This window comes from Sphingomonas benefaciens (genome assembly GCF_052907485.1).
In genome coordinates this window covers 1-105,988 of record NZ_JBREIC010000009.1, presented here as the reverse complement: position 1 = coordinate 105,988, position 105,988 = coordinate 1, and the positions used below count along the sequence as shown (strand labels likewise).

Here is a 105,988-nt window from a genome sequence, read left to right as displayed (position 1 = left end):
CCATCGCCGCGCGAAGAGCGCGCCGATGAGTGGGCGCTGACGCGCCCTGCTCGGCCCTGAAGGGGGCCGAGGAGGAGAGAGGGATGGAGAGTGGTGTCGAGGACAAGGGGTCCGAAGACGATCAGGAGACGACATCATGAACATCGGTTCGATCAAGCAGAACGACGCGGGCATCTTCATGGGCCGCATCTCGACGCTGGCAGTGGCGATGACGATCGCGCTGAAGCCGGTGCAGTCCAGCAACCCGCGCGCACCGCGCTACGAGATCCACGCGCTGACCCCGGGCCGCACGTGGGTGCAGGTCGGGGCGTTCTTCGAACTCACCTCCAACAACACCGGCGAGGCGTTCCTCAACGGCCGCATCGACGATCCCTCGCTCGCCGCCCCGCTCCAGGTCTCGGCCTTCCGCCAGGACGACGGCTCGTACAACATCGTGTGGCAGCGCGCGCAGCGTCGCCGCGACGTCGGTGCCGCCCTCGGCGTCAAGAGCGAGGACGATCTGGCACCGCCCTTCGGTGCCGATGGCAGCCCGGTCGATGGCGGCGCAGGCACGCAGGACGACGGGCTCGGCGCGACCACGGCACCCGTCGAACCGGTCGCCTAACGGGGCCTGCCCGGAGAAGGGGGATCGCCTCTGTCGAGGCGGTCCCCTTTTCCGTTCCTGACGGGACTCAGCCTCACCAGCGTATTGCCCGGACTCTACCGAACAGGAAGAAGAAGGGGCGGCACTGACGTGCCGCCCTTTCGCGTGCCCCCGCTCGGCGTCCCAACCCGCGGTGCATGTGCAATGCACCTTGCTCATGAGGATCACCATGCACACGCAATCGGACCTCTTTGATCCCGATCCGGTGCCGCCAGCTCCGCCTACACCACCACCCGATCCCGAGCCGGAAACGGCCGCGGATGCCGGCGAGCCCTGCGGCGCCATCGAGCCGCTCGCAGCACCCTGCGGGTTCCGGAACTGCCGCAACGAGCCGTGCAAGCGTCTCGCGACGCGTCCCCTGCTCATCGACGGCATTCCGCTAATCCACCGCAAGATCCCGATCCTTCACTGCGATTCAGCGTGCTGGCGCGATGTCGATCCCGCCGATGCAACGGCCGAGACCGATCGCCAGGTCGCGCCCGAGGACGATTTCGCTGACCGCGACGACCCGGGACCAGAGGCCCCGCCGGACTACGGGGACTGGAGTCGATGGGAGCGCGCCGACGATGATGGTTTTGGCGCTGGCGAGGCTGGAGAAGGGGAGAAGGAAGAGGGTAGGGGCGCCCGCCCTTATGGGGCGGGACCGGGCTCTAGTCGGCCCTACGGGCCTCCCGGAGCCCCGCGTGCCGCGGGTCTCCGCCCTGACGGGTGACGATCCCTCGCTGAACGCCGCCCGGTCTCGCGAGGGCCGCCAGCAGCATCGGTCGCGCCCATACGGGCGCTTCCTCGCTGCTTTGCAGCCGCGCGCCTGATGGCGCGCGACTGCCGGCCCTCGCTCGATCCGGGCGGCGTACCACCGCAAATATCTATCTTTCTGTTAGTCCAAGTTTGGCATGCGGGGTTGGCGAGCCGTCAAGGACGAGCGGTGCCCCCAATTTTCACGCGGCCGACCCTGCGGGCCGACCACGAGAAAATCGGCTCCCCCACTCGCGAGCGTTAACCGGGGTCCACGCCTGCAAGCAGGCGCGGCTTCCCGGTTAACGTCCCTGACGGCCCTGACCGCCGCATGCCGTGTGAGAGACCTCACCAAGAGGTGAGATTTCAACTCATGGAGGCTCTCATGACCAAGTTCAGCAACTTCTCCGACCTCGCCCGCACGATGGCTGACACCCGCGCGATGCAGATCGCCGACGAGACGAGGGCGGACGAGCGCGTGCAGCGCACCTACGAGGGGTCGTTCATCGAGGGCAGCGAGATGGCGAAGCTCAGCATCGTCGACGCCGCCGAGAAGCTGGACATGCCCGACCCCGAGCAGGCGGCGGCCGCGGTCGACCTGATGATGCGGACCCTGTTCGACGTGTTCCGCGACACCCGGATGGAGGAGTTCGCCGCCGACCTCGCATGGGGCTTCGTCAACTCCTTCCACATGGTGTCGAAGCGGGTCGAGGGCCGGGAGGACGACGCCGCCAAGAAGCTCGGTGAGATGGCCCGCGCCTTCGATCCCTCCGAGATCTACGCCAACGAACTGGAGGAGACCCAGCTGCTCTGCCAGACCCTCGAGGGATGCCGCGAGGCGCTGGAGTGCATGCGCGACCACGCCGGCGAGGTGTATCGCGCCGAGACCGGTCGCCCCTTCTCGACCACCCGGGGCAGCAAGGTGTCCTCCAAGCTCACCGCCTCGATGATCGAGGGCGCCGACTACCTCGCAGCCCGCGCCGCCAAGAAGCGCGAGCAGCACAACCCGACCGGCCCGATCGTCGCCTTCTCGGGTGGCGCCAACTGGCACGACCACGAGACCCTGTACGAGCGGCTCGACCAGATCCAGCGCCGCATCCCGAACATGGTGCTGGTGACCACCGCCCAGATGAAGGGCTGCGATGCCATCGCCGCTGCATGGGCCGCATCGCGCGACGTGAAGCTAGTGCTGTTCCGTCTGGACCGCCGCCTCGGCAACCGCGCCGGGTTCGTACGCAACGAGCGGATCACCGCCCTCAACCCGGTCGAGGCGATCGTCTGCGAGGGCTCGGGCGTCCAGCTCGACTTCGCCCGCAAGCTGCGCAACGCCGGTGTCCCGCTCCACGTGTTCCGGGTCGCCGAGCAGCGTCCGGTCGCGACCGCGCGTCGGGCCTGACAACTCTCCCGCAGGGGGCTCCGGGCAACCGGAGCCTCCTTGCCTTTTTCGTCGTGCCGGGGCGGCGCTCCGGGGCATCGAGCCCCATCGCGCCGCGTGGGACTGAGCTTCCGCTCTTCCTCGCATGACGGGCGCGCACCGCCTCGCTCGCGTCGCGGTCGGCCCTGCGGCCGACCAGCTTGCTACGCCTCGCCGGTGCGCGCCCGCAACGCTCATCACCCTGCCGCCAGGCACGGCTCGCTCGCATCGTGGCGACCCCTGCGGGTCGCCTACTCGCTACGCCTCGCTCGTGCCGGCGACGCGGTCGATAGCGGCCCGCACGGGCTCGCTCGCATCGCGGTCATCCCCTGCGGGATGACCAGCTTGCTACGCCTCGCCCACGCGACCGGACTGCCGGGCATCGGCACAGCTCGCTCGCGTCGTGACGACCCCTCCGGGACGCCCACTCGCTACGCCTCGCACGTGCAGCGACGCGCTCGATAGCGGCCCGCATGGCCTCGCTCGCATCGCGGTCATCCCCTGCGGGATGACCGGCTTGCTACGCCTCGCCCATGCGGCCGGACTGCCGGGCATCGGCACGGCTCGCTCGCGTCGTGGCGACCCCTTCGGGTCGCCCACTCGCTACGCCTCGCACGTGCCGATCGACGCACTATGACTTCAGGTCGACCCCGGCCCTGACGGGCCGGCCGGAACGACTACGCGCTGCGTACCACCGCGAGAGGACAGGAGGATTGAGCGAGCGTGTCAGACAGGGAGTGCCCAGCATGTCCATCAGCTTCACCGCCTCGGTTTCCGCCCCAGCATTGGTTTCAGCAGTCGCGGTCAGCGTACGCCATCTCGCCGCCTTCCGGGCGTTCGCGCGCGAGCGCGGCGAACACTTCGGCGACGAGGGTGACGAGTTCCTCGCCTACAACTTCGAGGCCCGCGTCTGTCCTTGGTCCCTCGCCAGCATCTGCGCATTGTTCGACCACGATCCCGGCGTGATCGCGGTTATCGAAGAAGCTCAGTTTCGCGGGCTCAACATCCGATTCTGGCGCGTCGATGCCAAGGGCGACGTGATGATGGGCGTTGCTCGGTCCCTCGACGGGTCAACCTCGATGGACCTCTCCAACGCGAACGCTGACGCCCTGCTCGATGCGTTGGGCGTGGACCGCGACACGTGCGGCAAAATCCCGATTACCGATCTCCGCTCGATGGTGGCTGATCCAACCGTCCGGGAGCGTATCACGAGGGGCGGGCTCGGCCACTACGCCGACCAGCTCGAAAGACTCGCAACCCTCGACCGCACCGAGGACGAGGTACACGTCATTTGGGGATAATGCCTCCACCCCAAGATGACGGGTCATGGGGAGCATCGGCTTACGCCGGTGCTCCCCTTTTCTCTGCTTGCTGGGTCACCAGTCGAGCAGCTCACCCGCACATTCTCGGATGCGAGAAGGGGAGGGCCTTTCGGGCCGCTCCCCTTTTTTTGCTGGAAGGCCTTCAGGCCCGCGTCGCGCAGTCTGGGTAGTGCCTTCGATCAGGCGGTCAGACGCTTCTCGGCTTCTTCGATTCCGAGTGTCTTGAGGGCCTTCATGACGGCCTCGAACCGGGCACCATCGGCCTTCAGCAAGCCCGACTGTTCGACCAGCTTGAGACGCTCGGAGCGCTCCCGTTCGATGAGCTTCTTTCGACGGTCGGCAAGCCTCTGTTCCTCGGCTTCCAGCTGCTGACGTTCCTGCTCGATACTCAGTGCCATGGCTCGATCGATCCTTGCGTTGATGACGCCTCCATCGACCACGATGCCAGCCCGGGGATGACCCGACAATAGGCTACAGCGCGGGACCAGATCGACCGGTCAAGACTGGACCTGGTCCGAGCTTCGCCGGACCATCGATTGAGGGAACGGACCCGGGCTTGCAGCCGGGTCCGTTTGGGGCGGGATCGCTCCGCCATCCTTTCGCCAGGGGTTCATTGACGGCCTGCGGCGCGGTGCTCTGCCGGTGACCCGACCTCGCTCAATGCTAACCCTACGAACAGGAGCCAGAACGACAGAGACAGTCCCTAGGAATTGCACACCGTATGCGGCGACCGCAGGTGTAAGTGCCTGATAACTAACGGTGTATCCGGGCGGATACGTGTATCCGGGTGAATACGTGCGGCCCAAAGTCGCCCAAGCCGCTGTTTTCGCATCATTTTTCATGTATCCGCCCGGATACCGAATTGCGCTTGCGTCCCGCCTAGAAAACGCGGATTATGGCCGTGCGAAATCCCCACCAGCCCTCGCCATCGTCGAGGACTGGACATGATAGATCAGCAACGGATTCTCACCGTGCGCCTCAGCGGCGCCGACTGGGACCTGCTAGGGAAGCTCGCTGACCGACAAGGCTATACCCGGGCTCAGGCGGCTCGCTCCGCGATAGCCATGGGCATCCGGTTTGCCGACGCCGGACACACCTTCAATGTCACCCGCGCGGTGCTCCTCTTGGAGTACATGCAGGCAGCCATCGACGTGATTATCACCCGCGATCACGGCGACGTCGTGGGCGAGCTGCTCGAAGCTGCGAAGCAGCGTCTGGCGACCTACCATGCGTAAGGGCGACATCCGCTTCAGCGGCCAGGCCGCCACGATCCAGCACCACTCCGCGAGGGGTCGGATCACCCGCAACGCCGACAACTTCACACGCGGATCGCAGCTCCTTTCCCACCAGTATCAGATGACCTGGGCGGGCATCAAAATCCCGCTCTGGATCTGGGTTGGCGCAGCCGTCGTCATCTTCAATATCTTCATCTGGCTTGGCCTCGAGGAGCACGAGTTTCAGCTCGATCTCATGCGGGTCTACTCGACTGTTTGGACGTGGGTCGGAGCCGATAAGTACCACCTCATCAACCTTACTCTCCCGAGCGGGAAGATGGTCCATATCCCGATGGGCTACGTTCCCTATCACCCGGCCGTCGACGCTGCGTGGACCAAGACATGGCGGATCATCTGGGCGACGCTGGTGATCTCCACGATCGTCGCCGCCCCGATCATCATGTGGTTCATCACCTTCGCGAACAAGCGCGGTAGCGACATCCTCAAGGAGCGCCACGAGCGCGGCGCCATGCTCGTCGAACGACCCATCCTGCTCCGCGAGATCAAGGCTCATAACCAGGACCAGTTCAGCCAGGAATGCTGTTCCGGCAACCCGCCGAGAAACGCGGCATCCGTATCCCAGCTGAGCCTTCCGGACCGCGTCGAGTTGGGGATCCATACGCCCTACTCGATCGCCGGCATCCCCTATCCGTGGCGGCTTGAGCAGAGCCACACCATGATGATCGGCACCACCGGTACGGGTAAGACAACCCAGCTGCGATCGCTCGTTACCCAGCTTCGCAAGCGTCGCCATCGGGCCGTTATCTTCGACCTCACGGGCGCCTTCATGGAGGCCTTCTACAACCCGGAGACGGACGTCGTTCTGAACCCGATGGACAAGCGCTGTGCCCCTTGGACGCTCTTCGATGAGTGCCGGAACTATGCCGACTTCGTGTCAGCCGCAGCCGCGCTGATCCCATCCCACCCGGACGATAAGGAACCCTTCTGGCAGAACGCCGCGCGCATGCTCTTCATCGAGATGTGCATCAAGCTTCAGGAGATCGGCGAGACCAACAACGCGGCCATCGCTCACCACCTGATGCAGGCGGATTTGAAGTCGATCCATTCCAAGCTGGAGGACACCGTCGCTGGGCCGCTGACGACCGAGAAAGCGGCCCGAATGGCAGAGTCGATCCGGTCGGTTCTGAACGTCAACGGGCAGGCCCTGCGCTTCATGCCGGACCCGGTTCCGGGCGGTCCGCCCGCGTTCTCAATCCGCGACTGGATTTCGGCCAACCACCGTGATGGGTCGATCATGTTCATCACCGGCAGCTACAACGACCTGGAGCTGACGCGCGGCCTGTTCACGCTCTGGATGGACCTCGCGGTCAACAACCTCATGCGCCTGCCAAAGACCCGCGACCTGCGGACCTGGTATCTGTTCGACGAGGTTCATGCACTGCACGCCTTGCCGGCGATCGAGCATGGCCTGCAGAGCGCGCGAAACTATGGCGGTGCCTTCGTCCTCGGCATCCACTCATTTGACAAGCTGGTGTCGACCTACGGCCTTCAGAACGCGACGGCGCTTACCGGCCTTGCCCGTACCAAGCTGATCCTCGCCACGGCCGACCGGACCACCGCCGAGAAATGCTCGGAGTTCATCGGTAGCCGCGAGGTTCGGCAAATGGATGAGGCCTATAGCTACGGCTACAACAACACCCGGGATGCCTCGACGCTGACACCTCGCAAGGCGATCGAACCCCTGGTCATCCCCGATGACATCAACAACCTTCCGTCGCTTCACGGCTTCGTGAAGTTCCCCGACGGTTTCCCGGCGACCCGGGTCGAGCTCAAGTGGAAGAGCTACCCGGAAGTGGCGGTTGGTTTTGAGCCTCGACCGGAGTTCAAGGCCACGGAATATGTTTCGCCGGAGGACCGGCGTCGCAGAGCCAAACGCGCGGAAGAGGGTGGCGAGGGAGGCACCGAGCATGTGCCCAACCGACCGGTTAATGGCGCGGAGCCAGTGCTTGAGAAGCCTGAGCCACAGCGAGGGAAGAGCGAGGCGGAGCAGGCCGCTTCGGCTATCGAGATCAACCAGGGTCAGCCGGTAGTCCTCCAGACGTCGACCGCCCCCGGCGCGTCTGCCGATCAGCCTGTGGTCGCGGACGGAAAGCCCGGCGCGACGCCCTCACAATCGAACAATGCGACGGCAACGGCACCTGTCGGAATGGGCAGAGTGGACGCGACTATGGGCGGCATGGGGACGTCGACGCTGGGGGCCCGCAGCGGTCCGGACATGGGCGACCAGTCCCGCTCTGAGAGCGCCAGCAAGAGCGTCGCCCGAGCGGGGGACAGCCACAGCCAGGATCGTCAGGAAGACCAGGTCATCCGCGAGCTGCGCGACGGTATCGCGGTGGATCCACGCGCTGAGCATCATCACGGACATGGTCACGATCACGACCACGGCATCGATGATGGCTACGGCATGGGGGACTGATCCGTGCTGTCCGTCGCCTCGATCAAATCCGCGTCCGGCGCGGCGAATTACTTCGCCAAGGACGATTATTACACCGCCGAGCATTCGTCGGAGGCGACCGCCTGGGAAGGAGTCGGCGCCGCCGAGATCGGACTGAAAGGCGAGGTGACCAAGGAGGCTTTCGAGAAAATCCTCAACGGTGAGATGCCGAGCGGCGAGAAGGTCGGTCAGGTTCAGAACCGGCAGTCGGGTGTCGACCTGACCTTCTCCATGCCGAAATCGGCCAGCATCCTCGCCTATGTCGCCGGGGACGAGCGGGTGCTCGCGGCGCACATGACCGCGGTCAAGAACACCATGGCCTGGGTCGAGCAGAAGTTCGCCGAAGGCCGCACCTACGAGCGGACCAAGTCCGGCGAGCCCGTGCGGACCGGCAACCTGGTCTACGCGATGTTCCAGCACGACACGAGCCGTGCGCTCGATCCGCAAGGGCACATCCACGTCCTCGTCGCCAACATGACCAAGATGGCGAACGGAGCATGGCAGGCGCTTCACAACGGTCAGCTCTGGAAGAACAACACCACGATCGGCGCCGCCTACCATGCCCAGTTCCGGGCCGAGCTGGCGAAGATCGGCTACGAGACATCCGTCACCGGCAAGCATGGTCAATTCGAGATCAATGGCGTGTCGCGGGAGGCGATCGACACCTTCAGTCAGCGCCGGCAAGAGATCCTCTCGCGTGCCGAGAAGCTGGAGATCACCTCCCCGGAAGGGCTTCGTAGCGTCACCAAGAACTCGCGCGATGCGAAGCTGAATGTCCAGGATCGCGGCGCCCTCCGGGCGGAGTGGCGCGAGCGCGCAAAAGCGATCGGCTTCGACGGCAAGGCACTGGTCGCCGCTGCCGAGGCTCGCGCGGGCGGCGCGAGGGAGGAGACACGACCTCAGACGCTCGAGCGCGCACGCGAGACTATCGCCGGCATCGCGAGTGCGCTTGGTGACATGTTCGCCCCCAAGGATCCGCTGATCAGCAGCGGGCTCGAGCGGCTTCGGATCTCGGCCGTCGAGATGCGTGCGCAGCATGCCGTCGCGTCCGCGATCCGGATCCACGCTCAGCGCGAAGCAGCGTTTTCGATCCCAGACGTTACCCAGACAGCGCTCAACCTCGGCTTGAAGGGCGTCACTGCCTCCCAGATCGACACGCGAGTCTCGCAGCTCATTCGCGACGAGAAGCTGATCCCGGGCAAGAACGATCGAATCGACGGCGTCGTCACCCACGTCACCACGCCCCAGGCCCTTGCTACCGAGCGCGGCATCCTCGCCGACGTAGAGCGAGGCAAGAATACCCTTACGCCGATCGTCTCGGCCGACACGGTGCTCGACCGGATCAATGCGGCATCGGGCGACATGAAGCTCAACGCGGGCCAGATGGCGGCCGCCACCATGATCCTGACAACCGGTGACAGCATCGTCGCTGTCCAGGGCGTGTCGGGCGCCGGCAAGTCGACCATGTTGTCAGCCGTCGCCCGGGTGGCCGAGCAGGAGGGACGCAAGGTCATCGGCCTCGCGGTGATGAAGGTAACGGCCGACCGGCTGGGGCAGGAGACCGGCATCGAAAGTCGCACGGTATCGTCCTTCATCAACACCTACGCGCGCGCAGGACTGGCGGCGCAGGGAGCAGGAAGCGACCCTGCCCGTGGACCACTCGCCGGTGCCCTGCTGTTCCTCGACGAGGCGTCGATGATCGGCAACGATCAGATGAAGCACCTGACCGGGATCGTGAACAGCCTTGGCGGGCAACTCGCCGAGATCGGCGACAGACAGCAGATTGCAGCAGTCGACGCGGGCAAGGCTTTCTCGGTCATCCAAGAGGGCGGCGTGACGATGGCCCGCATGGACGAGAATCTGCGCCAACGCACCGAGCAGCTGCGAACCGTCGCCGCTCTCTCCAACCGCGGCGCGGTTCGGGAGGCGATGGCGGTGCTTGGCGACAAGGTGATCGCGAACCCCGAGGTCGCAAAAGCGGCGTCCGAATACTGGCTGAAGCTCTCTCCCGAGCAGCGGGAGATCACGGCGATGTTCTCATCCGGCCGGGTCGCCCGTGCCGAGATCAATATCCGCATTCAGGAGGGCCTTGCGGCCGAGGGAACGCTGAAGGGCGAGGGTGTCGCCGTCGGCGTCCTCGACAAGGTCAACATCGCACGCGAGCAACTGCGCTACGCTCAGTTCTACGAGAAGGGCCAGGTCCTCGACCTGCACCGTGCCGTTCGCGAGCTCCGCCTCCCAGCCGGCACGTTCGACGTGCTGGGGGTCGACGCCAAGGGCCGCGTCCAGGTCCAGATCGGCAGCAAGGTTCACACCTTCGACCCGCAGCGGCTCTCCCCGCTCGACCAGACCGACCCGATCCAGCTCGCCAAGCGCGAGGAGATCAAGCTCTATGAGGGCGACAAGATCCGCTGGACCAAAAACGACAAGGAGCGGGGGCTCAACAACAACGAGATCGCCAAGGTCCTCTCGGCCGACAAGGACGGGATCAAGGTCGAAGGCCTCGACGGCAAGATCCACGAATTGAAGACCGGCGACCCGATGATGGAGCGGATCAGTCTCGCCTACGCGCTGAATGCTCACGCCGCGCAGGGCATCTCGATCCCGAACGAAGTCGGCGTGATGAGCCACAAGGAGAGTAATCTTTCCAACCAACGGCTCTTCAACGTGCTCGTCACCCGCGCGCGGGACGACATGATCCTGTTCACGGACAACAAGGAAAAGCTGACCGACGCGATCGAGCGGAACGAGGGCAACAAGACCTCCTCGCTGGAAACCACCGGCGAGCTGCAGGTCGATCCAGGGCGTCAAAGCACGAGCGGACCTCCCCCGAAAGGCGGCACAGACGTACCCTTCAACCCGGTGCTCCCGCCCGACCTCGATCGAGGACCGGAGAAGCTGGGCGGCACCGCCCCCGACAAAGCTGGCGAGAACGGCCCCGCAAAGCCGGACCTCCGCAACAACCCGTCGCTCGACCTCACCAGCATCCGCGTGAACGTCGAGCCCAAGGGCCCCGAACTTCCCTTCCCCGAAAAGGACATCGGACTGGAGCTATGACCATGCACGCCACGCCGACCTGGGAGCAGGTCATCACCGCCAAGCACTGGCATCCCTGCGACCTCGGGACGCACACCATCGCGCAATGCCGAGCCGACATGCGCCACCAGCACGCGATGGCGTGGGGCGCAGACGTGCTGTCATTCTGCGCGGTGTACGCGGTCCTGTTCTCGGTTGTCCGGCCGATCGAGCGGGCGCTCGCCCGTAAGCAAGCGGCGCCGACACGGGCGATCCCAGCATGAGCCTCGGCGATCGCCCTTACATGCGAGCGACCGATGGCCGACAGCGCACCACGCGTCTTGACCGTCCTCCAACAGACGCAATCGAGATGGATACGGCACCCCCGTGGCGGGCTGATAGCGGCCCGCTGGAACGGCGTCGGGGCCTTGCAGGGCGTCCGGTGCCCCGAAGGTCGCCGCGCCGTCTCCTGGGGCTCCTGGCAGCTTCCACGGGCCTTCTCACGCTCGGGTGGGCAGTCGCCTGCGGCATCGTCAGCGCCAGTCTCCAGACCGAGGGTGGCACATTCGTCCCGTCAGCAGCGGAGCGTTCAAATGAGAATTGAGTATCCTTTCCGGTTCCGGCGTGCGCCGGAGCCCGCGCGGCCGACCCTGACCATCGTCGGGGAAGCAGACTTCGACAGCGTCCTTCTGGGTGACCTGATCGACGGTGTCCGCCAAGGTGGTGGCAACCGCCTGGTCATCATCGACACCGACAATGGACTGATCGCGGCTCACGCCGATACCGAACGCGACCAGCTGATCGATCCTGCGCGTGGCACCTGGGACTTCTTCGCAGACCATCCGAGCGAGTACGCTCTATCGAGCGCCGTAGAGAGCTTCGTGCCGACCACGGACCAGCGGCATGCTGCGTGGTTCTATGCTGCCCGCTTCGTGCTTCTCTGGCAAATCCAGGCGCTGGCCGATCAGCCCGGCGCTTCACTTGCTCAGCTCCGGGAAGCGGTAAGGGGCCTCACGGCCGAACAGATTGCCGTTCAGGCCGGCTACGATCCCCACGAGGAGCAAGCGCGACGTTGGGCAGAAACCGTGCGCGCGACGGTTCTCAACGGAATTGACCGGGTTCGCCCTCGTGATCCGCGCATGCCACTCGTGTCGGTAGGCCGCTGGTTCCAGGGGCCGGCGTCGTCGATCCTCTTCGTGCGTGCGGGCGAGCCCCTCGATCAGGCTTCCCGTGAGGCTCACGCCGCCATCGCGGCAGTATGCGACCATGCCATGCTGGCGCGGGTCGACGTGGTGAGGGCCCTGGGCCGACATCACGTTGACCAAGCCCGCGTTGCATAAAGCTGGGGGGCGGCAATGGGCTTGGATGATCGCGACTACATGCGCGACCGATACCGACAGCGCCAGGGCGCCGGGAATGGCGGAGTACGCTGGAACGACAAAAAGGTACGGGTCGAGCATGATCCGCCAGGATACAAGAAAGCGGTCCCAAAGCCTGAGGTGCCGCTGGGCAGCGCCAGCTGGATCGGCAAGGATCGCTTCGCAGGAGGATCAGGAGGCGGTTGGTTTGAGGCGAAGAACCGCGGGCACGATTACCAGCGCGGGCGGTATCGTCGCCGCCCCGTAAAATCTCGGCAGTGGGTACGCTCCTTGCGGTTGGCGATCCCGGTCCTGTGCCTTCTGACATACGCCATTCCGATGTTCGGCGATGCCAAGAGGGGCGGCTGGTTGCCCGATTTCCGGTCAAGCATTCCCTTCCCGGAGTCGGGCAGCGTCGAAGTTGCCAAGAATCTCTCGATGAAGCGGGTGACGAGCCACCTAACGGTACAGACGAGCGACGCCAATGCTGTGGTGCAGCTCTTCGACCCGGACACAGACGACCACGTCCTCTCTGTTTACGTTGCCGGTAATGATCGGGTCGAGGTGCCTGCTCCTCGCGGCACGTATCGAATGCGCATCGTAGAAGGTCGAAAGTGGCACGGGCCGAAAGAGTTTTTCGGACCGAACACGCAGTTCGAGACGGTCATAAAGCTTCTGACCTTCCCGAAATACGGCGGGCACGGGATCGACCTTCGCCGGCGTCCAGACGGTAACCTCCATACCCGTCCCATGATCACCAACCCGGAGCCCTTGCAATGAATGGTCTCGTGCCCGTGCTCCTGATCGGAGCCGTTCTCCTGTTCATCGTGCTTGGGCTTGTGAACATGAAGCCAGGCAGGGCGGCCAAGTTCCCGGTCGAGCCTAAGCCTCTCATGACCGCGACCGAGCGCCAGGTCATCGCCATGCTGGAAGAGGCACTGCCCGCTGCGCGGGTTCACGCGAAGATAGCACTGGGCGCGATCATCAAGACGCGCGCGGGGCTTTCCCAGCGCGAGCGCATGTCCGTCCGCGGCCGATTTTCGCAGAAGATCGTCGACTTTGTCCTCGAGGACAGAGCATCCGGTCAGATTCTCGCCCTGGTTGAGCAAGGCAATCGCAGTTCGGACGCCGGCGAGCGCGCCAAGCGGGACGCGATCACCGGCTCGGCCGGTTACAAGACCATCCGCCTGCCCGACACGCGCAGGCCATCGGCCGCCGGCGTCCGCGACGTCGTGCTGGCCGCCCTCTCCGACCACGCAGGAACCGACAACACCAGCGCCCCTCAGACGCGTGGGGATGGGGCAAAGCAGCGCGAGGTGACCGCATGACTTGGCAGTTCGATGAGATGGGCGAGTTCGGCTCGGAGGCCGACGCCGATCGCTGGGCTAAGCGTAACAACCTAGCCCCACAAGACGTCCGTATCACCCGCAAAGGTGACGGCGTGGAGCTCGAGGTCCGACGTTCGGCCCTCGGGGACAGTGGCAGCCGCCACAATGACCGTCGCGACGGCCGTCGCAACGGTTTCTTCTAAGCAGGGAAGGATACACGACCATGATGCTACGACGTTTCGCCGCGCTGGGGGCTGTCGCCCTTGCAATCGGCATGCCCGCAGTGGCCAGCGCCGCTCCCGCCAGCCCGGTTCTTCTCGCCATGGCAAGCTTCGCTGGCGAGACGGGTGGCCCCGACGCTGCCAACCAAGCCAGCCTGAAGAAAGCGCATTACAAAGCGCATGCGGCTGCGCATGCGAAGGGCGATTGCAAGGATTGTCCTGACTGCGCCGATTGCGCCGACTGCGACAAGGCCAAACCGGTCGTCACTGCGGCCGAGAAAGCGGCCGGAATCTGCGATCCGACGAAGCACGGCATCGCGAAAAAGGCGGGCAAGGCTGGTGCTTAATCGCGCCGCCATTCTCGTTGCGACGGCCGCGCTCGCGGCCGTCACCCCTTCCACTGTCGCAGCTCAGAAGCTCGGCCAGGGCGGCACCGGCGTCGACGAGGCGACCGACCTGCCGCATTGCAGCGCTCCCTTGGGGGTTGCCGCACTGGTCGAGCAGAAAGCGGCCAGCGCGACTGACAACCTTTCACCCCAGCTTCAGGCGCTGATGCGCATGGCGGAGATGCAGAACGGCGGCAGCACGGCCAAGGTCGATCCGCTGCCGCTGGTCAAGCTGATGGCGGCACGCTCAGGCTGCTTTTCTGTTGCGGACAGAGGGGCTGCCTTCGACGCCTTGGAGCGCGAGCGCGCACTCGCCGGCGGGACAGCGCGCCCGGTCACGAAGGCGGACTACTTGCTGCAGGTCCAGGTCGTATATTCCGACGCCAAGTCCCGCGAATCTGGTGGCGGTGTAGGAGGCGTCTTCGGAGGCGCCGTCGGGCTCAAGTCCAAGACGCTCGAATCTCAGGTGCTCCTCACGCTGGTAAGCGTCGACACGGGCATTCAGGAGGCGGTCGCCAGCGGCTCGGCCCGGAAGAAGGACCTCGGCGTGGTCGGAGGCGGTCTGCTTCTGGGCCTCGGCGTTGGCGCGCTCGGGGGCACCTACGGATCCACGGACATCGGCAAGATCACCTCGCTTGCGATGCTCGACGCGTACCGCAAGCTGATCGCCGATGCGCAGCCAAGGCTACAGGCTCGGTTGAAGACACCGCCGCAGGCGTCTCCTGTTCCCGGCGGTGTGGCGACGGCGCCAGCCGCGTCGATCGTCTCTGCAGCTCCCGGCAAATAGGGATGGCTCGGCCGTGAATATGATGGATCGCTTCAGGCTCACCCGGTGCCCATACTGCTCCAACGGCATGTTGCCCTGGACGCCCGGGAAGCGGGTGCATCACTGCGAGCGGTGCCAACGGCCGCTCGCGATCTACCGCAGCCTCCTACGCGGACGTCGGTTCCGCATCATCCCACTCTACGCCGCGGTCCACGCGACCGCGGCCGTTCTTGCGCTTCTTGCAATGGCAGTCGTTCTCGCAGCCGGCGACAGTCCACGCCACATCATTGCCGCGATCGCGTTTCCGCTGGCTCTCTTTGGTGCGAGCGACGTTGCCGATGGGTATCTATCGGTTCGAACGGGGGTTAATCGCACCTTTGGCCGGGTTCGCTTGGGGCGAGGCGCACGGGCGCTAGGAATTGCGACGATCCTCTTTGGCCTGGCAGGCTGCTTCGTGGCGGCGATCGGGATAGTTGCTTACACCGCCTGACCTAACGACAAGGGTCAGCGTCGGACCCCGCAGAGCTCCGTCACGTCGACCAGCGACGCATGACGCACCTTGTCGCTCCCTTTCAAATGGCGAACGCGAACCCGCATGAGCGGCTCGATCCAGCGCGCCTTTTTTGAACGCGGCATGCCCGCCAGTGGCCGATCGCGGGTGAGCTGCTCGGCCGCGGCATAGAACACCTCCCGCGTATCGCTCGGAAGCGTCACAGCGGCGCCGCCAGCATATTCCAGCCCGTCGGCCGTATCTCGCGCCAGGAGGGCGGAAACCGGCTCTCCAGGCGTCGCCTCGGTGCCGACCACGACGAACTCCTCCTCCGTCCACGCCTTGATCTTGAGCCAACTCTTGCTTCGGCCGCTCTGGTAGCGAGATCCGCGCTTCTTTGAGACGATCCCCTCCAATCCCATCCCGTCAACCGCGTCGAAGAATGCTCGACCTCCGCCGCGCACGTCGGCGCTGAAATGGATCGGGCTCGAGGGGTCGAAGCCTCCAATCAACTCCTCGAGGCGATCACGTCGCTGCTCGACGGCCAGCGGCCTTAGGTTCGTGCCGTCGAGGTGCAGAATGTCGAACGCGATGAAAATCAGACGCTCGGGGGCCCGGCCGATCGCAGACCGGAGAGCGTCGAAGTCACTACGACCGGACTCATCCTGGACGATCACCTCGCCATCGATGATCGCCCGTCGGCAGGAGAGGGCGTCGGCAGCGGCGACCAGGGGCGTGTAGCGCTCTGACCAATCATGGCCGTTACGCGTGAAGGCGCGGATCTCCGGCCCATCGATCACCAGCTGGGTTCGGTAGCCGTCATACTTGATCTCATGGATCCAATCGTCGCCGTCCGGCGCGACCTCGACCAGCGTCGGAAGCATTGGCTCGACAAAACCAAGGGGAGGGCCGCTGCGAGCTTCCGGCGGCAACGGGTCATGGCCGGGCTCATCATGGTGGAGCACATCGCCGAGATTGCGGCAATCGATCGCCTGGCCGCACTCGGGGCAGGAGATGAAGTGCATCGCTTCCGGCACGTCCGGCGCGACGACGGGCAAGGCGTTCAGCTCTTCCCGGATAGAAGGCGCTCGACTTCGCTTCACCCACGAGAATCGTTTGCTGCGCGGAGTCGTTCCGAACCTGGGAGCAGACGCTCAGCGCCTGATGATAGGAACCGGCGTAACGGTAGCATGGCCCCTGCGCCGACATGCCGTACAGCGTAGGCGCGTCACTGCACGAGTAAGAGTGTCATCGGCGCCGAAGCGGAGCAGAATATTTTCTGCCGGCACGTTGATAGTGCGCCCGCAGGCGCAGACGATCCGCATATCGGAGCGGTCGGCTGCCCATTCGCTGAGCGTGTCATAGGAGAGAGGCTTTCTTGCAGTCACTAGGTCACCCCGCGGCTCATCTTGGGGTCACCTCCTCGTACTTACCGGCTCGCCGAAGCTGACGAATGATGCCATTGAACGCTGCCGTAACGCCTTGAGCCCTACCGATCTCGTTCTCCTGGGCGGCAGCATCCCAAAACAGCTCAAGCGGCCATCGCTCGGGACAGTGGGGGAGCAGGCACCGCAGAGCTAGGCGTACCTCAACGCAGTCCAGCTTCGCCTCGGACGCCCGGGCAACGCCAGACCGAAGGATATGCACCGAGAGCGCGATCACGACGCGCTGATGCCGGGGCAGGGGGCTCATGGTCAGTGGAAGTCATGCGACTTGAACCGCACGACGTCCTCGGGGTCTCGGCCCTCGGCATGGGGTGGCCAGTAGCAATTACGCGGCTCAGGACTCCATGCCTTGTCCCTCTGGTCGGGCGCACCCGGATGCTGCCCTGCGTCGCCCCGGCCTGTCCGATGCGGGAACGACATGTCACCGACGCGGTGGAGCAGGTCGCCGTGGTCGACGATGCGGTCGCAGATGACGTGGATGACCTCGCCTTCCTTCTGCACCCGCCCCTTCAGACCGACCATGGACGCCGACATCACGGTGCGTCGCTGCGCCTCGAAACGGTCGGGCCAAAGGATGCCGTTAGCAATTCCCGTCTCATCCTCGATAGTTATGAACAGCACACCCTTCGCTGATCCGGGCTTCTGGCGGACCAGGATGATGCCGGCGACCTCGACGTGGCGGCCATCGCGGACGCTGGCGAGATCCGCGCAGCGGGTGACACCTCGGCGTGTCAGCTCGTCGCGCACGAACGACAGCGGATGCGCGCGGAGCGACAGCTGCAGGTTGCGGTAATCCTCAATGACCTCGCGGCCGTCGGTAAGCGAGCGCAGCTGCACCTCGGGCTCGATCCCCTCCGCGCTCAGCGTTTCGGCTGCGCGATCGGCCGCGGCGAACAGCGGCAGCGGCGCCTCGCCGAGCCCCCTCACCTTCCAGAGACCCTGCCGGCGATCGGCGCCGAAGCTGTGGAAGGCGTCGCCGTCTGCAAGCTTCTCGATCGCGGCGCGCTGCGCGCCAGAGCGGCGCCACACATCCTCGACGCTCTCGTAGGCGGTGGTGCTGCGCGCGGCGACGATCTTGGCGCCGTCCGCGTTCGACAGCCCGCGGATTTGCCTCAGGCCGAGCCGCACCGCCAGGTAGCGTCCGCCCGTCGGCTCGAGCGTGCAGTCCCAGCGGCTGGCGTTGACGCAGGGCGGCCGCACCTCGACGCCATGCTCGCGGGCGTCGCGAACGATCTGCGCTGGCGCGTAGAAACCCATCGGCTGCGCGTTCATCAGCGCCGCGCAGAAAATATCGGGGTGGTGATGCTTCATCCAACTGCTCGCGTAGGAGATCTTGGCGAAGCTGGCGGCGTGGCTCTCGGGAAAGCCGTAGGAGCCGAAGCCCTCGAGCTGGCGGAAGGTGCGCTCAGCGAACTCGCGCGGGTAGCCGCGCGCGACCATGCCCTCGATCAGCTTCTCGCTGAAGTGGCTGACCCCGCCCGTGAACTTGAATGTCGCCATGGCGCGGCGCAGCTGGTCCGCCTCGGCCGGCGTGAAACCTGCGCCGACGATCGCGACCTTCATCGCCTGCTCCTGGAACAACGGCACGCCCAGCGTCTTCTCGAGCACCGCACGAAGCTCGGGTCGCGGATATTCGGGCCGCTCTAATCCCTCGCGCCGGCGCAGATACGGGTGGACCATGTCGCCCTGGATCGGGCCCGGCCGCACGATCGCGACCTGGATGACCAGGTCGTAAAAGCGCCGCGGCTTCATGCGCGGCAGCATGCTCATCTGCGCGCGGCTCTCGATCTGAAAGGTGCCAAGCGTGTCGGCCTTCTGGATCATGGCATAGACTTCGGGATCGTCATCCTGTAAGTCCGCCAAGCCGACACTAACACCCTTGGCTTGCTCAAGTAGATTGAAGGCCCGGTTCATGCAGCCGAGCATTCCCAATCCCAGAACGTCGACCTTCATGAACTTCAATGAGTCTATGTCATCCTTGTCCCACTCGATGATTTGCCTGTCCTCCATTGCGGCGGGCTCGATCGGGACTAGATCATCAAGCCGGTCATGGGTCAGCACGAAGCCGCCGGGGTGCTGAGACATGTGGCGCGGCACGCCGATCAGCTTGCGCGCTAGGTCCAGCGTCAGGCGCAGCCGCCGATCGGCAATGTCTAGGTTCAGCTCCTCGACCTGCTTCTCGCCGACGCCCTCGGCCGACCAGCCCCACACCAGCCCTGCCAGCGAGGATGTCAGGTCCTCCGGGAGCCCGAGCGCCTTGCCGACGTCGCGCACGGCGCCGCGCGCGCGGTAGCGGGTTACGACCGCGGTCAGCGCGGCGCGGTCCCGACCGTAGGTCTCGTAGATCCACTGGATGATCTCCTCACGGCGTTCATGCTCGAAGTCGACGTCGATGTCGGGCGGCTCGCGGCGCTCGCCTGAGACGAAGCGCTCGAAGAGCAGCTCGTGCTTGATCGGGTCGATCGAGGTCACGCCGAGAACGAAGCAGACGCAGCTGTTCGCGGCCGACCCGCGTCCCTGGCAAAGGATCCCGCGCCGGCGCGCCTCGCGCACGATCGCGTAGACGGTGAGGAAGTAGGGCGCGTAGCCGAGCTCGCCGATCAGCCGCATCTCATGCGCGATTTGCGTGGTGTAGGCCTCCGGCACATTGCCGTCGAACATCCGCCCGACCGCCTCGGTCGCCAGCTTCTGCAACGCCTCCTTTCATCCAGGCGCCAGCTCGGATCAAAGCCACGCCGCCAGAACCAGCGCAGCCGCTTCTCCATCTCCGGGGCGTAGCACTGGACCCAGCGATAGATCGTCGTATGGTCGACCGAAATGCCGCGTTCCGCCAGCATTTCCTCAAGGTCGCGATAGCTGATCGGATAGCGACAATACCAGCGCACCGCCCACAGGATCACATCACCCTGGAAATGGCGCCACTTGAAATCCGTCATCGTTCCGTCCGTCCAATCTCCGCCAAGCATGCTCAAGCTTCACGATTTTTGCAACAGAGCCGGGAGAAGCAATCCCGGATGATCGGCTGGCAGGGGGATAAGCCTCGCTTGCCGCAAAGTCGATCCTGTCGCGAAAATCCCGAGTTTTGAATCGCATAAATCGATGACTTTTGCGACACATCAAAAGTCAGGATATATGCGGCACGCGACTGTTGGGAGCACGGTCATGCTCGGAACCGCTGGCGATATTCTCCCGGTGACAATCCAACAATCCGAAAGAAGATTTTGCGAAACGCGCCCGGATCGGAATAGCCGACCTCCCAAGCGATGCGTTCGACCGGAGAATGGCCGAACTGCAATAGCTCCTGGGCCTTGGCGACCCGCAGGCGTTGAGCGTAGTCGGTCGCGGTCATGCCCGTGGCTTTCTGGAAGCGACGCAGGAAGGTGCGTTCTTCCAGCCCGGCCTGTGCGGCCAGGATCGCAAGCCGAGCCTCTTTGCCGCCATTCGCCTGAAGAAAATGCTGCGCCTTGACGATGGCTGCGTCCCCATGGGTCAGCCGTGGGGCGAACCCGCTGTAATAGCGTTGCTCGCGCCCCGGCGGATCGACCAGCAACATGCGTGCGGTCTGCGCCATGACGACGGGTCCGAGAAAACGCTCCACCAGCTTCAGGCCGAGATCGGTCCACGCCATCAGCCCGCCCACCGAGATGATATCGCCGCCGTCGATAATCAGCCGATCGGTATCGAGCGCCACATCAGGGAAGCGGTTGCGGAAGGCATCGGCAGAGCCCCAGTGGGTCGTGACCGTCCGGCCGACGAGAAGCCCGGTTTCCGCCAAAAGGAACGCCCCGGCGCAGACGGAGGCCAGTACCGAACCCTCGCCATGGCGTGCATGCAGCCAGCGGGCAAGTGGCGCGGCGGCATCGGCCGATATTGGCGGCTCCAGCGAGGGCGGCAGGATCAGCACGTCGCAAGGGCCTATGCCTTCCCCGGTTGCATCGGGATCGCTGTCGAACACAACAACGGGCTCCGCATCACCCTCGACCCGCAGATGCCGCACCAGCAGGCGCGGCGAAGCATGTTCGGCGTCATCAGCCGTCCGGCCGGCGACCTTGAACAGGTCGGTGAGGCCCATGGCGGCAGAAAGCTGCACACCCGGATAAAGCACGATACCGATTCTGACGTCCGCCATGTGGCGATATTGCCCCTGATTCTGTCGATTGCGCCAATGGCGAGACCGTCGCGCAAAGCGATACTGGATGCAAGCAACCCGCAACCACGAAAGGAAAACCCATGTCCAATCGCGCCATTCTCGTCGTCGATCTACAGAACGAATATTGGCCATCAGGCAATTTCTCCCTGCATGGGATCGAGGCCGCCGCCGCCAATGCCGCCCGCGTCATGGATGACGCTCGTGCGAAAGGTGATCTGGTCGTCAACATCCGTCATGAAATGCCCGACGGCCCAATCTTCGTTCCCGGCAGCGCAGGGGCCGAGATCAACGACGCCGTGCGCCCTGCGACCGGCGAGCCGGTCATCACCAAGAACTTCCCGAACTCCTTCCGCGATACCGGGTTGAGCAATCTGCTCAAGGAAAAGGGTGTTGAGGAAGTCGTGGTCGTCGGCGCGATGAGCCATATGTGCGTCGATGCGACGGTGCGTGCCGCCAATGATCTGGGCTACAAAACCACGACCATCCACGATGCCTGCGCCACGCGCGATCTCGACTTCGACGGTATCACCACCCCGGCGGCGCAGGTGCACGCGGCGCTGATGGCCGCGCTTTCCTTTGGCTATGGCGAGGTGATCTCCACCGACGCCTTCCTCGCTCGCTAACCCTGTTCGGGAAAGGAAGACTCATGACCACACGCAGGGAATTGTTCGCCCTTTCGGGCGCTGCGCTTGTCGCCAGCGCCTTTCCGGCAAGCGCGCAGGATACAGCCGCGCCCCAGGGTAGCGTAAAGATAACCCAGATACGCAACGCAACGCTCCATGTCGTCTATGGCGGCGTTCGCTTCCTTGTCGATCCGATGCTTTCGGACCGTCACGCCTGGCCGGGCTTTGAAGGCTCGGTGAACAGCGAGGAGCGCAATCCCCTCGTGCATCTTCCGATGACGAAGGAAGAAATCATCGACGTGGACGCGGTGATCGTCACCCATCTGCACGAAGACCGTTTGAACTTGTCTTATGCAGCACAGCCATCTCCAGATGGGTTGGCTCAAGCGTTGCTCATCGGTGAAAGTTTCCTCGCCGGACAGCCCTGCGCGCTCGTGTTAGGTGACAACATCTTCTATGGTGATGGCCTCGGGGCCGAGCTGACCGATGCAGCAACAGCCGGTCATGGAGCGTGCCTGTTTGCCTATCATGTACGCGATCCGGAGCGTTATGGGGTTGTCAGCTTCGACCGCGAGGGAAAAGCCGTCACCATAGAGGAGAAACCCGCAAACCCCAGGTCAAATTGGGCCGTTACAGGGCTGTATTTCTATGATGGCAATGCTTCGCAGATCGCCAAATCGATAAAACCTTCCGATAGAGGTGAACTCGAAATAACATCAGTAAACAATATCTACTTAGAAAATGGTTTGTGCTCGGTTGTCAGGTTAGGCCGAGGATATGGCTGGTTTGATACAGGAACACACGCTTCCTTGCTTGAGGCAAGTGAGTTTGTCCGAGTAGTTCAAGACCGACAAAATCTCCAAGTCGCATGCCCCGAAGAAATTGCCTATCGGAAAGGCTGGGTGACGCCAGAGGTCATCGAGAAAGCCGGAAATCTACTAGCAAAGACGAATTACGGCCAATACCTTTTGAGCTTGGTTCACGATGACAGCTACGCCTTGATATAAAAATATGATTTTTAGGGCGTGAACATCCTAGCTGTCTGGCAATATTTGCCGCTTTCCATAGCGAGAGAGGAACATGCTCACGCCTTCGGCAACCACTTTCTCACGTCGCTCCTTCGATGGAGCATCCCCAATACCGATAACTCGTAGCCAAAGAAGGGGCTCGTTCAGCAAACCTAAGAACTGTGAAGCTGCAAGTTCCGCATCTTCGACATGAAGCACGCGGTTCGCACTTAAGGTTCTCAGGTACTCTACCAGAGCTCGCATTGCCGGCGCCTTCCCTGCTTCAAAGAAGGTTGTTGGCAGGTCGGGAAACCGGGTTCCCTCACTAATAACCATACGAAGAAAAGCCACAGCAATCGGCGGTTCCCAAAAATCCACAACGGCATCCCCAATCCGCTTCAGACCAGCCGCCGGATCGCTTAGAACAGACTCATCAGCGGTAATTTCCACAACGGGAAATTCACTCCATACTCGCTCTACGGATGCGATAAACAGCGCCTCCTTGCTTTCGAACTGGTTGTAGACAGTTCGGCGCGCAACTGAGGCCTCCCGCGCAACCAGGTCCATGCTCGTGTCTTCAAAGCCTCGCGCGAGGAAGACGCGCGTTGCGGCATCCAGGATTCCCTCTCGTTTCGGTATGTCGCTGCGAGTTGAGGGACCGGCGCTGCGGGGGGGAATCGCTAACCCGTCTTATTCATCGGACAATGGCGGACGGTGGGTTCTGGGCTGACGGCGAGCGGGATCGCGCGTCTGCCTGACGCGTGTGGATCGGGGTCGTTTTGTTGGCGCTGGAGGGACGGGCGTGGGTTCGTCGGGGCGTCTCTGCCCCATGGGTCAGGCCGGTGCCGGGGCGAGCGCGATCGCCAAGTGGCGCAGCAGGTCGGCCTCGGGGCTGGCTGCGGCAAAGGCGAGACGGACGCGGGCCGCGGTCTCGCGGACGCGGGCCCCGAGTTTGAGCAGGCGCAACCGGATCGTGGCGAACTCGGCCTTGGCCAAGCGATGGGTGATCGGGATGGCCTCGCGCACGGTCAGCATCAGCCAATAGGCAGCGGTGTGCAGCACGAGGCGCATCTGGTTGGCGGCGGGGTTCCGGCACGAGGTACGGTCGGAGGCGAGCTGGCCCTTGTGGAGCTTGATCAGGTTCTCGGCCTGGCCGCGGGCGCAGTAGAGCTCGGCATAGAGCCATTCGGGCGTGCCGGTTTCGATGTTGGTGACCACGTAGCGGATGTCGAGGCCGAGCCGCGTGGCTTCGATGCGAGCCGCGACGCGACGTTCCTGCCGCCAGGACTTGGCTGCGTGCGTGGTCTCGGCAAAGCCGCGCACCGCATCCTTGTCGCCGATGGCCCGCACCACCCGGATGGTATCGGCGATATCCTCGACCTTGGCGGCCAGCGCCTTGGTGCCGGTCAGGCCGAAGACGTAGGCGACGCCGTTGTCTTCGCACCAGTCCATGACCTCGGGCCGGCCGTAATGGCCGTCGCCCCGGATCGTGATCGCGGTCGTCGGCCAATGGCGGCGGATGGCCCTGAGGAGGCGGCGCAGATGGCCCCGCACCTCGCGGCCGGACGGCGTCTTGCCCGGCCGCAGGATCATCGCCACCGGGCGCGCGGTGGCGGTGTCGTAGACGTGGATGGGCAGAAAGCAGCGCGCATCGTGGTGGGCGTTGAACAACGACAACTGCTGCTGGCCGTGGACCACGTCGCAGGTGTCGTCGATGTCCAGGGTGACGGCGGCTGGAGGCACGGCGTAGCTGGCGCAGTACAGGTCGACCAGCACGCGCCCGAGCCGGATCAGGTCGCGCAGGTCCGGCGTGTTCTCCAGCCGCGAGACGGTGGGCTGGCTCATCAGGTCCGCGCCGCTCTCGGGCAGGCGCCCGCAGGCGAGCTTGAAGGCGGGGTCGGCGCGCAGGTGGTCGAGGTCGTCCGCGTCCTCATACCCGCAGGCGATGGCCAGGATGCGCGCCAGGAGGATCTCGGGCAGCGGGTGCACGATCCGGCTCGGATCGCGCCGGTCCGGGATCACCGCGGCGAGCTTGTCGGCAATCCGCATCCGCCGGGCCGCCTGAGCCAGCAGCAGGACGCCGCCGTCCGAGGTCAGGCGCCCGCCGTCGAAGGCGGCTGTGAGCTTCTTGGCTCTCACGGATGGAAACGCGAACGGAAGTGCGTCAAGATCGGACATGGCGGGCGTGGCGGGCTCGATGGGGTGAAGAAGGTTGGTGTGAGCACCCAATCCCTAAGCCAGATCAATGCTTTACGCTACGCTCGCCAGCTTCGATCCACCGCCCTCATGAATAAGACGGGCTAATTTCGTTCACGATGATCATCACCTTCCTTGACTGCACTGCATTGTGCAATGTATGTTTTGGAGACTGCACGGTGCAGTGCAAACGAGGAGATAGGGTATGTCAGTCGTAAATTCCAGCGTCGCTTTGCCTGCTGAGGTCTCAAAGGACCGTTTCGCCAGGGGATCTGCTACATTCGCCGCAGTCACCGGCATTCCCACGGAGGCATACCTTGATGGATTCAAGGATAGCTCGCCTGATTTTGGTCGCTATGTGATTGAGTGGGTCTTCGGCGATGTATACAGCCGCACCGATTTGGATTTGAAAACCCGGGAACTCGTTATCATCGCAGCCGGCGCGGCGTTGGGCGCAACGGGAATTGATGTCATCAAATTTCATGTCCCCACTGCGGTACGCGCGGGTGCAACCCGAGACCAGATTTTCGGCGTTCTTACCCAGGTAGCGATTGTTGCAGGTGTTCCCACAGCAATCGCCGCAATTTCGGCGGCGGCACAAGTCTTGGGGCCACACTCTCAGGTCGCTGATGGTGCCAAGGCATGAATATCAGGTCCGAGGATCAGCTCAGCGGATTAGCGATAAGCCTAATGGCTGTCGCGTCCGCATTGACTGTGGCAAACGTGTACTTCAACCAGTCCATGTTGCCCGCCATAGCGGCAGAATTTGGAACCAGTCCTGGCTCTGTTGCAAAGATTGGCGGCAGTCAGAGGTAGGCTGTCGCTCTGCGCCGATCAGGCGGCTGCTGCGAAATGGTGGTTGAGCATGCCCATGGCCTCCGTCAGCGCCGAGGGCCCAATGCCAAAAGCTCTCTCCACAAGGCGCACCTCGCCCCTGATGCCGGGCTGCAGGCACCAGGGGCGAGCCTGTCCTTTGCGCAGGGCTCGCATGACTTCGAATCCCTTGATCGTGGCATAGGCCGTGGGGATCGATTTGAAACCGCGCACCGGCTTGATCAGTATCTTGAGCTTTCCGTGATCGGCCTCGATCACGTTATTGAGATACTTCACCTGCCGGTGGGCCGTCTCCCGGTCCAGCTTTCCTTCGCGCTTCAATTCGGTGATCGCTGCACCATAGCTCGGCGCTTTGTCGGTATTGAGCGTGGCAGGCTTTTCCCAGTGCTTCAGGCCTCGCAGGGCCTTGCCCAGGAACCGCTTCGCTGCCTTGGCGCTGCGGGTCGGCGACAGGTAGAAATCGATCGTGTCGCCCCGCTTGTCGACTGCCCGGTACAGGTAGGTCCACTTGCCCCGCACCTTGACGTAGGTTTCATCCAGGCGCCAGCTCGGATCAAAGCCACGCCGCCAGAACCAGCGCAGCCGCTTCTCCATCTCCGGGGCGTAGCACTGGACCCAGCGATAGATCGTCGTATGGTCGACCGAAATGCCGCGTTCCGCCAGCATTTCCTCAAGGTCGCGATAGCTGATCGGATAGCGACAATACCAGCGCACCGCCCACAGGATCACATCACCCTGGAAATGGCGCCACTTGAAATCCGTCATCGTTCCGTCCGTCCAATCTCCGCCAAGCATGCTCAAGCTTCACGATTTTTGCAACAGAGCCGTTGCGCGCTACCTTCGCGAAGGAAGGCATCCCCACGGAATTTTTGTCACATTACGAGCCTGATGAGCCCTTTGCATGTCTTAGACAGAATGACGGGTTAAGTGACAAATTTTGACGACCAGAACTTTCCGGTTCACACTGTCACATAATCGAACGTATACGTGACGGGTGAAAAGGTGCTGATCGGCTACATGCGGGTATCGAAGGCGGACGGATCCCAGTCCACCAATTTGCAACGCGATGCGCTCATCGCCGCTGGTGTGAGCCTTGCGCACCTTTACGAGGATCTGGCCTCGGGCAGGCGCGATGATCGCCCAGGGTTGGCTGCTTGCCTGAAGGCGCTTCGTGAAGGGGACACGCTGATCGTGTGGAAGCTCGATCGGCTTGGCCGTGATCTGCGCCACCTGATCAACACCGTGCACGACCTAACTGCGCGTAGCGTGGGCCTGAAGGTCCTGACCGGTCACGGTGCGGCGGTCGACACGACGACTGCCGCCGGCAAGCTTGTGTTCGGTATTTTTGCCGCGCTGGCCGAGTTCGAGCGTGAGTTGATTTCCGAGCGAACAGTCGCTGGACTTATCTCGGCGCGCGCTCGCGGCAGGAAAGGGGGGCGCCCCTTCAAGATGACCGCCGCCAAGCTACGCCTGGCGATGGCCAGCATGGGGCAACCGGAAACCAAGGTGGGCGATCTCTGCGAAGAACTCGGGATTACCCGGCAGACGCTCTACCGGCACGTGTCGCCCAAGGGCGAACTGCGGCCAGACGGCGTAAAGCTGCTCTCCCTCGGTTCAGCCGCATAAATGGAGGCGACCTGGAACGGGGCGCTGTTCAGTGCGGCAACGATCCGATTACCGGTGTCGACCCAGAGCAGCCGTAGAGCTTTTGGGAAAGCTGTCGTTCAGCGCCTGAATTAAGCCGCGCCGCGTAGCGGCGTCGGCTTGAATGAACTGTTAGCCTCACCTACGCCTTGACAGGGTAGCGGCTGGATATGGCGATACGGTTCCATGTGTTGATGACAACGGCAAGCCATTCAATAGCCGACACCTCTTCGTTGGTGAGAGTTGCTGCGGCTTGCTCATAGATCGCATCCGGAAGTTGGCCCTCGGAGATCAACGTAACTGCCTCCACAAGTTCCAAGGCGGCGCGCTCTCTTGGGGTGAAATATTCAGTTTCTTTCCATGCAGCAAGAACGGCAACGCGATCGCTAGACTCCCCGCTGGAAAGAGCATCACGCGCATGCAACCTGACGCAAAAAGCACATTGATTGATCTGGGACGCACGCAGGCGCAAGAGATGCGAGAAGCCTTCCGAAATGCCCGCAGTGGTCAATGCTTCCGAGGCGAGCCGGTCAAGCTCAATGACGGACTGATACAGGGCAGGCGCTGATTTTCCAAGGTTTACTCTTTCCGACATGTGAAATCCTTATGTTGTGCGGCTAACTTTGTTTTAGGGCGACTGCCCTGCTGCGTAACATCGTTGCTGCTCCATAACATCAAACATCGACCCACGGCGTAACGCGCTTGCTGCTTGGATGCCCGAGGCATAGACTGTACAAAAAAACAGTCATAACAAGCCATGAAAACCGCCACTGCGCCGTTACCACCGCTGCGTTCGGTCAAGGTTCTGGACCAGTTGCGTGAGCGCATACGCTACTTGCATTACAGCTTACGAACCGAACAGGCTTATGTCCACTGGGTTCGTGCCTTCATCCGTTTCCACGGTGTGCGTCACCCGGCAACCTTGGGCAGCAGCGAAGTCGAGGCATTTCTGTCCTGGCTGGCGAACGAGCGCAAGGTTTCGGTCTCCACGCATCGTCAGGCATTGGCGGCCTTGCTGTTCTTCTACGGCAAGGTGCTGTGCACGGATCTGCCCTGGCTTCAGGAGATCGGAAGACCTCGGCCGTCGCGGCGCTTGCCGGTGGTGCTGACCCCGGATGAAGTGGTTCGCATCCTCGGTTTTCTGGAAGGCGAGCATCGTTTGTTCGCCCAGCTTCTGTATGGAACGGGCATGCGGATCAGTGAGGGTTTGCAACTGCGGGTCAAGGATCTGGATTTCGATCACGGCACGATCATCGTGCGGGAGGGCAAGGGCTCCAAGGATCGGGCCTTGATGTTACCCGAGAGCTTGGCACCCAGCCTGCGCGAGCAGCTGTCGCGTGCACGGGCATGGTGGCTGAAGGACCAGGCCGAGGGCCGCAGCGGCGTTGCGCTTCCCGACGCCCTTGAGCGGAAGTATCCGCGCGCCGGGCATTCCTGGCCGTGGTTCTGGGTTTTTGCGCAGCACACGCATTCGACCGATCCACGGAGCGGTGTCGTGCGTCGCCATCACATGTATGACCAGACCTTTCAGCGCGCCTTCAAACGTGCCGTAGAACAAGCAGGCATCACGAAGCCCGCCACACCGCACACCCTCCGCCACTCGTTCGCGACGGCCTTGCTCCGCAGCGGTTACGACATTCGAACCGTGCAGGATCTGCTCGGCCATTCCGACGTCTCTACGACGATGATTTACACGCATGTGCTGAAAGTTGGCGGTGCCGGAGTGCGCTCACCGCTTGATGCGCTGCCGCCCCTCACTAGTGAGAGGTAGGGCAGCGCAAGTCAATCCTGGCGGATTCACTACCCCTGCGCGAAGGCCATCGGTGCCGCATCGAACGGCCGGTTGCGGAAAGTCCTCCCTGCGTCCGCTGATGGCCGGCAGCAGCCCGTCGTTGCCTGATGGATCCAACCCCTCCGCTGCTATAGTGCAGTCGGCTTCTGACGTTCAGTGCAGCCGTCTTCTGAAAACGACACCCAATGCGCCTTGCGGCTCCGGGGCGATTTTCCCGAAATATGTTCCCGATTGCCTTTTCCCGAAATGGCGCATCGGACATGGAATTTCGGGAAAGGTCAGGCGCCTGAAAACCGGGGTGACCGAGCCCGCTGCTGGCGCAGCGGGTCCGGGGTCAGGAGCCGCGAAATGGTCGCATCAGCGGGGGCAGCGTTGCACTGTTTGGATGGCTCCACGCTGCCCCCGCTGCTACCAAGGGGTGTCATTTCTATTTGGCGAAGAATGTGTCTTCTCTAAATTGCGGGAACACTTGTCCAGCCTTGGATGGCTGACGCGAGTCCGGCGGACTGGGTTCGCTTCAGCCCTGCCCGTCCGTCCATCATAGCCGTTTTCGGAACCAATTAGAAGCGACTCCGGCGATCTCGGTAGCACGACAACGATCGTACGGAATACGACCTGTCCTTTCTAGCGATAACGCTGATTCCTGCTAAAAAGATGATGGCGGGATTCCGAGTGATCTGTCGGCATTCTCGAACTGGTGGACATCGGTCGCGTGCCCCTGTCTGAGCGCCTGATCACTAATACAGTGGACAGCCTTCAGACGAGCGGGTCGCGCGAGGCGTGGAGGATCCCGCCGAATTGAGGGTCGCTAAGGTGGCTCGATGCGGCGCGCCAGATCGCGAAGTTTGCCGTGTCCCGCTCCACACAGCCACACAAACCGCCGATTTCGAGAAAGAGTTTCGAGACAGGTTCCTGTTATCGCGACCGTCAGAGGCTCAGGATCAGACAATCAGCTTGGACCCAAGGCTTCGATGATCCTGCAGTCGGCCACGGTGTTGCGGCTACAGGAGTCGATTAGCAGGTCCAACTCGCCCGCGAGCGCCGTCAGGTCGGCGATCTTCCGCGTGATGGCATCCCGATGTTGGTTGGCGATCACGTCCACAGCCATGCAGGACTGTTCGCGTCGATCGGCGAGCCCCATCAGCTCCCGGACCTGGTCGATCGAGAAGCCGAGATCGCGCGCTCTACGGATGAAGGACAGGCGCCGCAGATGCTCGCCTTCGTAGGTCCGGTAATTTCCGGCCGACCGCGCTGGCGCCGCCAGCAAGCCGATCTGCTCGTAATAGCGGATCGTCTCGACCTTTGTGCCCGTCGCCGAAGCCAGCTTCCCGATCGTCAGTTTCTCAGACACACCGCTTGACCCTCTAGCGACTAGAGGGTGCATATAGGCTGCCAGATCGATTCTATCGAGGTGGCGAAATGGCCTGCACGAGCTGCGCGTCCGACAAGGCGGGCACCCTCAATGACCCGAAGTGGCGGCGCGCGTTGTGGATCGCGCTCGCGATCAATGGCGGCATGTTCGCAATCGAGATCGTCGCAGGGATCACGGGCGGGTCGAAAGCGCTCCAGGCCGACGCGCTCGACTTCTTCGGTGACGCCGCCAATTACGCCATCAGCTTTGGCGTCGCCGGAATGGCGATAGCCTGGCGCGCGCGCGCAGCGATGCTGAAGGGAGTGACGCTTGCCCTGCTCGGGCTCTATGTTCTGCTCGCGGCGGGGTGGGGTGCGCTCCACGGCGCTGTGCCCCATGCCGAGGTCATGGGCGTTGTGGGGATTGCGGCGCTGATCGCGAACGTCGTGGTCGCAGTGATGTTGTACCGCTTCCGCAGCGGTGACGCGAACATGCGTTCGGTGTGGATCTGCTCGCGCAACGATGCGATCGGCAATGTCGCCGTGGTGCTGGCCGCAGGCGGCGTCTTCGGGCTGAACAGCGCGTGGCCCGATCTAGTGGTGGCCGCGTTGATGGCCGTGCTCGGTCTGTCGGGCGGATTCCAGATCATGCGACAGGCGCGGGCCGAACTGCGATCCGGTTCCGCGCCTGCCCCTTCCACTTACAGGCAGCCGTTACATGGCGTTCGCTAAGCTGCTAAGGCGAAGGCCGATGCATCGGCTTTCCGCCTTGTTCCTCTGTCTCATGCTCGTGCTGTCGCTTGGGCTGGGATCGGTCGCGCATGCGACCGAAGGCGTGAGATGCGTCGATACGGTCGCTGCCAGCTCGCTTGAACATAGCGATGGCGACGGGGACCAGGTGCCGGCCGATGCCGACAAGTCCTACCCGCACCATCATGGCAGCTGCCACGGCCATCATATCGGTGTTCCGTTCGAGGCTGGTCGTGTCGCCTCCGTGAGCGGGCTGCCCATGGCGCCTGCCGCGTGGAACGACGACCCGATGGCACGGATGTCATCGGACCCAGCTCTGCGACCTCCCCAAGCCTGACAAGCGCCTCATCCGCCGGAAGCTTTCCGCGCGGCAATCCAGGTTCGTCAGGAGTTCGTCATCATGTCCCGTTTTCTCGCGGCCTTATTGGCCGTGACGTCGTGCGCGTCGATCGCGCACGCGCAATCATCCGAGCCGGCCTCGACCAGTCCCCCGCTCACGCTCGAGCAGGCGCTGGCGCTCGCCGGCGCAACCGCGCCCACCCTCGAAGCCGCAACGGCAGGGATACGGGCAGCCGAGGCGGCGCGGACCGTCGCCGGCTACCGCCCTAACCCCTCGATCGTTGCCGAAACCGAGAACATCGCCGGTAGCGGCCAGTATCGTGGCCTGCGCAGTGCTGAGACGACCGCCGGCGTGGCGCTCCCGATCGAGTTGGGCGGCAAGAGGTCGGCCCGGATCGCGGTCGCAGAGGCGATCGGCAATCGGGCGCGGATCGGAACGGCGCTGGCCGAGGCCGACCTCCGGCTCGCCGTCACCCAGCTCTACATTCAGGCAGCATCGGCCGAACGCCGCCTCGTCACAGCTCGCGAACAGGCCGGTATCGCCCGGGAGGCGCTCCGCGCAGCCGGTGTCCGCGTGCAGGCGGGGCGTGCGTCACCGCTCGAACAGCAGCGTGCCGATGTGCTGCGTATCAACGCAGAGACGGCGGTGGAACGTGCCCAGCGGCTTGCCGAGGTGGCGCGGGACAATCTCGCGCGTCGGATCGGCCAGCCCGTGACCGGGCCGCTCGACCTCGCATGGTATGATCGTGTTGAGGGCTTTGGACCGGCACGGCCGATCGAACCCGGTGGTACGCTGGCACTGGCGGCCGCCCGTGCCGACGCGACGACGGCCGAGGCACAGGTCCGGCTCGCCCGATCGCAGCGCATTCCCGATGTGACGTTGAGCGCCAGCGCACGACGGCTCGAGGCTACCAACGACGTCGCCGCGGTGTTCGGGGTCTCCATCCCATTTCCCGTCTTCAACAACGGCAAAGCCGCCATCGCCCAGGCGCGCGCCCAGAGCGACCAGGCGCAGGCCCTGCGGCGTGCCGCCGAGCTGGACGCGGCGCAGGACATCGCGAACGCCCAGGCGGAGGTGGCGAACGCCGCCACGTCCGCACGCAATGCGAGCGGTCCGGTGCTGGCGTCGGCTGCCGAGGCTGCGCGCATCGCCCGGATCGGCTACCGCGAGGGCAAGTTCGGCCAGCTCGACTTGCTCGATGCCGAGCGGACCCTGTCCGAGACGCGCACCGCCGCGATCGACGCGCTCGCCACCTATCATGACGCAAAGGCACGCCTGGAACGGCTCGTTGCCGCCGCGCCCTCTCCTGAGGAAAACAATCAATGACGAAGAACATCAAGCGGGCGCTGGCGCCCGTGACGCTGGCCCTCATCCTTGCGGGATGCGGCGGGACCGGCAGCGGCGGTGAAGCCGGCGAGAAGGTCGGAGCCGAGAAGGCCGAAGGTGCCGAGGCCAGCGAGGCCAAAGAAGGTCCAAAGGATGCCGTCATCCTCTCCGCGCAGCAGATCGCGGACGCCGGGATCGAGGTCACGCGGCCAACGGTCGGCGGGGAGGCTGGTGCGATCGAGCTTTCGGCAACGATCGAAGGCGATCCGCAAGGCGTGCAGGTGGTATCGGCATCGGTGGGCGGGCGGCTCGTCTCGCTGACCCGCAATCTCGGCCAGCCTGTCGGTCGCGGCGATCCGCTCGCCGTTATCGAGAGCCGCGAAGCAGCCTCCCTCAAGGCAGAGGTGGAGGCCGCTCGCGCGCGTGCCGCCCTCGCGCAAACGAACCTTCGTCGTGAGCAGCGCCTGTTCGCCGAGCGCGTCTCGCCGGAACAGGATCTTGTCGCGGCGCGGACCGCCGCGACCGAAGCCAGCATCGCGCTTCGCCTAGCGCAGCAGCAATTGTCCGCGACCGGCAGCGGGGGCGGTGCGCTCAACCGCATCGCAGTGCGCTCACCAATCGCCGGTCAGGTCATCGCGCGCTCGGCTACGCTCGGGCAGACCGTTGCAGCCGACGCCGAGCTTTTCCGGGTCGCCAACCTTTCCAAGATCACGGTTGCGACCTCGCTGGTGCCCAGCGATGCGGGCCGGGTGAAGCCCGGTGCCCGCGTCGAGGTAACAGCGGCGGGGCGCCGTCAGGAAGGGCGCGTCACGTTCGTCTCGCCCATTCTGGACGAGACGACGCGCTTGGTGCCGGTGATCGTCACCCTCGACAATGGCGGCAGCACTTGGCGCGTTGGCGAGACGGTCAATGTTTCCATCCTGGTTCCGGCAACCGGCGACCGTACCGTCGCCGTGCCGTCGGCTGCGGTCCAGATGATCGAGGACAAGTCGTTCGTCTTCGTGCGGACCCCGACCGGCTTTCGGGCAACGCCGGTGACATTGGGGCGCACCAACGGCGGCCAGGTCGTCGTGACGTCCGGGCTGACCGGTTCGGAGCGGATCGCCTCCACCAACAGCTTCACGCTCAAAGCCGAACTCGGCAAGGGCGAAGGCGGGGACGAGGACTGAACCATGATCGGTCGCATCGTCACCCTCTCCGTCGAGAAGCGTTGGCTAGTCCTGCTTCTCACCGTCGCCGCTGCGCTGCTCGGGATAGGCGCGCTGCGCCAACTCCCGATCGACGCCGTTCCCGACATCACCAATAACCAGGTGCAGATCAACGTCGTCGCCCCTGCCCTTTCCCCCGACCAGATCGAGAAACAGGTCGCGTTCACGGTCGAAACCGCGCTCGCCGGCATCCCTGGCCTCGAATATACCCGTTCACTCAGCCGCAACGGCTTCGCCCAGGTCACGGCCGTCTTCACCGAGAAGACCGATATCTACTTCGCCCGTCAGCAGGTGGCGGAGCGGCTGCGGACTGCGGAGGAAGACCTTCCCGAGGGCGTAAACCCTGAAATGGGGCCGATCGCGACCGGGCTCGGCGACATCTTCATGTGGACGGTCGAGTACCGTGAACTGGATCAGGTCCATCACCGCAACGGTGAGCCCGGTCTGCAACGCGACGGCAGCTACATCACGCCGGAAGGCGATCACCTCGTCAGCGAGGCCGACAAGGCCACCTACCTGCGCACTGTCCAGGACTGGATCGTCACGCCGCAGCTCAAGAGCACGGAGGGACTGGCGGGGGTCGACTCCCTTGGCGGGTACACCAAGGAATATCTCGTCGTCCCCGACGTGCAGCGCATGGCCGCAATGCGGCTGACGCTGCAGGATCTCACCACGGCGCTGGAGCGCAACAACACCAGCGCCGGCGCCGGTGTCGTCAACCGTAACGGCGAAGGGCTCTCTGTCCGCTCCGACGGGCGCGTGCGCAACGCCGACGAGCTTGCCCGAACCGTCGTCGCCACCCGCGAGGGTGTGCCGATCCTGCTCAACCAGATCGCAACAGTTCGGACCGGCCAGGCTCTGCGCATGGGCTCCGCGTCCGAAAACGGCCATGAGGTGGTCGTCGGGACCGCCGTCATGCGGATCGGCGAGAACAGCCGTACCGTCTCGACCGGGGTCGCCGAACGGCTGACCCAGATCGGCCGCTCGCTGCCGGTCGACGTTGTCGTGAAACCGGTGATGAACCGCACCGAGCTGGTGAACTCCACCATATCGACGGTCGCCCGCAATCTCGCCGAAGGCGCGCTGTTGGTCATCGTCGTCCTGTTCGCCTTGCTCGGCAACTTCCGGGCGGCGCTGATCGCGGCTCTCGTCATCCCGATCACGATGCTGCTCACCAGCATCGGCATGTTGGAGGCGGGCGTTTCGGCCAATCTGATGAGCCTCGGCGCGCTCGACTTCGGCCTGATCGTGGACGGTGCCGTCATCATCGTCGAGAACGCATTGCGGCGCCTTGCCGAAGCCCAGCATGGCCGGGACGGCGAACTGACGATGGAACAGCGGCTCGGGCTGGTCGCCGCGTCCGCCCGCGAGATGATCCGTCCGTCCGTTTACGGGCAGGCGATCATCATCCTGGTCTATGCGCCCTTGCTGACCTTCACCGGTGTCGAGGGCAAGATGTTCGAGCCAATGGCGCTCACCGTCATCATCGCACTCGTGTTCGCCTTCATCCTGTCGCTGACCTTTGTGCCCGCGGCGATCGCCATTTGGCTCAGCAAGCGGGTGGAGGAGAAGGAAAGCCGGGCCGTGACGTTCCTTCGACAGCGCTACGAGCCGGGGCTCGATGGGGCGATGCGTCGCCCGACGCTCACCATCGGCATTGCGGTCGGCGCTTTGGCGCTCGCCGGTGTCGCCTTCACCACCTTGGGGCAGGAGTTCCTGCCGCAGCTCGACGAGGGCAATATCCTCGTCCAGGCCGTGCGGATCCCGGGCACGTCGGTCGACCAAAGCCAGGCGATGCAGTTCCAGGTCGAGAAGGCGTTGGCCAAGGTGCCGGAGGTCCGCTTCGCCTTCTCGCGCACGGGCACCTCCGAGATCGCATCGGACCCGATGCCAGCGAACGCCACGGACACCTTCGTTATCCTGAAGCCGAAGGCGCAGTGGCCCGATCCAGGTCTCTCCAAGGAAGAGCTTGTGGAGCGTCTGGAGAAGCGTCTCTCCACCCTCCCCGGCAACGCCTACGAGATCACCCAGCCGATCCAGATGCGGTTCAACGAGCTGATCGCGGGCGTGCGCGGCGACATCGCCATCAAGGTGTTCGGCGACGATTTTGGCGAGATGAATGCGACCGCGGACCGGATCGCCGGTATCCTTCGCCGGACCCGGGGTGCCGCAGACGTGCGGGTCGAACAGACCGAGGGCCTGCCGATGCTCGATATCCGGCCGAACCGCACCGCCATGTCGCGCGTCGGCGTAACCGCCGGCGACGTGCAGGACACGGTTGCCGCAGCGATCGGTGGTCGGCAGGCTGGCATGATCTTTGAGGGGGATCGCCGCTTTCCCGTCATGATCCGAATGGCCGAAAGCTCGCGCTCGGACCTCACGGCGGTCGCTCAGGTGCCGGTACCGACTGCCGGTGGTGGCTTCGTACCGCTGTCGACCGTCGCCGATATCGCTGTCGTCGATGGTCCCAACCAGATCAGCCGGGAGAACGGAAAGCGGCGCGTGGTGGTGCAGGCGAACGTCCGTGACCGCGACGTGGCGGGCGTCGTTGCCGATGCCCGGGCGGCAATCGACGCTCAGGTAAAGCTGCCGGCAGGGACGTACCTCGAATGGGGAGGCCAGTTCGAGAACCTTGCGTCCGCTCGGGACCGGCTCGCTATCGTGGTGCCGATCTGTTTCGTGGTCATCATGCTGCTGCTCTACGGGGCGCTCGGCTCCGTTCGGGATGCGCTGATTGTGTTCACCGGCGTCCCTCTGGCGCTGGTGGGAGGGGTGCTCGCGCTTGTGCTGCGCGGGATGCCCTTCTCCATTTCCGCGGCCGTCGGCTTCATTGCGCTATCCGGCATCGCAGTTCTCAACGGGTTGGTCATGGTGACGTCCATCCATGACCTGATGCGCGATGGCATGGATCGCGCGGCTGCGGCGCATCGAGGCGCGCTGGCCCGGCTCAGGCCTGTCGCGATGACTGCGCTTGTGGCTTCACTCGGTTTCGTACCGATGGCGCTGGGACATGGAGCGGGCGCCGAGGTGCAAAAACCGCTCGCAACCGTGGTTATTGGCGGCCTCATATCCGCGACGCTGCTCACATTGTTCGTGCTGCCGACGCTCTATGCCCGTTTCGGCAGCCGAGAGCTGCCGGTCCCGGAAAGCGATCGGCAAACTGCCGCTCCTGACGAGAAGGTGCCGGCATGAGCGAAGAGAGCTTCGACCTCGACACGGCCGAGAAGCGCCGGACGCTTTGGATAGTCCTGTTGCTCAATCTGGGCCTGGCGGCAGGCTTCGGGGTGTCCGGCGTCATGGCGGATTCCAGCGCCCTGATCGCAAACGGCTTGGACAACGCCTCCGATGGCATCGTCTACATCATCAGCTTGCTTGCCCTCTCGCGCTCACAGGCGTGGAAGCGGGGGGCCGCGGTGACATCGGGCATCCTGCTGCTGCTCTTTGCCGCGGGTGTGCTGCTCGATGCCGGGCGGCGCTATTTCTCGGGAAGCGAGCCGATCGGCCCCACTATGATCGGGATGGCGATCATCGCGGCGGTCGTTAACGGGCTTTGCTTGTGGCTGTTGAAGCGATTGCGCGAGCCCGATGTGAATATGCGCGCTGCGACAACCTTCAGCCTCAACGACTTCGTGTCCAATGGGGGCATCATTCTAGCCGGCGTGATCGTCGTTTGGACGGGCCAGAACTGGCCTGACCTTATCGTCGGCATCGCTGTTGCCGCTATCGCGGTGAAAGGCGGCCTCGAAATCCTGCGAGACGCTCGCTCGGACGCGGGCACGAAAGGAGCCAATCAATGAGCGCAGGCCATGACCATGGGGGGCATGCCCACGACCACACCGCTGGCGCGAATGCCCAGATGCTGAGCTGGGCGCTGGCGCTCACGACCGCCTATCTGGTTGCCGAGGTTGTTGGTGCGTTCGTCTTCAACAGCCTCGCGCTTTTATCTGACGCAGCTCATATGCTGACAGACGTGGCAGCACTGGTGATTGCGCTGCTCGCGATCCGGTTCGGACAGAAGCCGGCCGACGACAAGCGGACGTTCGGCTATAAGCGGTTCGAGATCCTGGCCGCTGCTTTCAACGCCCTGCTGCTCTTCGGTGTGGCGATCTACGTGCTGGTGGAGGCGGTGCAGCGCTTCCGCCAGCCCGAGGCGGTCCAGTCGACCGGGATGATGATCGTCGCCGCGATCGGCCTGGTGGTGAACCTCATATCCATGAAGCTGCTCACGTCGGGCAAGGATGCGAGTATGAACGTCAAGGGCGCCTACCTTGAGGTCTGGGCCGACATGATCGGGTCGGTAGGCGTGATCGCGGGTGCGCTCGCGATCCGGTTCACCGGTTGGACGTGGGTCGATCCGATCGTCGCGGTGGGGATCGGCTTATGGGTGCTGCCCCGAACATGGGTGCTGCTCCGGGACACGACCAACGTGTTGCTCGAGGGCGTTCCTGGAGGGATCAAGCTGCCCGAGTTGCGTGCCGGCATCGCCGGCCTGTCCGGCGTGGCTGGCGTCCACGACCTCCATGTCTGGTCGATGGCCTCGGACGACATCAACTGCACCGCACACGTCACGCTTGCCGAGGGTGCTGACGCCGATGCGATCAGGAAGTCGGTTGCGGACATGCTCCATAGTCGGTTCGGGATCGAGCATTGTACGATCCAGACCGAGGCCGCGGCTGAGCAGTGCGAGGATACCGGGCACCTGCACCCGTGAGCGTGCGGTGACGATAAGGAAGCCGCGGCGCTGGACGGAAGAAGCCGACGCGGAGCTTCGCCAGCGAATTGCCGCGCGGCAGCCCTTGGCGACGATCGCGAGGGAGATGGGTAGAACGATGGATGGCGTTCGAGGGAGGGCGGCTGCGCTGCGGGTCGCCCTTCCGTCTCCTACGCGGCCCTGGCGTGAAACAGTGAAGCGGGGGCCTGCGCCGAAGCCGATGAAGGATCAGGCTAAAGGTGACGAATGAAGGCACCCGGCTGAGGGACGAGCCGGCGCCGTGCGTACTCCTCAGTGGGCGGGGGCTCACGCGGAGAATGACCGATGCACCATCAGATGAGCGCGGAGATGCAGGCTTGCATGGACGCCTGTCACCACTGTCACGTCACCTGCCTGTCGATGACCACCCAACACTGCCTCGAGGTGGGCGGGGCCCACGCCGCGCCCGACCACATCAAGATCATGCTCGATTGCGCGCAGATTTGCGCCACCTCGCTCGATTTTATGGCGCGCGGGTCCGACCAGCATAAGGTCGTATGCGGCATCTGCGCTCAGATCTGCCGGGCTTGCGCGGAGAGCTGCCGGGGGCTCGACGGCATGGAAGAGTGCGTCGCCGCGTGCGAGCGTTGTGCCGACGCATGCGAGAAGATGGCCGCCTGATCGGTGACGGGCGGGTGGCGATCTGCCGCCCGCTCCTCACATCGCCGTTGCGGGGGGCTCGAGCATCCCCAGCCAGGCGACCAGCGCCAGGATCGTGACGGCACAGCTCGCCTCAATCGCGAGGCTGCGCCACAGAGCACCAAGCGCGGCCCGATGATCGCCCGCGGCAACCGAGCGCTCGAAAACCGGCGTCAGCCGGAAACGATTGAGGGAGGCCAGCCCCAGCATCGCGCCGAACAGTACCAGCTTGGCGAGGAGGAGCTGGCCGTAAAGGGTGGTCAGAAGTCTCGGTAAATTGCCGGCACCGACCAGCAGCCAGCCATTGACCAGGCCCGTCACAACGATCGTGCCGACCACGAGCGTGCCGACCAGACCGAAGCCGTGCAACGCCCGGTGGGTCAGTCTGAGATGCGCGACGTCGACGCGAACTGCCGGTCGCACCACGAGCAGCGTCAACCCGAGCAGTGCGCCGACCCAGGCTCCGGCCGCCAACAGATGCAGAATATCGGCCAGCAGATGGACCCAGCCCGTCGCGCCCTCATCCATCGCGCCATGGCCTGTCCAGGCGAGCGTCGCGAGCGCAATGCCCGCCGCGAGCGCCACCATGCCGAGCGGCGCGGTACGTCCTGCCGCGATCAGCGCGGCGATCACGGCCACAATCAGCGCGACCATGCGCGCTTCCCACGCCGTGCCCGTCGCGGAGCCGGTGATCAGCATTCCGATCGCTTCCCGATCGATCGGCCACGGCGGCGCTCCAGCCATTGCCGCGGCGAGCAGGACGAGCGCAATGCCTGAAAACAGAAGGCCGAGCAGCCCGGTCCCCACCAGCCAAGGGCGCAAGGCGAGTGCGTCTGCGCGCTCCCCGGCCTTGAGCCCGTAGAGGCTGAACGCCGACAGGCCGAACAGCCCGCTCAACGTCGCATAAAGCGCGAAGCGGACCCCGATCAACGGCCAGTCGGCATCCACCTTACTTCACCGCGAAGGCGAAGTTGCCCGACACCCGATGCGTGTCGGCCGAGACGACGTGCCATGCGACGCTGTAGCGGCCCGCGCCGAGCGGCGACTTGGGCACCACGACCAGCGTTCGGCCATCGGGTGCAACCTGGGTGGTGGTTGCAACCTTCATCGGTGGGTGCGTGGTGCCGCCATGGCCCGTCATCATCAAGTCCGCACCGGAGAATTTCGGCATCAGCCTCTCGCTGAACTGCAAAGCGACACGCGCGGGCTTGGCAACGGTCGCGTTGGGCGCGGGTGAGGCCACAACGAGCTTCGGGTGAGCCTGCGCCGCACTGGCGAGGCTCAGGAGAGTGAGGGCGGCAGGAAGGGCGAGACTACGCATGGGGTACTCCGACGAGGTTCGTGCACCCTTCTACGCGGCGCGCTGCCCGACCCCTCACCGGCGGTTGAGGGATGATGGGCAGCGATGCGTATCCGATGATAGAGGGGTGGAGTGGAAAGCATGGACGATCTAGACAGAGCATTGGCGCGACTAGCGGGCGCACCCGCCCCGGCCGCTTTGGAGGGTATCGAGGACCAAGTCCTCAGACGGATCGGCAGCCGCCCCGCCGTGCGCGGGGCCGGGCTCGGGATCGGTGTGATAACCGCCGCGGCGCTCGGTATCGGGATCGTCGGTGCCGAGCTGCCCGCGACGGCAAGCCCTGCTGTCTCGCTCGCGCCGCTCGGCGGAGCCTCCCCCCTCGCTCCTTCCGCGTTGCTGATCGGCGAGCCATGACCTCGACCAAGCGGGTTGTCCTGTGCGCCTTGCTCGCCTTCCTGGCAGCGATTGGTGGTGTCTTTATCGGGCGCGCGCTGCTGCCGCAGCCCAAGCAACCCGGTGCGGCGCTCCACGAGGTGCTGCACCACAAGCTCGCGCTCGATGGCGACCAGCAGGCCCGATTGAAGGTGCTCGAAGACCGGTTCGCGGTGCAACGCCGCGCCCTCGAGCTGGAGATGCGTGCCGCCAATGCCCGCCTTGCCGAGGCGATCGAGGCCGAGCACGGCAATGGTCCGCGGGTGGCCGCTGCGGTCGACCAGAGCCATGCCGCGATGGGCGAGCTGCAGAAGGCGACGCTGGCGCACATCTTCGCCATGCGTCAGCTTCTCCGGCCCGATCAGACCTCTCAATTCGATGACGCGGTGGTGAAGGCGCTCACCGACGGCCAGGGGTGAGCCTCGATTGGACCGCGCTGTCGGATGGCGAACTGGCGACGCTCAGCATCGCCGGCCGACAAGCCGCTTTCGCCGAGATCGTGCGACGCTATCGGCAGCCGATGTTCCGGCTTTCGCGCGCCTTCCTCGGCGATGCCGACGAAGCGCTGGACGTGACGCAGGAAGCGTTTGTGGCCGCGCATCAGGCCTTGTCGCGCTACGACCCCAACCGATCGATGCAGGCGTGGCTAACGACCATCGCCGTCAACAAATGCCGCGATTGGGCGCGTAAGCGTGCCGTGCGCCGGTTTCTGTCGTTCGCGCTGCCGAACGACGAACAGGTCCAGAGCATCGTCGACGAACAGGTGCCGATCGACGACGCAGCCGGCGATCGGCAGGAACTCGATCGTGTGACCCGCGCCATCTCGACCTTGCCCGCGAACCTGAAGGAGCCTTTGGTACTTCGGACGATCGAAGGCCTGAGCCAGGCCGAGACGGCCGAGGTGCTGGGGATCAGCCAGAAGGCGGTCGAAACCCGCCTGTATCGCGCGCGGGCGCGGCTGCTCGAAAAACTCGGGAACCGCTGAGGGCTGGACGGATCGGCCGCGTAGAAGAAGCGACGGCCCTTTCACGGCCCCATTCTTAGGAGCTTGCATGTCGCGCGTTCTCGACCGCCGCCAGGTGCTGCGCGGTGCCAGTCTGGCAGGAGGCGGCCTCGCCTTGTCGGCCTATATGCCGGCATGGGCACAGCCCGTCTCCGCCGGCATCGCCAAGCCGTTGCCCACGGTGTCGGGCGAGGACATCACGCTCAAGGTCGCGCATCAGATGATGATGATCGACGGGCGGCAGAGCCACGCCATCGGCATCAACGGCACCGTGCCCGCGCCGCTCATCCGCTTGCGCGAGGGACAGAACGTCCGCCTCCACGTCGTCAACGAGCTCGACGAGGAAACCTCGATCCACTGGCATGGGCTGCTGCTGCCCTTTCAGATGGACGGGGTGCCGGGGATCGCCTTCCCCGGCATTCCGGCGCGCTCGACCTTCACCTACGAGTTCCCGATCATCCAGAGCGGGACCTACTGGTATCACAGCCATTCCGGGCTTCAGGAGCAGGAGGGACACTACGGCCCGATCCTGATCGATCCGAAGAATCCCGATCCGGTGAAGTTCGACCGGGAGCACGTGATCGTGCTGTCCGACCACAGCTTCCACCACCCGCACTACCTCTTCGATCGGTTGAAGAAGGAGTCGGGCTACTTCAACCGCCAGCGCCAGACCCTGGCCGGGCTTCTCGCCGGCAAGGATCAGTCGCTGAAAGAGCGGTTGGAGTGGGGCAAGATGCGGATGGACCCCGCCGACGTCGCCGACGTCACGGGCTCGGTCTACACCTACCTGGTCAACGGCTACGGCCCCAAGGACAATTGGACCGCGCTATTCCGCCCCGGCGAGCGGGTGCGGCTGCGCTTCATCAACGCCTCGTCGATGACCACCTTCAACGTCCGCATTCCGGGCCTGCCGATGACGATCGTCGCGGCCGACGGCTTGAACGTGCGCCCGGTCGAGATCGACGAGTTCCAGTTCGGCCCGGCCGAGACCTATGACGCGATCGTCACCCCGCCCGACCTGCGCGCCTATACGCTGGTCGGTGAGAGCATCGATCGCTCCGGCATGGCCCGCGCGACGCTCGCTCCGCGCGAGGGCATGGCGGCCGAGGTGCCCCCGCTCCGCAAGCGCCCGCTCGCGACCATGAAGGACATGGGCATGGGCGGCATGGATCATGGCACGATGGACCACAGCGCCATGAACCATGGCGCGATGGGCGGCGCTGCGGGTTCGATGTCCGGCATGGACCATGCTTCGATGGGGCATGGCGCGGGCACCGGCGCAATGCCGGGTATGGATCATTCCCAAATGAACCACGGCGCGGCCGGCACCGCGGCAGGCGGCATGGCAGGCATGGACCACGGCCAGGCTCAGGGCGGCGCCATGGCCGGAATGGATCATGGTTCCGGCACGATGCCGGCGATGAACGGCGATCAGATGGGCGGGATGGACATGGGCGGCATGAGCCATTCCATGCGCGATTTCAGCAATGCCCCTGAGGTGAAGAAGGGACCGGGCGTGCAGACCATCTCGCCGATGCCGGTCGATCGCACCGGAGATCCCGGGCAGGGGCTGGAGAATGTCGGGCACCGCGTTCTCACCTATCGCGACCTGATGGCGCTCGACCGCAACCCGGACACACGCGCACCGGAGCGGGAGATCAAGCTCCACCTCACCGGCAACATGGAGCGCTACATGTGGGGCTTCGACGGCGAGAAGCTGTCGGAGAACCCCGATCCGATCACGCTGCTTCACGGCGAGCGCGTACGGGTGACGCTCATCAACGACACGATGATGGGGCATCCGATCCACATCCATGGCCACTTCTTCGACCTGGTGACCGGCAAGGGCGCCTACGCGCCCCGAAAGCATACGGTGCTGGTGCAGCCGGGAGGCACGGTGAGCTGGGACGTGACCGGCGAGGAAGGCGACTGGGCCTTCCACTGCCACATGCTCTACCACATGCACGCGGGCATGATGCGTGTCGTCCAGGTCCGCAAGGCCGGGGAGGCCACGGCGTGATCCGGGCGCTCCTCCTCGCCGGTATGGCGCCGCTCGCCCTTGCGACACCCGCATTGGCGCAGACCATGGACCATTCCATGCACAACATGCCGGGCATGACGATGCCGGCAAAGCCGGCCGCCAAGCCGAAGGCGAAAGCCGCGGCCAAGTCCGCGACTAAGCGTAAGGCCCCCGTCCGACGCACCGCGCCGCGGCGCGCGCAACCGGCGAAGACGCAGGCTGCCGACCCTCATGCCGGGCATGACATGAGCGGAATGCAGGGAATGGATATGAGCGGTCAGCAGCAGGCTGCGCCCACCCAGAACCCGCACGCCGGGCACGATATGTCCGCTATGCCGGGCATGGCAGCATCGACAGATGCGGGCCAGGACCCACATGCCGGCCACGACATGAGCACGATGCCGGGCATGGCGATGCCCGGCGATCAGCCCGCTGCCAAGGTCGGAACCGACCTTCCTCCCGGCAACAAACCCGCTCCCGCCCCGGCCGGCGACCACCTCGCCGATCGTTTCTGGGGCGCGGACGCCATGGCCAGCTCGCGCGAGAACGATCTACGCCGCGAGCATGGCGGAATGACCGTCTATCAGATCCTCTTCAATCTCGCCGAATATCAGGCTCGCAAGGGTGGCGACGGCTATCGCTGGGATGGCGAGGCCTGGATCGGGGGCGACATCAATCGCTTTACGCTAAAGAGCGAGGGCGAAGGCACGTTCGGCAAGCCGCTCGAACAGGCCGAGGTGCAGGCGCTCTACAGCCGCGCCCTCGATCCCTACTGGAACCTCCAGGCCGGCGTTCGTTACGACTTCAAGCCTAACCCCTCGCGCACCTACGCGACGGTAGGGATCGAGGGGCTCGCCCCAGGCTGGTTCGAGGTGGAGGGCGCATTGTTCCTCTCCGACAAGGGCGACGTGCTTGGCCGCGCGGAGGGCTATTACGACCAGCGCATCACCAACTGGTTCGTGCTCCAGCCCAGAGTGGAAGCCAATTTCTCTGCCCAAGACGTGCCCGAGACCGGCACCGGCTCAGGGCTCACCGACCTCGAGGCTGGCCTTCGTCTTCGCTACGAGGGCCGGCGCGAGTTCGCGCCCTATATCGGCGTGTCTTGGGAGCGGCAGTTCGGCGACACCGCGCGCTTCACCCGCGCACGTGGCGACAGCACCGGCGGCTTCAGCTTCGTTGCGGGCGTGAGGACCTGGTTCTGAGCCCGCGGCTCCGCCTCCATATCGGTGCGAGCAAGGTTCACCGCTGGCTCGCGCTCCTGATCGGGGCGCAGGCGATCGTCTGGTTCACCAGTGGGCTCATCATGAGCCTGCTGCCGATCGACACGGTGCACGGCGATCACCGGATCGATCGGAACGTCGAACCGGCCCTGATCGCCACCCAGGACTTCGCGTCGGTCCCTGCTCTTCTCGCATCTGCCGGAGCGCCGGTGCGTCAGCTCCAGCACCGGATGCTGCTAGGTCGGCCGATCGTCGAAGCCCAGCTCGGCGACGGCAAGGTGCGTTTGCTGGACGCCCGCACCGCAAAGCCGCTGCCCCCGGTCGACGGCCCGGCCGCAGCGCTGATCGCAAGGCAGGCGTATCGCGGCGAAACTGGTTCGGCGCCCGTCGTCGAGCGGATCGAGCGCCTCAGCACCGAGTACCGCGGTGCCCTCCCCGCCTGGCGTGCTTCCTTCCCCGACACCGACGGAACCCGCATCTACGTCGCGGCGGAGACTGGCCGGCTGACATCGGTGCGAACCGGCACGTGGCGGCTCTACGACTTCTTCTGGGGACTCCACATCATGGATTGGACCGAGCACGAACGGTTCAACACGCCGTGGCTCAACGCCTTCGCAGCGGGGGGACTCGTGTTCGCCGTCGCCGGGGCAATCCTGCTCTTCATGCGCTGGCCCCGTCGACGGCGCAGAAAAGCTCAAGGGGTCCGCTAGAGAGCCGCGTATGCCTGAGTGGGTGGGGCCGCACAGGAGAGCGCATGATGAACCACAACGACCCCAGCTCCAAACAGGGCGGTATGGGGATGAGCTACGGGCGCTTCGCCGCGATGATCGCGACGTCGACGGTCGTGATGTTCGGGCTCATGTACCTGAACACCTACGCGCTCGCCCATGTCGAATACAGCCAGACCCGGACGTGGATGGCGATCGTCATGGGCGCCACCATGGCGCTCATCATGATCGGCTTCATGTGGGGCATGTATCCCGACCGACGGGCCAATCTCGGCATCGTGGCGGCCTCGATCGCGGTGTTCGCCGGTGCCTTGTGGCTTGTCCGCAGCCAGGAGACGGTCGGAGACGTTGCTTATATGAAGGCGATGATCCCGCATCACTCGATCGCGATCATGACCAGCGAGCGCGCTCACATCAAAGACCCCGAGGTGCGGAAACTCGCGGACGGGATCATCGACGCTCAGGTCCGCGAGATCGCGCAGATGAAGCGCTACATCGCCCGGCTTGAGGCGCACCCCACGCCCGACAATGCGCCCGACCTCCCCTCCTATCGCGACAAGCAGGTGCCTCCCCCGCCCCCCGAAACCGACGAGAGCGTCGGCGTCAACACGCTTCAGCCGATCCGCTGAGCAACATCGCTTGAGGGCTAATCGGTTTGAGCCCGTATCCCTGTTGAGCGGGAGTTTTGACGCAGGAGCGACACGATGAAGAAGATGATGATTATGGCCGTCGCGACCGCCCTCGGCGCGGCTCCCGCGGTCGCCCAGATGCAGGGCATGGACCATTCCGGCATGAACCACGGGCAGATGATGCGGCCGACGCCGGCGAACCCGTACCCGCAGGCCGAGATGGACATGCATCAGAAGATGATGTCGGCGATGGGTGCCGATGCGACCGAGACGTGGGTCCGCAAGATGGTCGAGCACCACCGTGGCGGCATCGCCATGTCGCGTATCGTGCTTCGCGAGACCAAGGACCCCAAGGTTCGCCAGATGGCCACCAAGACGATCGCAGAGCAGACCCGCGAGATCGGCGAGTTGAACGCCTGGCTGCGGGCGCATGGCAAGAGCGCCCAGTAATCGACTACCGTCCCTCCCCCCGTCACCGTGCGGGGGAATGGCCACCCGGGAACTCAGATATGGATCGCTTTCGCCTTCTCGCCGCCGCGCTGGCGTGCGCTACCCCTGCGGGGGCTCTCGCCGCGGGTCCCGTCCTGATGCATCGCGACCCGGGTTGCCCCTGTTGCGAGAAATGGGCGCAGCAGGTGAAGGAGCAGTTCGGCCGCGCCGTCCGCGTCGTCGACGATGCGAACCGGCCGGCGTTCATGAAGGCACGCGGCGTGCCTCAAGACCTCGCCTCCTGTCACACTGCCATTATCGACGGCATGACCTTCGAAGGGCACGTTCCGATTGCCGACATGAAGCGCGCCTTGGCCACGCATCCGAAGGGCGTCACCGGCCTCGCGGTCGCCGGGATGCCGATGGGCTCACCGGGCATGGAAATGCCGGGCATGAAGGCCCAGGCCTATGACGTGATCGCGTTCGGGCCGAGCGGCCGCAGGGTGTTCGCCCGCCATTGAAAAGGGGAGGCGCGAACGCCTCCCCTCCCAGCTTACTTCTTCTGCATGCCCGACATGTCGTGACCGGCGTGCTCGCCGTGCTTCATGTCCTTCATGTCGGCGCAGCAATCCTTCTTCGCGCCGTCCTTGTCCTTGCAGCAGTCGGTGCCATCCTTGCAGCACTCCTTCCCCGCGCAGCAGTCAGCGGCGGCAAAGGCCGTGGCGGGAACGAGCGCGAGCGCGATAGCCGCGCCGATGAACTTGATGGTCTTCATGTGTAATTTTCCTCAAACGCACTGATTGATCGGAATCCACGTCGATCAGGCGGTTCGAGGAGGTGGCGGTGCAGGACCGCCCGAGCGACCAACAAGGGCATGAGGCTCGGGTGCGGGCGGATCCGTCCGCACGGCGAGCTGCGGCGCGGGAGACGTGTGAACGTCGAGGGCCGTTGCGATGCAGGCTCCTACGCAGTCCACCGAAGGGGCCTTTTTCACGGGCGTGGGCGGCGCTCGATCGCAATCGGCCATTCCGGCATGCGCCTCCGCAGGCGGAGCAGCCTGCGCGATGGCCTCGCACATTGGGCCCATCCGCACGAACAGCATCGCGCCCAGCAGGAGCAGAGCGAGTGTGCGGGCGAGGCGGCCGAAGCTCATGCGGCCCTTCTAGGCTGCGCCGGGACGCTGCACCAGATCAGTGCGCGACGCCCAGCACCATCCAGATAGCCATGGCGACCATCATCACGTTCTCGGTGAGCGACAGGAAGCCCAGCGGCACATTGCTGTCACCGCCCACGCACGCGCATTTCAGCTCGCGCTTGTCGACATACACGGCCTTGATGACCGAGACCGCCCCGATCGTCCCGATCACCAGCGCGATCGGCACCGACAACCAGGTCAACACGCCGGCCGCCATCAGCACGCCCGCCGCGCCTTCCGCGTAGGGGTAGATATAGGAGTATGGCACCCAGCGCTTCGCGAGCAAGTCGTAGTTGAGGAACATGGTCGCGAACTTCTCGACGTTCTGGAGCTTCAACAGCGCCAGCACACACATGGAGAAGGCGATGAACCACTCACCGGCGCGTACCGTGAAGGGTGTGCCGAGCACGGCATAGCTGGCCGCCAGCGCCATTAATGCCGTCATCGCAAACACAACCGCGACCGGCCGGTAGGTCACCGCCTTGGGGTCGGCCACGGTCTTGCCGAAAAACCGGCGCAGATCGTCGTAGCCGCCTACCCGCTCGCCACCGATGAAGGTCTGGGGTGTCGTTTTGACCCCGTGCTCGGCTTTGAATGCGTCGGTTTCCTCGCGCGTCGTCAGCCAATGGTCCTCGACCTCGTAGCCGCGTCGGTGCAGCAGGTCCTTTGCCTTCAAGCCGTAGGGGCAGGTGTGCGTCGGCATCACCATGCGGTAGATCGTTGCCTTCTTGGGCGCCGCGGTCGCCATGTTCTTCTCCACCATGTTCGCGACACCTATATAGGGGCCGTACCATGGTACGGAGTCAAGGCATGGCCGACGTGACAATTGCGGGGCTCGCGCGCGAGGGCGGCGTCGGTGTAGAAACGGTCCGCTATTATCAGCGCAGAGGGTTGCTCGAGACGCCGGAGAGGCCTGAAGGATCGGGCTCGAATGGCGGTATTCGCCGCTACACAGCAGACGATGTTCGCCGGCTCCGGTTCATCCGATCGGCGCAGGCCGCTGGCTTCACGTTGGAGCAGATCGGAGAACTGGTGGCGCTGGACGCGACCGACGATCGCGCTCGGGCACGCCAGCTTGCCAACGAGCGGATCGCGGCGCTGGATGCAAAGATCCAGGAGCTGAAGCGCGTCCGCGCATCACTCCAGCGGCTTGCTCATGAATGTGGGTCGGGCTCGGAAGGCCCCTGCCCCATTCTAACCGCGTTCGACGCCGACTGATCCGGTCGGTGCTATACCCCTTCCGCGCTGATCGCCTCTTGTTCCGGCGTGGGAAGGTGGCGGTAGAGCGTCGGGACCGAGACGCCGATCGCCGGCGCGATCTCGCGCATCGGCATTCCGGAGGCCAGGAGCTTACGGGCCGCCTCGAGCCGCTTGGGCGTCATCACTGTCTTGCGGCCGCCTACCCTGCCCTCGCGCTTCGCCACCATCAGTGCGGCCGTCGTGCGCTCGCGGTTCAGGTCCCGCTCCATCTCCGCCATCGCCGCCATGATGTGGAAGACGAGCTTGCCGGCGGTGCCGGCGGTATCGATGCCATCCGTCAGCGACCGGAAACCGATGCCCCGGTCCGCCAACTCCGCCGCAAGGTCGACCAGGCCTTTCATCGTTCGGCCGAGCCGGTCGAGCTTCCAGACCACCAGCACGTCGCCGGCGCGAGCGTGTGACAGGGCTTCGGCCAAGCCGATCCGGTTCGCCTTCGCACCGCTCGCCTTGTCGCTGAAGGTCCGCTCACACCCCGCTTCACGCAGGGCGTCGAGCTGCGGCGTCAGATCCTGTTCGGGGGTCGACACCCGCGCGTAGCCGATCAGCATGGCACCTTCTCAAAACTCATCTCACGTGCCTAACACGACCGATCGCAATCGAGAATGTGTTTTGATACACGCGCCACGCCTGCTAGACGTTCTCACATGGCTGCGGATCAAAATCGATCGTGGCTGTTGAAAATCAATAATCGCCGGTGCAGCACAATGCTTGATTGGCATGGTCGTTACGCCTCTGGCTCAAATTCGACTGATTTGCGTTAGCGCCTGAAGGGTTGGCAATCGGCCACCCTGAACAGGGATTAGCTATATGGATCAAACCGCCTTCATGATCGGCTTTTCGGTCATGTCGCTCGCCTCGCTGGCGATCTACGCGAAGGGGAGCAAGGCGCCCCCATCACGTCACCACACGCTTCTTCACGCAGCCGTGCCATTCATCGCGGCCACGGCCTATCTGGCAATGGCCTTCGGTATCGGCACCCTCGTCAAAGCCGATGGCTCTGCGACCTATTTTGCTCGCTACGCAGACTGGACGTTCACGACGCCGATCCTGCTGTCGAGCCTGGTGCTCCTGGCGTTCCATGAGCGCGGCAAGACGGGAGAGGTCGGAGGATATCTGACTTCGATCATCGTCCTCGACGTGCTGATGGTCGAAACCGGCCTGATCTCGTCGCTGGCAGAGGCGCCACTGGTCAAGTGGGTCTGGTTCCTGTGGTCGTGCGTCGCCTTCCTCGGCGTCCTGTACCTGCTCTGGGGGCCGCTCCGGTCGTTGGCGATCGAGCGCGGTGCCGCACTAGGCCAGGCCTATAGCAAGAACGTTGTCTTCCTGACTGTTGTCTGGTTCCTTTACCCGCTGGTCTTCCTGATCGGCCCCGAGGGCCTGAAGATCATCACCGATCCGGCATCCGTCTGGGCGATCCTCATCATGGATATCGTCGCCAAGGTGATCTACGCCTTCTACGCGGCGAGCAACCTCGACAAGGCGCTGCACGAACACGAACGTCGTTCGTGAAGCGCGGCATCGCTCTGCTGGTAGTGGGAGGCGCGCTTGTTGCCTCCGCTGCCTTGCCGGTCCAGCTGGCCTTTGCGATTCTAGGCATCGGCGTCGTGGGCATGGTCCACGGCGCCGGTGATCTCGCTGTCGTTCCGAAAGAACGATGGCCCTTATTCCTGGCGGCGTACGGCTTGGTCTCGCTGTCGACCCTGATCTGGTGGATCAGCGATCCGGCGATCGCACTTCCAGCCTTTCTGCTGGCGTCGGCAATTCATTTCGGCATCGAGGATGCTCGCGATGGAACAGCGGCTGAGCGCGTTGCCCGAGGCGCAGCCCTGATCCTGGCACCAGCGGCGCTGCACTCTGCGAATTACGCGAGCCTCCTGCGATTGGCGGGTGGCTCGGCGTCGACGTTGGCTGCGCTGACCCCCATGCTCGCCATCATCGGAGGACTGGCTGGTACGGCGCTGCTGCTGCTCGCCTGGCGTCGGCGCGATCTCCACCTTGCATTGGGCACCGGCGCGCTGTTGCTGCTCCCCCCACTCATCGGCTTCACGATCGGCTTTCTGGTGCTGCATGCCTTGCCGCAAACCACGGAGCGTCGCGATCGGCTGGGGTGCAACAGCACCTTGGTCTACCTGAGGACGGTGATGCCGATCTTCGTGGCTGCCGTGCTCTTGGCCGGCATTGTCGCCGGATTGCTCCTGCAATTCGATCCGAGCGGCGTACGCGGCCTCTTCGCCGGCATCGCGGCGCTCGCCGTTCCTCATCTTCTGGTTACGCCTTGGTTTGAGGCCCACTTGCCCCTTCCGGCGTTGCCGGCTTCGCCGGGCATCAAGGCGCGGCGGGTAAACGCATGATGCCCGTCATCACGCGCCCATATCGGAGGAGCTTGTTGTGAGCCCCGTTGACCTTCTGCCTGGCCACCTGCTTCGGCGTCCCGGCGCCATCAAGCATGCCGTCCACTTCCGCGGCTGTCAGATCGATGATCCCCGGCTTGCCGAGGTGCTCTCTCCCGACGTGCCCTTGCTCGTGCTGCACGAGGGGGCAATTCACGCTGAGGGACCGGCATGGCAAGAAACTCACCGTCGCCTCCTCTTCTCGGACGTTCCCAATCGCAGATTAAACGCGTGGTATGAAGGCGATGGCCGTGTCGAAGTCGCGATCGATTCAACCTGGTTCATGAACGGGAACGCTGTCGCGCCCGACGGGACGGTCTGGCATTGCGAACACGGCCGCCGCTGCATCAGCCGTTCGTCTGCCGACTTGGCAGGAAGTTCTATACCAATCATCACCCACTATGATGGCAAGCGCCTCAACTCTCCCAACGATGTCGCGGTAGCAGCTGACGGATCGATCTGGTTCACCGATCCCATTTTCGGCATCGTCATGCCAAGCCAGGGCGCGCTCGCCGAGCCCGAGCTGGATCACCGCAGTGTCTACCGCTTCGATCCCGCAAACGGCGAACTGACACGGGTAGCCGACTTCGAGCAGCCCAACGGCGTCGCGCTGTCTGCCGACGGTGGGACGCTGTACGTGTCGGACACCTCACTGTCGCTCGGCGAGGTGCCAGGCTTCACGGCGGGCACGAAGCACGAGGTGGTGCGCTTTCGCCGCCAATCAGATGGCAGCTGGGGAAATCGCACGCGCTTCTGCCGAACCGATCACGGCTATCCCGACGGATTCACGACGGACAAACGCGGTTGGTTGTGGGTGAGCGCGGCCGATGGCGTTCACATTTGGTCGGCGGATGGAGACCGGCTCGGCTTCGTGCCCATCGACGCGACCGTCTCCAATCTGTGCTTTGGCGGCTCCGATCGGCGGCGCCTTTTCATCGCAGCGGGCACCCGCCTGCTCGCCCTCGATCTGGAAGCTGACGCATGACCTCTGCGATCGCGGACTATGCCCTGATCGGTGATGGGCGCACCGCTGCGCTGGTCGCGCGCAACGGCTCGATCGATTTCCTCTGCCTGCCGCACTTCGACAGCGACGCGTGCTTCGCGGCGATGCTCGGCAATCAGGGCAACGGTTGCTGGCAGATCGCCCCGACTGGGTTCGTCACCGGCGTGGAGCGGCGCTACCGCGGCGACACGCTGATCCTCGAAACCGATCACGCGACCGAGGCGGGCGCGGTGCGCGTCACGGATTTCATGCCGTGGCACGGCGGCGATCCGATGGTGGTGCGGATCGTGGAAGGATTGTCGGGCGAGGTCGAGATGGCGAGCCTGCTGCGCCCCCGCTTCGACTACGGCCGCGTGCCGCCGTGGATGCGGCCGTTCGACGGCGGGTTGTGCGCCGACGCCGGGCCGCATCAGCTCGTCCTCCACGCGCCGACCGCGATCCACGTCGCGAACGGCGATGCCCGCGCCACGTTTCGCGTGAGGAAGGGCGAGCAGCTCGTCTTCGCGCTCTCCTATTCTCCGTCCTACGCCGACCTGCCGAAAAAGCCCGACGCGACGCGCTTGCTCAAGCAGACCGACAAGGCGTGGCGCGACTGGATCGGCCGGTTCGACGCGCCCGAGCGCTGGGGCGCGCCGCTCAAGCGGTCGCTGCTGACGTTGAAGGCGCTGATCGACCGGCGCACCGGCGGGCTGGTCGCGGCCGCGACGATGGGGCTGCCCGAGGTGCCGGGCGGGGCGATGAACTGGGATTACCGCTACTGCTGGCTGCGCGACGCGACCTTCACGCTGACCGCGCTGCTGAACGCCGGCTTCGGTGACGAGGCGGTGCGCTGGCGCGACTGGATCCTGCGCGCGATAGCGGGTGACCCGAACGACATGCGCATCATGTACCGGATCGACGGCGGGCGCCGGTTGCAGGAATATGAGGCGACGTGGCTGAGCGGCCACGGCGGTGCGAAACCGGTGCTGGTCGGCAACGCCGCGTCGGATCAGACGCAGCTCGATGTCTACGGCGAGTTGATCGACAGCTTCCACGTCGGTGCCCGCGCCGGGGTGGAGCGCACGCCGCGCGACATCGCGGTCGAGATCGCGCTGATCGAGTATCTGGAGGGCGCCTGGGACAAGCCGGGCGCGGACATCTGGGAAAGCCGCGGCGATCCGGGCTGCTACACCTATTCGCAGGCGATGGCATGGGTCGGCATCAACCATTTCGTCGAGAGCGACGCCATGCGCGCCGCGGCCGGCGACGAGCTGGTCGGGCGGATGCGGGGCCTGCGCGAACAGATCCATCGCACCGTGTGCGAGCGGGGCTATTCGTCCGGCCGAGGCCACTTCGTTCAGCGCTACGACGGCGAGGCGCTCGACGCGTCGCTGCTGCTGCTGCCGCTGGTCGGCTTCCTGCCCGCGGACGACCCGCGCATCGCCGGCACGATCGCGGCGGTCGAGCGCGAGTTGATGGACGGCGGGCTGGTCCGGCGCAAGGCCGCGAAGGGCGACGGCCACGATGAGGGCGCGTTTCTCGCCTGCTCGTGCTGGCTCGCCGACTGTATGGCGATGCAGGGGCGGCACGAGGACGCGGCCACCATGCTCGACCGGGTGATCGGGCTGAGCAACGACGTCGGTTTGCTGAGCGAGGAGTTTCACGTCCCCACGCGCCAGCTGATCGGCAATCTGCCACAGGCGCTGACGCATCTGGGCGTCGTCAACACCGCGCTGTTCCTGTCGCGTCCGGTGGTGCAGCGCGGCGCGGTCTGATCAGCCGCCGGTCTGGTGCAGGTGCCCGTCGGGGTCGCGGACCAGCGCCGGGGCTCCACCCTGCCAGACGATCCGCGTCGCCGCCACGTCGGCCACCTCGACCGGCGCAGTCCGCGCGCCGGACGGCTGCCGATAATGCAGCAGCTCGACGTGCGGCGGTGCCTCTTGCGGCATCATCGGCACGACGTCGGCGACGGGATCGTGCAGATCGTCGAGCGCGGCCTGCTCCTGACCGCGATTGAGCGTAACGTCGCCGCGGGCGAGGCCGTGCGCGGCATAGAAGGTCTCGCTCGCCGAACGATCGCGAACCACGATCGCACTATGGTCGATGCCGATCAGGCCGGTGCCGCGCCAGCCCTTCGCGGCCGCGTTGGGAAATTGCAGCAGCTCGAGCGGGTGCCCCTCGGGATCGCGGAACTTGATCGCGGTCGCGCCGCCCGAGGACACGGGCAACGTCACCGGCCCGTCGTCACTGATCGGCGTCGCGCCGGCCGATCGCGCGCGCGTCCACGCAGCCGCGGCATCGTCGGTCACGAGCGCGAAGTGCTGAAAGCATTGCGAAGCAGCATCGGCGTCGATCGGGTACGGACGCCCCGGCGCATCGAAGTGGTCGAGTTCGACGGTCGCCTTGCCCAGTCGCATCGGCCAGCGCGTTCCCGCGCCGTCGATGCCGAGGATAGCCAGCTCCGCGTCAGCAATCGGCCGCGCCTCTCCGACCTCGAAGCCGAGCGCCGCGTAGAAGGCGAGCAGCGCCTCGGGCTGCTGCGTCACCAGCCGGAATGCCGCGACGCGAGTGAACGTCACTTGAGTTCGCACGGTCCGACCGGGTCACGGTGGAGCTGTACCGTCATGAGGCGGCACGGCTCGTCGCCGATCGTGCCCGACTTGTGCCCCTTCCTGCCGTCCTTCTCGACGCAATTCTGGTCTCCGCCGAAGGAGAAGTCGCCCGGGCCCTGCTCGATGCGCGTGCCGTCCATCGCCTCGATCCACCAGCGGCCCGACAGCACCACGATCCACTGCGGCGCGGGGTTCTCGTGCCAGTCGCCGACCCAGCCGACCGGCTGCACGGTGAAGACGACGGTCGCCTCGCCGCGCTCCATCTTGTCGTTCCACTGCGGATCGGCGTCGCCGACGCCTTTCAGCGCGTAATTCTCCAGCGCACATCCGCGAAAGCGGCTGATGCCGTTCTCGTCGGTGTAGAGATGCTGGTAGGGAACGGACGGCTTGGGTCCGGGATCGGACATCGCATTATCTCCCGTAAGGGTGGCTGGAGGCGAACGGCGCGGCGAGGAAGGGCTGGAGCCCCGACCCGTCGGTGCCGACGATGAGGAGGAGGAAACCGGCGCCGAGCGACAGGTTCTTGAGGAAGTCCCAGAACAGCGTACGCGCCTTGCCGCCCGGATCGGCGAAGAAGTCGCCCGGTCGCCAGAACTGCTTGTAAAGAACCGCCGTCACCGCGCAGTAGCCAGCGACGACGAAGGCGGCAGCGCGATCGGCGATGCCGAGCACGATCGCGCCGCAGCAGACGATTTCGACGAACAGTCCGACCATCAGCACCGCGACCGCGAGCCAGCGCGGGCGAAACACCTGCTGCGCCTGTTTGACCGCGTGATCGAACGAGAAGATCTTGTCGAGCGCGCTGAACGGCAGGAACAGCATGACGATGCCGTATCGCACGACCAGCGCGGCGATCGCCGCGGTCGTCACAGCCGGCTCTCGATGATGCTGGCGACGCGCAGCGCGTTGGCGATGATCGTCAGCGTCGGGTTCACCGCACCGATCGATGGGAAGAAGCTGGCGTCGGTGACGTAGAGATTGTCCACCTCATGCGCGCGACAATCGAGGTTGAGTACGGACGTCGACGGATCGGTGCCGAAGCGGCAGGTGCCCGCCTGATGCGCGGTGCCGGACAGGGGAATGTCCTTGCCGAGGTAGAGCGACCGTTCGACCAGCATCGCGGGCCAGCCGATATCGGACAGCACCTGCTCCAGCTTGGTCTTGAGCCGTTTGAGCGACTCCTCGTTGGTTTCGGTCACGTCCAGATGGACCTGCCCATCGCGGTAATAGACGCGGTTTTCGGGGACCGGCAGATCCTCGGTCTGCAACCAGAAATCCATCGAATGCCGCGCCATTTCGGCAAAGGGCATGTCGGGCAGATGCTTCATGATCGCGGCCAAAGGCGCCTCGCCCTTGATCTGGTCCGCGTGGCTGGTCGCGCACATCTGGATGAGGCCGAGCGGATGCGGATAATCGGGGTCGCCGCTGTCGAAATAGAAGTCGCTGAGCGCCAGCGTCTTCTGAAACACGGTTTCGTTGACGTGTTTCATCACCGCCATGACGATCGACATTTCGTGCCGCATGTAGTTGCGGCCGACCTGATCCGATCCGTTGGCGAGGCCGTTCGGGTGGCGTTCGTTGGCGGAGCGCAGCAGCAGGAGCGCAGAGGAAAGCGAGCCGCACGCGACGATGACCGTGTCAGCGCTGTAGCGCTCCTGCCGGTCGTCACGCTGGACGAGGATCGATTCCACCCGGCGTCCGCTCGCATCCGTGTCCAGCCGCTCGACATAGGCCTCGGTCAGCATCATCACATTGGGGTGATCGCGCAGGGTCGGATCGATGCACATCACCTGCGCATCCGCCTTCCCGTTCAAGAGGCACGGAAAGCCGTCGAAATAGGAGCAGCGCATGCACACGCTGGTCGGGGTGGCGAAGCCGTCCTCCTTCTGGTCGAGGAGGATGCCGAGCGGCAGATGAAATGGGTGTAGCCCCAGCCCGGTCAGCTTATCAGAAAGCTCCTGCACCTTGGGCTCGTGCTTGATCGGTACGAAAGGGTAGGCGGTGCTACCTGGATCGAGCGGATCCTCCCCGCGCCGGCCATGGACGTGGAACAGCGCCTCCGCCTCGTCATACCAAGGCGCGAAATCCCGGTAGGAAAGCGGCCAGGCGGGGGACACGCCGCCGGCATGCTGCACCTCGTCGAAATCGCGTTCGCGCAGGCGGAACAGCGCGGCGCCGTACACCTTGGAATTGCCCCCCACGTTATAGTGGAGCTGCGGCGCGAAGGTGCCACCATCCTTGTTCACCCATTGCTCGTCGGCCTGGTACTTGCCCTCGACAAACACCGCCTGACCGCTCCAGTTCGCTTCCTCCCGCGGCAAATAGTCGCCGCGCTCCAGGATCAGGATCCGCTTGCCGGTAGGTGCCAGCCGCTGAGCGAGGGCTGCGCCGCCAGGGCCGCTCCCGATCACAATGAGGTCGTAGTGGGTGTTCTCGGCCATGCACGGATCCGCTGCGAAGTGATGCCATCATGGCAAAGGCCGGAACCCCGTTGATCGAGCGCTGTTCCCAACCTCGATCAATCAGGAGCCAGGCATGAGCAAAGTCGTCGTCGTCACCGGAGCCGGGGCAGGAGTAGGGCGGGCAACCGCCGAAAAGTTCGCGAGCGAAGGCTATGACGTGGCGTTGCTGTCGCGCGATCCTGAACGTTTGGAGCGCGCAGCCGAGCAACTCCGCCGACACGGGGTTCGTGCTTTGCCGATCCCGACCGATGTCGCCGATGCCGCTGCCGTTGAGGCGGCAGCCGATCGCACTGAGCGTGAGCTTGGACCGATCGATGTATGGGTGAATGTCGCTATGGCGACCGTTTTTGCGCCCGTCGCCAAGCTGACGCCGGAGGAAGTCGAGCGTGGCACCAAGGTTACTTACCTTGGCCAGGTGCACGGCATGATGAGTGCGTTGAAGCGGATGCGTAAGCGCCGCGGCACGATCGTCAACGTTGGCTCGGCACTCGCCTATCGATCGGTACCGCTCCAGTCTGTGTATTGCGGGGCAAAGGCAGCAATCCGGGGGTTCACGGACTCGCTGCGCTCCGAAATCATCCACGACAAGATCGACGTGCACCTAACGATGGTCGACCTGCCGGCGGTCAACACGCCGCAGTTCGACTGGGCCTTGAACAAGATGGGCAAGAAGGCACGCCCCGTGGCACCGATCTTCGAACCTGAAGTTCCTGCCCGGGCCATCTTCTACGCAGCCACCCACAAGCGGCGTGACGTCTGGCTCGGCTTCTCGTCCGTGAAGGCAATCCTCGGCAATCGTGTTGCGCCGGGTCTGATCGACCGCTACCTCGCCAAGGCTGGCTACAAGGGGCAGTTGACGGACGAACCGTTGCCCACAAATGCGCCGTCCAACCTGTTCGAGCCGGTACCGGGCGACTATGACGCGCACGGCCGCTTCGACGACAGCTCGCGTCGTCGCAGCATGGAGTTCTTCACCGACCGTCACCGCACAGCCTTCTATGCGCTTGGGCTGGCCGGGCTGGGTTACCTGGCCCACCGAGCCGCCAAGCGACTGGATATCTGATGCAGGCAGGGAAGGTCAGCGTTTCAGGACGGTGATCTTCCCGCTGGGCTCAAGCGTGACCTGGCGCGCGTCGTTCACGCTCGCCATCCCGGACTGACGCAGCGCTTCGTCAAGGTCGGCCTCGGACACCGAGTGGCGCAGCCGGGCGCCGTGATCGGCTTTACCTTCCTTGAAGATCGTGATGGCTTGCCCCTCAAGGAGGCGCGACATGGCGGGGAAGCGCGCCGCCAGATGGGCCAGCAGCCAGTGCAGAAGCAGGAAGACGGTGGTCGCTACGAGGGTGCCGAGCAGCGGTGCACTTCCTGTCAGTGCGCGGCTGAGGTTTGATCCGATGACGATCGATACGACAATGTCGAGCGCCGACCATTTCCCGAAGATGCGCCGGCCGACCACGCGAACAGCCAAAAGCCCGTAGGCGAGCACCAGCACTGCACGTGCGCATTCCTGCGCGACGCTCAGATCCTTGCCGCTGCCGAAGACCAAAGAGAAAGCGGGTGTAAGCCACTCCACGGCTACATCATCCGCTCGCGCAGGTTGAACATGATGACCAGCGTGCCCGACACCATCAGCGTGACGATCAGGCTCGCGAACAGAACCAGCAGCAGATCATCGCGCGACGACTTGGCGAGGCTAATGTGAAGGAAGCAGCGGAACTGTACGATCACCTGCACGAGCGCCAGACCCAGGATAATCCCGAACGTGGTCCCCGCCGCAACCAGCGGCCATTTGACGACCGCAAAAGCCGCGAACGTCAGTGCGAGCGCCAGTACATAGCCGACCAGGTACGTCCGAGTTTCGCGACGACGCTCGTTCACAGCACATGCCCCTGTAGATAGACGACGGTCAGGATGGCGATCCAGATCACGTCGAGGAAATGCCAGAAGAGGCTAAGGCGCAGGATGTTGATCTTGACCCGCGTGTCAAAGCCATAGGCCAGGACCTGCCCGCCCATCACCAGCATCCAAACGCAGCCGGCCAGGACGTGAAGGCCGTGCAGGGGCACGAGCGCGAAGAACGCCGATAGGAAGGCGCTTCTGGTCGGATAGGCGCCATCCGAGAACATGGTGGTGAAATCATGCATCTCCATCGCCAGGAAGGCGACGCCAAGTAGGAAGGTGATGCCCATCCACGCGAATACCGGGCGCCGCGCGGCGTCATATTTCATGGCAAGCACCGCCAGCCCGATCGTCAGGCTGCTGGTCAAGAGGAGCAGCGTCTCGGCAAGAGCGCTGCCGAGCTTGAACTCGCTGGCGGGAGTAGGCCCCCCCGCCGTCGCCGCCACGGCGGTGCCGTAGACGGCAAAGAGCAATGCGAAGATGATCGCATCGCTCATCAGGAACATCCAGAAGCCGAAGATGCCGCTCTCGGCATTGGCGTTCGGATCCTGCTCGGTGCCGCCCAGATTGATGCCGGCGTGGCGAAGCGAAGGCTGGGTCATGCCGGGATCTCCGCAAGGCCGGTATTGCGATGCGTCAGCTCCAGCGGTCGCGGCGTCGGATCAGCCGCATCGAGCGCGGCGTGCCAGCGATGCTCGGTCTTGGTAACTTCGGCCGCAGAAATGGTACGGTCGCTGTCACGCACGAAACTGCGCAGGATGAGCGCCGAGACGACCGCCTGCATCGAGAGCCCGGCCAGCCACCACATATGCCAGACGAGGCCGAACGCCGCCGCCGTGGCAGCGACGCCGATCATCAATCCGGTGATGCTGTTCTTGGGTACGGTGATCGCACCGTAATGGGCGTGCCGCTCGTAATACCCATCCTTGCGCTTCCCATCATAGAAGGGATCGCGCCCCCCGACATGGGGGATGACGGCAAAGTTGTATTCCGGCGGGGGTGCGGAGGTCGACCATTCGAGCCCGCGCCCGTCCCACGGGTCGCCAGCAAAGACCCGGTTCCGGTCCCGCTCGCGAATGCTGACGACCAGCTGGATCACCAACGATCCGAGCGCCGCGAGCAGGATCAGCGCGCCAAAGCCGGCGACGTAGAGCCAGGGACGGAATTCGGGCTGGAAGATCTCGTGCGTCCGCCGCGCCATGCCGCTGGCACCGAGCACGTAGAGCGGCATGAAAGCGAGATAGAAGCCTGCGACCCAGCACCCGAACGACACCCGGCCCCAGCGCTCGTTCAGGCGGAAGCCGAACGCCTTGGGGAACCAGTAGGTATACCCAGCGAGCATGCCGTAGAGCAGACCAGGGATCAGCATGTTGTGGAAGTGCGCGACGAGAAACAGCGTGTTGTGGAACACATAGTCGAGCGGCGGGATCGCCAGGATGATACCGGTGAAGCCGCCGATGACGAAGGTGATCATGAACGCGAGCGAATAGAGCATCGGTACGGCAAAGCGCACCTCGCCGCGGAACATAGTCCAGATCCAGTCATAGATCTTGACGCCTGTCGGCACCCCGATCGTCATCGTCGCGATGCCGAACACCGCGTTGATGTTGGCGGACTGCCCCATCGTGAAGAAATGGTGGACCCAGACAGTGAAGCTCAGCACCGCGATCGCCATCGTCGCCAGCACCAGTGAGACGTAGCCGTACAGCTCCTTCGACGAGTAGGTCGACACGACCTCGGAATAGACGCCGAAGGCGGGCAGGATCAGGATGTAGACCTCGGGGTGACCGAACAGCCAGAACAGGTTGGCGTAGTTCATCATGTTGCCGCCGAGGTCGTTCGTGAAGAAGTGGAACCCCAGGTAGCGGTCGAGTGCGAGGAGCGCGGTCGCGACGGTGAGCGCCGGCATCGCGAACAGCATCAGGATGCTGGTACACAAGCTCGTCCAGCAAAACAGCGGCATACGCATGAACGTCATACCGGGTGCGCGAAACTTGAAAATCGTGCAGGCGATGTTGATCGCGGCGAGCGTCGAGCCGATCGAGCCGAGCGTTACTGCCCAAATCCAATAGTCGGGACCAACGTCGGGGCTGAAGGCGAGGCCGGTATAAGGTGGGTAGCCGCTCCAACCACCGGTCGAAAATTTCCCAATCACCAAACTGATCATCATGAGGATGGCGCCGCCCCCGGTTAGCGAAAGCGCGACCGAGTTCGCCCAGGGAAACGCCATGTCACGCGCGCCGATCTGGAGCGGCATCACATAATTGATGATGCCGGTGAGGAAGGGCATCGCCATGAAGAAGATCATGATCGAGCCGTGGGTGGAGAACAGCTGCGAGAAGTGGTCGGACGACAGGAAGCCTGGATTGCCGACCGCCGCAGCCTGTTGCATCCGCATCAACACGGCTTCGATCAGCGCACGCGACAGCATCACGAGTGCGATGACGACGTACATGATTCCGATCTTCTTGTGATCGAGACTGGTCACCCATTCGAGCAGCTTCCCCCACGCCCGGTACCGGGTCAGCAGCGTGACGGTGACGACGAAGCCGATGATGACGAGCGAGGCGGCGCCGGCGCCGATGATTTCGCTGGTGGTGGGGTTCTCCCAGGCGCGGACGAACGGCAAATCGTGCCAGGTGAAGCGGCCAAGAACTTCGGGCCAAATTGGGGGGTGAGCAGTCTGCACGGGCTCAGTGCGCCTTTCGTGTGGCGGGGTGCTGGCCGGGATGGGGGTGCGAAGCTCCGCCCGTCGCGGTCACGACGTTATTGAAAAAGTCGCTTGGGACCCGGGCGTATGTCTCCGGCCCGGTGGTATCACGGCGCGAGAGCCTCGCCCAGGTGGCGGCATCGAGCGCCTTCGTGCCCTGCCGGGCGTGGGCGACCCACGCTGCGTAGGCATCCGGGGTCATGCTCACGATGGGGAATTTCTGGTGCGCGAACTTGCCGCCGTTGAACTGGACGTTCTCGCCGAGATAGCGACCGGGATGATCGGCTGCGAAGTTCAGCCGCGTCCGCATGCCCGCCATCGCATAGATCTGGCCGGCGAGCTGCGGCAGCAAGAGCGACTGCATCACCGTGCCGCTGGTCAGCTCGACTGCCACCGGGCGCCCCGCCGGAATGGCAAGCTGGTTCACCGTCGCAATGCCTTGATCGGGATAGATGAACACCCACTTCCAGTCGAGCGCGATCGCCTGGACGCGAACCGGCGCCCCTTGCCCGGTCAGCCGGGTATAGGGATCATCCTTCTGCGTCGCCGGCCAGAGCAGGAAGGCGAGCAGGATGACGATGCCGATCGGCGGTATCCAGATGAAGCCCTCAAGCGGCCAGGAGAACGCCCACTTCGGCCGATAGGCGTCCTTGGCGTTCGAGTGGCGGTAATGCCATGCAATCAGCGGAACCAGGATCACCACCGGCACCCAGACGAACAGCAGGATGCCTGACACGATCAGCAGCAGGTGCCGCTCGTGCGCGGCGACCGGACCCTGCGCGTTCAGGATACCGTGATCGAGTGCAGCACAACCCGTCAGGACTGCTAGCGCCGCGATGGAGCAAGCCGTTCGAAGGATTCTCACCGCGAGCGACGGATGGTGGCGCGACGGAGTTCGCGGTCGTTGCGCGAGTAATACAGCCACAACGTTCCTTCGTTGTCGACCAGCGAGGCCGAGAAAGCGATATCGCGCGGTCCGTCGACGTCGTTGGGTGGTGAGATCAAGGGCTCGTTCGATCGTGCAATGACCCGGCCAAGATCGGGTGAGAAGGCAACCCAACCGATCCCCCAGTCGGTATTCTCATCGGCGCCGTTGTAGAACATGACGGGCATGTCGGGATCGCCGCGCCACAGCGGTCCTGTCGATAAATGGTAGCTGTCCCAATGCCCCTTGCGCAAGCCGAACGGGTCAGGCTGCTCGTGCCACGGCCCGGCAACCCCTTCGCCAAAGGTCAGGCTGATGAGCGAGTGGCCGTTGTGCGCATACTCGTATAGCAATCGCCACACGTCACCGTCGCGAAGCACGGTCGCTTCCTTGACGTTGTTCTCGCTCTTCGTGTCCGGAAGCGCGACGCCCTGCTTGCTCAGCGATGACAGCTCCTTGCCCGTGGCGTAGAGCATGTGACCCGTCCCACTCGCATCGACGCCGGTGTAGAGAACGACGTAGCCATCATTGGTCTGGACGACCGTCGGATCCTCGCAGCCGCGAATGTCCATCGGCCCTGGTCCCGGCACAATGCACGGCGCCGCGTCCATGTGGAACACCATACCATCGCTGCTGCTGCGCCCGTACCAGATGCGACCGCTCTCGGTTTTCTGCATGTCCTTGTTCGGGGGCACCGCGCGGACGAGCAGGTGCAGGCGCGCGTCATCGGGCTCCTGCCAGACGAAAGGGCTCATCAGTTCCTTGGACAATAATTCGTCCGGGCCCGACAGCGAGATATAGTCGATCCGCTCGACCGCGAAGTCGATCGTCACGCGCCCAGAGCCAGCATCTTCGACAGGCCGCCGTCGATCGTCAGCGTCGATGCCGTGAAGTAATCGCCCGCCGGGGACGCCAGGAACACCGCGACGTTCGCCACCTCTTCCGGCCTGCCGGGGCGCTTGGCCGGAATGAACTCGCCCTTGACCTTGCGCACCACCCACCAGTCCTCGGCCGTCTTGTTCATCGGCGTCAGGATCATGCCCGGCGCGATCGCATTGACCGTGATGCCGTCGGGTGCGACTTCTACGCCCAGCGTCTCTACGAAGTTCTTCACGCCCGCCTTTGCCGAGGCATAGGCCGAACTGCCCGATCGCACGACATCGGCGTGAACCGAGCTGATCGCGACGATGGTTCCCTTCTGCTTCTTCGCGCGCAAACGGCGGACGCATGCGCGCGACGCCAGGAACGTACCGGTCAGGTCGGTCTTCAGCATATTCTCCCACTGCTCGAGCGTGAGGTCCGCCACCTCGATGCCGTAGGTGTTGATGCCGGCCGACGTGACCAGGATATCGACCGTGCCGAGTTCGCGCTCGACCTGATCGAAGCCGTGCTCGACCGCCGCTTCGTCACGCGCGTCGCTGCGCATCGCGAGGCCGCGTCGCCCGGCTGCCTTGACCGCCTCGACCGTCTCTGACGCACCCTTGTCATCGTGGAGGTAGGTGACGGCAACGTCGGCGCCGGCCATGGCGAGTGCCTTCGCACACGCGGCACCGATCCCGGAATCTCCCCCGGTCACCAAGGCCACGCGTCCGATGAGCGTTCCCGCGAACATCGACGGGGTCTGGTGATCGGTCATGCCATTCTCTCCTTGTCAGTATCGACGAAGCTCGCGTCCCAGGCCGCAGCGAAGCCCTGCCTGCAGTCCGTGACAACTTGCTCCAGGTCGCGATCGTAGAGCGAGTCGGCCACGTCGTTGGAAAAGATCTCCACGACGTACGGCCGGTCGTACCCGGCCGCTCGTGTCGCGCGGATCAGGTCGGCGAGCGGAAGGTCGCCCGTGCCCGGCACGAGACGATCGGCAAAGGAGCGCGGTGTGCGCCAGTCGCTCGCCTGCACGGTCATGATGCGCGCGCCCGCGTGCCCGATCTGCGCCAGCACGTCCGCGTTCTGCCAGATGTTCCAATAGTCGAGACAAAGCCCGACGGCCTCGTGGTCGGCGCGCTCGATCACCTCAAGCGCCTGGTCGATCGTCCAGATCGCGCTTTCCACGTTGACCGAACTGGGATTGAGCGGCTCCAGCGCGAGCAGCACGCCGTTGTCCGCGGCCACCCGGGCAAGCTCGCCGAGCCGATTCGCGACGACCGTCATCGCATTCGCCATGTCGCCGCGCGGATGAGCACCGGTATTGGTGATGAACGGAACGCCGGGCGCATAGCGAGCGAGACGCTCGATCGAGCCCCGCAACGCGGTTGTACGCTCGTCGAGGCCCGCGGGATGCGGCGTCATCCGGCTCGAGAAGAAAGTGCGCACCTTCGGTTGCAAGCCACTGATCGTCAGTCCGGCATCCCGGACCGATTGCATCTGCTCGGTGACACAATCATCGTCGAGCTTGGCTTCGACGATCTCGATCGCATCGATCCCAAGCCGGGCATATCGCTCAACGTCCTGATCGAAGGACCACGGCATCGTGGTGAATTCGCTGATACTTAGCTGGAACGCACCGGACGCCATAGAACACGCCTGTCTGAGACTTATTCAGATCAAACCAACAAAGCTGCCTTCCGTTCACCGTTGAGAATAACTTTGTTTCGCGTGCGTCATGGCATGGCAGCTTAAACCGGACGCCAAGCTGAGGAAGAAAAACGACCGGTTTTCTGGCGGTAGCGGTTTTTGCCTCATCGAAGCTTCCTAGCGGTCGGAATACCCGTTGCGGAAACCACCGGCACATTGCAGGGTGTTAGATATCTTTTCTGGCGGGGTGATGATGCTCATCGGATATGTGAGGGTATCCAAGGCTGACGGATCGCAGACGCTGTCACCGCAGCGCGACGCGCTGCTATCCGCCGGCGTCGATGCCTCACGCATTTATGAGGATCTCGCGTCGGGTCGTCATGATGCGCGTCCTGGCCTGACTGCCTGTCTCAAGGCGTTGCAGCCCGGCAATACACTGGTGCTCTGGAAACTGGATCGCCTCGGACGTGACCTGAGGCATTTGGTCATCACCGCCGAGGCGCTGCGTGAGCGCGGCATCGGGTTGAAGGTACTGACTGGCGCCGGCGCGCAGATTGACACCACCACCGCCAACGGCCGCCTGGCTTTCGGCATCTTTGCCGCCTTCGCCGAGTTCGAGCGCGAGCTTATCGCCGAGCGCACACAGGCCGGCCTTGCTGCGGCACGCGCGCGGGGGCGCATGGGAGGGCGGCCCCGCAAGATGGACAAGGCAACGCTGGCGATGGCGATGGCCGCCATGTCCGATCGTAACGCGATCGCAGCTGATGTCGCGCGCCGTCTCGGGATGACGACGACGACACTCTATATGTACGTGAACGGTGACGGCACGCCCAAGGCGCCGGGCCAGGCACTGCTTGACGGTGTGCCGTACCGCAAAGAACGACTGCGCGCCGCGTGATGAAGCACGCCGCGCTTCAGCGATCAGGCATATTGCCGAGCGGGCGAGACGATCACGTCATGTTCGATCGACCGGGCCGAGATGGCGGCCGGGGTGAGGGCTGCGGGAACGCAGACACCTCTGCGCGGCTTGCCGATCAGCCGACGTGGTCGCGCCAGTATCATCAGGTTCATTACCGCCGCGCCGATCAGGAACTCTTCTTCCGCTCCGCGGATGCCGCGCAGGTGAAGCCGCCTCATGCCATGCTTGCCTTGGCGTCGGCGAAGAACCGTTCGACCCCGCGCCGCAACCGCATAGACCGCTTGTAGAGCCCGGTTTCCACTTCGGCTCTGGCAAGATCGCGAACGTCTTCATCGTCCAGTCGAACCAGGGTACGACGCCGCGACGTCGTGCATTTCTTCCGAAGCACGCACGCATCGCAATCCCGAACATCCGCCGCGTAACGGTGTACGCCGGTGGGAGGATGGAAGGCATGGTGCCGGAGCGTCTTGCCGGTCGGGCAGGTAAAGCTGTCGGTGCCACGATCATAGCTGAAGGCCGTTCGCGGCAGCTTGCCCTTGGTCTGCTGCGTCCGGTCGATCACGGGGATGTGTGGGGTTGCGCCGTGATCCCGCACGAAGCCGAGGAAGTTCGCGCTGCCATAGGCTTTATCGGCCGCGACCCGCTTGGGGCGATAATCAAACCGATCGGCCGACCGCTCGAGCATGACGCGCCCCGCATCAACTTCCTCCGCGAAGCGAGCTGGTGTCGCCTCGACATCGAGCGCGACGCCACTCGGGGTGTCGACCAGCGCATTCAAGGCGTAGCCGAACCGGCCACGCACCGTTCGCGCCGACCAGGCCGCGGCAGGGTCCGTTCGAGAGATGCCTTGGCAGCTTTTCGACCGCGCCATTTCAAAGACGGCATCTCCTGTGTCGTGCACCCACTCCCTAACCGCGCGCGACGCGTTGGCGACATACGGCAGGTAGCCGGGAACGGTCTTGCGCTGCCAGCTCGCATCAGCCGCTATGAACGACGCATCGATCGCGGCGTCTTTTCCGCCAATCAGTCCTTCTCTGATGCAGCGTCTCACCGTGCTCTCGAACAGGATCCGGAACACGTTGGCATCGCGGAAGCGACCATGGCGGTTCTTGCTGAACGTGGAGTGGTGCGGAACCTTGTCTCCCGGCGCGAGACGGCAGAACCAGCGATAGGCCAGATTGTAGCGCAGCTCCTCACACAGCCGCCGTTCGGACGCGATCGCGAAGATGCGGCCGATCAGCGTCATGCGGATGAGGAGTTCGGGATCGATCGATGGTCTTCCCCGTGCGCTGTAATGACCGGCCAGTGCCTGTCTCAACTCGCCGATGTCGAGCCATCGATCGACGCGACGCAGCAGGTGGTCTGTGGGCAACATGGCTTCTACGGTGCGGAAGGACGCCCCTTCCCGCTTACTGCGACAGGCTGGTCCCATCATAGCGACGCTCCTTTCGATAGGGGTGAAACGAAGGAGCAACCCGGCATGTCCGGCATTTTTCAACAGGCCCGATCGTTTGCGAGAGATGCGGCTGCGCTCGCGTCAAGGGAGCCGCGCGGCTCAATCGGTGCCCGTGGCTGACTGCGAGCATGTCACGGGTGGGTTAGACGGCTCTGTCGTCCAATGTTTCAGGTGCAAGTCCACCCTTTCAGGTGACGATCGCTCGGAGCAGAACGTCCACTCCTTTGGGAAAACCGACAGATCCGGTAGCCCGTTCGGCACCCGAAAAGCTGGACGGACCCGATCGACCCGACATGCGTAACGACACCACCGACAACGCGGCGAACGACGGGAGCGAGCTTGATGCGATCGTGGCTGGCGCGGTGGTGGTGCTGGATCAGGTCACGTCGCTCGAGCCCTACCTCCCCGATCTTGCCCCCGGCGATCGCGAACGCGTCGACGCCTATGTCGGCCGCGCCTCGGCCGACGCGACACTGCGCGCGTACAAGTCCGACTGGCGGCTGTTCTGCGCGTGGTGCGGCGAGGCGGGCTACCGGCCGCTACCCGCGACACCGGCGACCGTCGCCGCGTTCCTGACGCTGCTCGCTGAAACCGGCTTCGCGCCGCGCGAGCCGCTGCGCACCAAGCGTGGGCGGATCATCCCCCGCCAGGACCCGCGGCCGCTCGGCAAGGCGACGATCGGGCGGCGCCTCGCCGCGATCGTGTTTGCGCATCGCGCGGCTGACATGGAGCCGCCGACCACCCAGCCCGATGCTGCCCGGCTCGACAAGGCGATGCGTGCGATCCGCAAGGACAAGAAGCACGAGTTGCCGGCCAAGAAGCGCGCGGCAGATGGCGACGTCCTGCGCGACATGCTGCGCAGCGTCACTGGCGAGGACCTGCGCGCCTATCGCGACCGCGCACTGCTCGCGATCGGGATGGCAGGCGCTTTCCGGCGCTCGGAGCTCGTGGCGATCACGATCGGCCGCGTGTCGGAGGACAACCGTGGGTTGCTGGTGCGGATCGGGTCGTCAAAGACCGACCAGGAGGGCAGAGGCCATACCGTCGCCATCCCCGATGGACGAAGGCTCGAGCCGGTTCGCCACTACCGTGCGTGGCTCGAGAAGGCAGGGATCAGCGAGGGGCCGGTGTTCCGCAAGCTCACCCCGCAGGGCCGCCTCACCGCGAAGGCAATGAGCGCCCAGGGCGTCGCGCTGGTGGTCAAAGCCGCGGCGCTCTCAGCGGGCTACCCGCCCGAGCTCTTTTCAGGGCACTCCCTGCGCGCGGGCTTCCTGACCGAGGCAGGGCGACAGAACGCCAACTTGTTCAAGATGAAGGAGCATAGCCGGCACAGCTCGCTGGAGATGGTCGCGGAGTACGTGCGGGATCACGAGCGGTTTCGTGAGCACGCAGGAGAGGGCTTCCTTTAGCGAAGCCTGCTCTCCGACTGAATTTCGGTTACGCTAACGACCTGTTTCGCCTCGTACGGGAAGACAGTTTGCCCATTCGAGATCAGCGCTCGGTCCTTGTCCATAGCCACGATGCCGCCAACAATTCGCTCAATCTTGCCATCCGGCCCTCGGATGCCGATGATCGTGCAACCATTCTTTCGCCCTTGCGCTGCAACGCAGGCGCTGATCGCCGCTCGGTGCCTCCGTGCATCGCGCTGCCCGTCCTTTTGCCCAAAGCTCATGAGGCCGAGCCAGCCGAGAAATAGAGCGAGTGTCAGCATGCCACCTAAGAGGCCGGCCAAAGGCGACAGAACCAGGCCAAGATCCTCGATCTGCCTCTTAATCCACGTCCAAACATCGGAACTCTTTGATCGCATGCGAGCGGCCCGGATGTCGCCCGATTTAGCTATCCAGAGGACGGCCGGAACGAAGAAAAAGAGGCTTACAGCGCCCCACAACAGATAGGGAACTGCGTTCGGCAACGTATTGTTTGCGAATATGTTGAAGCCGCTATAGATTCGATCTCCGGCAGAAGATGCGAAGCCGAGATCACCGGCTCTGAGCTCCTTGAGCCGAGCAGTCTCGTATGACGCCCCCGTAAAGTAGAAGTAAGGCGCCGTCACAAACGCGAGGAAGCCGGGCAAGCGCCCCCAGCTACCTAAGATCCTGTCACGCCAACGGGTTGGGGTCGGGGAAGCTGAGTGCGTCATCCCGACTATGTAGATCTGGCGCTGGTTCTGTCTAGCGCACGACGCGAGGCGCTCTCACGGCCGCCAGTCAGTCGTGAAGTCAAGCGCCTCGATCATATCGAACAGCGAGCAGCACGGCACCCCGAAGCCCCGGCAGACGTCAGGCACCTTGCGGTTGGCGCCCTGCTTGCTCGGTTTCGATACCTCAAAGCTGACCACGGTGCGTTGGCCCGGCTCGACACGCCCATAGGAGATGAGAAAGGGATCGCGGCCAACCAGCTCGACGCCGTTTTCGTCGAGTGCGCCATAGCCGCCCATGATGGTGTCAGCGACCAACCCGGGATCGAGCTCCTCGTTGAGGATCAGGGCAGCCTTGCTCTCCTCCGTGCAGAGCCAGTCGACGATGTCGCCGCGGCCGGATGTAACCTCTTCATACTGCTCGAGAGGCACCTTCACGTTTCCAATCGTGCCTTGGTGACGCAGCCACTCCCAGAACACGGGGAAGCGCTTCACCGGATAGGCACGGCGATCACCGGTGATGAGCGTGTCGGCGTCCAGAAGGTAGAGCAACCCGACCCCGCTATGCCATCAATTCGGTCATGCGGCCGATCGCGGTCGGCTTCACGCCGAGCACCTTGCCCGCCTTGGTCGTGGTGAGCGCCCCGCCCGCCACCATGCGATCAACTAGGTTGAGCAGGCCCTGCCCCACGCGATGACGGCGAACGACGTAATAGTCAGGCGCGCCCTTCCCCACCTTCTGCGGAAACTCGCGGCGGTCCTCATCGAAGCGGTCGGCCAAGCGCCGATACAGCGCCGCATCGATCAGGCGCTCACGGAGCAGATTGTAGGCGACCATCTTGCGGCTGACCTTCCGAGCATTGGCGAAGGTGCCGATCTGCTCGACCAGGTCATCGAACGCGACACCGACGTCGATCTCGCGTAGCTCGGCCGGAACAAGGAGGAACCGCGCGGCCGCGTCATCGCAGAGGCGTTCGATCGCCTGCTCGCTGTCGTAGCCACTGATGCCGCTCTGTCCGAGCAGCACGTGACCAAGCTCGTGCAGCAGCGTGAATGGCCACGCGGTTTTGGAGTCCGTCTCATTGATGACGATGAATGGCGCCACGTCGTCCGCGAGCGCCATGCCGCGAAAGACGCCGGGGCTTAGGTTGCTCCGGTAGTTCCCGAGATTGCCGATCAGCAGAACATAGACGCCGGCAGCCTCAACCGCGTCGCGAAGGATGCGGAAGGCCTGTTCGATAGTCCGCGCTTCGCGATACGCGGTTCGGTCGAGCGCCAGGAGATCCGCTATCGCGTCCGCGAGACCACCCGCTCCGACCCTCGGATCCACGGAGCCCACGAATGCGCGGGGTTCCGCCTCCTCAGCGTCCTCTAGCGCGCCGCGTACCAGCGCCTGCCGCGCTCGAACATCACGAACCAGCGCATCGACCGTCGCTTCTGCACCCACTTCCCGTTGCCGTAGCGTACGGAAGTCGTGCGCTCGCGCTGCCGGCGCTGGCGGTGCCGGCAGGTAAAAGGTTAGCAGCGGGCGCCGATAGCGATCCGCCATCTTCAGCAGCTGAGGACGGCTAGGTTCTCGGTCCCCGTTCTCCATCTCCGCGAGGCGCGCAGCCGCGTTCTCACCGCCGAGCCCGATACCCCGTGCGGCGTCCTCAAGCGTCAGGCCCGCGCTTTCGCGCGCCCATGACAGGATCTGAGGATTGACCTTTGGCATCTTGGTTCGTCGCAACTCCGGGCTACTTGGGAAGCCGTTATGGACACGGCTGCCTGACTTGTCAGGCCCTAGATCCACCTACACGGCAACAGAGGACCTGGTCGACGTTGCCGCTACCCAGCTTGATGGGGCGATCGCGCTGACCGCCCAATCGAGCCCACGAGATAGATATACTGAAAGCACGAGCCCCGCTTCGAGAGGCGAATCCGCCCCCGGGAAACCGCTTCCACAGGGTGTAACCCGGTTACACGCCCCCCTTCCCCCGGCCCTCACGGGCCGTTTGGCCGACATAGAAATACTGAAAGCACGAGGATTTCCGGGATAGATTAACCGAAAGCACGAGCCAGCGCGGGCGACGATCCTCGATCACGCCGTCTACGCTGGCTGCGCCGACGCGTCTGCGATTCACAGACGCACCGCCTCGCGATCGTCCGATCGCGTGTCACCAGCAAGGGGAAGCCGTGCAGAAATGAAAAACCCGGCACTAGGCCGGGCTTTTCGGAACCTCGGCGAGGTCGTGTCGCAGCGAAGCCTTTAGCCGAGATCCGATGACGCAGCAATAGAGAGCGCGGTTCGCGCCACGGACTTCTGCGTCCGCACGGGCTCCCGGAGGGGGTTTCCGATCGATGAGTTATGCCTACGCTCCTGGGGCGGGCCACCGCCGGCTCGACGAACGCACTGCTGCAACCGACCAGCTTGCGGCGCAGTTCCAAGGGCTTCCCGCGGATCTCAGTCACCGACAGGTCCTCACTGTTTTCAAGCGTGCGGCGCCATACATCGGTATCCCCCCTCGCCTCGTTCACGCCGTCGACACGCTGATGAGCTGGTCGCGCTCGATCGACTGGTCGGACGGCCAACGCCCGATCGTCTTTCCCTCTAACGAGAAGCTGACCCAGAAGCTCGGCATCGGGGTGCGCCAAGTCCAGAAAGTGCTCGCCAGCGCGGCGCGCTACGGCCTTATCACCCACCGGGATAGCGCGAACGGCAACCGGGTCGGCGCTCGCGGAAAGGACGGACGGCTGATCTACGCCTACGGCATCGATTTAAGCCCTCTCGCGGTGCGCTACCAGGAGTTCGTTGAGGCCGCCACCAAGGGCGCCGAAGCAGACCTCCGGATCAAGGTCCTGCGTCAACGATTGGCCGCCGCGCGGCGCCGGATAAGAACGCTCGCCCAGCTGGTCGACGACGAGCAGATCGACAGCATCGATGCCCGGACGGCTGTGGAGATCTCGCTTCTCGCCACCAGCCAAATGCGCTGCGTGCGTGACGAGCAACTGTTGGGCGCTGTTGTCGAGCAGATGGAAGCGCGGGCCGATGAGCTCGGCAAGGCTGTTGCGGCTGTGATTGAGGGTGTCCCGCACTCGATGATTTCACAAAAAAGTTCGCCCTCGGGCGAACAAGACGACGCCCCTATTACAACTACAAGCCAACCTGAAACTGCTAAAGCAGCTTACAGTAGTGGCTTTCCGAGAAGAAGTAGCAAGACTGGGTACGACGTCCGCGACCCTCAGCCCCAGACCGAGGTTGAGGCCGACTTGGAGAAACACGGCGTTGACCCCGAGTTCATCGCGGCCGTCGTTCCAGAGTTCATCCTGACCGATAGCCCGCGGCCGACCTGGGGAGATTTGATCGGAACGGCAGAACGATTGGTCAATCAGACTGCTATCCACCGAAACGTGTGGCACGAAGCCTGCCGCCTAATGGGCCAGAAGGGCGCAGCCGCGTCGGTCCTTGCGACGGCTCATAAGCACATGCGGGGGGATGTCGACCGGCCGGGTGCCTATCTTCGCGGGATGAATAAGCACGCCGCGTCAGGCCTGCTCAACCTTGGCCGAACCTATCATGGTCTGAAGGACAACGCCCGGTCGAGCGGGATGCGAGCACTCTCCAGCGGCAAGGATCCACGCTCGATCGGCCAACTCGCGGCAGCGGCATTGGGGCTTGCGCGGACCGGTCGGCCAGCCCGGCTGCTATGAGGAGATAGATATACTGATAGCACGAGCCTACGCCCCCTGCCTGACGATACTAGGAGAGCGTGCCGGCGCCGGCCGAGGCTCGAACGGTGCAATCCTCGTGCTTTCAGTATTTCTATCTCGGTTCGGGGATGATCGACCGCGCCGCTCGGAGTATGGTCCTCCGATAGGTTCGGAAGGGAGCGAAGATGCCAAGGCTGAAAGCCATGCCGCAGCAAATCTCGCTGTTCGATATGGATAGCCCGCTACACGGCAAGGTGCGTGGTGAGCGTTCGATCATGCACTTCCCGTTCTTCACGCTGTCGAAGAACCCGCACATGGAGCGGATCGAGTACCGTCGTGAGGGCGTGACGATCGAAATACGCCCTAGCGACACCGGGGTCGCGACCATGTGGGACAAGGAAATCCTCCTCTACGTCGCCTCCTTGATCGCACAGTCGATCGCAGACGGGCAGCCGGCTCAGGAGGAAGTGACGTTCGCGGCGCACGACTTCTTCCGGATCACAGGCGTCGAGCGCCCCTCGACACGGGACTATCGTCGCTTCGCAGAGGCGCTCGAGCGTCTGCAGGGCACCCAGATCAAGACCAACATCGAGACCGGCAACAAGATCGACCGAGGTTGGTTCTCATGGCTTGCGGAAGCTCAGGTAGAATATGAGAAGATGGCCAACGGTGAGGAAATACTTCGGTATGTCCGGATCAGGCCGTGCAACTGGCTGTTCCGCGCGATCCAGCGCGATCAGCGGATGTACCATTACCATCACGACTATTTCCGCCTCGGTCCAATTGAGCGCCGCATGTACGAAATCGCGCACTGTTCCGGCGAGCCGATCGAGATGTCAGTCGAAGAGCTGCACGCCCAGGTTGGATCGATGGGCCCAATCTCCCGATTGAAGAGCTTGGCGAAGGAGATAGAGGCAGAAAACCGCCTTCCCGACTACGACGTCACCGTCATCAATACGATCACCGGCGAACACGTCGACGCGCTCGGTCGAACCCGCAAGAAGAAGGGTATGGTGATCCAGATGCGGCCGAAAAAGCGTAACACGACGCAGCCGAAAGCCTTGGTCGCGTAGCTCCCCTGCCCTACCGCTGATCTGCGCGCGCAACTGAATCCGCTTCTTTGCCGTTAAGCATCCGAAAAGGGTCTTGACGTATAGGAGCGTTTATGCCGCAAGCCACCCTCGACGCCTGGATCTCGCTCTACGCCGCGGTTGGCCTGCTGGTCGCGATGTGCGCCACGATCGCCGTCATCAAGACCATCCACGACTACCACTCGGGCTCGCGAACGCTGGCGACCACAACCGTCATGGACAAGGTGCTGGCCGCGCCGCGTGTATGGGTGCGTTGGCAGCTCAACTATCTGCTGGGTGCGCCGGCGATCCTGATGATCGCGACGCTCTACGCCCATCACCTCGGGTTTGCGACGCTCGTCGACGTGTAAGAGAATAGCTGCGCACCCCTGAAAGAAGGCGGCTGCGCGAAGTTCGAGGCAGTCTGGATCGTCGCGGTCCTGAAGGCACTCGCCCCCCAGCCCCGCGTAATGGCCGAGACATAGCCGATGGTCTCGCGGAACGGCGGGATCCGCCCGTTCAGGCGCACCCTTCCCGGCCCAGCATTGTAGGCAGCGAGCGCCAGGTCGACGCGCTTGAACTCGTCCAGGTGGGCGCGAAGATAACGCGCCCCTCCCCTCAGGTTCTGCAACGGATCGCGCGAGTCATAGACGCCGAGATACGCCGCGGTGCCGGGCATCAGCTGAGTGAGGCCAACCGCGCCTTTCGGGGATACGATGAACGGATCGTATCGACTCTCCTGCGCGACAAGCGCGTCGAAGAGGCCGACCGGCACCCCTGCCTCGCACGCGACGGCCGAGATCAGCGGATAATATCGCGCGCGGCGCTGCTCCAAATAGGCGGGCAGGTCGCCTCGCGGCCGGTACGGGCTGATCGAGCATGCGGCGGGGCTGTAGAGGTAAGGCGCAACGGCAGCCGCTGCGACCAGCCCCGCCGGACTTGCCCTTCCGGTCTGCATCCAGAGCGGGACCGGGATGGCCGAACGCTCGATCGGCGCCGGTGCAAGAGCCGGCGCAAAGGTTGGCGCCGGCGCCAGCCCGGCAAAGTCCTGCGCCAGCGCGTCCGGAGAGACCCCCTCCCCCTCGCTGACCGGGACAGGTGACGGGCGCGGGCTGGTCTTGCCCACCTCGATAACGACCCCGTCGTCGACGCTGCGGAACGGGACGAGCTCCACCTGCTGCGCGCGAGCGGCCGACCAAGTCAGCGCCGCCATAGCGACACCAACGAGGCTCCGAGCCGCAAAGGTCGATCCCTTCATCACCCCTAAAAGGGACCACAGCTTTCCAGGCCTGACAACGTGGAAACTTTTTACACACTCGCGGTGCAGAACGCATTGCACAACGCGGTGCAAGCGCGCCGCGCATTGCGGTTGCCACGCGCCGCGCGTGGTGGCATACACTCCGGAAGCACATCGCACCGCGCATTGCACTACAATGCACTGCGCTTCCGCATTACAGGGAGCTTCGCAATGCCGGTCATATTGGTGGGGTCGATCAAGGGTGGCGTCGGCAAGTCCACCACGGCGCTCGCGCTCGCATCCGAAATGCGCTCGGCCGGACAGAGCGTCCATATCATCGATACCGACGAACAGCGCTCACTCCTGCGCTGGTACGAGGACTGGAAGCTGAAGGACCGCATCGTTGTCGAAGATGGCCACAAGCTGTCGCAGAAGGGATTGCAAGCGGCCGTGATGAAGGCTTCCGAGCAGCATCCATTCGTGATTGTCGACGTGAAGGGCGCGATGAACGAGCTCATCATGTACGCCACGCTGCAGGCCGACATGCTGATCATCCCGCAGCGCGCCTCGGCTGCGGACCTCGAACGATCCGTCGAGTTCCTCGATCAGATGAACTTCATCGAAAGCGCTCGCGGGAGGCCCCTCCCCCACCGCGTGCTGATCACCCAGCGCAGCCCCGCGATCATGTCGCGGGCCGAACGTGAGGTCATGGACCAGACCCGAGAAGAGATCGGGGTGTTCAACTCCGAGCTCTCGCTCGGCGACGCATACCGGGCCATGTTCCTCTACCGGATGACGCTCGAGGAGCTCGACGCGCATGCGTTATCACGGACCGAGCGAGCGCGGCAGAATGTGCAAAGTCTTCTTCGCGAGATCGTCGCAATCATCAAGGAGTCGCAGGCATGAGTGACGCACCAGCTCCAAAGAAGTTTGGCCGCGGCGCTCGGACGCCTGCGCCGAGCGATCTCGACCTCTCGGACTTCAAGCCGACCCCGGCAACCGCCCCTAGCGCGCCGATGGACCTCCCCGAGGGCTATCGGCCCGGCTCGCCCGCGCGACGGCGCCGGGTGCGCGAAACGAAGAGCAAGTCGCTGACAATGCGGATCACGCCAACGACGTTCGACCGCTTCAACGACTACTGCGATCGCGAACAGATATCCTACGCCGACGCCTTCGATCGCCTGCTCAACCTGGCCGACACGGCCAAGGAATAAGAGTGAAGGGGGCGGGTGCATCTTGAGAAAGGATGCACCACCATGGCCCTAGTCGCACTCAAACCCACCCAGCAGGTCGTCGACATCGTCGGCGCCCTAGGCGGCACCTGGCGAGGCTATCTGGCAATGTGCCCCTGCCCCGCTCATCAGGACGCCACTCCGAGTCTTTCCATTCGTCAGGGGCACGAGGGCATTCTTGTCCATTGCTTCGCCGGCTGCGATCCCGACGACGTCCTGCGGGAGATCTCGCGGATCAAGCCCGGCCAGAGATATGCCCCCCCTGCCCCGTCGCGTGCCTCAGGTCGGGCCAACGTGGAGCGGATCTGGGGCGAGGCGGTCCCGGTGCCGGGCACGCCTGCGGAGTCCTACCTGACAGGCCGCGGCATCGTCGCCCCGTTTGAGGATCTGCGCTTCCATCCTCGGTGTCCCTGGGGACCCAAGCCAACAACGCGCTTCCTGCCCGCTCTGCTCGTTGCCGCCCGAGAAGGGCGGGCCTTGCGTGCGATCCAGCGCGTTTTCCTCGATCTCGGCCGTGGAGGCTACCTCGATAAGGTCATGCTCGGCACCCCCGCGGGCGCGAGCTGGCAGGGACGCCGGATCACCGACACGCTTGCGCTCGCCGAGGGGTTCGAGACGGCCGCCATGTTCACCCAACTGAACGACATTCCATGCTGGGCGACGCTTGGCGCGGCACGTCTCGACCGGGTTCACATTCCCGACAGCGTCCGCACCTTGATCATCGCCGAAGACAACGATGCGGAAGGTCGCCGGGCACGGCGCAAGGCATGGGCCGCCTATCGGCCTCGCGGCTTCGACCTTCGACGAATGCCGCCCCCCGGGCGCTTCGGCGATTGGGCCGACGTAAGAGCCGGAGCCTAGAGGGAAGGGGGAACTGGTCTGGGGAGCTGCAGAGGGCAGCCACACAGCCAGGAGATCCCCATGAGCGACCTGTTCGACACCGCGCCATGCCGTGCGTCCTCATTCACCGCCGCAGCGCGCGAGCTCGTGCCGGCCGTACTCGGCGAGGAGAAGATCACGCGAACGCTGCTGAACGCTGCGATGACCGCAGCCTTCGGAGGCTCCGACGCCGACGGCCGCTGGACGCAGCGCGAGAGCTTCGAAGTGCTCGAGCATGCAGTTGCACTTGCAATGCGGAACCGCAGTGCAATGCGCGATCAGCTTGCAATGGGCGATGTCCTGCAGGCGTCGGCGCTGCTCGCCCGCTTGCCGACCCAGACGGTGCGCAGCGAAGAACAGATCGAATGGCAGCAGTTCTCGACGCCGCTCGACCTCTCCACGGTCGCCGTGCTGCTCGCGTCGCCCCGCGGCGACGATATCGTGCTCGAGCCGAGCGCCGGGAATGGACTCCTCGTGGCTCAACTCGGTCCCGTCGGCTCGCTCCAGCTCAACGAGATCGACCCGTCGCGACGCGCACGCCTCGCGGCAACCTTCCCCGATACCACAGTCTCGGGGCATGACGGCGCTACAATCGCGAGCACGATGGCATCGCTCCCCCGTCCCAGCGTCGTCATCATGAACCCACCTTTCTCGCGCTCAGTCGGTCGCGGCGACGACGACCTGGCTGCTGTGCGCCACCTCCAGGCGGCGATCCGGCGCGTGCGCCCGAACGGACGCGTCGTTGCGATCATGCCGGACTGGTTCAGCAACTCGGCCCGGATGGGAGAGATCTGGAACGCAACGCTGGACCAGGTCACCGTCCGAACGTCGATCCGCCTCACCGCTGCCTATGGGAAGCACGGCACCAGCGTCGCGGTGCGTCTCTACGTCCTCGACAAGGCGGCCGGTCAAAGCAACAGCGTTGTGCTGCAGCGAGCGACCGTCGCCGATCTAAACGACCACCTAGTCGTTCCCGATCGCCTCGCGTTGACCAGTGACCCAGCAAAACAGGCGACGCCGAGAGGCGGCAGCGTATCGCTTTTCCGGAGCGTGCGATCCAAACCCGCAGCCGCGCCGCGTGTCTTTCGGGCGCCCTCGCGAAACGAGGTGGCGCCGGTCACCTACAAGGTCCTCGAGACCCCGGCGCCGCTCGCCGAACAGACCGGCGTCTATCTCCCATACCGACCAAGCCGGATCGTGTTCGACGCTGCCGGCGAGCACCCGACCGCCCTGGTCGAGTCCGTCGCCATGGGTTCGATCCCCGCGCCGATCCCGGTTCACGTCCCGGCCCTGCCCGAGCGAACGGTCAGCGAACGCATGCTGTCATCCTCGCAGCTCGAAACTGTCGTCTACGCCGGTCACGCGTGGACGCAGTACATTCCCGGCCGTTTCCGCCCCGATCCGGAGGGTGTGGGCCTGATCATCGACGAGAATGGCAGTCGCTACCGCAAGGGCTTCTTTCTGGGCGACGGCACGGGGGCGGGGAAGGGGCGACAGGTTGCGGCCGTGATCCTCGATAACTGGCTCGCGGGACGGCGTCGCGCTATCTGGGTATCCAAGAACGAGGCGCTCCACGCTGACGCCATCCGCGACTGGACGGCCCTGGGCGGCCTTGCCGCCGATGTGCAGCCGCTCTCGCGCTGGAAGATCGACGAGCCGATCAGCATGTCTGAGGGCGTCCTGTTCGTGACCTACCCGACGCTACGCTCGACGCGCGGTGACGCCAGCCGGCTCGAGCAGATCATCACATGGGCCGGCGACGACTTCGAAGGCGTCATCGCCTGGGATGAAGCCCATGAGATGGGCGGCGTCGCAGGAGGCGAGGGGAGCATGATCGCCAAGAAGGGCTCGCAGCAGGGCATCGCCGGCGTCCTTCTGCAGAATCGCTTGCCCGGCGCGCGCGTGCTGTACGCCTCCGCAACGGGCGCTTCCGAGGTGAACAACCTCGCTTACGCCGTCCGGCTCGGGCTCTGGGGGCCGGAGACCTCCTTCGCCAATCGGGAAGCGTTCATCACCGAGATCCGCCAGGGCGGGATTGCAGCGATGGAGCTGGTGGCGCGCGACCTCAAGGCGACAGGCCTTTACACCGCGCGCGCTCTTAGCTTCGCAGGGGTCGAGTATGACATCCTCCGGCACGAACTGACCCGCGAGCAGATCGAGGTGTACGACACCTATGCCGACGCCTGGGGCATCATCCACCGCAACATGGAAGAGGCGTTGAAGCTGACCGGCGTGGTCGACTCCCTCAGGGGAGACACGCTGAACTCCGGTGCCAAGGCGGCCGCTCGATCGCGGTTCGAGAGCTGCAAGCAGCGCTTCTTCGGTGCGCTTCTTCTATCCTGCAAGTTGCCAACGGTCCTTGCCGCGGTTCGGCAGCATTTGGAGGCCGGGCAGTCCGTCGTTCTGCAGCTGGTCAGTACGGCTGAAGCCATCCTCGATCGGCGCCTCGGCGAGCTATCCCCAGACGAGCGAGCAGACCTCGACCTCGACCTGTCCCCGCGCGAGGCGGTGATCGATTATCTGCAGCGCGCCTTCCCGGTCCAGCAGATGTCGACCTATCTGGACGATACCGGCGAAACGCGGTCGCGACCCATGTTCGACGATCGAGGCACCCCGGTCACCAACCCGGAAGCGGAAGCGGCTCGAGACACGCTGATCGAGCAACTCTGCGCGCTCCCTCCGATCGCAGCCGTTTTAGACGGCATTCTCGAGCATTTCGGCCATGACAACGTCGCCGAGGTGACGGGGCGCACCAAGCGGCTCGTAAGCACCGCGGGCGGCACCCAAAAGCTCGAATCCCGGTCGGCCCGCGCGACCCAGGCGGACTCCGCAGCCTTCATGGAAGGGACCAAACGGATCCTCGTGTTCAGCGACGCGGGCGGCACCGGCAGATCCTATCATGCGAGCCTCGCCGTGAAGAACCAGGAACAGCGGGTTCACCTCCTGCTGGAGCCGGGCTGGCGTGCCGATCGGGCCATCCAGGGTCTCGGTCGAACCCATCGTACCCATCAGGCCTGCACGCCCCTGTTCCGACCCGTCACGACCGACTGCAAGGGCGAACTCCGCTTCACGTCGACCATCGCGCGGCGTCTCGACAGCTTGGGCGCTCTCACAAGGGGCCAGCGCCAGACAGGCGGCCAGAACCTGTTCGACCCGGCCGACAACCTCGAAAGCGAGTACGCCAAGGCGGCGCTCATCAGCTGGTATCATCTGCTCGTTGCCGGCAAGTTGAGCAGCACGAACCTGGTCGACTTCCAGCACCGCACAGGGCTCGAGCTGCAGGACAAGGATGGTGTCCTCAAGGAAGACCTCCCACCGATCCAGCGTTGGCTAAATCGGCTCCTGGCGCTTCCGATTGGCCTCCAGAACCTCATCTTCGACGAGTTTCTCGCCCTGGTCGAAACACGGGTCGCAGCCGCGCGGGACGCCGGCACGCTCGATGTCGGGGTCGAGACCATGCAGGTCGATCGCGCCACGGTGCTCGATGACACCATCCTGCGCACCGACCCGATCAGTGGCGCAACGTCTCACCTCTTGACCATCGAGGTCGCACGGCGCCGTCAGCCAGTCTCGCTCGATCGCGTGCTTCGCATCGCCGACAGCGACAGCACGGCCATGTTCCTGCGGAACGGTCGATCGGACAAGGTAGCGCTTCGGACAGCGGCTCGGTCCGGCATGACGGAGGATGGCGTCGCGGTCCTGCGGATCGAACTGATGCGTCCGACCCGTCGCGAATATCTCGCGGCCGACGACCTGTTCGAGACAGCCTGGGAGGAGTGTTCCCGTGAGACCTTCTCGGCCGCATGGGAAGCCGAAGTGGAAGAGGCCCGTACCAAGGTCGACACCGAGACAATCCGGCTCGCGACGGGCTTGCTGCTGCCAATCTGGTCGGCCCTGCCGAGCGACCATCTCGCGGTCAATCGCATCGTGGACGAGGAAGGCCGTTCGTGGCTCGGTCGCATGGTCTTCCCGCGCGACATCCACACCCTGTTCAACAAGCTCGGCCTGGATGAGCCACAGGTCCTGAGCCCCGACGAGATCACGCAGGCGGCATTGGGAGGCGGCTCGATCGTCCTGAAGCGACCGTTCGCATGCGAGGTGAAGCGGGCGAGGGTCAACGGCAAGCCGCGGATCGAGATCGTCGGGGCGCCTGCCGCGCAGCTACCGTGGCTGAAGTCGATCGGCTGCTACGTTGAGATCATCTCCTACAAGACGAGGATCTTCGTACCCAACGAGACTGCCTCGGAGGTGATCGCCCGCCTGACGGCGCAGCCCGACGGGTGATACCATAGCATCGCAGGGCGCGGTGCAATGCGCGGTACATGTCGCTGCGCGAACGGGAGCAGGAAGGGAAGGGGGAGCGAGGGGGTGTTCGGCGAGGGACTTCGCCGGACATTCCCACGCTCAGGAGACTGGCAATGACCCAGACCGTCAAACTCGCAAAGCTGAAGCAGTCCGAGAAGAACGTCCGCACGACGCAGCCCAAGAACATCCCGGCCATGGCCGCGAGCATCCGCGCGCGCGGCATCATTCAGAACCTTCTTGTCACCCCGTCCAAGCCGCGCGGCATGTTCGAGGTCATCGCCGGCGAGCGGCGCTATCTGGGAGCGATGATGCTCGCCGAGGCGGGCGAGATCGTCGCGGCGGATTACGACGTGCCGGTCAAGATCGTCGCGGGCGACGACAACGACCTCCGCGAGCTCTCGCTGACCGAGAACTTTCAGCGCGAGGTAATGACGCCGGCCGAGGAATGCCGTGCGTTCCAGCACTTCCTCCAGTCTGACGGCGACATCGACGCCGTTGCCAAGCGGTTCGGCCAGACACGCCGCTTCATCGAAGGCCGCCTCCGCCTCGCCAATCTGGCGGAACCGGTGTTCGAAGCTCTCGCCAACGGCGACATGACGCTCGACATGGCAAAGGCCTATGGCTCGACCGAGGACCGCGCGAAGCAGGAGCGCGTATTCGCGCAGTACCGCCACAGCTCCTACATCACCGCGGACCAGATCCGGCGCGCGATCTCGAACGACACCATGAAAGCGACCGACCCCGTCGCCATCCTGGTCGGTGCCGACGCCTATGTCGCCGCTGGTGGCCGCGTCGAGCGCGAGCTGTTCAGCGAGGATGGCGACCGCTGGTCGGATCCCGAGATCGCCCAGTCGCTCGCCAGTACGCTCATGGAAGCCGAGGCGAAGCGTCTCGGCGAGGAACAGGGCCTCGCGTGGATCCGCCCGATCGCAACCACCAACCTGTACGGTGCGACCGCGGATCTGCACCGTGTCGCTCTGCAGCCGGCCCCGCTCACCGAGGCGGAAGAAACCCGCGCGTACGAGATCTCCGAGCGGATGGAGGCCCTCACCGAGGAGATGAGCGACGAGAGCCTTGAAGAAGAGGCCTACGGCATTCTCGAGAGCGAGTACGACCGGCTTCAGGAAGAGTACGAGGGCATCCACAACAAGCCCCCCGTGCTCCCCGACGACATCAAGGGGCAGGTCGGGACCTTCCTGATGCTCGACCGCAACGGCAAGCTGGTCCTCGAGACGACCTACTACAGCGAGACGCCGCTCCGCACGCCCGGCGATGCGGACGACGCGAAGCCGACCGGATCGACACGGGACACGAGCTCGCTTCCACCCGAGGCGGTCGCGCCGGGCGGAAAGCCGCTGAGCGCTCGTCTCCACGACGAGCTCGCCGTGCAGCGCCGCGACATCCTCGCCGCCTCGATCCTCGCGGATCCCGGCCTCGCGCTCGACTACGCGCTTTTCGCGATGGTGGACCGCACCCGCAACTACGGCCGCTCGGGCACGACCATCACCGCGGGCCGGCCCAACGATCCGCAAATGCCGGCCGATTTCGCCCCCACCCAGGCGAAGATCACGATCGCCGAGGCGCGGGAGGCACTGGATACCTCGTGGACCGAAGGCGCCTCGCCCGTCGAACGGTTCGAGGCATTCCGCGCCCTCGGCGACGATGCCAAGGCAGCGTGGCTCGCGATCGTGGTCGCGGACTCGCTCGAGGCCAAGCAGGACTATGGCACGGTCACGACGAACCCGCTCCACGCCCGTCTCGCCTCCATCCTCGAGATCGACGTCGCCAAGTGGTGGCGGCCGACCTGCGCCAACTTCTTCGACCGGGTGTCGAAGGGCACGCTGCTCGCGACGCTCACCGAGGTTGGCGGATCCACGCTGGCAGCACGCTATCTCGGCTCCAAGAAGGGCGAGATTTCGACCAGCTGCGAGAGGCTGTTCGCCGGCGAGGCCATTACCGAGGCGGAGACCAAGGAGGCCGCTCTCGCCTGGGTGCCGGACGCGATGCGCTTCGACGTGGCCAGTACGGCTGAGTTGGTCGAAGACGACGGTCCCGATGACGAAGACGCCGGCAGCGATGTCGACGGTGACCCCGACGGCGACGACGGTGCCGATCTTGATGGCGACCAGAGCACCGAGCCCGGCGAGGACGACGCCGGTGCGGTGAACGACGACGCGGAGCTCGTCGCGGCCGAATAACCCCGCCCAACCGTCTCCTGGGCAACTGGCGGTCGTCCCGATGGGGCGGCCGCCTTCTTTTTTCGCGGGCGCCATGCCGCCCAACGGGGAGCACCCATCATGACCTTCCGTCGCAAGCCCGATGCGCAGCGCCGTGACGTCGCGGCCGAGATCACCAACCTCATTATCGAGAAGCTCGAATCCGGCGTTCTGCCGTGGTCACGCCCTTGGGGGCTCACCGGGGCAGGTGGGCGTCCGCTACGCCATTGCGGAACCCCGTACACCGGCATCAACACGCTCTACCTTTGGGCGATCGGCGATGCCCGCGGCTATAGCAGCCGCACCTGGATGACCTATCGCCAAGCCGAAGAGTTGGGCGGCCAGGTGCGGCGCGGCGAGCGAGGCTCGCTGAGCGTCTACTTCTCCAGTTTCTCCAAGACGGAAACCGATCGCGTCACCGGTGCTGAGGCCACCAAAAACATCCGCTTCCTGCGATCCTACATCGTCTTCAACGTCGACCAGATCGACGGCCTGCCGAGCTACTACTATCCGACGATCGCGCCGCCCGAGCCACGCGTCGAATCCGAGCACCGCGCCGCCATTGACGGCTTTTTCGGCACCCTGCCGGGCACGGTTCGCCATGGCGGCGACCAGGCCTACTTCTCGCCGATTGGCGACTACATCCAGATGCCGAACCGCGGGGCGTTCCGGTCGGACGACCACTATGCCAGCACGCTGGGGCACGAATACACCCACTGGTCAGGCGCCGCGAGCCGGCTCGACCGCGAGTTCGGCAAGAAGTTCGGCGACAACGCCTACGCGTTCGAGGAACTCGTCGCCTCCATCGGCCAGTGCCTGATCTGCGCCGAACTCGGCCTACCCGGCGATCTCCATGACAATCATGCCAGTTACATCGACCACTGGCTTCGCATCCTGAAGTCGGACTCCAGCGCGATCATCAAGGCCGCGTCGAAGGCCGAGCAGGCCTTCAATTACCTGCGCGACCTCGCCCGACCCGCCAGTCACGACGCCAGCGGCGATGCCAAGGTCGAGTGGCACGAGCCCGAGGCGCTCGCGGCATGACCAGTCAATCAAGGAGTCGCACTCATGCGCATCGAACTGAAGAAGCTGAAGGTCGTGGTCGCGCTCTCGGAGGAGACGACCTGCTATACCGCCGAGATCTGGATCGACGGCGCTCGCGCTTTCCTGGCCTCGAACCGCGGACATGGCGCCGCGGACGACTTCCACCAGGTCGGCGCGCTCACCGAAAAGGAGGTCGACGCGTGGCTCGCCGCCAACCGCCCCGCGCGCGAGTTCCACGGAACCACTCTGCAACACACGCTCGAGTTCGAGGTAGCCGCGATGATCGGGAGGATCGAGGAGACGAAGCGGCTCCGGCGCTCCTTCAAGAGGCAGCTCATCGTGATCGACGACGGGAAGGTCTACGGTTATCCCCTGAAGGGGCACACCCCTGCGGCCGTCGCCGAGGCCGTCCGCAAGCACCGCCCCAATCTGCGGGTCGTGAACGACGATGAGCAGGCGATCGAGGACGCCATCGACCTGATGATCGCGCAAGCCGATCAGGATCCGACATGACGCTCGACCTGATGCGGCTCCTCGGGCCGTCCAGGCGCGATCCCATCTGGGAAGCCGAAAAGCAGGGTTGGCGGGGGTACGTGCTCGGTAGCACCGGCTGTCACTATCGACGTGGCAGCCGGCTCGCCGATGCGTGGCAGCGTGGCTTCGCGGCAGCCGCTCGATCGTCGGATCCTGTGGGTCTGATGCTCTGATCCGGGACCAGGGAAGGGGAGGGGGAAGCGGGCCGGTGAGCGCGAGAGGCGCTCAGGATCCGGAGATCGCCATGCCCTACGACGTTGCTTTTCGCCATCAACAGGCGCTCGACCCGAGCGCCTTGTCCACCATCACCGCCGGCGTCCATGCCTTGACACGCGCGATCGAGGACTGCCGCAATGCCGGGGTCGACTACGAGAGCGACGCCGCAGTGATCCTGCTGGCCCGACATCTCACCACGGTGACGCAGAACCGGCCCGCCGAAGCGATCTTACGACGCCGCTGTACGGAGCGCATTGCGGAGCTGCAGCGCTTCCCGGCCCTTCTCACGCTCGCCATCCGGGGCGTCTCCTACGATGCCGTCGCCAAGGACCTTTTTCATGCGGACGGGCGCAGGGCGATGCGCAATCTGGCGAATGCGCTCACCCTTCCCGAGGGCAGCTACACCATCCGGTCGAACCGGTCGGATCCGTCCGTATCGGGTGAAATAACCCTTCATGGCGAGGAGGTCTGGGTGCAGCTGTCGCTTGGCGCGCTCGGCCCCGAGAACGAAGTGTCGTTTCGCCGGGTCAGAGGTCAGCACGACCTCCTGGGCGACCGCCGGCGGTTTGCCGCCATCCGCGAGCTCCTCAACCCTGCTCGGTTCGCAGACCGCCTACGACGCGAGCTGCATCTCGCCCCTGCGGCAGCCGAACCCGCCCTTTTGGTCGGGTGATGTGATGGACGTCCTTGCCACCCGCGTACGCGTGACGGGCGCGCCCCCTCGCTACCAGTATCGGCTCTACGCGCCGTTCGATGCGCTCTCACCGGAACGCCAGTCGCTGATCCACTACCACAGCGATTTCGGCCACGGGCTCGGCCTGCTCGCTCGCATGAGCGAGGCAATCGCTCCCATGACTTGGCTTGAGATGTCCCCCGGGCACGAGAAGCTCGCACAGGGCCGCGCAATCCACGACCTCGCTCAGCAGATCGAGGCGCGCGTGCTGTCGATCCTGTTCACCGAGGTGACGAACACGCGGGTGCCACCACTCACCGAGGGCCGGTCCGATCTTCCAGACGAGCGCGTCCGCGCCCGCGTCGCGCAGCTGGTGAGCCACGTTCACCGGCCCGCTCTCGAGACGTCCGCGATTCACCTCCTTGACCCACGCCGCCTCTGATGCGGCCCAGATCTGAAAGGACTAGCAATGGGCTGGCTCACCATGCCGCTGTCGTCGATGCAGCCGCATTCGACCCCGAAAGCGTATCTCGACGCCCAGTTCACCTATGACCAGCGCGACCCTGCCGGTAAGGGCAGGGCGCTGCGGATCGTCGCGTCCTCCTGCCTGCGCAACAAGGTCTACTACGCGGCCGCGGTGCCGAGCACCGACGGAGTCGACGAGCCAACCTTCGCGATTGTGTGCCTGGTCAAATGGAACCCTCGCGACCGGGAGGGCTACGTGTTCGGGTACAAGGACATGACCGAACACATGGGGCCGTGCGAAGCCGAATGCCCGGAGCGGATCCTCGCCCTGCTTGGCGATACCGACGAACCGTCCGCGCTCAACTGGCGACGCCGCTGCATCGACAATCTGGCCCGCGCCGCGCGCCCGCTCGAGCATGGCATGCGGATTCGCCTGCCGTCCCCGGTCAGGTTCACCGACGGCTATGAGGGCGCAGAGTTCACCGTCCACAAACGAGGCCGCAGGGTCGCGCTGTCCAGGCCCGGCGTCAGCTACCCGGAGTACCGGCTAAGCGGCTTGCGCCATCTGTCCTGGACAGTCGTCCCGGAGACGAAGGTCCACAAGACGGTGTTCGCTTGATTGCCACCCACCACCTAACTCAGGATCACGGTCATGATCGCGCTTCCCGACCACGTCCCTCTCAGCCCCAAACGCCGGGCGCTCTGCAGCAACGACAATGCAAGGCGCATTGCAGCGCGCATGGCTGATGACGGTGCAAGCTGCATTTCGGTCGTTCGCACCGGCAACCCTCTCCAGCCACTTCGGATCATCCCGGCCGTCGTCGACGGCCCCGACGTCGTGCTCGAGATGCGGCTCGCATGAGAGCGGCCCTATTCCTGCTTCTGGTCGCCCTGACGGCTTGCGGCGCCAGTCCGGAGAGCGGTCGGAACGAACCCACGATCCGGGGCGATGCGCGGGCACTGGACGGCGACACCGTGTCGATCGATTTCCGGTTTTCCGGCGCCGATGCGGTCGAAAAGAAGCAGCTCTGCGAGCAAGCAGGCTCCTGCTATCCGTGCGGAAAGCTCGCCCAAGACGCGACGGCAAGAATGCTGAAAAGCGGCGAGGCAACCATCCAGCTGGTCGGCAGCAGCAGCTACGGCCGCCCCGTGGCAATCGTCAGTGTCGACGGCTCCGATGTTGGCGAGCAGCTGATTGCGCAGGGCTTCGCGGTGCCGGCTGTCAAATACCTGAAGAGTGATCCCGAACGCGCCACCCGCTATGTCGCGGCATTCGAGGAGGCGCGCAGCCACGGCCGCGGGATTCATTCAGGAGAGTGGATCGACCCGGAGAAATGGCGACGGGGGGAACGGCTCGCATGCGAGCGACGTTGAAGCACCACCCCCCGAAACAAGACGGGCGGCCCCGGCTCCGGCCAGGGCCGCCTTTCTTTTTGCCGTCAGTGCGACAGCTTCGGATCGATGACGTGATCGACCGCATCATAGCCCGGTCCCGGATCGAACGACCAGGATGCCCCGATCTCGAAGCCGGTGTCGAACCGCCCGACAGGGCCGTCAGGCTCGGCCGCCACATAGGGCGAGACCAGCGGCATGGTCGGTCGCTTCATGCGGAACAGCTCGCCAGCGAACCGGCCGCGCGCTTCCAGCACGCCTTCCAGCCACAGCAGGTCGTCGAGGATCAGAACGATGCCCTTGCCCGCCAGCGCGTAGTAGATGCACCGCTGAAAGTCGTCGCACTGGTTGCCGAGGATCTGCGTCAGCTTGCGCTTGCCCGAGGACTCACCCTCGTGGATCCACTCGATCGCCTCGCGTAGCTCGCGCACGGAGTAGTAGGCGTCCTCCGGCCCCATACCGATGCACGCGGCCGCGATCATGCGTCGTGTCGGACGGATGATCGGATCGGTCGACGCGTCCTTGAGCGTCAGATCGAGGTCGAAAGCTTCGATGCAATCGGTCTTCATGGCGCGCTTCTCCTTGGCGGTGAACGTACCGTGAACATCGTGGACCTTGCAAGTATAATATCGTATAGTCGCACGCATGTGGTTGGTCCCGCGCGACACTCGTGGACTCCAGCAACGCACGCCCCTGCCGGACGTCGTGCGGCGAGCGCTCGTCCGCTGGTACATGGGGGAGGGCGAGGACAGCGACCACCGCGCATCGGTGATCATGGTTGTGAAGGCACGCGACCACCATCAATGGATCGCCTGCGACTGCCTGGGCGAGACGGAAGCCCCGCCGCTCCTGTCCCCGGCCTACCTCTCCGAAGCCGAAACCTACTATCTCCGGCGACTGACCAGCGTCCGGCAACGGCGACCCGAGCATGAACTCGACTGCCCGTTCTACCGCGAACAGGCTCCTCCCCGCATCCGCGAGAAGGCAACAGCGACACCGCGCACGATCAACGAGCCAGACGGCATGTTCTCCGCGCACCGGCTCGCGCCGGAGAAGCTCGCGCAACTGCCCGACGAGGCTGAACCTGACGATCGCAACCGCGGCGTCGCCATTCCGCGCCTCGCCCGCCTGCTATGGCTTCTCATGGAGATGGCCCACGTCAATGTCGTAGAGCCACTCGAGGCCGGAGAGCCGCGGACGACGTCGATGGCAAGCGAGTTCGCCGCGATGCGCCGCGCGGCCGAACGCGTCGAAATTGCCCCGGGCATCCCGCTCGCCCGTCACTTCTACACTCACATCGATCCCTATGAACGCGGGATCGTGTTCGCCAAGCTGCGACAGGCGGCCAAGAAGTGGCCGACCGGCCATGCCCCACAAGCCTTTCTCCTGCTCTACGCCGTCGACATATCAGGAACGACCATCACGCTCGCCGAAGGCCGCGAATTGGAGGTCAAGAACCGGATCCGGCACATCGGCATCCACCGGCGCCAGATCGGCGCCCCGTACCTCGTCCTCGCCGTCGTGGGCGAGCACAATCCGCGCGAGGGCTATGCGGCACTGCGCGCCTATGCTCAGCCAATCGCACGTCCCTCCAACTTCGTCGCGATCCACAACGCGGCCGAACGGCAAACCATCGTCGGGCTGCTCGATCTCCAATACCGTCTGCGCCGTCGCGGAATCGGGATCGGCTTCAAGCGCCTTCTCTTCGACGTCGCTACCAGCATCGGCGACATGCGCCCCGACATGCTGCTCGACCTTCGCGACTTCACGACCGGCGAGGTGATGGAAGCGGCCTTGGAAATCGTAACGGCACACGACGCCGACACGCTCGGCGTCAAGCTGCGGCAGGTCGAAAAGCTACGCACCGTCGCGCCGGTGGTGACCATCCACGGCGAGGATCTCGAGGCCGATGGTCTGGAAGCGGCGATACTCGATCAGCTGCACATTGGTCAGTAGTCGCGCGCGGCGACGATCTGGACCGCAAGAAGCGTCCGATCAATCGAAGCAGCAAAACCCGTGTTCGGCGATCAGCTCGATCGCCTGCTGCTCGTCCGACGCGTCCTCACGCAGAACCACGGGGCGCACCGGCACCCACGGCCCCAGGTCATCGGGCAAGTTGCTACCCTCGCTATCGTTCGTAAGCGCCCAAAGCTTCTCCGGCGCCGAATAGAGCCACACGTCCATGCGGCCTACTGCCCCGCACTCGGCCCAACAGCAACGAGGCTGGAGGGGAGGGGGAGGAGACCTGTCGATCCATAGAGGAGCCGACAGATGACCCGCTTTACCGCCGTCCCAGCACCGCAGGACACGAAATGGGGTGTTCCGCAGACAACCGACCAGGTCCTGCCCGGGATTTGGCACGTCACCACGCCCGATCATGGCGGGTACGTCCTTTCCGACGAACGGCAAGCCGCGATGCCCGAGGCGTTACGCCGCGACGATATCTACTACGAGGAGGACGTGGATTGGGCGCTCGTCCTGCTCGGCTTCGCGACCGAGTTCCGGCGTCTCCCCACAGCCGGGATCGCCCTTCAGGTCGAGAACGCGCGCCGTTCGGTTCGAGCGTGGCACCCTGCACGCTATGGCGCCTTCACTGGCGAAGAAGTGCCGGCGACCGAGAACAACACGCTACGCCGTCGCGCCGCCTATCAGGCTGTCATCGGTCAGTACGCTTCGGTTTCCGCATCCGGTGACTGGGCCGATTGGGTTCCCGCCGGCATGGTCGGTGTTGTGTTTCGCCGGGTCCAGAGCGTCGATGCGCTCGGCTTTGCCCGCTACTCCGGAGATCCGATCTACGGGCTCGTCGCCAAGGACCGCTACGCCGAGCGCAACGACGTCGAGACCTTCGACAGTCTCGGCGCCACCCGCGTCGAGAGCACCGCTCCGATCATCACCAAGGAAGTCCACCTGGCCTGAGGTCGCGGTGCAACTGCACTGCGCCATCCCTCGCGGCCACAGCGCCGCTTCTCTCGGGAGTGAGCTCCGATGAGCGTCTATCTCTATCTCTTCCACGGCCGCGCCAGCATCGATCAAGACATGACCAACTGGGGCGCCGAAGGCCCGAAGATCGGGCCGCTCAGCTACGTCCACACCACCTACGGCAGCGACGTGAAGATCCGCGGCTCGCGCGAGGTCCTGGAAAGGTTCTTCCCAAAAGCGGCAGTTCATTTCCACAATGGCTTCGGCGAGCATTCCATCCAGCTCGAGGGCGACTGCCTACCGCACGAGGGCAAGCTCTACGGCGATTGGACCGTCTGCACCGCAGAGTATCTGCAGCCCCGGACAACGACGTCCGGGGTCCCAGCCTGCGCCGCCCGCCACGACCAGCCCGACCCCTTGTCCTGGAACTATGCTGGTCTCCTACGAGCCGTGCGCGACAATCCGCTCGTGCTGCGGGTCTGGCGACGCTTTCTGCGGCCGCAAGCGGGTCAGCGCTTCGACATTTCGAGCGGGATGGGAGGTGTGCTTACGATCAAGCTGCTGCGCCAGCAGGACGATGGCCGTTGGCAGGCGCGGGTCGATACGCCGCTCAATCCTGACTGGCACGGCTACCTGATCGATCACGTCGCCGTCTCGGCTCTCCTGCCCGTTCGCGCAGGCACGAGCCCTGAAAAGGCACCTTTCGCCAGCGACACCGCAGCAGCCACCTACCATGGCCACCTCCGCGCCGGGCTCACCGCCCTCGGTTACGCCGCCAAGGACAGCGGCGAGAACGGACAATTCGTAATCACCGGCTCCGCCGAGACCGGCCCTGCCAGCGACGATGACGGGCTGTAGGTCGGAAGCACACCGAGGCCGAAGGGAAGGGGGAGCGGGCGAGCAGGCGTGAACAGTCACGCCAGCTTCAGGAGCTTGCCATGATCCCCGCCATGATCGCGACGGCCGTCGCGCCCGAGACCATCACCAAGGTCACTCGGTTGTTCAACAACACCGCGTACGACGTGATCTGCGAGCTTTTCCAGAACGCGCGCAGGGCAGGGGCCACGATCGTAGCCGTCACGGTCATCACCGCAAGCGACGCCACCTATCTCCAGGTCGTCGATGACGGCCACGGCATCGCCGATCCCGCCTCGATCGTGACGCTCGGCCGCTCCGGTTGGTCGGACGACACACGCCGGGCCGAGGATCCTGCCGGCATGGGCGTCTTCAGCCTCGCTGGCCGCGATGTCATTATCCGCTCCTACTCGCGGCCCGATCGTCAGGGCTGGATGGCTCATATTCCCGCTTCAGCCTGGGAGACGAGCCGCCCGATCGCGATCTCCTCGGACCCGATCCCCTACGGGACGTCGCTGACCGTTAGAATGCCCGAGCAATGGCTGACTACCATCGAGCGCGATGTCGCAACAGCGGCTCGCTACTTCCCGGTCCCGGTGACGTTCAATGGCGAGCCCCAGGAGCAGCACGATTGGCTCGCCGACGCCGTCCATGTCGAAACCTGGAAGGGCACCCGTATCGGCATCCGTAGAGTGCCGGCCTCGCATTATTCCTCCCGCGACGCGGCGCTGAACTTCCACGGCGTGACGATCCCCTGCCGGTTGCCTCACCTGACCGAGGTCGACCGCGGCGACCACTGGATCGCGCGGGTCGACATCGTCAACGCACCCGACATCCAGCTCGTCCTTCCGGCTCGCAAGGAAGTCGTCGAGAATGAGGGCGTTTCGGACCTGAGAACCGCGGTGCAATGCACCTTGTACCGCGCCATCGCAGCGCAAGGCACGCACCGCCTGTCGTTCGAGAACTGGACCGAAGCCCGTGATCTGGGTGTCCTGCTTTCCGAGGCCGAGCCTTACCTCTTCACCTGGCCTGCGCCCGCGGCAGACCAGTACCGCAATTACGAAACCGGCGTGCGGACGACCGACCCGGCCATGGTGCTGATGCCCGACCAAGAGGCACTGGTAGCCATCCCGGCCGAGCGTGCGATCACCAAGCACAATCCTTTCGGAGGACCGCTGGTCGACGCGAATGACGCCTTCAAGGGATATAGCTGGTACGACAAGCTGGCCCGGGTGGAGACCCTCGAGTTCGCCATCATTCAGGGCGAACGCCAATTCACGATCTCTGAAGGGGTGGAAGCGCCCGCCGACGCCGACGACGGATGGGTCGATGCGATCACCCTACACGCCACGCTGTCGCACGCCGGCGCCTTTGTCGAAGTCGCCTGCGACGCTGACGTGGCCTTCGGTCCCGACCAGTTTTCCTGCAACTCCGTCGATGAGACACGCGTGTTCGTCCGCCGCGGCTCGGACCTCTCCGCAATGGATGTCGCGGACCTGTTCGAGAGCGCCGTCTTCTCGGCCAACGAGGACTCCGCGGCCGACAGCTACGACACCCAGCAGGAGCGGTTCCAACGCGATGCGGCCGAACGGATCATCGGCCTTCTCGAAGGCGGGGACGCGGCGCTCGACAACCGTCTGCGGGACCTACTCTCCGGTCACTACTACCTCGTCCCGGAGGACCGCACCGTCACCATCACGGTGACTCGCAAGAACCTGGCGATCGCGATTGCACCGCTCGCGCCGGCAGACGCGGCATGATCCCGGCCCCGCCCGTCGTCCTCGCCTACGGCATCGGTGTCGACAGCACCGCGCTTCTCATCGAGAAACACGCCCGCGGCGAGGCGCCCGACCTCTGTCTGAGCGCCGATACCGGCGTCGAGAAGCCGGCGACCTACGCATATCTGGACGTGATCCGGCCATGGATGCGCGATCGCGGCATTCCTTTCGAGCTGGTCTCCTACACTCCGAAGCGGTTCAAACACTGGCCCCCGTATTACGGGATCCTGGAGATGTGCCTGACCAATGCCACCCTTCCGAGCAAGTCGCTGGGAGGGTCCAGCTGCAGCTTGAAGTACAAGAAGGCGCCACAAGACGCATACCTCGCCCGATGGCGTCCCGCGCTGGACGCATGGGAACGCGGGCAGCGCGTCACTCGCCTGATCGGCTACGACGCAGGGCCGCGCGACACCAAGCGGGCAAACCATGCGCTCTCGATCGATGATCCGCGTTATGAGTGCCAGTACCCGTTGCGTGAGTGGGGCTGGGATCGCGACGCCTGCATTCGCCGTATCGAGGCCGAGGGTTTGCCCGTCCCTCCGAAGAGCGCGTGCTGGTTGTGCGTGGCCAACGCGCCCAGCGAGATCCGCGAGCTCCCCGCATGGTGCCTGCGCCTTATCGTTCTGGTCGAGGCCCGGGCAGCACCGCGCCTCCATACCGTCGAAGGGCTCTGGCGCCGCAGCACTCGCGCCCGACCTGGATCGATGAGCCAGTTCATTCGTCAGGAGCGGCTCCTCCCCGCCAACGAAGTCGACCGCATCGCTCGGGATGCCCCTACCGAGCTGATCCGCTTTCAGGACGTCGCCGGTGCCATCCCGCTCGACGCTCGCCCGACGCTCGCCAGCTGGCTCGACCGCTTCCACGCCGCCTTTCCGGACCGAGGCCGACGCGAGCAACGCGCCCTCGCTGCCTGACAGCCGGCAACCCCCTCCAGGTTCAACGGAGCACTCCCATGATTGATCACGATACGACCAGCCGGAGCGAGGCTATCGCCCGGCTCAACGACCGTTGCCGGCAGGGCTTCGACCGCACCGCCCGCATCGTCGTTACGCGCACGTGCCTTGCGAGCCTGTCCAACGACAGCCTGGCCTCCCAAGCAATCGCGCAAGCCCGCCTTCTTCAGGAGATCCGCCAGTACCAATTCCCCGACGGCGTCCCGGAGCGCAACCGCGGCGACTTCGCCATCGACGAAGTGCGCATCTATTTCGCGATCGACTGTTACGACACGGCTCTTGAGTACGGCTCGGAGAATCCGGCCGATGCCAGCGTCACCCGCCGCGTCCTCACAATCATGCTGCGTGAGGACCTCTGATGTCCGCGCCCTTTCGTCCCGTCATGACGACGCTGCATCCGTCCGGGATCGAGATCATCATCGGTCTGCCGCATCTCGCCCGCGGTGCGCTCCTCGAGCGCGCCGCCGCGCTGCGCGCGCCCGTACTGATCTCTGCAAACTGCCTTTCGCGCTGGCGCAAGGTCGATGGCTGGCGCGACTGGAGGGGATGGCGGACCAGCACACTCGCCAACGCGTCCGACCTCGCCAGCATCGACCTCGATAGCGCCGGCTATACCATGACCGTTGCCTACAACGGCATGCCGTGGTCGATCGACGACTACATGGCGCTCGCCGCCTCCTTTCCGTTCAGACGGATCGCCAGCGCCGACTACTGCTGCGAAGTACAGGTCGCCCACGACCGGGAAGAGGTGCGCGACCGCATCTCGCGGACGATCGCCACCAACCGGGAATGCCACGCCCGCGCCGTCGACCTCGGCATCCGCGAGCGTTTTATGCCCGTCCTGCAAGGGCGGACCCCATCCGATTACATCCGCTGTCTCGACGCGCTGGAAGGCCTTATGCTGCCCGGCACCGTCGTCGGGGTCGGAAGCATGTGCAGACGCCCGATACACGGCCCAGAAGGCCTGATCGCCGTGGTCGAGCGGCTGAGCCGCGAGCTGCCGATCGGCACCAAGATCCACGCCTTCGGCGTCAAGGGCGACGCCCTGCCATACCTTGCTCCGTTCGCGCGCTGGATCGCCTCGATTGACTCGCAAGCGTACGGCATCGCAGCCCGACAGGACGCACTTCGGCGCGGTGTACGCAAGACGGATCACCTCGTCGCCGATCATCTGGAACGCTGGTATCGCCAACAGTGCGCCCACACGTCCTCGCCTGCACGCTTCCTGCCCGAGGCCGACGAACCGGTGCCATCGTCGCCGACAGCATCTGACCCATGGGAAACCGCGATCGCGCTTGCCCGCCAGCAGATCCGGGACCTGATCGAGAGCGGCGACCTCGACCATGACGAATCACCGCGGGCTGGGTCGAGTCTTGGGCGGCCGACATCTACCACGAGCGGCGCGAAGCAGCCTGAGAAGGGGAGGGGGAGCGGGAAGGTGCGCGGCGCGGGCAACCTTGCCCCCGCGACACCTCCGGAGGTCCCATGCTTCAAGCTCCCATCACCCGAGTTTACCGCCACGGCCATCTGTTCGCGGGAATAGGGGCTGGCGCCAAGGGCTTCGGCATGGCGCGCCCAATGGTCGGCAACATGGTCGCCCACTGGGAATGCGCCGGCGGAATCGACGTCGATCCAGGGGCGATCCGTAATTTCGAGCGCCTGACGGGGGTGCCCGGGACGGTCATGGACCTGTTCAGCCGCGACCAGTACCGCGCCTTTCACGGCCGCGAACCCGACCGGAATTGGCGCGAAGCCGTCCCCGCCGACATCCGCGCCGTCTTCGGCACCCTCACGTGCATGCTGCTCAGCCCGCCATGCAAGGGCTTCAGCGGCCTTCTGTCGCAGGCGAAGAGCCTCACCGACAAGTACCAAGCCCTGAACGCCCTCACCCTTCGCGGGATCTGGCTCACCCTCGAGGCCTATAAGGACGATCCGATCAGGGTCATTCTAATCGAGAACGTGCCCCGGATACAGACGCGCGGACGCTGGCTGCTCGACCAGATTATCGCCTTGCTCCGCGCCTATGGCTACTCGGTCAACGAGAGCCGTCATGACTGCGGCGAGCTCGGGCACCTCGCGCAGAGCCGCAAGCGCTTCCTGCTGATCGCCCGTCATACCGAGCGCGTCCCCCCCTTCATCTATCAGCCCCGCAAGTTCCGGCTCCGCGGGGTGGGAGAGGTCATCGGGCAGATGCCCTTGCCCGGTGATCCGCTCGCCGGCCCGATGCACCGCGTTCCGTCCCTGCAATGGCAGACATGGGTTCGTCTCGCCTTTGTCGAGGCCGGCTCGGACTGGCGATCGCTGAACAAGCTCGCCGTGGAAAACGGGGTCCTGCGCGATTACGGCATCCGGCCAGAACTACCCCTGCGCGATAACGCCTACGGCGTCTGCCGCTGGGAAGATCGCAGTCCGCTGGTCACCAGCGCGCGCGCACCTGGCCAGGGACGTTTCTCCGTTGCCGATCCGCGTGCCTTCTCCTCTCGCGACGGCACCGGCTATCTCGGCGTGCGGCACTGGGTCGACCATGTGGGCGTGGTCAGCAGCCGGGGTGGCCCAACCAATGGCGGATACTCTGTTGCCGACCCGCGCCCGGGTTACCGACCTGATACGCACACCAGTCTTCTATCGGTCGCCCACTACGATGCCACCTCCCGGGTAGTGAGCGGCGCCGCGCACGTGGCGGGCGGCGCGCTCAGCGTTGCCGATCCGAAGATCCATGCCCGAGGCCGTAGGGCGGAAGCCCCGGTCACCGCGGCGAATGGGGTGGCCACCTTCTCGATCGCCGATCCGACGCCTGCCTATGGACCGGCGACGCACCGCCACGTTCTCGGCGTCATCGGCTGGAACGGCTCGACAGGCGTCGTCAGCGGGTCACCGAAGCCTAGCACCGGCGCCCACTCGGTCGCTGACCCACGCATCAACGGGCACCCCGCCAGCGTCCAACTCGGTATCCGGACCTGGGACGAGCCCGCCGGCGTCGTCACGGCGAACATGTGGGTCGGCTCAGGACCCAACGCCGTCGCGGATCCGAGACAGGACCGCCCGCGCTTCAACAACACTTTCAAGATCGTCAAATTGACGCACCCTGCGAGCGCCGTACCCGACCCGCGCGCTCGCGAAGGTCGCCACACCAACGGCAAATACCGGGTCTGCGCCTATGACAGCCCAACCAACGCCGTGATCGGCGCCTCGACAACAGGGATGGGCGCGTTCGTCGTCGCGGATCCTCTCTATCGCTCGGGTGAACTCGGCCAGCACGGCAACAAGATGCGCGTGGTGCCGGCAAACGCGGCCGCTCCGACGGTGACCGGTTCCGACCGGGTCGGCTCTGGTGCGCTTTCGGTTGCCGATCCGAGGCCGCGGGCGCTCGGCCGCGCCGACCGGCAGAACTACGTCTCGCAGACCCATTACGGCATCGTCGGATGGGATCAGCACACCGGCGCGATCCCCGGCTTCGCCAAGAAGTGCAACGGCAGCTGGTCGGTTGCCGACCCGCGCGAACCCGGGCTGGAGGACCTTCCGGCTTCGTTGCCGGCCAAGGACGATCGCCTTGTGGCCCGCATCGTCGCACTCGACGGCACCTGGCATCGCCCGTTCACGTCGGCCGAGCTTCTGGTCATCCAAGGTATCCTCGATCCGACCGAGTACATCGACCTGATCGGGACATCGGACGCCGAGAAACGGGAATGGGTCGGTAACGCGATTCCGCCGCCTGCATCGCGTGGCATCGCTGAAACGGTAGGAGAAACCTTGCTCCTGGCCGATGCCGGCGAGCGCTTCACGCTGTCGCCGCGCGAGATCTGGGTGAAACCCGGCGCGCTCGCGCTGACCATCGACAACCGGCAAGCCGCCTTCGAACTCGACGGGATCGACACATGGTTCATGTGACCCAGCGCTCATCGCGCGCGGAGATCCGCAATCCCGTCCTCGGCCTGCCGGCCATCAACGCGCTGCGCGACCTAGACCCTGCCGCGCAGGAAGCGCTCCGCCTCGTCCTGCTCGACCTGCAGCGCGATGCTAGACGCCGCGCCGAGAAGAGCTGGCACACCCACAAGCCGCCCTTGGCGGCGTACTGGTCCGCCGTGGGGGTGTACGCCGGCCACATCGCGCGCACGCTCCGCCTTCCCCGCTGATGACCGAGGCCGCAGACCAACGAGGGCGACCATCATGCTGACCACCCGGAGCCAACGCTGGCGCGACCGGCGAAGCCTGTACGTGTCCAACGACACGCTAATCGATCCCCGCCGCTACGCGGTCGATATACTCGGTCACGAAACGGCCCGCGCTTTCCTGGCGGACCACCATTATCTTCCACGCTACCCCGCCGCGCAGGTCGCGGTCGGCCTGTTCGGACCCGGCAAGGGCGGTGCTGCTTCGCTCGACGGCTTGATCGTCTTCGGCGTCCCCGCGACCGGCGCCGTCATCACGCGCCACACCGGGTTCTCAGACGCCGCGCGCGGCTGCGTGCTGCAACGACTGCTCTGTCTTCCGAGCGTGGCCGCGAACGGGGAGAGCTATTTCACCTCCCGCGCCTTTCGCCTCCTGCGTCTGGCGCGCCCGCGCATCGAAGCCGTCGTCAGCTTTTCCGATCCGGCGTACGGCCATTGCGGGGGTGTCTATGCCGCCCTCTCCGGGGCGTATCGTGGTCGAACAAGGCCGCGGCAGGTCTTGCGCATCGCCGGCGAAACCATCTCCGAGCGGACCCTGTCCAAGATCCGCAATCTCGAAAGCGGCCACGCCGGCGCGATCGATCAACTGGTTCGCCTCGGCGCACCACGCCCGAGGCCGACGGAGCATCCCCGCGTCTGGCTGGATCGATGCCGAAGAACCGGCGCCCTCACCAGCGCGCGGCAGAGCCCACTCTTCACCTACTGCTTCGAACTCACCCGCGAGGCACGCCGCACCGGCCACTCGCTTCCGCGTCTTGCCTATCCCGTCCGATCGGACGTCCTGCGTGAGCAGCTCGGAGCCTGACCCGTCGTACCGACGGGAAGGAGAGGGGGAGCGGAGAGCGTGTCCACGAGAGGAGACGAGCCATGCGCATCCACCAGGCTATCGCCATCGCCAAGGCCGACGAACACCGTCTGATCCGCTTCATCGAGCGGCGAAACCGCTTCCTGGACGCCCTCGACTGGGACGCCTTGCCGGAACAGATGGCCCGCGAGGCGTCGATGATGGACGAGTTACTGGCGACCGAACTCGCGGAATCGGCCTGCTATGTCATCTGGCTCGAGGAATGCGTCGCGTTCGGAGTCGAGGACATCGTGGGCGTTCTTCGCTTTGAGGCCGCCCCGAGAGCATGGCAAACCGCCTGGGTCACACTCTGAAACGCCAGATGCCTACGGGAAGGACGACCAATGAGCAGGCACACCTTTACCGGCCTTCGTGGCGCGACCTCTGTTGCGATCGGATGGGACCGGCCGCTTGAGACCTTCTTCGTGCAGGTACTGCGTCCTGACCCCGAGGAGGTAGGGGAAGAAGAAACCGTCGTCTGGAGGGGCACGAACCTGCGAGAGCTATCGACAGCGGCAGAGGCCATTGCCATCGCGCGCCCCTGGGCGATCCTTCCCGCCGACCTCGCAGCTACGCTGGAGACCGACCGACTGAAGACCCTCGGTCTGTCCGACGGTGAATACCAGGCCGAGATGAAGCGCCGCCTGTTCCCAGACTAACCAAATAGGCGCGGATTTGTTGAGACCGCGAATTGCAGGCCATGCTACACTCGCCGAGAGGAGATCACGCATGTCGGATTCCCAAGCCTCACAGAAGTCAGCCCGCTCGACCGCGGCTAAGGCGGTCACCGACCTCTCGCGAGGATCCCCCGGATTTTGGCGATCGCTCGCCTTCCTCCTGGCTGCAACCGCAGTGCTCGTAGGCACCATGGTCATCGATCCGAACCTTACCCTAGTAGCGCTCCCAATGATGACGATCATCTTCGTGCTGCTCGAGCGAGCCAACCATAAGACAACCCCGCGCTAAGCGCTAAGCGGCCGAAGACCGCTCCGGGTGCCCAAACGGGAAGGAGAGGGGGGAGGGATTGCGTGGTCCGATAGGGACCGACGGAGATCCCCATGCCCTATTTCGTCGACATTGGCGGCGCGCCCGCCAACGAGGACTGCGCCCAGCTCGGACAGACGCCCGACTTCGACGCCCTGAACAAGCTCGAGGTGCTGACCTATAAGTATGCGATAATCGCCCGGTACGGCTCGCCACCTCCGGGATGCCGTCTCTCCGGCCTCGCCAATCGCCACGACTTCGGCACCTACGTTACCCTCGTGCTCCACGTCGAGAACGAGCTCGACGAGGCGGTTCGTACCTATGCCGAGGCGGTCGAGGAGGGCCTTGGGACTTGGCTGGAGGCCGGATTCCGTGCGCCCGTCAATTATGACGACGCCACCCCGACCCAGGTTCACAGCGATCCAAGCGAAATCCTGATCAGCGCCTTTCACGTCACCCGGCCGGGTGCGGACGGTCGGTTCCCGGTCGCGGACTTCGAGACGCTCCACACCAATCTCGCCGCAGCCTTTCCCGACGAGGCCGCAGTCGCCCGCGCGCGCCTGACCGAGGCCGCAACCGCCTGACGGCGCTCTAAGCGAACGGAGAGTCCCATGTCGAACAGCTATCTCAAGGCGGCTTTCGCCCTCCTGATGTCGCGCGCGGACGCCGCACTCCTCCGGGAGGCGGAAAAGGCCGTCGACCTTCTCGATACCCACGGCACCGACGACGAGCTCGCCGCCGCCTACGACACGCTCGACGAGCGCTTTCGCGCTGTCTTCCCACCCAAGGGCGACAATAGGTTCGAGAGCTTCCTCGAGCTCTTCGAAGACTGGAACTTCCCGTATCTCGACGCTCGCATCGCCATCGAGGACGCTGAGGGCGAGGACAACGTGCGCGTCACCTTCACCGGCGACCAGTTCGGAGTCGACCAGGTCGCCAACCTCATCTTCCGCGCCTGCAAGTCGGCTCTGCCCTGCGGCTTTGCCTGGTCCTACGGCAGCGATCGGCTGAAGGTTGGCGACTTCGGGGGCGGCTGCGTCGTCATCACCGAAGCGGGCATCCAGTGGCACACCACCCAGGGAATCCTCGAACGCGCCTTCAAGCGCCTTGATGCCGGTGCCTACGAGGGTCTCGACGGCTTCGTGCTCACGACCCGCGATAGCACCCATGGGCTCTCCTTCTGGAACAACGACAACGGATTCGGCTCCCTCGCAACCGCCACGGTGTTCACGGAAGCCGAGGCCGCCGACTTCGACAAGCCGATCGCGAACGACGAACCCGAATGGCTCGCGCTCCCGGCTCCGACCGCCGTCTGACCCAACCGCGGCCGTCCGCCGCGCAATGCGTGGTGGACCGCTCGCTCTCTTCCCCGAGGCTGTCATGGCACAAGAGCGTCTCGACCCCGCCGACGTGAGTACATGGCTCACCCGAGGCCGGACCCCTGAACACGCAGCGGCGATCGCGGCCGCGTGGCGCGACTTTCCCGACCTGCCGCCCGACGCGCCCCTTCAGGACCGGACGGCTCGAGGCCGCGAACGCATCGCCGCGATGCGCCCGATCAACGACGCGATCCGCGATCAGACCGAGGCGCAGCGGCAGGCCACCAACTTCGCCTTTACCGAGCAGCAGGTCCAGTCGGGCCGCGGCAACGACCGCGACATCGCCATCCTGCACGGCCACAAGCAATACGGGTACGACTGGGACGTCAGCTGCCGTTACGCCGATGGCTGGTACGCCGCCCATGTCGGATGGCCCCACCATTACCCTGACGGCATCCCCTCGAACGCCCCACTCGCGCTGCGCCATGCCGCTTACGACCAGGGCTTCACCGATGGAGGCGGCGACCGAACAGATCTGTTCGACGCTGCGCGCCGGAGCAATCTGGCCATCTTACGGGAGAGCAACTTCCCGCCGCCCGCGCCTACAGCGACGCCGAGTGGTCGGCCGCTTCCCAGCGCGTGGCCGAAACCGACAGACGAACCGAGGCCCGCGCGCTGGTCTCGCCGGCTCGCCATCATCGACGCCGCAGATGTCGCAACCGAAGACCCGTCGCGAACGGCATGGGACTTCCTGACCCTGATCCTCTCTCGGCCCGGCGCCGACAAGGCCATGATCGTCATCCTGACGCCTGCCGGCTTCGTGGTTCCTGACGGCCTCGCCGCGGATCACCGCTCTGCCGAAAGCCCGACAATCGGGGCAATCGCGGCCGGACACCAGCTGACGCAACTTCTCGCCGGCCGGGAGTTCGACGACGTGCTGATCGCGCTGCAAGACGACGGGTTACGCCTGCTAGACGAGATCGCCGACGTCCTGCCCCTTTGCCGGACCATGGAGCGCACGCGAAACACTCGCCTGCAGCAGCGCGCCCATCTGCGAACCTGGCTCGACCGCGGCTACGCCGCAAACGAGAACATGGCTGCGGGACATATCCGCTGGGGCAAAGCGATCCACGGCCTCACCGGCAAACTCGGTGAGTTCACCGCCCGCCACGTCGGACCCGGTCCCAACGGAGGTCACCTTATCCGGGTGGAGACCACAATCGGCACACTCGCGACCGGCTATGCTGACGCCGACGGCGCGCCGCTCTCCCCGGAGGTAATCGTGTCGAGCAAGGCACGCCTCAGACCGACAATCGCGTCCACGCTGCGCACCTTCGGGGCGGCGACCACCTTGATGGGCACCCTCGACCTCCGAGCGGCCTGACTGCCCACCTTTAAGGCGCGGTGCAATGCGCGGTGCATGTCGCTGCGCGAAGCCCAGAACAGAAGGGAAGGGGGAGCGGGACGGGCAGGACGGCCAACCGGGCCAGTCGCACCAGGAGCCTGCCAATGCGTACCATCCTCGGCTTCTATGAGATTGACCGGGCGTATGGCGGCCCCGAAGAAGGGGGCTGGTGGTATGACGCCGGCACCTTCGTTCGCGTGATCGGCTTCTTTCTGGACGAGGCCGCGGCCGTACGGGCGCAGCAGCGCGCCAACCGTCTGCTCGATCGGTTGCAGCAGCACCGAACGCCGGTTTCGTCGGTGACCTACACGGGAGGGCGCTACCGCGCGCTCACCTTCACCGGCCTGCCGCCCGCGCACTACCCGGCCGAGCGCCCTTCCTACTCCTGACGCCGCGCGCGTCGCCACTCCTAAGCATCGGAAAGGAACGGTCATGCACCGCGTCCATCATTTCACCTCGACCCGGCTCGCCTATGATGCGTGCTTCGATGATCCCCACGTCCGCGAGGGCGACGTGCTCGTTATCGCGCGCGAACAGATCGTCGGCCTCGCCTCAAGCGATCCCATCGCCGTCACTACCGGCCACGGCTACCTGCGCACGATCCCGGCCATGAGCCGCGACACGCTGCTGGGCGAACTGGCGCACGACACCGCCCAGCTCAGCCACGCCGTGCATGAGGCGCTCCGCCACCATTACCCGGTCGCGGCGCACTACCTCAGCTTCGCAACGTCGCAGCACCGACTCCTGGCAGGCGAGACGATCGCCGTCCTGACCGCCGACGACCTGCTGGTAACCTCCGACGCGATCGAGCGGCGCATCGCCAATCTGCGCGAGCGCATGGAAGGCAAAGAGCAGGAGTCCGAGGGTCTGTTCCTGGCGGACGCGATCCGCAGGCTCGAGACAGCACGCGGCAAGCTCGCGAATCCGGCTCGGACGCACCCGGCCGCCCCCCCCCCCCCCCGATAGGGTGCCTCCCATAAACCAGTACGTCCCCCCGGGCGTCCATCGCCGCGCGAAGAGCGCGCCGATGAGTGGGCGCTGACGCGCCCTGCTCGGCCCTGAAGGGGGCCGAGGAGGAGAGAGGGATGGAGAGTGGTGTCGAGGACAAGGGGTCCGAAGACGATCAGGA

Annotated in this window: 109 protein-coding genes and 2 pseudogenes; 76 read left to right on the top strand and 35 right to left on the bottom strand. The window is 64.8% G+C overall.

Annotation, left to right across the window (positions count from 1 at the left end):
* Positions 1–136: 136 nt before the first annotated feature.
* The 3 genes from ACU5AX_RS20100 (at position 137) to ACU5AX_RS20090 (ending at position 4,093) form a co-directional block, all read left to right on the top strand.
* Positions 137–604: a DUF736 domain-containing protein gene (locus ACU5AX_RS20100; protein ID WP_446692295.1), complete on the top strand. Its 468-nt coding sequence runs from the start codon at positions 137–139 to the stop codon at positions 602–604.
* 1,159 nt (positions 605–1,763) lie between these two features.
* Entirely contained in the window at positions 1,764–2,774 is a 1,011-nt protein-coding gene (locus ACU5AX_RS20095; protein WP_446692294.1) for a DUF2493 domain-containing protein, read from the top strand.
* Between the two features lie 764 nt (positions 2,775–3,538).
* A complete protein-coding gene (locus ACU5AX_RS20090) occupies positions 3,539–4,093 on the top strand; it encodes a hypothetical protein (protein ID WP_446692293.1) in 555 nt (184 codons plus the stop codon).
* Between the two features lie 200 nt (positions 4,094–4,293).
* On the opposite strand, the gene ACU5AX_RS20085 is transcribed toward ACU5AX_RS20090, so the two are convergent.
* Positions 4,294–4,512, bottom strand: a complete 219-nt coding sequence (locus ACU5AX_RS20085) for a hypothetical protein (protein WP_242121816.1) — start codon at positions 4,510–4,512, stop codon at positions 4,294–4,296.
* A gap of 546 nt (positions 4,513–5,058) precedes the next feature.
* Here ACU5AX_RS20085 and ACU5AX_RS20080 point away from each other — a divergent pair.
* From ACU5AX_RS20080 to ACU5AX_RS20035, 10 genes are all read left to right on the top strand, one after another.
* A complete protein-coding gene (locus ACU5AX_RS20080) occupies positions 5,059–5,349 on the top strand; it encodes a hypothetical protein (protein ID WP_242121817.1) in 291 nt (96 codons plus the stop codon).
* Positions 5,342–7,825, top strand: coding sequence for a type IV secretion system DNA-binding domain-containing protein (locus ACU5AX_RS20075; RefSeq protein WP_446692292.1), 2,484 nt, complete (start codon positions 5,342–5,344; stop codon positions 7,823–7,825). The genes ACU5AX_RS20080 and ACU5AX_RS20075 overlap by 8 nt, the downstream gene beginning before the upstream one ends.
* A gap of 3 nt (positions 7,826–7,828) precedes the next feature.
* Complete coding sequence (gene mobF, locus ACU5AX_RS20070; RefSeq protein ID WP_446692291.1) at positions 7,829–10,900, top strand: MobF family relaxase; 3,072 nt, start codon at positions 7,829–7,831, stop codon at positions 10,898–10,900.
* A complete protein-coding gene (locus tag ACU5AX_RS20065; RefSeq protein WP_446692290.1) occupies positions 10,897–11,142 on the top strand; it encodes a hypothetical protein in 246 nt (81 codons plus the stop codon). The genes mobF and ACU5AX_RS20065 overlap by 4 nt, the downstream gene beginning before the upstream one ends.
* A 309-nt stretch (positions 11,143–11,451) precedes the next feature.
* Positions 11,452–12,198 carry a type IV secretion system DNA-binding domain-containing protein gene (locus tag ACU5AX_RS20060; RefSeq protein ID WP_446692289.1) on the top strand — a complete coding sequence of 249 codons (747 nt, stop codon included), beginning with the start codon at positions 11,452–11,454 and terminating at the stop codon, positions 12,196–12,198.
* 15 nt (positions 12,199–12,213) lie between these two features.
* Complete coding sequence (locus ACU5AX_RS20055) at positions 12,214–12,996, top strand: hypothetical protein (protein WP_242121822.1); 783 nt, start codon at positions 12,214–12,216, stop codon at positions 12,994–12,996.
* Positions 12,993–13,544, top strand: a complete 552-nt coding sequence (locus ACU5AX_RS20050; RefSeq protein WP_242121823.1) for a DUF2726 domain-containing protein — start codon at positions 12,993–12,995, stop codon at positions 13,542–13,544. Before ACU5AX_RS20055 ends, ACU5AX_RS20050 begins: the two co-directional genes overlap by 4 nt.
* Positions 13,541–13,747 carry a hypothetical protein gene (locus ACU5AX_RS20045; protein ID WP_242121824.1) on the top strand — a complete coding sequence of 69 codons (207 nt, stop codon included), beginning with the start codon at positions 13,541–13,543 and terminating at the stop codon, positions 13,745–13,747. Before ACU5AX_RS20050 ends, ACU5AX_RS20045 begins: the two co-directional genes overlap by 4 nt.
* Before the next feature lie 20 nt (positions 13,748–13,767).
* A complete protein-coding gene (locus tag ACU5AX_RS20040) occupies positions 13,768–14,112 on the top strand; it encodes a hypothetical protein (RefSeq protein WP_242121825.1) in 345 nt (114 codons plus the stop codon).
* Entirely contained in the window at positions 14,105–14,938 is an 834-nt protein-coding gene (locus ACU5AX_RS20035) for a CsgG/HfaB family protein (RefSeq protein ID WP_446692288.1), read from the top strand. Before ACU5AX_RS20040 ends, ACU5AX_RS20035 begins: the two co-directional genes overlap by 8 nt.
* A gap of 483 nt (positions 14,939–15,421) precedes the next feature.
* Here the strand turns inward: ACU5AX_RS20035 and ligD are convergent, their stop codons facing one another.
* The 4 genes and pseudogenes from ligD to ACU5AX_RS20015 all read right to left on the bottom strand — a co-directional run bounded on the left by ligD (position 15,422) and on the right by ACU5AX_RS20015 (position 20,981).
* Positions 15,422–16,465, bottom strand: a complete 1,044-nt coding sequence (gene ligD, locus ACU5AX_RS20030) for a non-homologous end-joining DNA ligase (RefSeq protein WP_242121827.1) — start codon at positions 16,463–16,465, stop codon at positions 15,422–15,424.
* 636 nt (positions 16,466–17,101) lie between these two features.
* Positions 17,102–19,555, bottom strand: a pseudogene (locus tag ACU5AX_RS20025) (error-prone DNA polymerase); the annotation flags it as partial.
* Positions 19,555–19,788: pseudogene (locus ACU5AX_RS20020) on the bottom strand (transposase domain-containing protein); the annotation flags it as partial. The pseudogenes ACU5AX_RS20025 and ACU5AX_RS20020, both read right to left, overlap by 1 nt.
* A 224-nt stretch (positions 19,789–20,012) precedes the next feature.
* Complete coding sequence (locus ACU5AX_RS20015) at positions 20,013–20,981, bottom strand: GlxA family transcriptional regulator (protein WP_151654121.1); 969 nt, start codon at positions 20,979–20,981, stop codon at positions 20,013–20,015.
* 101 nt (positions 20,982–21,082) lie between these two features.
* Between ACU5AX_RS20015 and ACU5AX_RS20010 the strand changes: the two genes are divergently transcribed.
* Together ACU5AX_RS20010 and ACU5AX_RS20005 are read left to right on the top strand one after the other, a co-directional pair.
* A complete protein-coding gene (locus tag ACU5AX_RS20010) occupies positions 21,083–21,625 on the top strand; it encodes a cysteine hydrolase family protein (protein WP_151654119.1) in 543 nt (180 codons plus the stop codon).
* A gap of 23 nt (positions 21,626–21,648) precedes the next feature.
* A complete protein-coding gene (locus ACU5AX_RS20005; RefSeq protein WP_446692287.1) occupies positions 21,649–22,632 on the top strand; it encodes a sugar phosphate nucleotidyltransferase in 984 nt (327 codons plus the stop codon).
* A gap of 27 nt (positions 22,633–22,659) precedes the next feature.
* On the opposite strand, the gene ACU5AX_RS20000 is transcribed toward ACU5AX_RS20005, so the two are convergent.
* A complete protein-coding gene (locus ACU5AX_RS20000) occupies positions 22,660–23,250 on the bottom strand; it encodes a TetR/AcrR family transcriptional regulator (RefSeq protein WP_256449669.1) in 591 nt (196 codons plus the stop codon).
* Positions 23,251–23,466: 216 nt separating this feature from the next.
* Positions 23,467–24,810, bottom strand: a complete 1,344-nt coding sequence (locus ACU5AX_RS19995) for an IS1380 family transposase (protein WP_023082273.1) — start codon at positions 24,808–24,810, stop codon at positions 23,467–23,469.
* 223 nt (positions 24,811–25,033) lie between these two features.
* On the opposite strand from ACU5AX_RS19995, the gene ACU5AX_RS19990 reads away from it, so the two are divergent.
* On the top strand, positions 25,034–25,474 hold the full coding sequence (locus ACU5AX_RS19990) for a carboxymuconolactone decarboxylase family protein (protein WP_008786759.1): 441 nt from the start codon (positions 25,034–25,036) through the stop codon (positions 25,472–25,474).
* A gap of 188 nt (positions 25,475–25,662) precedes the next feature.
* Here ACU5AX_RS19990 and ACU5AX_RS19985 read toward each other — a convergent pair whose 3' ends face one another.
* Positions 25,663–26,427: an IS6-like element IS6100 family transposase gene (locus ACU5AX_RS19985; protein ID WP_001389365.1), complete on the bottom strand. Its 765-nt coding sequence runs from the start codon at positions 26,425–26,427 to the stop codon at positions 25,663–25,665.
* A 237-nt stretch (positions 26,428–26,664) separates the two neighbouring features.
* On the opposite strand from ACU5AX_RS19985, the gene ACU5AX_RS19980 reads away from it, so the two are divergent.
* Positions 26,665–27,288, top strand: a complete 624-nt coding sequence (locus ACU5AX_RS19980; protein WP_003155741.1) for a recombinase family protein — start codon at positions 26,665–26,667, stop codon at positions 27,286–27,288.
* A gap of 160 nt (positions 27,289–27,448) precedes the next feature.
* Here the strand turns inward: ACU5AX_RS19980 and ACU5AX_RS19975 are convergent, their stop codons facing one another.
* Positions 27,449–27,901: a carboxymuconolactone decarboxylase family protein gene (locus ACU5AX_RS19975; protein ID WP_088185014.1), complete on the bottom strand. Its 453-nt coding sequence runs from the start codon at positions 27,899–27,901 to the stop codon at positions 27,449–27,451.
* 162 nt (positions 27,902–28,063) lie between these two features.
* On the opposite strand from ACU5AX_RS19975, the gene intI1 reads away from it, so the two are divergent.
* The gene (intI1, locus tag ACU5AX_RS19970; RefSeq protein WP_000845048.1) at positions 28,064–29,077 is read left to right on the top strand and encodes a class 1 integron integrase IntI1; all 1,014 of its coding nucleotides are present in this window, start codon (positions 28,064–28,066) and stop codon (positions 29,075–29,077) included.
* 970 nt (positions 29,078–30,047) lie between these two features.
* Here intI1 and ACU5AX_RS19965 read toward each other — a convergent pair.
* Positions 30,048–30,449 (bottom strand): MerR family transcriptional regulator, encoded by a 402-nt coding sequence (locus ACU5AX_RS19965; protein WP_446692286.1) that lies wholly within the window; start codon positions 30,447–30,449, stop codon positions 30,048–30,050.
* Between the two features lie 68 nt (positions 30,450–30,517).
* Here ACU5AX_RS19965 and ACU5AX_RS19960 point away from each other — a divergent pair, with 68 nt between their 5' ends.
* The 8 genes from ACU5AX_RS19960 (at position 30,518) to ACU5AX_RS19925 (ending at position 39,443) form a co-directional block, all read left to right on the top strand.
* Positions 30,518–31,180, top strand: a complete 663-nt coding sequence (locus ACU5AX_RS19960) for a cation efflux transmembrane domain-containing protein (protein ID WP_446692285.1) — start codon at positions 30,518–30,520, stop codon at positions 31,178–31,180.
* 19 nt (positions 31,181–31,199) lie between these two features.
* On the top strand, positions 31,200–31,535 hold the full coding sequence (locus ACU5AX_RS19955) for a hypothetical protein (protein ID WP_446692284.1): 336 nt from the start codon (positions 31,200–31,202) through the stop codon (positions 31,533–31,535).
* Between the two features lie 63 nt (positions 31,536–31,598).
* The gene (locus tag ACU5AX_RS19950) at positions 31,599–32,864 is read left to right on the top strand and encodes a TolC family protein (protein WP_446692283.1); all 1,266 of its coding nucleotides are present in this window, start codon (positions 31,599–31,601) and stop codon (positions 32,862–32,864) included.
* Complete coding sequence (locus tag ACU5AX_RS19945; protein WP_085809867.1) at positions 32,861–34,033, top strand: efflux RND transporter periplasmic adaptor subunit; 1,173 nt, start codon at positions 32,861–32,863, stop codon at positions 34,031–34,033. The genes ACU5AX_RS19950 and ACU5AX_RS19945 overlap by 4 nt, the downstream gene beginning before the upstream one ends.
* Positions 34,034–34,036: 3 nt before the next feature.
* Positions 34,037–37,264 (top strand): efflux RND transporter permease subunit, encoded by a 3,228-nt coding sequence (locus ACU5AX_RS19940; protein ID WP_085809866.1) that lies wholly within the window; start codon positions 34,037–34,039, stop codon positions 37,262–37,264.
* Positions 37,261–37,869, top strand: a complete 609-nt coding sequence (locus ACU5AX_RS19935; protein WP_085809865.1) for a cation diffusion facilitator family transporter — start codon at positions 37,261–37,263, stop codon at positions 37,867–37,869. The genes ACU5AX_RS19940 and ACU5AX_RS19935 overlap by 4 nt, the downstream gene beginning before the upstream one ends.
* On the top strand, positions 37,866–38,783 hold the full coding sequence (locus ACU5AX_RS19930) for a cation diffusion facilitator family transporter (RefSeq protein WP_066779372.1): 918 nt from the start codon (positions 37,866–37,868) through the stop codon (positions 38,781–38,783). The genes ACU5AX_RS19935 and ACU5AX_RS19930 overlap by 4 nt, the downstream gene beginning before the upstream one ends.
* A gap of 324 nt (positions 38,784–39,107) precedes the next feature.
* Entirely contained in the window at positions 39,108–39,443 is a 336-nt protein-coding gene (locus ACU5AX_RS19925) for a four-helix bundle copper-binding protein (protein WP_446692282.1), read from the top strand.
* A gap of 36 nt (positions 39,444–39,479) precedes the next feature.
* Here the strand turns inward: ACU5AX_RS19925 and copD are convergent, their stop codons facing one another.
* Together copD and copC are read right to left on the bottom strand one after the other, a co-directional pair.
* Positions 39,480–40,409 (bottom strand): copper homeostasis membrane protein CopD, encoded by a 930-nt coding sequence (copD, locus tag ACU5AX_RS19920; RefSeq protein WP_066779366.1) that lies wholly within the window; start codon positions 40,407–40,409, stop codon positions 39,480–39,482.
* A 1-nt stretch (position 40,410) separates the two neighbouring features.
* On the bottom strand, positions 40,411–40,782 hold the full coding sequence (gene copC, locus ACU5AX_RS19915) for a copper homeostasis periplasmic binding protein CopC (protein ID WP_041043251.1): 372 nt from the start codon (positions 40,780–40,782) through the stop codon (positions 40,411–40,413).
* A gap of 120 nt (positions 40,783–40,902) precedes the next feature.
* Here copC and ACU5AX_RS19910 point away from each other — a divergent pair, with 120 nt between their 5' ends.
* From ACU5AX_RS19910 to ACU5AX_RS19870, 9 genes are all read left to right on the top strand, one after another.
* Positions 40,903–41,175 carry a hypothetical protein gene (locus ACU5AX_RS19910; protein WP_446692281.1) on the top strand — a complete coding sequence of 91 codons (273 nt, stop codon included), beginning with the start codon at positions 40,903–40,905 and terminating at the stop codon, positions 41,173–41,175.
* A complete protein-coding gene (locus ACU5AX_RS19905; RefSeq protein ID WP_041043253.1) occupies positions 41,172–41,612 on the top strand; it encodes a periplasmic heavy metal sensor in 441 nt (146 codons plus the stop codon). Before ACU5AX_RS19910 ends, ACU5AX_RS19905 begins: the two co-directional genes overlap by 4 nt.
* Positions 41,609–42,178 carry an RNA polymerase sigma factor gene (locus ACU5AX_RS19900; protein ID WP_041043254.1) on the top strand — a complete coding sequence of 190 codons (570 nt, stop codon included), beginning with the start codon at positions 41,609–41,611 and terminating at the stop codon, positions 42,176–42,178. The genes ACU5AX_RS19905 and ACU5AX_RS19900 overlap by 4 nt, the downstream gene beginning before the upstream one ends.
* Positions 42,179–42,245: 67 nt before the next feature.
* A complete protein-coding gene (locus ACU5AX_RS19895; RefSeq protein WP_446692280.1) occupies positions 42,246–44,216 on the top strand; it encodes a copper resistance system multicopper oxidase in 1,971 nt (656 codons plus the stop codon).
* A gap of 23 nt (positions 44,217–44,239) precedes the next feature.
* Positions 44,240–45,418 carry a copper resistance protein B gene (locus tag ACU5AX_RS19890; RefSeq protein WP_446692279.1) on the top strand — a complete coding sequence of 393 codons (1,179 nt, stop codon included), beginning with the start codon at positions 44,240–44,242 and terminating at the stop codon, positions 45,416–45,418.
* A 101-nt stretch (positions 45,419–45,519) separates the two neighbouring features.
* Positions 45,520–46,146, top strand: a complete 627-nt coding sequence (locus ACU5AX_RS19885; RefSeq protein WP_240313675.1) for a hypothetical protein — start codon at positions 45,520–45,522, stop codon at positions 46,144–46,146.
* A 47-nt stretch (positions 46,147–46,193) separates the two neighbouring features.
* Positions 46,194–46,793, top strand: a complete 600-nt coding sequence (locus ACU5AX_RS19880) for a DUF305 domain-containing protein (RefSeq protein WP_205411694.1) — start codon at positions 46,194–46,196, stop codon at positions 46,791–46,793.
* A gap of 75 nt (positions 46,794–46,868) precedes the next feature.
* Entirely contained in the window at positions 46,869–47,243 is a 375-nt protein-coding gene (locus ACU5AX_RS19875) for a DUF305 domain-containing protein (protein WP_174236673.1), read from the top strand.
* 137 nt (positions 47,244–47,380) lie between these two features.
* Positions 47,381–47,743 carry a DUF411 domain-containing protein gene (locus ACU5AX_RS19870; protein ID WP_082746205.1) on the top strand — a complete coding sequence of 121 codons (363 nt, stop codon included), beginning with the start codon at positions 47,381–47,383 and terminating at the stop codon, positions 47,741–47,743.
* A 32-nt stretch (positions 47,744–47,775) separates the two neighbouring features.
* On the opposite strand, the gene ACU5AX_RS19865 is transcribed toward ACU5AX_RS19870, so the two are convergent.
* Entirely contained in the window at positions 47,776–47,997 is a 222-nt protein-coding gene (locus ACU5AX_RS19865) for a hypothetical protein (protein ID WP_112384034.1), read from the bottom strand.
* Between the two features lie 415 nt (positions 47,998–48,412).
* Positions 48,413–49,180: a MauE/DoxX family redox-associated membrane protein gene (locus tag ACU5AX_RS19860; RefSeq protein ID WP_236116207.1), complete on the bottom strand. Its 768-nt coding sequence runs from the start codon at positions 49,178–49,180 to the stop codon at positions 48,413–48,415.
* A 47-nt stretch (positions 49,181–49,227) separates the two neighbouring features.
* Between ACU5AX_RS19860 and ACU5AX_RS19855 the strand changes: the two genes are divergently transcribed.
* On the top strand, positions 49,228–49,635 hold the full coding sequence (locus tag ACU5AX_RS19855; protein WP_041043303.1) for a MerR family transcriptional regulator: 408 nt from the start codon (positions 49,228–49,230) through the stop codon (positions 49,633–49,635).
* 11 nt (positions 49,636–49,646) lie between these two features.
* On the opposite strand, the gene ACU5AX_RS19850 is transcribed toward ACU5AX_RS19855, so the two are convergent.
* On the bottom strand, positions 49,647–50,225 hold the full coding sequence (locus ACU5AX_RS19850; protein ID WP_112384035.1) for a recombinase family protein: 579 nt from the start codon (positions 50,223–50,225) through the stop codon (positions 49,647–49,649).
* A 259-nt stretch (positions 50,226–50,484) separates the two neighbouring features.
* Here ACU5AX_RS19850 and ACU5AX_RS19845 point away from each other — a divergent pair, with 259 nt between their 5' ends.
* Genes ACU5AX_RS19845 through ACU5AX_RS19830 form a run of 4 tightly spaced genes read left to right on the top strand, consistent with a single transcriptional unit; the run spans position 50,485 to position 54,824 of the window.
* Complete coding sequence (locus ACU5AX_RS19845) at positions 50,485–51,186, top strand: bacteriorhodopsin (protein ID WP_446692278.1); 702 nt, start codon at positions 50,485–50,487, stop codon at positions 51,184–51,186.
* The gene (locus tag ACU5AX_RS19840; protein WP_446692277.1) at positions 51,183–52,028 is read left to right on the top strand and encodes a Brp/Blh family beta-carotene 15,15'-dioxygenase; all 846 of its coding nucleotides are present in this window, start codon (positions 51,183–51,185) and stop codon (positions 52,026–52,028) included. Before ACU5AX_RS19845 ends, ACU5AX_RS19840 begins: the two co-directional genes overlap by 4 nt.
* A gap of 37 nt (positions 52,029–52,065) precedes the next feature.
* Positions 52,066–53,052: an SMP-30/gluconolactonase/LRE family protein gene (locus ACU5AX_RS19835; RefSeq protein WP_446692276.1), complete on the top strand. Its 987-nt coding sequence runs from the start codon at positions 52,066–52,068 to the stop codon at positions 53,050–53,052.
* Complete coding sequence (locus ACU5AX_RS19830) at positions 53,049–54,824, top strand: glycoside hydrolase family 15 protein (protein WP_446692275.1); 1,776 nt, start codon at positions 53,049–53,051, stop codon at positions 54,822–54,824. The genes ACU5AX_RS19835 and ACU5AX_RS19830 overlap by 4 nt, the downstream gene beginning before the upstream one ends.
* Here ACU5AX_RS19830 and ACU5AX_RS19825 read toward each other — a convergent pair whose 3' ends face one another.
* From ACU5AX_RS19825 to ACU5AX_RS19810, 4 genes are read right to left on the bottom strand one after another with little or no spacing between them, the layout of a single operon-like run.
* Positions 54,825–55,628, bottom strand: coding sequence for a VOC family protein (locus ACU5AX_RS19825; protein ID WP_446692274.1), 804 nt, complete (start codon positions 55,626–55,628; stop codon positions 54,825–54,827).
* Positions 55,625–56,068: a cupin domain-containing protein gene (locus ACU5AX_RS19820; RefSeq protein ID WP_446692273.1), complete on the bottom strand. Its 444-nt coding sequence runs from the start codon at positions 56,066–56,068 to the stop codon at positions 55,625–55,627. Before ACU5AX_RS19820 ends, ACU5AX_RS19825 begins: the two co-directional genes overlap by 4 nt.
* 4 nt (positions 56,069–56,072) lie before the next feature.
* Positions 56,073–56,531, bottom strand: a complete 459-nt coding sequence (locus ACU5AX_RS19815) for a DoxX family protein (protein ID WP_446692272.1) — start codon at positions 56,529–56,531, stop codon at positions 56,073–56,075.
* Positions 56,528–58,102, bottom strand: coding sequence for a GMC oxidoreductase (locus ACU5AX_RS19810; protein ID WP_446692271.1), 1,575 nt, complete (start codon positions 58,100–58,102; stop codon positions 56,528–56,530). The genes ACU5AX_RS19815 and ACU5AX_RS19810 overlap by 4 nt, the downstream gene beginning before the upstream one ends.
* Positions 58,103–58,196: 94 nt before the next feature.
* Here ACU5AX_RS19810 and ACU5AX_RS19805 point away from each other — a divergent pair, with 94 nt between their 5' ends.
* Positions 58,197–59,186, top strand: a complete 990-nt coding sequence (locus tag ACU5AX_RS19805) for an SDR family oxidoreductase (protein WP_446692270.1) — start codon at positions 58,197–58,199, stop codon at positions 59,184–59,186.
* Positions 59,187–59,201: 15 nt separating this feature from the next.
* On the opposite strand, the gene ACU5AX_RS19800 is transcribed toward ACU5AX_RS19805, so the two are convergent.
* The 8 genes from ACU5AX_RS19800 to ACU5AX_RS19765 are packed head-to-tail and all read right to left on the bottom strand — an operon-like array spanning position 59,202 to position 66,168.
* Positions 59,202–59,696 carry a DUF421 domain-containing protein gene (locus ACU5AX_RS19800; protein ID WP_446692269.1) on the bottom strand — a complete coding sequence of 165 codons (495 nt, stop codon included), beginning with the start codon at positions 59,694–59,696 and terminating at the stop codon, positions 59,202–59,204.
* Between the two features lie 2 nt (positions 59,697–59,698).
* Positions 59,699–60,001: a cytochrome o ubiquinol oxidase subunit IV gene (locus ACU5AX_RS19795; RefSeq protein WP_446692268.1), complete on the bottom strand. Its 303-nt coding sequence runs from the start codon at positions 59,999–60,001 to the stop codon at positions 59,699–59,701.
* On the bottom strand, positions 59,998–60,624 hold the full coding sequence (locus ACU5AX_RS19790; RefSeq protein WP_446692267.1) for a cytochrome c oxidase subunit 3: 627 nt from the start codon (positions 60,622–60,624) through the stop codon (positions 59,998–60,000). The genes ACU5AX_RS19795 and ACU5AX_RS19790 overlap by 4 nt, the downstream gene beginning before the upstream one ends.
* Complete coding sequence (locus tag ACU5AX_RS19785) at positions 60,621–62,711, bottom strand: cbb3-type cytochrome c oxidase subunit I (protein WP_446692266.1); 2,091 nt, start codon at positions 62,709–62,711, stop codon at positions 60,621–60,623. Before ACU5AX_RS19785 ends, ACU5AX_RS19790 begins: the two co-directional genes overlap by 4 nt.
* Before the next feature lie 4 nt (positions 62,712–62,715).
* Positions 62,716–63,657 (bottom strand): cytochrome ubiquinol oxidase subunit II, encoded by a 942-nt coding sequence (locus ACU5AX_RS19780; protein ID WP_446692265.1) that lies wholly within the window; start codon positions 63,655–63,657, stop codon positions 62,716–62,718.
* A complete protein-coding gene (locus tag ACU5AX_RS19775; RefSeq protein ID WP_446692264.1) occupies positions 63,594–64,490 on the bottom strand; it encodes a glycoside hydrolase family 130 protein in 897 nt (298 codons plus the stop codon). The genes ACU5AX_RS19780 and ACU5AX_RS19775 overlap by 64 nt, the downstream gene beginning before the upstream one ends.
* A complete protein-coding gene (locus tag ACU5AX_RS19770) occupies positions 64,487–65,293 on the bottom strand; it encodes an SDR family NAD(P)-dependent oxidoreductase (protein WP_446692263.1) in 807 nt (268 codons plus the stop codon). Before ACU5AX_RS19770 ends, ACU5AX_RS19775 begins: the two co-directional genes overlap by 4 nt.
* A complete protein-coding gene (locus ACU5AX_RS19765; RefSeq protein ID WP_446692262.1) occupies positions 65,290–66,168 on the bottom strand; it encodes a sugar phosphate isomerase/epimerase family protein in 879 nt (292 codons plus the stop codon). The genes ACU5AX_RS19770 and ACU5AX_RS19765 overlap by 4 nt, the downstream gene beginning before the upstream one ends.
* A 253-nt stretch (positions 66,169–66,421) precedes the next feature.
* On the opposite strand from ACU5AX_RS19765, the gene ACU5AX_RS19760 reads away from it, so the two are divergent.
* Positions 66,422–67,066 carry a recombinase family protein gene (locus ACU5AX_RS19760; protein ID WP_037477107.1) on the top strand — a complete coding sequence of 215 codons (645 nt, stop codon included), beginning with the start codon at positions 66,422–66,424 and terminating at the stop codon, positions 67,064–67,066.
* A gap of 23 nt (positions 67,067–67,089) precedes the next feature.
* On the opposite strand, the gene ACU5AX_RS19755 is transcribed toward ACU5AX_RS19760, so the two are convergent.
* The gene (locus tag ACU5AX_RS19755; protein WP_446692261.1) at positions 67,090–67,305 is read right to left on the bottom strand and encodes a hypothetical protein; all 216 of its coding nucleotides are present in this window, start codon (positions 67,303–67,305) and stop codon (positions 67,090–67,092) included.
* Entirely contained in the window at positions 67,302–68,522 is a 1,221-nt protein-coding gene (locus tag ACU5AX_RS19750) for a transposase (protein WP_446692260.1), read from the bottom strand. Before ACU5AX_RS19750 ends, ACU5AX_RS19755 begins: the two co-directional genes overlap by 4 nt.
* Before the next feature lie 314 nt (positions 68,523–68,836).
* Between ACU5AX_RS19750 and ACU5AX_RS19745 the strand changes: the two genes are divergently transcribed.
* Positions 68,837–69,952: a site-specific integrase gene (locus ACU5AX_RS19745; protein ID WP_446692259.1), complete on the top strand. Its 1,116-nt coding sequence runs from the start codon at positions 68,837–68,839 to the stop codon at positions 69,950–69,952.
* Here ACU5AX_RS19745 and ACU5AX_RS19740 read toward each other — a convergent pair.
* The 3 genes from ACU5AX_RS19740 to ACU5AX_RS19730 form a co-directional block, all read right to left on the bottom strand.
* Positions 69,949–70,617, bottom strand: a complete 669-nt coding sequence (locus ACU5AX_RS19740) for a hypothetical protein (protein WP_446692258.1) — start codon at positions 70,615–70,617, stop codon at positions 69,949–69,951. The genes ACU5AX_RS19745 and ACU5AX_RS19740 overlap by 4 nt on opposite strands.
* 120 nt (positions 70,618–70,737) lie before the next feature.
* Positions 70,738–71,232 carry a DUF4411 family protein gene (locus ACU5AX_RS19735; RefSeq protein ID WP_446692257.1) on the bottom strand — a complete coding sequence of 165 codons (495 nt, stop codon included), beginning with the start codon at positions 71,230–71,232 and terminating at the stop codon, positions 70,738–70,740.
* Positions 71,233–71,242: 10 nt separating this feature from the next.
* Positions 71,243–72,394, bottom strand: a complete 1,152-nt coding sequence (locus tag ACU5AX_RS19730; RefSeq protein ID WP_446692256.1) for an ImmA/IrrE family metallo-endopeptidase — start codon at positions 72,392–72,394, stop codon at positions 71,243–71,245.
* Between the two features lie 626 nt (positions 72,395–73,020).
* Here ACU5AX_RS19730 and repC point away from each other — a divergent pair.
* The 3 genes from repC (at position 73,021) to ACU5AX_RS19715 (ending at position 75,811) form a co-directional block, all read left to right on the top strand.
* A complete protein-coding gene (repC, locus tag ACU5AX_RS19725) occupies positions 73,021–74,370 on the top strand; it encodes a plasmid replication protein RepC (RefSeq protein ID WP_446692255.1) in 1,350 nt (449 codons plus the stop codon).
* Between the two features lie 185 nt (positions 74,371–74,555).
* Positions 74,556–75,443: a replication initiator protein A gene (locus tag ACU5AX_RS19720; RefSeq protein WP_242121901.1), complete on the top strand. Its 888-nt coding sequence runs from the start codon at positions 74,556–74,558 to the stop codon at positions 75,441–75,443.
* 92 nt (positions 75,444–75,535) lie between these two features.
* Positions 75,536–75,811, top strand: a complete 276-nt coding sequence (locus tag ACU5AX_RS19715) for a hypothetical protein (protein WP_446692254.1) — start codon at positions 75,536–75,538, stop codon at positions 75,809–75,811.
* Here the strand turns inward: ACU5AX_RS19715 and ACU5AX_RS19710 are convergent.
* Positions 75,778–76,653, bottom strand: coding sequence for a lytic transglycosylase domain-containing protein (locus tag ACU5AX_RS19710; protein WP_446692253.1), 876 nt, complete (start codon positions 76,651–76,653; stop codon positions 75,778–75,780). The genes ACU5AX_RS19715 and ACU5AX_RS19710 overlap by 34 nt on opposite strands.
* 108 nt (positions 76,654–76,761) lie before the next feature.
* Between ACU5AX_RS19710 and ACU5AX_RS19705 the strand changes: the two genes are divergently transcribed.
* The 13 genes from ACU5AX_RS19705 to ACU5AX_RS19645 all read left to right on the top strand — a co-directional run bounded on the left by ACU5AX_RS19705 (position 76,762) and on the right by ACU5AX_RS19645 (position 89,615).
* Positions 76,762–77,583: a ParA family protein gene (locus ACU5AX_RS19705; RefSeq protein ID WP_446692252.1), complete on the top strand. Its 822-nt coding sequence runs from the start codon at positions 76,762–76,764 to the stop codon at positions 77,581–77,583.
* On the top strand, positions 77,580–77,891 hold the full coding sequence (locus ACU5AX_RS19700; RefSeq protein WP_446692251.1) for a hypothetical protein: 312 nt from the start codon (positions 77,580–77,582) through the stop codon (positions 77,889–77,891). Before ACU5AX_RS19705 ends, ACU5AX_RS19700 begins: the two co-directional genes overlap by 4 nt.
* Positions 77,892–77,933: 42 nt before the next feature.
* Positions 77,934–78,770 (top strand): DUF7146 domain-containing protein, encoded by an 837-nt coding sequence (locus tag ACU5AX_RS19695; protein ID WP_446692250.1) that lies wholly within the window; start codon positions 77,934–77,936, stop codon positions 78,768–78,770.
* A 60-nt stretch (positions 78,771–78,830) separates the two neighbouring features.
* On the top strand, positions 78,831–83,072 hold the full coding sequence (locus tag ACU5AX_RS19690; RefSeq protein ID WP_446692249.1) for a strawberry notch-like NTP hydrolase domain-containing protein: 4,242 nt from the start codon (positions 78,831–78,833) through the stop codon (positions 83,070–83,072).
* Positions 83,073–83,206: 134 nt separating this feature from the next.
* Positions 83,207–85,291 carry a ParB/RepB/Spo0J family partition protein gene (locus tag ACU5AX_RS19685; RefSeq protein ID WP_446692248.1) on the top strand — a complete coding sequence of 695 codons (2,085 nt, stop codon included), beginning with the start codon at positions 83,207–83,209 and terminating at the stop codon, positions 85,289–85,291.
* 99 nt (positions 85,292–85,390) lie between these two features.
* Positions 85,391–86,353, top strand: coding sequence for an ArdC family protein (locus ACU5AX_RS19680; protein ID WP_446692247.1), 963 nt, complete (start codon positions 85,391–85,393; stop codon positions 86,351–86,353).
* Between the two features lie 24 nt (positions 86,354–86,377).
* Positions 86,378–86,866, top strand: coding sequence for a hypothetical protein (locus tag ACU5AX_RS19675; protein WP_242121892.1), 489 nt, complete (start codon positions 86,378–86,380; stop codon positions 86,864–86,866).
* Positions 86,863–87,060 carry a hypothetical protein gene (locus ACU5AX_RS19670; protein ID WP_242121891.1) on the top strand — a complete coding sequence of 66 codons (198 nt, stop codon included), beginning with the start codon at positions 86,863–86,865 and terminating at the stop codon, positions 87,058–87,060. Before ACU5AX_RS19675 ends, ACU5AX_RS19670 begins: the two co-directional genes overlap by 4 nt.
* Before the next feature lie 71 nt (positions 87,061–87,131).
* Positions 87,132–87,776, top strand: coding sequence for a hypothetical protein (locus ACU5AX_RS19665; protein WP_242121890.1), 645 nt, complete (start codon positions 87,132–87,134; stop codon positions 87,774–87,776).
* A gap of 4 nt (positions 87,777–87,780) precedes the next feature.
* Positions 87,781–88,218, top strand: a complete 438-nt coding sequence (locus ACU5AX_RS19660; protein ID WP_242121889.1) for a hypothetical protein — start codon at positions 87,781–87,783, stop codon at positions 88,216–88,218.
* A 27-nt stretch (positions 88,219–88,245) separates the two neighbouring features.
* On the top strand, positions 88,246–88,860 hold the full coding sequence (locus ACU5AX_RS19655) for a DUF6927 domain-containing protein (RefSeq protein ID WP_298277327.1): 615 nt from the start codon (positions 88,246–88,248) through the stop codon (positions 88,858–88,860).
* Positions 88,861–88,893: 33 nt separating this feature from the next.
* Complete coding sequence (locus ACU5AX_RS19650) at positions 88,894–89,103, top strand: hypothetical protein (protein WP_242121886.1); 210 nt, start codon at positions 88,894–88,896, stop codon at positions 89,101–89,103.
* Positions 89,100–89,615, top strand: coding sequence for a thermonuclease family protein (locus tag ACU5AX_RS19645; protein WP_446692246.1), 516 nt, complete (start codon positions 89,100–89,102; stop codon positions 89,613–89,615). The genes ACU5AX_RS19650 and ACU5AX_RS19645 overlap by 4 nt, the downstream gene beginning before the upstream one ends.
* A gap of 65 nt (positions 89,616–89,680) precedes the next feature.
* On the opposite strand, the gene ACU5AX_RS19640 is transcribed toward ACU5AX_RS19645, so the two are convergent.
* Positions 89,681–90,202, bottom strand: a complete 522-nt coding sequence (locus ACU5AX_RS19640) for a hypothetical protein (protein WP_446692245.1) — start codon at positions 90,200–90,202, stop codon at positions 89,681–89,683.
* A gap of 76 nt (positions 90,203–90,278) precedes the next feature.
* Here ACU5AX_RS19640 and ACU5AX_RS19635 point away from each other — a divergent pair, with 76 nt between their 5' ends.
* The gene (locus tag ACU5AX_RS19635; RefSeq protein ID WP_446692244.1) at positions 90,279–91,589 is read left to right on the top strand and encodes a DUF8535 domain-containing protein; all 1,311 of its coding nucleotides are present in this window, start codon (positions 90,279–90,281) and stop codon (positions 91,587–91,589) included.
* A gap of 39 nt (positions 91,590–91,628) precedes the next feature.
* Here the strand turns inward: ACU5AX_RS19635 and ACU5AX_RS19630 are convergent, their stop codons facing one another.
* The gene (locus tag ACU5AX_RS19630) at positions 91,629–91,817 is read right to left on the bottom strand and encodes a hypothetical protein (protein WP_242121882.1); all 189 of its coding nucleotides are present in this window, start codon (positions 91,815–91,817) and stop codon (positions 91,629–91,631) included.
* Positions 91,818–91,904: 87 nt separating this feature from the next.
* Between ACU5AX_RS19630 and ACU5AX_RS19625 the strand changes: the two genes are divergently transcribed.
* From ACU5AX_RS19625 to ACU5AX_RS19550, 16 genes are all read left to right on the top strand, one after another.
* The gene (locus ACU5AX_RS19625; RefSeq protein WP_446692243.1) at positions 91,905–92,549 is read left to right on the top strand and encodes a DUF7007 domain-containing protein; all 645 of its coding nucleotides are present in this window, start codon (positions 91,905–91,907) and stop codon (positions 92,547–92,549) included.
* Between the two features lie 69 nt (positions 92,550–92,618).
* Complete coding sequence (locus tag ACU5AX_RS19620) at positions 92,619–93,410, top strand: hypothetical protein (protein WP_446692242.1); 792 nt, start codon at positions 92,619–92,621, stop codon at positions 93,408–93,410.
* An 80-nt stretch (positions 93,411–93,490) separates the two neighbouring features.
* Positions 93,491–95,167, top strand: a complete 1,677-nt coding sequence (locus ACU5AX_RS19615; protein ID WP_446692241.1) for an ATP-binding protein — start codon at positions 93,491–93,493, stop codon at positions 95,165–95,167.
* Complete coding sequence (locus ACU5AX_RS19610) at positions 95,164–96,099, top strand: hypothetical protein (protein ID WP_446692240.1); 936 nt, start codon at positions 95,164–95,166, stop codon at positions 96,097–96,099. The genes ACU5AX_RS19615 and ACU5AX_RS19610 overlap by 4 nt, the downstream gene beginning before the upstream one ends.
* A gap of 38 nt (positions 96,100–96,137) precedes the next feature.
* Positions 96,138–96,497: a DUF3768 domain-containing protein gene (locus ACU5AX_RS19605; RefSeq protein ID WP_446692239.1), complete on the top strand. Its 360-nt coding sequence runs from the start codon at positions 96,138–96,140 to the stop codon at positions 96,495–96,497.
* 23 nt (positions 96,498–96,520) lie between these two features.
* Complete coding sequence (locus tag ACU5AX_RS19600; RefSeq protein WP_446692238.1) at positions 96,521–97,681, top strand: deazapurine DNA modification protein DpdA family protein; 1,161 nt, start codon at positions 96,521–96,523, stop codon at positions 97,679–97,681.
* A complete protein-coding gene (locus ACU5AX_RS19595; protein ID WP_446692237.1) occupies positions 97,624–100,026 on the top strand; it encodes a DNA cytosine methyltransferase in 2,403 nt (800 codons plus the stop codon). Before ACU5AX_RS19600 ends, ACU5AX_RS19595 begins: the two co-directional genes overlap by 58 nt.
* A complete protein-coding gene (locus ACU5AX_RS19590; RefSeq protein ID WP_446692236.1) occupies positions 100,014–100,271 on the top strand; it encodes a hypothetical protein in 258 nt (85 codons plus the stop codon). Before ACU5AX_RS19595 ends, ACU5AX_RS19590 begins: the two co-directional genes overlap by 13 nt.
* A 34-nt stretch (positions 100,272–100,305) precedes the next feature.
* The gene (locus ACU5AX_RS19585) at positions 100,306–101,112 is read left to right on the top strand and encodes a Mom family adenine methylcarbamoylation protein (RefSeq protein ID WP_242121873.1); all 807 of its coding nucleotides are present in this window, start codon (positions 100,306–100,308) and stop codon (positions 101,110–101,112) included.
* 62 nt (positions 101,113–101,174) lie between these two features.
* On the top strand, positions 101,175–101,465 hold the full coding sequence (locus tag ACU5AX_RS19580; protein ID WP_242121872.1) for a hypothetical protein: 291 nt from the start codon (positions 101,175–101,177) through the stop codon (positions 101,463–101,465).
* Positions 101,466–101,495: 30 nt separating this feature from the next.
* On the top strand, positions 101,496–101,810 hold the full coding sequence (locus ACU5AX_RS19575) for a hypothetical protein (protein WP_298277256.1): 315 nt from the start codon (positions 101,496–101,498) through the stop codon (positions 101,808–101,810).
* A 399-nt stretch (positions 101,811–102,209) separates the two neighbouring features.
* On the top strand, positions 102,210–102,719 hold the full coding sequence (locus tag ACU5AX_RS19570; protein ID WP_298277249.1) for a hypothetical protein: 510 nt from the start codon (positions 102,210–102,212) through the stop codon (positions 102,717–102,719).
* Positions 102,720–102,746: 27 nt separating this feature from the next.
* Positions 102,747–103,451, top strand: a complete 705-nt coding sequence (locus ACU5AX_RS19565) for a hypothetical protein (protein ID WP_446692235.1) — start codon at positions 102,747–102,749, stop codon at positions 103,449–103,451.
* Positions 103,452–103,515: 64 nt separating this feature from the next.
* The gene (locus ACU5AX_RS19560) at positions 103,516–104,838 is read left to right on the top strand and encodes a hypothetical protein (protein WP_446692234.1); all 1,323 of its coding nucleotides are present in this window, start codon (positions 103,516–103,518) and stop codon (positions 104,836–104,838) included.
* Between the two features lie 125 nt (positions 104,839–104,963).
* On the top strand, positions 104,964–105,248 hold the full coding sequence (locus ACU5AX_RS19555) for a hypothetical protein (RefSeq protein ID WP_446692233.1): 285 nt from the start codon (positions 104,964–104,966) through the stop codon (positions 105,246–105,248).
* 43 nt (positions 105,249–105,291) lie between these two features.
* Positions 105,292–105,825, top strand: coding sequence for a hypothetical protein (locus ACU5AX_RS19550; RefSeq protein ID WP_446692232.1), 534 nt, complete (start codon positions 105,292–105,294; stop codon positions 105,823–105,825).
* Positions 105,826–105,988 lie beyond the last annotated feature (163 nt).

Excerpts from the sequence above, each read along its gene's own strand:
- ACU5AX_RS19935 (WP_085809865.1), top strand. The coding sequence starts at position 37,261 with ATGAGCGAAGAGAGCTTCGACCTCGACACGGCCGAGAAGCGCCGGACG.
- ACU5AX_RS19650 (WP_242121886.1), top strand. The coding sequence starts at position 88,894 with ATGATCGCGCTTCCCGACCACGTCCCTCTCAGCCCCAAACGCCGGGCG.
- ACU5AX_RS19975 (WP_088185014.1), bottom strand. The coding sequence starts at position 27,901 with ATGTCGGAAAGAGTAAACCTTGGAAAATCAGCGCCTGCCCTGTATCAG.
- ACU5AX_RS19565 (WP_446692235.1), top strand. The coding sequence starts at position 102,747 with ATGTCGAACAGCTATCTCAAGGCGGCTTTCGCCCTCCTGATGTCGCGC.
- ACU5AX_RS19855 (WP_041043303.1), top strand. The coding sequence starts at position 49,228 with ATGGCCGACGTGACAATTGCGGGGCTCGCGCGCGAGGGCGGCGTCGGT.
- ACU5AX_RS19930 (WP_066779372.1), top strand. The coding sequence starts at position 37,866 with ATGAGCGCAGGCCATGACCATGGGGGGCATGCCCACGACCACACCGCT.
- ACU5AX_RS19850 (WP_112384035.1), bottom strand. The coding sequence starts at position 50,225 with ATGCTGATCGGCTACGCGCGGGTGTCGACCCCCGAACAGGATCTGACG.
- ACU5AX_RS19550 (WP_446692232.1), top strand. The coding sequence starts at position 105,292 with ATGCACCGCGTCCATCATTTCACCTCGACCCGGCTCGCCTATGATGCG.
- ACU5AX_RS19715 (WP_446692254.1), top strand. The coding sequence starts at position 75,536 with ATGCCGCAAGCCACCCTCGACGCCTGGATCTCGCTCTACGCCGCGGTT.
- ACU5AX_RS19620 (WP_446692242.1), top strand. The coding sequence starts at position 92,619 with ATGAGCGTCTATCTCTATCTCTTCCACGGCCGCGCCAGCATCGATCAA.
- ACU5AX_RS19990 (WP_008786759.1), top strand. The coding sequence starts at position 25,034 with ATGTCAGTCGTAAATTCCAGCGTCGCTTTGCCTGCTGAGGTCTCAAAG.
- ACU5AX_RS19760 (WP_037477107.1), top strand. The coding sequence starts at position 66,422 with ATGCTCATCGGATATGTGAGGGTATCCAAGGCTGACGGATCGCAGACG.
- ACU5AX_RS20045 (WP_242121824.1), top strand. The coding sequence starts at position 13,541 with ATGACTTGGCAGTTCGATGAGATGGGCGAGTTCGGCTCGGAGGCCGAC.
- ACU5AX_RS19860 (WP_236116207.1), bottom strand. The coding sequence starts at position 49,180 with ATGGTGGAGAAGAACATGGCGACCGCGGCGCCCAAGAAGGCAACGATC.
- ACU5AX_RS19630 (WP_242121882.1), bottom strand. The coding sequence starts at position 91,817 with ATGGACGTGTGGCTCTATTCGGCGCCGGAGAAGCTTTGGGCGCTTACG.
- ACU5AX_RS19955 (WP_446692284.1), top strand. The coding sequence starts at position 31,200 with ATGCATCGGCTTTCCGCCTTGTTCCTCTGTCTCATGCTCGTGCTGTCG.
- ACU5AX_RS19580 (WP_242121872.1), top strand. The coding sequence starts at position 101,175 with ATGCGCATCCACCAGGCTATCGCCATCGCCAAGGCCGACGAACACCGT.
- ACU5AX_RS19665 (WP_242121890.1), top strand. The coding sequence starts at position 87,132 with ATGCCCTACGACGTTGCTTTTCGCCATCAACAGGCGCTCGACCCGAGC.
- ACU5AX_RS19960 (WP_446692285.1), top strand. The coding sequence starts at position 30,518 with ATGGCCTGCACGAGCTGCGCGTCCGACAAGGCGGGCACCCTCAATGAC.
- ACU5AX_RS20090 (WP_446692293.1), top strand. The coding sequence starts at position 3,539 with ATGTCCATCAGCTTCACCGCCTCGGTTTCCGCCCCAGCATTGGTTTCA.
- ACU5AX_RS19845 (WP_446692278.1), top strand. The coding sequence starts at position 50,485 with ATGGATCAAACCGCCTTCATGATCGGCTTTTCGGTCATGTCGCTCGCC.
- ACU5AX_RS19875 (WP_174236673.1), top strand. The coding sequence starts at position 46,869 with ATGAAGAAGATGATGATTATGGCCGTCGCGACCGCCCTCGGCGCGGCT.
- ACU5AX_RS19675 (WP_242121892.1), top strand. The coding sequence starts at position 86,378 with ATGCGCATCGAACTGAAGAAGCTGAAGGTCGTGGTCGCGCTCTCGGAG.
- ACU5AX_RS19940 (WP_085809866.1), top strand. The coding sequence starts at position 34,037 with ATGATCGGTCGCATCGTCACCCTCTCCGTCGAGAAGCGTTGGCTAGTC.
- ACU5AX_RS19745 (WP_446692259.1), top strand. The coding sequence starts at position 68,837 with ATGCGTAACGACACCACCGACAACGCGGCGAACGACGGGAGCGAGCTT.
- ACU5AX_RS19890 (WP_446692279.1), top strand. The coding sequence starts at position 44,240 with ATGGCGCCGCTCGCCCTTGCGACACCCGCATTGGCGCAGACCATGGAC.
- ACU5AX_RS19945 (WP_085809867.1), top strand. The coding sequence starts at position 32,861 with ATGACGAAGAACATCAAGCGGGCGCTGGCGCCCGTGACGCTGGCCCTC.
- ACU5AX_RS20100 (WP_446692295.1), top strand. The coding sequence starts at position 137 with ATGAACATCGGTTCGATCAAGCAGAACGACGCGGGCATCTTCATGGGC.
- ACU5AX_RS19590 (WP_446692236.1), top strand. The coding sequence starts at position 100,014 with ATGGTTCATGTGACCCAGCGCTCATCGCGCGCGGAGATCCGCAATCCC.
- ACU5AX_RS20050 (WP_242121823.1), top strand. The coding sequence starts at position 12,993 with ATGAATGGTCTCGTGCCCGTGCTCCTGATCGGAGCCGTTCTCCTGTTC.
- ACU5AX_RS20015 (WP_151654121.1), bottom strand. The coding sequence starts at position 20,981 with ATGGCGGACGTCAGAATCGGTATCGTGCTTTATCCGGGTGTGCAGCTT.
- ACU5AX_RS19830 (WP_446692275.1), top strand. The coding sequence starts at position 53,049 with ATGACCTCTGCGATCGCGGACTATGCCCTGATCGGTGATGGGCGCACC.
- ACU5AX_RS19610 (WP_446692240.1), top strand. The coding sequence starts at position 95,164 with ATGATCCCGGCCCCGCCCGTCGTCCTCGCCTACGGCATCGGTGTCGAC.
- ACU5AX_RS20040 (WP_242121825.1), top strand. The coding sequence starts at position 13,768 with ATGATGCTACGACGTTTCGCCGCGCTGGGGGCTGTCGCCCTTGCAATC.
- ACU5AX_RS19600 (WP_446692238.1), top strand. The coding sequence starts at position 96,521 with ATGACGACGCTGCATCCGTCCGGGATCGAGATCATCATCGGTCTGCCG.
- ACU5AX_RS19570 (WP_298277249.1), top strand. The coding sequence starts at position 102,210 with ATGCCCTATTTCGTCGACATTGGCGGCGCGCCCGCCAACGAGGACTGC.
- ACU5AX_RS19635 (WP_446692244.1), top strand. The coding sequence starts at position 90,279 with ATGTGGTTGGTCCCGCGCGACACTCGTGGACTCCAGCAACGCACGCCC.
- ACU5AX_RS19695 (WP_446692250.1), top strand. The coding sequence starts at position 77,934 with ATGGCCCTAGTCGCACTCAAACCCACCCAGCAGGTCGTCGACATCGTC.
- ACU5AX_RS19765 (WP_446692262.1), bottom strand. The coding sequence starts at position 66,168 with ATGGCGTCCGGTGCGTTCCAGCTAAGTATCAGCGAATTCACCACGATG.
- ACU5AX_RS19595 (WP_446692237.1), top strand. The coding sequence starts at position 97,624 with ATGCTTCAAGCTCCCATCACCCGAGTTTACCGCCACGGCCATCTGTTC.
- ACU5AX_RS20065 (WP_446692290.1), top strand. The coding sequence starts at position 10,897 with ATGACCATGCACGCCACGCCGACCTGGGAGCAGGTCATCACCGCCAAG.
- ACU5AX_RS19770 (WP_446692263.1), bottom strand. The coding sequence starts at position 65,293 with ATGACCGATCACCAGACCCCGTCGATGTTCGCGGGAACGCTCATCGGA.
- ACU5AX_RS19790 (WP_446692267.1), bottom strand. The coding sequence starts at position 60,624 with ATGACCCAGCCTTCGCTTCGCCACGCCGGCATCAATCTGGGCGGCACC.
- ACU5AX_RS19730 (WP_446692256.1), bottom strand. The coding sequence starts at position 72,394 with ATGCCAAAGGTCAATCCTCAGATCCTGTCATGGGCGCGCGAAAGCGCG.
- ACU5AX_RS19950 (WP_446692283.1), top strand. The coding sequence starts at position 31,599 with ATGTCCCGTTTTCTCGCGGCCTTATTGGCCGTGACGTCGTGCGCGTCG.
- ACU5AX_RS19750 (WP_446692260.1), bottom strand. The coding sequence starts at position 68,522 with ATGATGGGACCAGCCTGTCGCAGTAAGCGGGAAGGGGCGTCCTTCCGC.
- intI1 (WP_000845048.1), top strand. The coding sequence starts at position 28,064 with ATGAAAACCGCCACTGCGCCGTTACCACCGCTGCGTTCGGTCAAGGTT.
- ACU5AX_RS19985 (WP_001389365.1), bottom strand. The coding sequence starts at position 26,427 with ATGACGGATTTCAAGTGGCGCCATTTCCAGGGTGATGTGATCCTGTGG.
- ACU5AX_RS20060 (WP_446692289.1), top strand. The coding sequence starts at position 11,452 with ATGAGAATTGAGTATCCTTTCCGGTTCCGGCGTGCGCCGGAGCCCGCG.
- ACU5AX_RS19575 (WP_298277256.1), top strand. The coding sequence starts at position 101,496 with ATGAGCAGGCACACCTTTACCGGCCTTCGTGGCGCGACCTCTGTTGCG.
- ACU5AX_RS19660 (WP_242121889.1), top strand. The coding sequence starts at position 87,781 with ATGGACGTCCTTGCCACCCGCGTACGCGTGACGGGCGCGCCCCCTCGC.
- ACU5AX_RS20085 (WP_242121816.1), bottom strand. The coding sequence starts at position 4,512 with ATGGCACTGAGTATCGAGCAGGAACGTCAGCAGCTGGAAGCCGAGGAA.
- ACU5AX_RS19685 (WP_446692248.1), top strand. The coding sequence starts at position 83,207 with ATGACCCAGACCGTCAAACTCGCAAAGCTGAAGCAGTCCGAGAAGAAC.
- ACU5AX_RS19905 (WP_041043253.1), top strand. The coding sequence starts at position 41,172 with ATGACCTCGACCAAGCGGGTTGTCCTGTGCGCCTTGCTCGCCTTCCTG.
- ACU5AX_RS20095 (WP_446692294.1), top strand. The coding sequence starts at position 1,764 with ATGACCAAGTTCAGCAACTTCTCCGACCTCGCCCGCACGATGGCTGAC.
- ACU5AX_RS19820 (WP_446692273.1), bottom strand. The coding sequence starts at position 56,068 with ATGTCCGATCCCGGACCCAAGCCGTCCGTTCCCTACCAGCATCTCTAC.
- ACU5AX_RS19690 (WP_446692249.1), top strand. The coding sequence starts at position 78,831 with ATGAGCGACCTGTTCGACACCGCGCCATGCCGTGCGTCCTCATTCACC.
- ACU5AX_RS19880 (WP_205411694.1), top strand. The coding sequence starts at position 46,194 with ATGAACCACAACGACCCCAGCTCCAAACAGGGCGGTATGGGGATGAGC.
- ACU5AX_RS19925 (WP_446692282.1), top strand. The coding sequence starts at position 39,108 with ATGCACCATCAGATGAGCGCGGAGATGCAGGCTTGCATGGACGCCTGT.
- ACU5AX_RS19720 (WP_242121901.1), top strand. The coding sequence starts at position 74,556 with ATGCCAAGGCTGAAAGCCATGCCGCAGCAAATCTCGCTGTTCGATATG.
- ACU5AX_RS19865 (WP_112384034.1), bottom strand. The coding sequence starts at position 47,997 with ATGAAGACCATCAAGTTCATCGGCGCGGCTATCGCGCTCGCGCTCGTT.
- copC (WP_041043251.1), bottom strand. The coding sequence starts at position 40,782 with ATGCGTAGTCTCGCCCTTCCTGCCGCCCTCACTCTCCTGAGCCTCGCC.
- ACU5AX_RS19605 (WP_446692239.1), top strand. The coding sequence starts at position 96,138 with ATGATTGATCACGATACGACCAGCCGGAGCGAGGCTATCGCCCGGCTC.
- ACU5AX_RS20055 (WP_242121822.1), top strand. The coding sequence starts at position 12,214 with ATGGGCTTGGATGATCGCGACTACATGCGCGACCGATACCGACAGCGC.
- ACU5AX_RS19555 (WP_446692233.1), top strand. The coding sequence starts at position 104,964 with ATGCGTACCATCCTCGGCTTCTATGAGATTGACCGGGCGTATGGCGGC.
- ACU5AX_RS19700 (WP_446692251.1), top strand. The coding sequence starts at position 77,580 with ATGAGTGACGCACCAGCTCCAAAGAAGTTTGGCCGCGGCGCTCGGACG.
- ACU5AX_RS20075 (WP_446692292.1), top strand. The coding sequence starts at position 5,342 with ATGCGTAAGGGCGACATCCGCTTCAGCGGCCAGGCCGCCACGATCCAG.
- ACU5AX_RS19995 (WP_023082273.1), bottom strand. The coding sequence starts at position 24,810 with ATGTCCGATCTTGACGCACTTCCGTTCGCGTTTCCATCCGTGAGAGCC.
- ACU5AX_RS19615 (WP_446692241.1), top strand. The coding sequence starts at position 93,491 with ATGATCCCCGCCATGATCGCGACGGCCGTCGCGCCCGAGACCATCACC.
- ACU5AX_RS19755 (WP_446692261.1), bottom strand. The coding sequence starts at position 67,305 with ATGAGGCGGCTTCACCTGCGCGGCATCCGCGGAGCGGAAGAAGAGTTC.
- ACU5AX_RS19805 (WP_446692270.1), top strand. The coding sequence starts at position 58,197 with ATGAGCAAAGTCGTCGTCGTCACCGGAGCCGGGGCAGGAGTAGGGCGG.
- repC (WP_446692255.1), top strand. The coding sequence starts at position 73,021 with ATGAGTTATGCCTACGCTCCTGGGGCGGGCCACCGCCGGCTCGACGAA.
- ACU5AX_RS19670 (WP_242121891.1), top strand. The coding sequence starts at position 86,863 with ATGACGCTCGACCTGATGCGGCTCCTCGGGCCGTCCAGGCGCGATCCC.
- ACU5AX_RS20010 (WP_151654119.1), top strand. The coding sequence starts at position 21,083 with ATGTCCAATCGCGCCATTCTCGTCGTCGATCTACAGAACGAATATTGG.
- ACU5AX_RS19895 (WP_446692280.1), top strand. The coding sequence starts at position 42,246 with ATGTCGCGCGTTCTCGACCGCCGCCAGGTGCTGCGCGGTGCCAGTCTG.
- ACU5AX_RS19680 (WP_446692247.1), top strand. The coding sequence starts at position 85,391 with ATGACCTTCCGTCGCAAGCCCGATGCGCAGCGCCGTGACGTCGCGGCC.
- ACU5AX_RS20080 (WP_242121817.1), top strand. The coding sequence starts at position 5,059 with ATGATAGATCAGCAACGGATTCTCACCGTGCGCCTCAGCGGCGCCGAC.
- ACU5AX_RS19710 (WP_446692253.1), bottom strand. The coding sequence starts at position 76,653 with ATGGCGGCGCTGACTTGGTCGGCCGCTCGCGCGCAGCAGGTGGAGCTC.
- ACU5AX_RS19885 (WP_240313675.1), top strand. The coding sequence starts at position 45,520 with ATGAGCCTGCTGCCGATCGACACGGTGCACGGCGATCACCGGATCGAT.
- ACU5AX_RS19910 (WP_446692281.1), top strand. The coding sequence starts at position 40,903 with ATGGACGATCTAGACAGAGCATTGGCGCGACTAGCGGGCGCACCCGCC.
- ACU5AX_RS19560 (WP_446692234.1), top strand. The coding sequence starts at position 103,516 with ATGGCACAAGAGCGTCTCGACCCCGCCGACGTGAGTACATGGCTCACC.
- ACU5AX_RS19625 (WP_446692243.1), top strand. The coding sequence starts at position 91,905 with ATGACCCGCTTTACCGCCGTCCCAGCACCGCAGGACACGAAATGGGGT.
- ACU5AX_RS19585 (WP_242121873.1), top strand. The coding sequence starts at position 100,306 with ATGCTGACCACCCGGAGCCAACGCTGGCGCGACCGGCGAAGCCTGTAC.
- ACU5AX_RS19870 (WP_082746205.1), top strand. The coding sequence starts at position 47,381 with ATGCATCGCGACCCGGGTTGCCCCTGTTGCGAGAAATGGGCGCAGCAG.
- ACU5AX_RS19640 (WP_446692245.1), bottom strand. The coding sequence starts at position 90,202 with ATGAAGACCGATTGCATCGAAGCTTTCGACCTCGATCTGACGCTCAAG.
- ACU5AX_RS19810 (WP_446692271.1), bottom strand. The coding sequence starts at position 58,102 with ATGGCCGAGAACACCCACTACGACCTCATTGTGATCGGGAGCGGCCCT.
- ACU5AX_RS19645 (WP_446692246.1), top strand. The coding sequence starts at position 89,100 with ATGAGAGCGGCCCTATTCCTGCTTCTGGTCGCCCTGACGGCTTGCGGC.
- ACU5AX_RS20005 (WP_446692287.1), top strand. The coding sequence starts at position 21,649 with ATGACCACACGCAGGGAATTGTTCGCCCTTTCGGGCGCTGCGCTTGTC.
- ACU5AX_RS19655 (WP_298277327.1), top strand. The coding sequence starts at position 88,246 with ATGGGCTGGCTCACCATGCCGCTGTCGTCGATGCAGCCGCATTCGACC.